Source organism: Stenotrophomonas genospecies 5 (assembly GCF_054473825.1).
On the sequence record NZ_JBTMUW010000003.1, the window covers coordinates 1 to 110,999 of the forward strand.

General features: G+C 67.6%; 105 protein-coding genes, 4 tRNA genes and 1 riboswitch (1 of these 110 running past the window's edge). Of the genes, 53 read left to right on the top strand and 56 right to left on the bottom strand.

Features of this window, described 5'->3' with window-relative positions:
- The 6 genes from ACX9OW_RS17045 to ACX9OW_RS17070 all read right to left on the bottom strand — a co-directional run.
- Positions 1 to 365: GTP-binding protein (locus ACX9OW_RS17045; protein WP_459040695.1), on the bottom strand; the 365-nt coding region annotated here is incomplete at its 3' end.
- A gap of 39 nt (positions 366 to 404) precedes the next feature.
- A tRNA-Thr gene (locus ACX9OW_RS17050) sits at positions 405 to 480 on the bottom strand.
- 48 nt (positions 481 to 528) lie between these two features.
- Positions 529 to 602: transfer RNA gene (locus ACX9OW_RS17055), tRNA-Gly, on the bottom strand.
- 25 nt (positions 603 to 627) lie between these two features.
- A tRNA-Tyr gene (locus ACX9OW_RS17060) sits at positions 628 to 713 on the bottom strand.
- A 137-nt stretch (positions 714 to 850) separates the two neighbouring features.
- Entirely contained in the window at positions 851 to 1,867 is a 1,017-nt protein-coding gene (locus ACX9OW_RS17065; protein WP_197601407.1) for an isoaspartyl peptidase/L-asparaginase, read from the bottom strand.
- An 88-nt stretch (positions 1,868 to 1,955) separates the two neighbouring features.
- A complete protein-coding gene (locus tag ACX9OW_RS17070) occupies positions 1,956 to 2,978 on the bottom strand; it encodes a cyanophycinase (RefSeq protein ID WP_340044552.1) in 1,023 nt (340 codons plus the stop codon).
- A gap of 169 nt (positions 2,979 to 3,147) precedes the next feature.
- Between ACX9OW_RS17070 and ACX9OW_RS17075 the strand changes: the two genes are divergently transcribed.
- Positions 3,148 to 5,889, top strand: coding sequence for a TonB-dependent receptor plug domain-containing protein (locus ACX9OW_RS17075; protein ID WP_459062605.1), 2,742 nt, complete (start codon positions 3,148 to 3,150; stop codon positions 5,887 to 5,889).
- 74 nt (positions 5,890 to 5,963) lie between these two features.
- On the opposite strand, the gene ACX9OW_RS17080 is transcribed toward ACX9OW_RS17075, so the two are convergent.
- From ACX9OW_RS17080 to ACX9OW_RS17120, 9 genes are all read right to left on the bottom strand, one after another.
- Positions 5,964 to 6,659: a hypothetical protein gene (locus tag ACX9OW_RS17080; protein WP_459062606.1), complete on the bottom strand. Its 696-nt coding sequence runs from the start codon at positions 6,657 to 6,659 to the stop codon at positions 5,964 to 5,966.
- A 611-nt stretch (positions 6,660 to 7,270) separates the two neighbouring features.
- Entirely contained in the window at positions 7,271 to 8,362 is a 1,092-nt protein-coding gene (gene ychF, locus ACX9OW_RS17085; protein WP_053520317.1) for a redox-regulated ATPase YchF, read from the bottom strand.
- A gap of 102 nt (positions 8,363 to 8,464) precedes the next feature.
- Positions 8,465 to 9,043, bottom strand: a complete 579-nt coding sequence (gene pth, locus ACX9OW_RS17090; protein WP_053520316.1) for an aminoacyl-tRNA hydrolase — start codon at positions 9,041 to 9,043, stop codon at positions 8,465 to 8,467.
- Positions 9,044 to 9,099: 56 nt separating this feature from the next.
- Entirely contained in the window at positions 9,100 to 9,720 is a 621-nt protein-coding gene (locus ACX9OW_RS17095) for a 50S ribosomal protein L25/general stress protein Ctc (protein ID WP_053520288.1), read from the bottom strand.
- Between the two features lie 109 nt (positions 9,721 to 9,829).
- Positions 9,830 to 10,789, bottom strand: a complete 960-nt coding sequence (locus tag ACX9OW_RS17100) for a ribose-phosphate diphosphokinase (protein WP_053520289.1) — start codon at positions 10,787 to 10,789, stop codon at positions 9,830 to 9,832.
- Between the two features lie 138 nt (positions 10,790 to 10,927).
- Positions 10,928 to 11,004 (bottom strand) — tRNA-Gln (locus ACX9OW_RS17105).
- A gap of 10 nt (positions 11,005 to 11,014) precedes the next feature.
- Complete coding sequence (gene ispE / locus ACX9OW_RS17110) at positions 11,015 to 11,884, bottom strand: 4-(cytidine 5'-diphospho)-2-C-methyl-D-erythritol kinase (RefSeq protein ID WP_053520287.1); 870 nt, start codon at positions 11,882 to 11,884, stop codon at positions 11,015 to 11,017.
- Positions 11,881 to 12,540, bottom strand: coding sequence for a lipoprotein insertase outer membrane protein LolB (lolB, locus tag ACX9OW_RS17115; protein ID WP_459062607.1), 660 nt, complete (start codon positions 12,538 to 12,540; stop codon positions 11,881 to 11,883). Before lolB ends, ispE begins: the two co-directional genes overlap by 4 nt.
- On the bottom strand, positions 12,537 to 14,222 hold the full coding sequence (locus tag ACX9OW_RS17120) for a tetratricopeptide repeat protein (RefSeq protein WP_277381434.1): 1,686 nt from the start codon (positions 14,220 to 14,222) through the stop codon (positions 12,537 to 12,539). The genes lolB and ACX9OW_RS17120 overlap by 4 nt, the downstream gene beginning before the upstream one ends.
- Positions 14,223 to 14,285: 63 nt before the next feature.
- On the opposite strand from ACX9OW_RS17120, the gene hemA reads away from it, so the two are divergent.
- From hemA to ppk2, 4 genes are read left to right on the top strand one after another with little or no spacing between them, the layout of a single operon-like run.
- Complete coding sequence (hemA, locus tag ACX9OW_RS17125) at positions 14,286 to 15,569, top strand: glutamyl-tRNA reductase (protein WP_053520284.1); 1,284 nt, start codon at positions 14,286 to 14,288, stop codon at positions 15,567 to 15,569.
- Positions 15,547 to 16,629 (top strand): peptide chain release factor 1, encoded by a 1,083-nt coding sequence (prfA, locus tag ACX9OW_RS17130; RefSeq protein ID WP_053520283.1) that lies wholly within the window; start codon positions 15,547 to 15,549, stop codon positions 16,627 to 16,629. The genes hemA and prfA overlap by 23 nt, the downstream gene beginning before the upstream one ends.
- A 5-nt stretch (positions 16,630 to 16,634) precedes the next feature.
- Positions 16,635 to 18,341, top strand: a complete 1,707-nt coding sequence (locus tag ACX9OW_RS17135) for an O-linked N-acetylglucosamine transferase, SPINDLY family protein (protein WP_277381433.1) — start codon at positions 16,635 to 16,637, stop codon at positions 18,339 to 18,341.
- Positions 18,342 to 18,387: 46 nt separating this feature from the next.
- Positions 18,388 to 19,170 carry a polyphosphate kinase 2 gene (ppk2, locus tag ACX9OW_RS17140; RefSeq protein ID WP_277381432.1) on the top strand — a complete coding sequence of 261 codons (783 nt, stop codon included), beginning with the start codon at positions 18,388 to 18,390 and terminating at the stop codon, positions 19,168 to 19,170.
- 423 nt (positions 19,171 to 19,593) lie between these two features.
- Here the strand turns inward: ppk2 and ACX9OW_RS17145 are convergent, their stop codons facing one another.
- Positions 19,594 to 20,169 (bottom strand): TlpA family protein disulfide reductase, encoded by a 576-nt coding sequence (locus tag ACX9OW_RS17145; RefSeq protein ID WP_459062608.1) that lies wholly within the window; start codon positions 20,167 to 20,169, stop codon positions 19,594 to 19,596.
- Positions 20,166 to 21,440, bottom strand: coding sequence for a YihY family inner membrane protein (locus tag ACX9OW_RS17150; RefSeq protein WP_053519156.1), 1,275 nt, complete (start codon positions 21,438 to 21,440; stop codon positions 20,166 to 20,168). Before ACX9OW_RS17150 ends, ACX9OW_RS17145 begins: the two co-directional genes overlap by 4 nt.
- A 77-nt stretch (positions 21,441 to 21,517) precedes the next feature.
- Here ACX9OW_RS17150 and wrbA point away from each other — a divergent pair, with 77 nt between their 5' ends.
- The 3 genes from wrbA to ACX9OW_RS17165 all read left to right on the top strand — a co-directional run bounded on the left by wrbA (position 21,518) and on the right by ACX9OW_RS17165 (position 23,008).
- Complete coding sequence (gene wrbA, locus ACX9OW_RS17155) at positions 21,518 to 22,111, top strand: NAD(P)H:quinone oxidoreductase (protein ID WP_053519154.1); 594 nt, start codon at positions 21,518 to 21,520, stop codon at positions 22,109 to 22,111.
- The gene (locus tag ACX9OW_RS17160; protein ID WP_065175995.1) at positions 22,108 to 22,443 is read left to right on the top strand and encodes a DUF2069 domain-containing protein; all 336 of its coding nucleotides are present in this window, start codon (positions 22,108 to 22,110) and stop codon (positions 22,441 to 22,443) included. Before wrbA ends, ACX9OW_RS17160 begins: the two co-directional genes overlap by 4 nt.
- Before the next feature lie 79 nt (positions 22,444 to 22,522).
- Positions 22,523 to 23,008, top strand: coding sequence for an asparaginase domain-containing protein (locus tag ACX9OW_RS17165; RefSeq protein ID WP_053519164.1), 486 nt, complete (start codon positions 22,523 to 22,525; stop codon positions 23,006 to 23,008).
- 120 nt (positions 23,009 to 23,128) lie between these two features.
- Here the strand turns inward: ACX9OW_RS17165 and ACX9OW_RS17170 are convergent, their stop codons facing one another.
- From ACX9OW_RS17170 to sufT, 3 genes are all read right to left on the bottom strand, one after another.
- Positions 23,129 to 24,871, bottom strand: a complete 1,743-nt coding sequence (locus tag ACX9OW_RS17170) for a S8 family peptidase (RefSeq protein ID WP_053519150.1) — start codon at positions 24,869 to 24,871, stop codon at positions 23,129 to 23,131.
- Positions 24,872 to 25,281: 410 nt separating this feature from the next.
- Positions 25,282 to 26,376: a branched-chain amino acid aminotransferase gene (locus tag ACX9OW_RS17175; RefSeq protein WP_053519148.1), complete on the bottom strand. Its 1,095-nt coding sequence runs from the start codon at positions 26,374 to 26,376 to the stop codon at positions 25,282 to 25,284.
- Positions 26,377 to 26,435: 59 nt separating this feature from the next.
- On the bottom strand, positions 26,436 to 26,987 hold the full coding sequence (sufT, locus tag ACX9OW_RS17180; RefSeq protein ID WP_004144911.1) for a putative Fe-S cluster assembly protein SufT: 552 nt from the start codon (positions 26,985 to 26,987) through the stop codon (positions 26,436 to 26,438).
- Positions 26,988 to 27,109: 122 nt separating this feature from the next.
- Here sufT and ACX9OW_RS17185 point away from each other — a divergent pair, with 122 nt between their 5' ends.
- Positions 27,110 to 27,529, top strand: a complete 420-nt coding sequence (locus ACX9OW_RS17185) for a hypothetical protein (protein WP_053519146.1) — start codon at positions 27,110 to 27,112, stop codon at positions 27,527 to 27,529.
- Positions 27,530 to 27,622: 93 nt separating this feature from the next.
- On the opposite strand, the gene ACX9OW_RS17190 is transcribed toward ACX9OW_RS17185, so the two are convergent.
- Positions 27,623 to 29,083: an NAD(P)(+) transhydrogenase (Re/Si-specific) subunit beta gene (locus tag ACX9OW_RS17190; protein WP_065182857.1), complete on the bottom strand. Its 1,461-nt coding sequence runs from the start codon at positions 29,081 to 29,083 to the stop codon at positions 27,623 to 27,625.
- On the bottom strand, positions 29,080 to 29,400 hold the full coding sequence (locus tag ACX9OW_RS17195; RefSeq protein ID WP_053519142.1) for an NAD(P) transhydrogenase subunit alpha part 2: 321 nt from the start codon (positions 29,398 to 29,400) through the stop codon (positions 29,080 to 29,082). Before ACX9OW_RS17195 ends, ACX9OW_RS17190 begins: the two co-directional genes overlap by 4 nt.
- Positions 29,401 to 29,497: 97 nt before the next feature.
- Here ACX9OW_RS17195 and ACX9OW_RS17200 point away from each other — a divergent pair, with 97 nt between their 5' ends.
- From ACX9OW_RS17200 to ACX9OW_RS17210, 3 genes are read left to right on the top strand one after another with little or no spacing between them, the layout of a single operon-like run.
- Positions 29,498 to 30,082 carry an RNA polymerase sigma factor gene (locus ACX9OW_RS17200; RefSeq protein WP_459062609.1) on the top strand — a complete coding sequence of 195 codons (585 nt, stop codon included), beginning with the start codon at positions 29,498 to 29,500 and terminating at the stop codon, positions 30,080 to 30,082.
- Positions 30,079 to 30,405, top strand: a complete 327-nt coding sequence (locus tag ACX9OW_RS17205) for a hypothetical protein (RefSeq protein ID WP_053519138.1) — start codon at positions 30,079 to 30,081, stop codon at positions 30,403 to 30,405. The genes ACX9OW_RS17200 and ACX9OW_RS17205 overlap by 4 nt, the downstream gene beginning before the upstream one ends.
- Before the next feature lie 3 nt (positions 30,406 to 30,408).
- Positions 30,409 to 30,861 carry a DUF3106 domain-containing protein gene (locus ACX9OW_RS17210; protein ID WP_053519136.1) on the top strand — a complete coding sequence of 151 codons (453 nt, stop codon included), beginning with the start codon at positions 30,409 to 30,411 and terminating at the stop codon, positions 30,859 to 30,861.
- Between the two features lie 61 nt (positions 30,862 to 30,922).
- Here the strand turns inward: ACX9OW_RS17210 and ACX9OW_RS17215 are convergent, their stop codons facing one another.
- Positions 30,923 to 32,002 carry an NAD(P) transhydrogenase subunit alpha gene (locus ACX9OW_RS17215; RefSeq protein ID WP_459062610.1) on the bottom strand — a complete coding sequence of 360 codons (1,080 nt, stop codon included), beginning with the start codon at positions 32,000 to 32,002 and terminating at the stop codon, positions 30,923 to 30,925.
- Positions 32,003 to 32,054: 52 nt separating this feature from the next.
- Entirely contained in the window at positions 32,055 to 34,373 is a 2,319-nt protein-coding gene (locus ACX9OW_RS17220) for a DUF1631 domain-containing protein (protein ID WP_128988694.1), read from the bottom strand.
- Between the two features lie 331 nt (positions 34,374 to 34,704).
- Here ACX9OW_RS17220 and ACX9OW_RS17225 point away from each other — a divergent pair, with 331 nt between their 5' ends.
- Genes ACX9OW_RS17225 through ACX9OW_RS17240 form a run of 4 tightly spaced genes read left to right on the top strand, consistent with a single transcriptional unit; the run spans position 34,705 to position 37,574 of the window.
- A complete protein-coding gene (locus tag ACX9OW_RS17225; protein ID WP_053519162.1) occupies positions 34,705 to 35,286 on the top strand; it encodes a nitroreductase family protein in 582 nt (193 codons plus the stop codon).
- Complete coding sequence (locus tag ACX9OW_RS17230; protein WP_065175990.1) at positions 35,283 to 36,233, top strand: 5'-3' exonuclease; 951 nt, start codon at positions 35,283 to 35,285, stop codon at positions 36,231 to 36,233. Before ACX9OW_RS17225 ends, ACX9OW_RS17230 begins: the two co-directional genes overlap by 4 nt.
- On the top strand, positions 36,230 to 36,784 hold the full coding sequence (locus ACX9OW_RS17235) for an NUDIX hydrolase (protein WP_053519128.1): 555 nt from the start codon (positions 36,230 to 36,232) through the stop codon (positions 36,782 to 36,784). The genes ACX9OW_RS17230 and ACX9OW_RS17235 overlap by 4 nt, the downstream gene beginning before the upstream one ends.
- On the top strand, positions 36,777 to 37,574 hold the full coding sequence (locus ACX9OW_RS17240; RefSeq protein WP_053519126.1) for an N-formylglutamate amidohydrolase: 798 nt from the start codon (positions 36,777 to 36,779) through the stop codon (positions 37,572 to 37,574). The genes ACX9OW_RS17235 and ACX9OW_RS17240 overlap by 8 nt, the downstream gene beginning before the upstream one ends.
- Before the next feature lie 112 nt (positions 37,575 to 37,686).
- On the opposite strand, the gene ACX9OW_RS17245 is transcribed toward ACX9OW_RS17240, so the two are convergent.
- Entirely contained in the window at positions 37,687 to 39,099 is a 1,413-nt protein-coding gene (locus ACX9OW_RS17245; RefSeq protein ID WP_459062611.1) for an MFS transporter, read from the bottom strand.
- Positions 39,100 to 39,204: 105 nt separating this feature from the next.
- Between ACX9OW_RS17245 and ACX9OW_RS17250 the strand changes: the two genes are divergently transcribed.
- Positions 39,205 to 40,089 carry a LysR family transcriptional regulator gene (locus ACX9OW_RS17250; RefSeq protein WP_065182851.1) on the top strand — a complete coding sequence of 295 codons (885 nt, stop codon included), beginning with the start codon at positions 39,205 to 39,207 and terminating at the stop codon, positions 40,087 to 40,089.
- A 78-nt stretch (positions 40,090 to 40,167) separates the two neighbouring features.
- Here the strand turns inward: ACX9OW_RS17250 and pip are convergent, their stop codons facing one another.
- Complete coding sequence (gene pip, locus ACX9OW_RS17255; protein WP_346480690.1) at positions 40,168 to 41,109, bottom strand: prolyl aminopeptidase; 942 nt, start codon at positions 41,107 to 41,109, stop codon at positions 40,168 to 40,170.
- Between the two features lie 48 nt (positions 41,110 to 41,157).
- Positions 41,158 to 42,015: a peptide chain release factor N(5)-glutamine methyltransferase gene (gene prmC / locus ACX9OW_RS17260; RefSeq protein ID WP_459062612.1), complete on the bottom strand. Its 858-nt coding sequence runs from the start codon at positions 42,013 to 42,015 to the stop codon at positions 41,158 to 41,160.
- A 354-nt stretch (positions 42,016 to 42,369) separates the two neighbouring features.
- Between prmC and ahpC the strand changes: the two genes are divergently transcribed.
- The 5 genes from ahpC (at position 42,370) to ACX9OW_RS17285 (ending at position 47,331) form a co-directional block, all read left to right on the top strand.
- Positions 42,370 to 42,933 (top strand): alkyl hydroperoxide reductase subunit C, encoded by a 564-nt coding sequence (gene ahpC / locus ACX9OW_RS17265; protein ID WP_005408159.1) that lies wholly within the window; start codon positions 42,370 to 42,372, stop codon positions 42,931 to 42,933.
- A gap of 222 nt (positions 42,934 to 43,155) precedes the next feature.
- Complete coding sequence (gene ahpF / locus ACX9OW_RS17270; RefSeq protein WP_459062613.1) at positions 43,156 to 44,748, top strand: alkyl hydroperoxide reductase subunit F; 1,593 nt, start codon at positions 43,156 to 43,158, stop codon at positions 44,746 to 44,748.
- An 84-nt stretch (positions 44,749 to 44,832) separates the two neighbouring features.
- Entirely contained in the window at positions 44,833 to 45,798 is a 966-nt protein-coding gene (locus tag ACX9OW_RS17275; protein ID WP_065175982.1) for a LysR substrate-binding domain-containing protein, read from the top strand.
- A 122-nt stretch (positions 45,799 to 45,920) separates the two neighbouring features.
- Complete coding sequence (gene rnk, locus ACX9OW_RS17280) at positions 45,921 to 46,325, top strand: nucleoside diphosphate kinase regulator (RefSeq protein ID WP_053519113.1); 405 nt, start codon at positions 45,921 to 45,923, stop codon at positions 46,323 to 46,325.
- A gap of 49 nt (positions 46,326 to 46,374) precedes the next feature.
- Positions 46,375 to 47,331 (top strand): transaldolase, encoded by a 957-nt coding sequence (locus ACX9OW_RS17285; protein ID WP_445393844.1) that lies wholly within the window; start codon positions 46,375 to 46,377, stop codon positions 47,329 to 47,331.
- 594 nt (positions 47,332 to 47,925) lie between these two features.
- Here ACX9OW_RS17285 and msrA read toward each other — a convergent pair.
- Positions 47,926 to 48,591 (bottom strand): peptide-methionine (S)-S-oxide reductase MsrA, encoded by a 666-nt coding sequence (gene msrA / locus ACX9OW_RS17290; protein ID WP_197600906.1) that lies wholly within the window; start codon positions 48,589 to 48,591, stop codon positions 47,926 to 47,928.
- Between the two features lie 30 nt (positions 48,592 to 48,621).
- Positions 48,622 to 48,885, bottom strand: coding sequence for a putative signal transducing protein (locus tag ACX9OW_RS17295; RefSeq protein ID WP_053519109.1), 264 nt, complete (start codon positions 48,883 to 48,885; stop codon positions 48,622 to 48,624).
- A gap of 185 nt (positions 48,886 to 49,070) precedes the next feature.
- On the opposite strand from ACX9OW_RS17295, the gene ACX9OW_RS17300 reads away from it, so the two are divergent.
- The 6 genes from ACX9OW_RS17300 to ACX9OW_RS17325 all read left to right on the top strand — a co-directional run bounded on the left by ACX9OW_RS17300 (position 49,071) and on the right by ACX9OW_RS17325 (position 54,463).
- Positions 49,071 to 50,819, top strand: a complete 1,749-nt coding sequence (locus tag ACX9OW_RS17300) for a glutamine--tRNA ligase/YqeY domain fusion protein (RefSeq protein WP_065176238.1) — start codon at positions 49,071 to 49,073, stop codon at positions 50,817 to 50,819.
- Between the two features lie 43 nt (positions 50,820 to 50,862).
- Positions 50,863 to 51,516 (top strand): hypothetical protein, encoded by a 654-nt coding sequence (locus tag ACX9OW_RS17305; protein ID WP_065182847.1) that lies wholly within the window; start codon positions 50,863 to 50,865, stop codon positions 51,514 to 51,516.
- 48 nt (positions 51,517 to 51,564) lie between these two features.
- The gene (locus tag ACX9OW_RS17310) at positions 51,565 to 52,287 is read left to right on the top strand and encodes a DUF6348 family protein (protein ID WP_164153071.1); all 723 of its coding nucleotides are present in this window, start codon (positions 51,565 to 51,567) and stop codon (positions 52,285 to 52,287) included.
- A gap of 94 nt (positions 52,288 to 52,381) precedes the next feature.
- On the top strand, positions 52,382 to 52,942 hold the full coding sequence (locus ACX9OW_RS17315; protein ID WP_065176235.1) for a nucleoside deaminase: 561 nt from the start codon (positions 52,382 to 52,384) through the stop codon (positions 52,940 to 52,942).
- Positions 52,926 to 53,993: a 23S rRNA (cytidine(2498)-2'-O)-methyltransferase RlmM gene (gene rlmM / locus ACX9OW_RS17320; RefSeq protein ID WP_065176234.1), complete on the top strand. Its 1,068-nt coding sequence runs from the start codon at positions 52,926 to 52,928 to the stop codon at positions 53,991 to 53,993. Before ACX9OW_RS17315 ends, rlmM begins: the two co-directional genes overlap by 17 nt.
- A gap of 71 nt (positions 53,994 to 54,064) precedes the next feature.
- Entirely contained in the window at positions 54,065 to 54,463 is a 399-nt protein-coding gene (locus ACX9OW_RS17325; RefSeq protein WP_053519666.1) for an EF-hand domain-containing protein, read from the top strand.
- A gap of 66 nt (positions 54,464 to 54,529) precedes the next feature.
- Here ACX9OW_RS17325 and ACX9OW_RS17330 read toward each other — a convergent pair whose 3' ends face one another.
- Both ACX9OW_RS17330 and ubiH read right to left on the bottom strand, forming a co-directional pair.
- Positions 54,530 to 55,711 carry a UbiH/UbiF family hydroxylase gene (locus tag ACX9OW_RS17330; protein ID WP_065176233.1) on the bottom strand — a complete coding sequence of 394 codons (1,182 nt, stop codon included), beginning with the start codon at positions 55,709 to 55,711 and terminating at the stop codon, positions 54,530 to 54,532.
- Complete coding sequence (gene ubiH / locus ACX9OW_RS17335) at positions 55,708 to 56,916, bottom strand: 2-octaprenyl-6-methoxyphenyl hydroxylase (protein ID WP_065176232.1); 1,209 nt, start codon at positions 56,914 to 56,916, stop codon at positions 55,708 to 55,710. The genes ACX9OW_RS17330 and ubiH overlap by 4 nt, the downstream gene beginning before the upstream one ends.
- A 109-nt stretch (positions 56,917 to 57,025) precedes the next feature.
- Here ubiH and ACX9OW_RS17340 point away from each other — a divergent pair, with 109 nt between their 5' ends.
- The 9 genes from ACX9OW_RS17340 (at position 57,026) to ACX9OW_RS17380 (ending at position 66,226) form a co-directional block, all read left to right on the top strand.
- Positions 57,026 to 57,610 (top strand): hypothetical protein, encoded by a 585-nt coding sequence (locus ACX9OW_RS17340; protein ID WP_053519669.1) that lies wholly within the window; start codon positions 57,026 to 57,028, stop codon positions 57,608 to 57,610.
- A gap of 8 nt (positions 57,611 to 57,618) precedes the next feature.
- Positions 57,619 to 58,173, top strand: a complete 555-nt coding sequence (locus ACX9OW_RS17345; RefSeq protein WP_065176231.1) for a cob(I)yrinic acid a,c-diamide adenosyltransferase — start codon at positions 57,619 to 57,621, stop codon at positions 58,171 to 58,173.
- Positions 58,174 to 58,182: 9 nt separating this feature from the next.
- Positions 58,183 to 59,121: a histone deacetylase family protein gene (locus ACX9OW_RS17350; protein WP_065176230.1), complete on the top strand. Its 939-nt coding sequence runs from the start codon at positions 58,183 to 58,185 to the stop codon at positions 59,119 to 59,121.
- An 89-nt stretch (positions 59,122 to 59,210) separates the two neighbouring features.
- Positions 59,211 to 61,667, top strand: coding sequence for an LPS-assembly protein LptD (gene lptD, locus ACX9OW_RS17355; RefSeq protein ID WP_459062614.1), 2,457 nt, complete (start codon positions 59,211 to 59,213; stop codon positions 61,665 to 61,667).
- Positions 61,664 to 63,007 (top strand): peptidylprolyl isomerase, encoded by a 1,344-nt coding sequence (locus ACX9OW_RS17360; protein WP_053519673.1) that lies wholly within the window; start codon positions 61,664 to 61,666, stop codon positions 63,005 to 63,007. The genes lptD and ACX9OW_RS17360 overlap by 4 nt, the downstream gene beginning before the upstream one ends.
- A gap of 3 nt (positions 63,008 to 63,010) precedes the next feature.
- Positions 63,011 to 63,991, top strand: coding sequence for a 4-hydroxythreonine-4-phosphate dehydrogenase PdxA (gene pdxA, locus ACX9OW_RS17365; RefSeq protein WP_459062615.1), 981 nt, complete (start codon positions 63,011 to 63,013; stop codon positions 63,989 to 63,991).
- Positions 63,988 to 64,791: a 16S rRNA (adenine(1518)-N(6)/adenine(1519)-N(6))-dimethyltransferase RsmA gene (gene rsmA, locus ACX9OW_RS17370; protein ID WP_459062616.1), complete on the top strand. Its 804-nt coding sequence runs from the start codon at positions 63,988 to 63,990 to the stop codon at positions 64,789 to 64,791. Before pdxA ends, rsmA begins: the two co-directional genes overlap by 4 nt.
- Positions 64,792 to 64,804: 13 nt before the next feature.
- A complete protein-coding gene (apaG, locus tag ACX9OW_RS17375) occupies positions 64,805 to 65,188 on the top strand; it encodes a Co2+/Mg2+ efflux protein ApaG (RefSeq protein ID WP_053519676.1) in 384 nt (127 codons plus the stop codon).
- Positions 65,189 to 65,203: 15 nt separating this feature from the next.
- Positions 65,204 to 66,226 (top strand): symmetrical bis(5'-nucleosyl)-tetraphosphatase, encoded by a 1,023-nt coding sequence (locus ACX9OW_RS17380; RefSeq protein WP_065176227.1) that lies wholly within the window; start codon positions 65,204 to 65,206, stop codon positions 66,224 to 66,226.
- Between the two features lie 46 nt (positions 66,227 to 66,272).
- Here ACX9OW_RS17380 and ACX9OW_RS17385 read toward each other — a convergent pair whose 3' ends face one another.
- From ACX9OW_RS17385 to ACX9OW_RS17430, 10 genes are all read right to left on the bottom strand, one after another.
- Complete coding sequence (locus tag ACX9OW_RS17385) at positions 66,273 to 66,764, bottom strand: dihydrofolate reductase (protein WP_459062617.1); 492 nt, start codon at positions 66,762 to 66,764, stop codon at positions 66,273 to 66,275.
- A 13-nt stretch (positions 66,765 to 66,777) separates the two neighbouring features.
- Positions 66,778 to 67,341 carry a hypothetical protein gene (locus ACX9OW_RS17390; protein ID WP_239519830.1) on the bottom strand — a complete coding sequence of 188 codons (564 nt, stop codon included), beginning with the start codon at positions 67,339 to 67,341 and terminating at the stop codon, positions 66,778 to 66,780.
- Positions 67,338 to 68,132: a thymidylate synthase gene (locus tag ACX9OW_RS17395; RefSeq protein WP_193396228.1), complete on the bottom strand. Its 795-nt coding sequence runs from the start codon at positions 68,130 to 68,132 to the stop codon at positions 67,338 to 67,340. Before ACX9OW_RS17395 ends, ACX9OW_RS17390 begins: the two co-directional genes overlap by 4 nt.
- Positions 68,129 to 69,013 (bottom strand): prolipoprotein diacylglyceryl transferase, encoded by an 885-nt coding sequence (lgt, locus tag ACX9OW_RS17400; protein WP_065182837.1) that lies wholly within the window; start codon positions 69,011 to 69,013, stop codon positions 68,129 to 68,131. Before lgt ends, ACX9OW_RS17395 begins: the two co-directional genes overlap by 4 nt.
- 60 nt (positions 69,014 to 69,073) lie before the next feature.
- Positions 69,074 to 69,568, bottom strand: a complete 495-nt coding sequence (locus ACX9OW_RS17405; protein WP_128990593.1) for a TPM domain-containing protein — start codon at positions 69,566 to 69,568, stop codon at positions 69,074 to 69,076.
- The gene (locus tag ACX9OW_RS17410; protein ID WP_414488135.1) at positions 69,568 to 70,455 is read right to left on the bottom strand and encodes a TPM domain-containing protein; all 888 of its coding nucleotides are present in this window, start codon (positions 70,453 to 70,455) and stop codon (positions 69,568 to 69,570) included. Before ACX9OW_RS17410 ends, ACX9OW_RS17405 begins: the two co-directional genes overlap by 1 nt.
- A gap of 3 nt (positions 70,456 to 70,458) precedes the next feature.
- The gene (locus ACX9OW_RS17415; protein ID WP_459062618.1) at positions 70,459 to 71,079 is read right to left on the bottom strand and encodes a LemA family protein; all 621 of its coding nucleotides are present in this window, start codon (positions 71,077 to 71,079) and stop codon (positions 70,459 to 70,461) included.
- Positions 71,080 to 71,570: 491 nt separating this feature from the next.
- On the bottom strand, positions 71,571 to 72,731 hold the full coding sequence (locus ACX9OW_RS17420; protein ID WP_459062619.1) for an MFS transporter: 1,161 nt from the start codon (positions 72,729 to 72,731) through the stop codon (positions 71,571 to 71,573).
- A gap of 265 nt (positions 72,732 to 72,996) precedes the next feature.
- On the bottom strand, positions 72,997 to 73,746 hold the full coding sequence (locus ACX9OW_RS17425; RefSeq protein WP_004144462.1) for a TerC family protein: 750 nt from the start codon (positions 73,744 to 73,746) through the stop codon (positions 72,997 to 72,999).
- A 33-nt stretch (positions 73,747 to 73,779) separates the two neighbouring features.
- A complete protein-coding gene (locus ACX9OW_RS17430) occupies positions 73,780 to 74,175 on the bottom strand; it encodes a diacylglycerol kinase (protein WP_053516413.1) in 396 nt (131 codons plus the stop codon).
- 212 nt (positions 74,176 to 74,387) lie between these two features.
- Here ACX9OW_RS17430 and ACX9OW_RS17435 point away from each other — a divergent pair, with 212 nt between their 5' ends.
- Positions 74,388 to 75,089, top strand: a complete 702-nt coding sequence (locus ACX9OW_RS17435) for an SGNH/GDSL hydrolase family protein (protein ID WP_065182787.1) — start codon at positions 74,388 to 74,390, stop codon at positions 75,087 to 75,089.
- 80 nt (positions 75,090 to 75,169) lie between these two features.
- Here ACX9OW_RS17435 and ACX9OW_RS17440 read toward each other — a convergent pair whose 3' ends face one another.
- From ACX9OW_RS17440 to ACX9OW_RS17450, 3 genes are all read right to left on the bottom strand, one after another.
- Positions 75,170 to 76,441, bottom strand: a complete 1,272-nt coding sequence (locus ACX9OW_RS17440; protein WP_053516416.1) for a sensor histidine kinase — start codon at positions 76,439 to 76,441, stop codon at positions 75,170 to 75,172.
- 156 nt (positions 76,442 to 76,597) lie between these two features.
- The gene (locus ACX9OW_RS17445) at positions 76,598 to 77,311 is read right to left on the bottom strand and encodes a response regulator transcription factor (protein WP_002811889.1); all 714 of its coding nucleotides are present in this window, start codon (positions 77,309 to 77,311) and stop codon (positions 76,598 to 76,600) included.
- Between the two features lie 88 nt (positions 77,312 to 77,399).
- Complete coding sequence (locus ACX9OW_RS17450; RefSeq protein WP_053516417.1) at positions 77,400 to 78,044, bottom strand: arylesterase; 645 nt, start codon at positions 78,042 to 78,044, stop codon at positions 77,400 to 77,402.
- Positions 78,045 to 78,119: 75 nt separating this feature from the next.
- On the opposite strand from ACX9OW_RS17450, the gene ACX9OW_RS17455 reads away from it, so the two are divergent.
- Positions 78,120 to 78,767 carry an ABC transporter ATP-binding protein gene (locus tag ACX9OW_RS17455; RefSeq protein ID WP_080375229.1) on the top strand — a complete coding sequence of 216 codons (648 nt, stop codon included), beginning with the start codon at positions 78,120 to 78,122 and terminating at the stop codon, positions 78,765 to 78,767.
- Positions 78,764 to 81,271 carry an ABC transporter permease gene (locus ACX9OW_RS17460; RefSeq protein ID WP_065175797.1) on the top strand — a complete coding sequence of 836 codons (2,508 nt, stop codon included), beginning with the start codon at positions 78,764 to 78,766 and terminating at the stop codon, positions 81,269 to 81,271. The genes ACX9OW_RS17455 and ACX9OW_RS17460 overlap by 4 nt, the downstream gene beginning before the upstream one ends.
- A gap of 103 nt (positions 81,272 to 81,374) precedes the next feature.
- Here ACX9OW_RS17460 and ACX9OW_RS17465 read toward each other — a convergent pair whose 3' ends face one another.
- The 5 genes from ACX9OW_RS17465 to ACX9OW_RS17485 all read right to left on the bottom strand — a co-directional run bounded on the left by ACX9OW_RS17465 (position 81,375) and on the right by ACX9OW_RS17485 (position 86,672).
- The gene (locus ACX9OW_RS17465) at positions 81,375 to 82,301 is read right to left on the bottom strand and encodes a DUF6607 family protein (RefSeq protein ID WP_053516420.1); all 927 of its coding nucleotides are present in this window, start codon (positions 82,299 to 82,301) and stop codon (positions 81,375 to 81,377) included.
- A gap of 73 nt (positions 82,302 to 82,374) precedes the next feature.
- Positions 82,375 to 82,974: a ChuX/HutX family heme-like substrate-binding protein gene (locus ACX9OW_RS17470; RefSeq protein WP_106550134.1), complete on the bottom strand. Its 600-nt coding sequence runs from the start codon at positions 82,972 to 82,974 to the stop codon at positions 82,375 to 82,377.
- 4 nt (positions 82,975 to 82,978) lie between these two features.
- Positions 82,979 to 85,162 (bottom strand): TonB-dependent hemoglobin/transferrin/lactoferrin family receptor, encoded by a 2,184-nt coding sequence (locus ACX9OW_RS17475; RefSeq protein WP_459062620.1) that lies wholly within the window; start codon positions 85,160 to 85,162, stop codon positions 82,979 to 82,981.
- A gap of 150 nt (positions 85,163 to 85,312) precedes the next feature.
- On the bottom strand, positions 85,313 to 85,507 hold the full coding sequence (gene hemP, locus ACX9OW_RS17480; RefSeq protein WP_005412278.1) for a hemin uptake protein HemP: 195 nt from the start codon (positions 85,505 to 85,507) through the stop codon (positions 85,313 to 85,315).
- A gap of 193 nt (positions 85,508 to 85,700) precedes the next feature.
- Positions 85,701 to 86,672 carry a potassium channel beta subunit family protein gene (locus ACX9OW_RS17485; RefSeq protein ID WP_459062621.1) on the bottom strand — a complete coding sequence of 324 codons (972 nt, stop codon included), beginning with the start codon at positions 86,670 to 86,672 and terminating at the stop codon, positions 85,701 to 85,703.
- Positions 86,673 to 86,864: 192 nt separating this feature from the next.
- Here ACX9OW_RS17485 and ACX9OW_RS17490 point away from each other — a divergent pair, with 192 nt between their 5' ends.
- From ACX9OW_RS17490 to ACX9OW_RS17515, 6 genes are all read left to right on the top strand, one after another.
- Positions 86,865 to 88,163: a NupC/NupG family nucleoside CNT transporter gene (locus ACX9OW_RS17490; RefSeq protein WP_053516424.1), complete on the top strand. Its 1,299-nt coding sequence runs from the start codon at positions 86,865 to 86,867 to the stop codon at positions 88,161 to 88,163.
- Between the two features lie 25 nt (positions 88,164 to 88,188).
- Positions 88,189 to 89,154, top strand: a complete 966-nt coding sequence (locus tag ACX9OW_RS17495; RefSeq protein ID WP_459062622.1) for a ribokinase — start codon at positions 88,189 to 88,191, stop codon at positions 89,152 to 89,154.
- Positions 89,155 to 89,394: 240 nt separating this feature from the next.
- Positions 89,395 to 90,390: a tRNA dihydrouridine synthase DusB gene (dusB, locus tag ACX9OW_RS17500; RefSeq protein WP_253119383.1), complete on the top strand. Its 996-nt coding sequence runs from the start codon at positions 89,395 to 89,397 to the stop codon at positions 90,388 to 90,390.
- A 51-nt stretch (positions 90,391 to 90,441) separates the two neighbouring features.
- Positions 90,442 to 91,269, top strand: coding sequence for a methyltransferase domain-containing protein (locus ACX9OW_RS17505; protein ID WP_053516428.1), 828 nt, complete (start codon positions 90,442 to 90,444; stop codon positions 91,267 to 91,269).
- A gap of 163 nt (positions 91,270 to 91,432) precedes the next feature.
- Positions 91,433 to 93,292: a DUF7657 domain-containing protein gene (locus ACX9OW_RS17510; RefSeq protein WP_253119386.1), complete on the top strand. Its 1,860-nt coding sequence runs from the start codon at positions 91,433 to 91,435 to the stop codon at positions 93,290 to 93,292.
- Between the two features lie 11 nt (positions 93,293 to 93,303).
- Positions 93,304 to 94,308: a glycosyltransferase gene (locus ACX9OW_RS17515; RefSeq protein ID WP_253119389.1), complete on the top strand. Its 1,005-nt coding sequence runs from the start codon at positions 93,304 to 93,306 to the stop codon at positions 94,306 to 94,308.
- Positions 94,309 to 94,335: 27 nt separating this feature from the next.
- Here the strand turns inward: ACX9OW_RS17515 and ACX9OW_RS17520 are convergent, their stop codons facing one another.
- From ACX9OW_RS17520 to olsF, 3 genes are all read right to left on the bottom strand, one after another.
- Positions 94,336 to 95,412, bottom strand: a complete 1,077-nt coding sequence (locus ACX9OW_RS17520) for a metal-dependent hydrolase (RefSeq protein ID WP_164151660.1) — start codon at positions 95,410 to 95,412, stop codon at positions 94,336 to 94,338.
- A gap of 64 nt (positions 95,413 to 95,476) precedes the next feature.
- The gene (locus ACX9OW_RS17525) at positions 95,477 to 96,280 is read right to left on the bottom strand and encodes a UDP-2,3-diacylglucosamine diphosphatase (RefSeq protein ID WP_053516431.1); all 804 of its coding nucleotides are present in this window, start codon (positions 96,278 to 96,280) and stop codon (positions 95,477 to 95,479) included.
- A complete protein-coding gene (olsF, locus tag ACX9OW_RS17530) occupies positions 96,277 to 97,986 on the bottom strand; it encodes a bifunctional ornithine lipid synthase OlsF (RefSeq protein ID WP_279942597.1) in 1,710 nt (569 codons plus the stop codon). Before olsF ends, ACX9OW_RS17525 begins: the two co-directional genes overlap by 4 nt.
- Before the next feature lie 336 nt (positions 97,987 to 98,322).
- Here olsF and metK point away from each other — a divergent pair, with 336 nt between their 5' ends.
- Both metK and ACX9OW_RS17540 read left to right on the top strand, forming a co-directional pair.
- Complete coding sequence (gene metK / locus ACX9OW_RS17535) at positions 98,323 to 99,534, top strand: methionine adenosyltransferase (RefSeq protein WP_053516433.1); 1,212 nt, start codon at positions 98,323 to 98,325, stop codon at positions 99,532 to 99,534.
- A 140-nt stretch (positions 99,535 to 99,674) separates the two neighbouring features.
- Positions 99,675 to 100,181 carry an acyl-CoA thioesterase gene (locus ACX9OW_RS17540; RefSeq protein ID WP_053516435.1) on the top strand — a complete coding sequence of 169 codons (507 nt, stop codon included), beginning with the start codon at positions 99,675 to 99,677 and terminating at the stop codon, positions 100,179 to 100,181.
- 67 nt (positions 100,182 to 100,248) lie between these two features.
- Here ACX9OW_RS17540 and ppc read toward each other — a convergent pair whose 3' ends face one another.
- The gene (ppc, locus tag ACX9OW_RS17545) at positions 100,249 to 102,960 is read right to left on the bottom strand and encodes a phosphoenolpyruvate carboxylase (protein WP_180875759.1); all 2,712 of its coding nucleotides are present in this window, start codon (positions 102,958 to 102,960) and stop codon (positions 100,249 to 100,251) included.
- A 169-nt stretch (positions 102,961 to 103,129) separates the two neighbouring features.
- On the bottom strand, positions 103,130 to 105,646 hold the full coding sequence (locus ACX9OW_RS17550; RefSeq protein ID WP_459062623.1) for a S9 family peptidase: 2,517 nt from the start codon (positions 105,644 to 105,646) through the stop codon (positions 103,130 to 103,132).
- A gap of 118 nt (positions 105,647 to 105,764) precedes the next feature.
- Positions 105,765 to 105,848: riboswitch (S-adenosyl-L-homocysteine riboswitch) on the top strand.
- 36 nt (positions 105,849 to 105,884) lie between these two features.
- Here ACX9OW_RS17550 and ahcY point away from each other — a divergent pair.
- The 3 genes from ahcY (at position 105,885) to ACX9OW_RS17565 (ending at position 108,513) form a co-directional block, all read left to right on the top strand.
- Entirely contained in the window at positions 105,885 to 107,330 is a 1,446-nt protein-coding gene (ahcY, locus tag ACX9OW_RS17555; RefSeq protein WP_065182797.1) for an adenosylhomocysteinase, read from the top strand.
- 224 nt (positions 107,331 to 107,554) lie between these two features.
- Positions 107,555 to 108,028, top strand: coding sequence for a Cys-tRNA(Pro) deacylase (gene ybaK, locus ACX9OW_RS17560; protein ID WP_180875710.1), 474 nt, complete (start codon positions 107,555 to 107,557; stop codon positions 108,026 to 108,028).
- Positions 108,028 to 108,513 (top strand): hypothetical protein, encoded by a 486-nt coding sequence (locus ACX9OW_RS17565; RefSeq protein ID WP_459062624.1) that lies wholly within the window; start codon positions 108,028 to 108,030, stop codon positions 108,511 to 108,513. Before ybaK ends, ACX9OW_RS17565 begins: the two co-directional genes overlap by 1 nt.
- 26 nt (positions 108,514 to 108,539) lie before the next feature.
- On the opposite strand, the gene ACX9OW_RS17570 is transcribed toward ACX9OW_RS17565, so the two are convergent.
- The gene (locus ACX9OW_RS17570; protein ID WP_065182799.1) at positions 108,540 to 109,097 is read right to left on the bottom strand and encodes a DUF3228 family protein; all 558 of its coding nucleotides are present in this window, start codon (positions 109,095 to 109,097) and stop codon (positions 108,540 to 108,542) included.
- Positions 109,098 to 109,235: 138 nt separating this feature from the next.
- Here ACX9OW_RS17570 and metF point away from each other — a divergent pair, with 138 nt between their 5' ends.
- Both metF and ACX9OW_RS17580 read left to right on the top strand, forming a co-directional pair.
- Positions 109,236 to 110,063 (top strand): methylenetetrahydrofolate reductase [NAD(P)H], encoded by an 828-nt coding sequence (gene metF, locus ACX9OW_RS17575; RefSeq protein ID WP_053516480.1) that lies wholly within the window; start codon positions 109,236 to 109,238, stop codon positions 110,061 to 110,063.
- A 40-nt stretch (positions 110,064 to 110,103) separates the two neighbouring features.
- Positions 110,104 to 110,682, top strand: coding sequence for a DUF4124 domain-containing protein (locus ACX9OW_RS17580; RefSeq protein WP_459062625.1), 579 nt, complete (start codon positions 110,104 to 110,106; stop codon positions 110,680 to 110,682).
- A 70-nt stretch (positions 110,683 to 110,752) separates the two neighbouring features.
- On the opposite strand, the gene ACX9OW_RS17585 is transcribed toward ACX9OW_RS17580, so the two are convergent.
- Positions 110,753 to 110,999 carry the 3' end of a Nudix family hydrolase gene (locus ACX9OW_RS17585; RefSeq protein ID WP_053516444.1) on the bottom strand. It continues 707 nt past the right edge of the window, so the window shows 247 of its 954 coding nt (coding positions 708–954); the start codon falls outside the window, past its right edge — the gene reads right to left on this strand; it ends in the stop codon at positions 110,753 to 110,755.

Here is a 110,999-nt window from a genome sequence, read left to right on the forward strand (position 1 = left end):
AGCAGGATGTGCTCGCGGGTCTGCGGCATCGGGCCGTCAGCGGCCGAGCACACCAGGATCGCGCCGTCCATCTGGGCAGCACCGGTGATCATGTTCTTGACGTAGTCAGCGTGGCCCGGGCAGTCAACGTGGGCGTAGTGACGGGTCGGGGATTCGTATTCGACGTGCGCGGTCGAGATCGTGATGCCACGCGCCTTTTCTTCCGGTGCGGCGTCGATGGCGTCATACGCCTTGAACTCGCCACCGAAGCGCTCGGCGCCGATCTTGGTCAGCGCGGCGGTCAGCGTGGTCTTGCCGTGGTCGACGTGACCGATGGTGCCGACGTTGACGTGCGGCTTGGTGCGCTCGAACTTACCCTTGGCCATGGCTGCTTATCTCGAATTCGTCTGGTGTGGTGCTGAAGATGGTGCTCACGAAAGGAATCGAACCTTCGACCTCTTCCTTACCAAGGAAGTGCTCTACCGACTGAGCTACGTGAGCGAGTTTTGCATTATGGCATGAACTCGATAATATTCAAAGTTCATTCAATGGAGCGGGAGACGGGAATCGAACCCGCACCATCAGCTTGGAAGGCTGAGGTTCTACCATTGAACTACTCCCGCACCGGGAAGTGCCACAACGTGAAGCTGGTGGAGGGAGGTGGATTCGAACCACCGAAGGCGTAAGCCAGCAGATTTACAGTCTGCCCCCGTTGGCCGCTTGGGTATCCCTCCGTTTCAACCCCATCCCGTGCCGCCGAAGCGTTGCGGTGTGTGGTGGTGAGCCCGCAATTCTGGAGATGAAGCGGGGGCCTGTCAACGCTTTTTTTCACTTTTTTTCACATGCGTCGCAAACCCTTTGATACGCAAGCCTATTGCCCAGGCAGCGCCAAGGCCTCGTCGGCGAAGATCGCCACATGCGGAACGCCGTCGGCACCGATCCAGCCGCGGTACATGCCCTGCGTGTTGAACGGCGTGGCCGCTTTTCCATCGGCGGAGAGCACGATCGCACCGCCATCCCCACCCATCTGCGGAATCGCCTCGTTGATCACGCCCCTGCCTGCCTCCGCCGGCGACTGGCCCTGGTAGCGGATACGCGCGCAGATCTCGTGCGCGGCAGCGGTGCGGATGTAGTACTCGCCCCACCCGGTTCCCGACACCGCACAGCGTGCATCGGCCCAGGTGCCGGCGCCGATGATCGGCGAATCGCCGACGCGCCCGTAGCGCTTGTTGGTCATTCCTCCGGTGGAGGTCCCCGCTGCCAGGCGCCCCTGCGCATCCAGCGCAACCGCACCGACCGTGCCGAAGTGCCGGGCCGTTTCCAGGTCGGCGTGGGCCTGGCCGCCGGCCTCCTCCTTCAGTGCGCGCTGCAGCTGCTGCCAGCGCTTGTCGGTGCGGAAGTACGAAGGATCGACCAGGGTCATGCCCTGCTCGACGGCGAACGCCTCAGCGCCCTGCCCGACCATCATCACGTGTTTCGATCCCTGCATCACGGCCGTTGCCAGCAGGATCGGGTTGCGTACGCGCTGCACGCCGGCCACCGCGCCGGCCGCCTGGGTGGCGCCATCCATCACGGCCGCGTCCAGCTCGTTGCGCCCGTCGTGGGTGAACACCGCGCCTTTGCCGGCATTGAACGTGGGATCGTCCTCGAGAACGGTGATCGCTGCGGTGACCGCCGCCAGTGCAGGGCGACCGGCTGCCAGCTCGGCATGCCCCTTCAGCAGCGCCGCACGGAGTGCCGCACGTGCCGCCTTCTCCTCGGCGGCGGACAGATCCTTGCGCTCGACGCCGGCACCGCCATGGATGACCAGCAGGGGCGACGCATCCGGCGCAGCATGGGCGAGCAACGGCAGGGACAGCAGCGCAGACAGCGCCAGATGAAGCTTCATCGATATCTCCGGAAATGGAAGCGATGGCATCGAGCAGGCTCGACGAGATGCCCGAAGGGAAGCGCCGGCGCGCGGCCGGCAGCAGCGGTCAGCGACGGATCAGTTCAATCCGGCCACCGTCAACATCGACCGCTGCGTGATAGTCGGCGTCGGCCTGGAAGTCGTCCAGCCGCATGCGGCCACCGCTTGCCACCACGGTAACCGGCACAGCGTGGAAACGCAGCGGTTCGCCCTGCGTGAGCCGGTCCGCGCCACGTCCCGGGCGGACCACCCAGACCCTGCCATGACCATCGGCGCTGTACACCTGCGCGCGTCCGTCAGGCTCCACGCACAGCGCGGTGTCTTCGTCCACGCCGATGCCGATCATGTCCGGGTCGCCACTGTCCTGCGCGGCACGGGCGACGAACACGATCAGGCGACCGAGACGATCACGCCGGTCGAAGTGGGTGTCGGTGACCACCCGCTGCAGATAGGGCATCTGCAGGAAGCCACTGTCCATCGTCACCGCGCTGCCCATCGGGTCGGCCAGCGCGGCGGCGGAGGTGACGCTGCCACCGTCAAGCGCGCCGTAGGCATAGCCACCGAGGATCGCCAGTCCGGCACTGGTGCCGGCGATCGGTTTGCCGGCACGGACGTGGGCATTGAGCGCGCGGTTGAGTGCGGTCCCCTTCCAGAAGCGGATGTAGCGCGACTGGTCGCCGCCGGCGATGAAGATGGCGTCGGCCGCGGCCACCACCCGCAGTACGGCCGGGTCATCGGCGCCACGACGGCTGTCGAACACCAGGGTCTGCACGGCGGTGGTGCCGCCGATGTCATGGTGCAGACGCTCCTGCAGCTCGTCGCTGCCGGAGGCGCGCAGGATCAGCACGCGACCATTGCCGGCCTGCTTCAACCACCACTGGAACGCCTCCGGCACCCACTCTCCACCGCCCATCAGCATCATCGCCGGCGCCCTCGGCCCCGGTCGCGGGGCATCGAGATCGCCGGTCTCGTAATAGGCGAATCCCGGCCCCTGCAGGTCCTGCGCGGACGCGGCCAGCGGCGAGCCCAGGAGAACCAGCACTGCCAGGCCGGCAAGCACTTGGCGCAGCCTTCGATGGAACCGTCGCATCTTGATCTCCCTGAACAGAAACGACCTGCAAGCGTTTTCACTCTTTGCCAGATGGGGCATCAGTAGTCAAGAGCATGAAAAAGGCGTTAAATGCCGGCGCCCATTGCGGAAATCTGAATGGGGGATGGGCCCCTCCTCTGCGGGCCGGCATTACTTCCGGGAACTTCTCATGCGTAGACAGGCGATGGCGTGGTCGATCCAGCTGGCGTTGATGGGCCTTGCCGCTTCTGCGGCGGCCCAGGCTCCGGCCTCCTCTCCGGTACGGCAGCTCGATGCGGTGCAGGTCACCGGCTCACGCATTCCGCGCGCCCAGGTCGAGGGCCCCGCCCCGATCACGGTGATCGACGCCGAACAGATCCGTTCCAGCGGCTTCACCACCGTGCCCGACGTGCTGCGGGCAATGACCCAGAACGGTGGCGAGACGCAGAGCCAGCAATCCTCCAGCGGCGCCGACTTCTCGCCGGGTGCACAGCAGGTCGACCTGCGCGGGCTGGGACCCAACCACACCCTGGTGCTGGTCAACGGCCGCCGCATCGCCGATTTCCCGATGCCGTTCCAGGGCCGCAGCAACTTCACCGACGTGTCCAACATTCCGCTGGGCATGATCGACCGCATCGAAGTGCTGACCGGCAGCGCCTCGGCCATCTATGGTTCGGACGCGATCGCCGGCGTGGTCAACTTCATCCTCAAGAAGAAGGCCGACGGCACCACGGTCGACGTGCGCATGGGCACCACCAGTGAGGGCGGTGGCGATTCCTTCGACATGAGCCTGTCCAGCGGGTTCAGCACGGGCCGCTTCAATGCGGTGTACAGCGTGGAGCTGCAGTCGCAGACGCCGCTGTGGGCCTATGAGCGCGACATCCAGGATTCGACCCAGGACGGGCCGACCGAGGGCTCGCGCATCGCCCGCCGTGCCTACCTGCGCACCGACTACAACGATGACTACCTGGATCCGGGCGCGGCCACCTGCGATGCCCTGAGCGGACAGAACCAGGGCAGCACCTACCATGCCTTCCGCCCCCGCTATGGCTACTACTGCGGCAGCGACGCGTCGATCGGCTACGGCACCATCCTCAGCAAGCGCCGCGGCGCCAACGGCTATGCCTCGCTGAGCTATGACTTCGACAACGGCCAGCAGTGGTTCGCCGACGTGCAGATGGGTTACCACACGCTGGCGCTGATGCGCGATGTGACGTCGTGGGGCCGCATGGCCGCCGACGGCGACGAGTCGGGCTACTTCAGCAACGAAGCCACCGGCGAAATCGAGTTCTGGCAGCGTCAGTTCTCGCCCGAGGAAATGGGTGGCCTGCGCAACGCGATGGTGCGCAGCACGCAGAAGACCTTCAGCGTGACCACCGGCTTCAAGGGCAACCTGGCCGGCAACTGGGATTACGAAGCGGCGTTGAGCCATTCGCAGTACCAGTCGCGGATCAGCTGGCCGCAGATCATCGCCGGCAGGGCCAACGACCTGTTCCTGGGCCCGCAGCTGGGCGAGGACGATGACGGCTTCCCGATCTACAGCGCCGACCCGTCGCGGCTGTACCGCCCGCTGACCCGCGCCGAGTACGACGCGATCGCCGCACGCACCACCTATACCCCGAAGTCCCGCACCGAGACGGCCGCCCTCACCCTGACCAACGGCTCGCTGTTCGCTCTGCCCGGCGGCGATGCCGGTTTTGCCGCGACCGTGGAAGTGGGCCAGCAGGCCTACGCGCTGAATCCCGATCCGCTGGCGACCCAGTACTACTACTACTACAGCTGGAAGGATTCCGACGGCAAGGGTTCGCGCAACCGCTGGGCAACGGCCGCCGAGCTGCGCATGCCGCTGCACGAGACGATCAACCTGAGCGTGGCCGGTCGCTATGATCAGTACCGCTACTCCGGCCACACGATCGGCAAGGCGACCTGGAGCGGCGGCCTTGAGTGGCGCCCGGTCGAGAGCCTGCTGGTGCGCGGCTCGTACGGCACGGCCTTCCGCGCCCCGGACCTGCACTACGTGTTTGCCGGCCCCGGCAACGACGAGACCAGCGCTGAGGACCTGTACAGCTGCCGCGCCGAACAGGCCGACGACTGCTCGGACTACGAGCGCAACGTCATCCGCAGCCGCAGCGGCAACCGCGAGCTGGACCCGGAGACCAGCACCTCGTGGAGCGCAGGCTTCGTCTGGTCGCCGGCCGCAGGGCTGGATCTTTCGGTGGATTGGTTCGACATCGACATGCGCAGGCAGGTGCAGGACATGGACGTGCGCACGATCCTGGCCAGTGAAGCGAACTGCCGCCTGGGCGACGCCGACATCACGTCACCAACCTGCGTGGACGCACTGGCGCGGGTGACCCGGACCGCCGACGGCCGCCTGTACGGGGTGCATGTGAATCCGATCAACGTGGCACGCGAGTCGACCTCGGGCATCGATGCGGGCCTGCGCTACCGCCTGCAGACCGGTATCGGTGACTTCATCTTCAACGGCAGCCACACCTGGGTGAAGAAGCACGATTTCCAGCGCTACACCGGCGATGCGATCGAGGACCAGTTCGCGGTGAACAGCGGCTTCGACATCCCGCGCACCAAGAGCAGCGTCAGTGTGACGTGGGAAAAGGATGCGTGGTCGGCCACCGTGTACGGTTCGCGACTGGGCAAGCTGCCCACCTCGGACAGCTACGACCAGGTGTTCGACTGGGACAGCGGCGACAGCCCGTACATCAGGGCCACGTACCGCTACAACGCGTCGGTGCAGTATCGCTTCGACGACCACTCGCGCCTGTCTCTGTCTGTGGTCAACGTGTTCAACAAGATGCCGCCGAAGGACGCCACATACACGGCGTACCCGTACTACGACGTCTCCTGGTTCGACAGCGTGGGCCGCACGATAAATCTGCAGTACACGCACAAGTTCGGCGGCAGCGCGCTGTAAGGCGTGCCGCTGCATTGAACTCAGGCGGGAAGACGGGGGCGCAGGCCTCCGTCCCCTTCCGCGTGCAGTTCCGCTCAGGACGTAGACTGCGCCGGCTCCGCAAAGCGCCAGAAGACACGGACCACATCAAGCATCTGTCCATGCAGTTCGTCGTACCGGGCAATCACCCCCGGCGCGAACGTCGCATTACCATTCGCGTCCAGCGGAACCGGCTCCCCCAGCGCGCGGGCCATGTCGATGTAGAAATAATGCATATCACCGTAGGGACGCTTGCTGTCCATCAGCATCACTGCTCTCCCCAGCGTGCGGGTGTTCATGCTCCGCAGCAGTGCAAGGTGTTCCGGTGACACTGCCACCACTTCATCGCCCCGGGAGCCATCCGTGGCCGCGGTCAGGACGTAGCGACCGGGCTCAAGCCTTCCCCCGACGATGAAGCTGGATGCGATCCGGGCAAGCCGTCTGGCAACGGCCTGCCCCTCATCGGTGCGTCGTCCTGCTGGCTCCCGGCAGATACGGCCCAGTGCTGCATAGGCGATCAGTGCCTCTGGATCCTCCGGGTCAACAGAGTCCAGGTAGATACCACCGCTTTCGCTGAAGTCCGCTTCGGGTCGCAGCCGCTCGCGCATGGCACTCAACAGGCTGACGGCACTGCACTCCGGGGCTGATGCACTCCCTCTTGCAGGCCGCACGACCATGTATTGGCAGCCGTAGGCCAGAAGCAACCCGAGGGCCGCGATCGCCACTACCCACCCATACGTTCGCGTCGTCATCGCAACTCTCCGGGTCGCGCACAGGCATGATGCCGCCCGTGTCAGTGGAAGGGTCAGAGGCCAGCCTGAAGCAGCACCGCGCCGCGCACCATGCAACAAGTCCGAAATCGGAATCTGCTGTTGGCCGTGGTTTTCCACACCACGCGTGGAAAGCGATGGGGGCTTGGTGTGGACAAGTAGGCGAGAGCCTTGCGCCTCAGGCGTTTCCATGAATGGTGATTTTTTGTCCACGACTGCGATTGTTTTCCACACGCAGCGTGGAAGGCAATGGGAACTTGATGTGGACAAGTGGGTGAGAGCGTTGTCGCGCAGGCGTTTCCAAGCGCGGTGAAATTTTGTCCACGGCGTGCGGACAAGCTTCTGTAGAGCCGAGCCCATGCTCGGCTCCGGCTGGCATCAGCCGGGCATGGGCTCGGCTCTACAGCGGCACGCTGGGTTTTCCACACCGCGCGTGGAAAGCGGTGGGGGTTTGATGTGGACAAGTGTGTGCGAACGTTGCGCTGCAGGCGTTTCAGAGCATGGTCAATTTTTGTCCAGCGCAGAGACGGATGCCGGAAACGCGGACGCCCCGCTCGGGGCGGGGCGTCCGGGGTCGATCCGATGCCGCTGGATCAGACGTTGAAGCGGAAGTGCAGCACGTCGCCTTCCTGCACGCGGTATTCCTTGCCTTCCAGACGCAGGCGACCGGCTTCCTTGGCACCGGCTTCGCCCTTGTACTTGATGAAGTCGTCATACGCGATGGTTTCGGCGCGGATGAAGCCCTTCTCGAAGTCGGTGTGGATGACCGCGGCGGCCTGCGGGGCGGTGGCACCCTTGCGCACGGTCCAGGCGCGGACTTCCTTCACGCCGGCAGTGAAGTAGGTCTGCAGGCCCAGCAGGCTGTAGGCCGCGTTGATCACGCGGTTCAGGCCCGGCTCGCTCAGGCCCAGGTCGGCCAGGAACGTGTCGCGATCCTCGTCGTCAAGCTGCGACAGTTCTTCCTCGATCGCGGCGGACACCGGTACCACCTGCGCGCCCTCGGCGGCAGCGTGCGCGCGCACGGCTTCCAGGTGCGGGTTGTTCTCGAACCCGTCCTCCAGCACGTTGGCGATGTACATCACCGGCTTCAGGGTCAGCAGGAACAGGTCGCGCACCAGCGCCTTCTCTTCCTCGTCCAGACCCACCGAACGGCCGGACTTGCCGTCAGAAAGCGCAGCCTGCAGCTTGGCCAGCACCGGCTTGCGCGCGGCGGCCTCCTTGTCGCCACCCTTGGCAGCGCGCTCGGCGCGGTTCAGCGCCTTCTCGACGCTGTCCAGATCAGCCAGGGCCAGTTCGGTATCGATGGTTTCGATATCCGAAATGGGATCGACCTTGTTGTTGACATGGATGACGTCGGCGTTCTCGAAGCAGCGCACCACGTGGGTGATCGCATCGACTTCGCGGATGTGCGCGAGGAACTTGTTGCCCAGTCCTTCGCCGCTGGCAGCACCGGCGACCAGGCCGGCGATGTCGACGAATTCCACGGCGGTCGGAATGACCTTCTGCGGGTTGATGATCGCTGCCAGCTCGTTCAGGCGCGGGTCCGGCACCGGCACGATGCCGACGTTCGGTTCGATGGTGCAGAACGGGAAGTTCGCCGCGGCGATGCCCGCCTTGGTCAGCGCGTTGAACAGGGTCGACTTGCCGACGTTGGGCAGGCCGACGATGCCGCATTTGATACCCATCTTTGACAACCTCTGGGGTGAAATTGATTGGGAAAACAGCGCGCGCGCCGCTTTCCCAAGCTGTTTCAATCGATCATTGCGGGTGCCAACCGGGGTTGGCAGCTACTTCGGGGTGTTCAGGCGCTTCATCGCTTCATTGAAATCGCCCTGCACGGCCAGCGGCATCACGTCGATCGCATCGTCGATGGCGCGCGCGATCAGCAGGTCGTCGTCCTTGGACGGGCGGCCCAGCACCCAGCCCACCACGCGATCCTTGTGGCCGGGATGGCCGATGCCCACGCGCAGGCGATGGAACTTGCCGTGACCCAGCAGGCGGATGGTGTCACGCAGGCCATTCTGGCCGCCATGACCGCCGTCGAACTTGAGCCGCGCCACACCGGGCGGGAGGTCCAGTTCATCATGCGCCAACAGGGTTTCCTCGGGCTCGATCTTCCAGAACCGCTGCGCGGCGGTGACCGATTTGCCACTGAGGTTCATGAAAGTGGCAGGCTTGAGCAGCCATACCGTCTGCCCGGCGATCTCGACCTTGGCGGTCTCGCCGAACAGCTTGCTGTCCACGTTCCATCGCGCCCCTGCCTTTTCCGCCAGGGCCTCAACGAAATGAAACCCGGCATTGTGCCGGGTCCGGGCGTGCTCCGATCCGGGATTGCCCAGACCGACGATCAGTCGCAGTCCTGCCATTGGATCTTCCTGTAGATGCCGGGGCGGCGCCTGCCGGAGCAGGCGCCGCGGGGGCATTACTCGGCGGCCGGTGCTTCTTCAGCGTCGGCAGCGTCTTCCTTGCCGTGCTTGGCGGTGACGATCGCGTCGTCGTGGTCCTTGCCCAGCGCCAGGGCCGGGATTTCCACGCCCTTCGGCAGCTTGATGTTGGACAGGTACACCACGTCGCCAGCAGCCAGGTCGGCCAGGTCGACTTCGATCGACTCCGGCAGGTCCTTCGGCAGGCAGCTGATGGTCACTTCCTTCAGTTCGTGGGTGACCACGACGTCGGCAGCCTTGCCGGCCGGCGAGGTGTCTTCGTTGATGAAGTGCAGCGGGACCGAAGCGGTCAGGGCTTCGTTCTCGTTCACGCGCTGGAAGTCCAGGTGCATGATCAGCTGCTTGTACGGATGGCGCTGCATGTCACGCAGCAGGACCTTCTGCACCTGGCCGTCCAGGTTCAGGTCCAGGATCGAGGCATAGAACCACTCGTTCTGCTGGGCCAGCCAGATTTCGTTGTGGTCCAGGCTGATGGCGACCGGCTCGGCGTTGCCGCCGTACACGATGGCCGGGATCACACCGGCGTGACGCAGGCGGCGGCTCGCACCCTTACGCTGCAGTTCACGCTTGGTGACCTTGATTTCATGGGTCTTCGACATTTTCGACTACTCAGGTTGTTGCCTTGCCCTGCGGCTTGGCGATTGAAGATGCTTCCGCGACCAGAAGCATCCGGGGAAGTCCTTGCCGTTGCCGGCAGGGACGAAAAACTCAGTCCACGTACAGCGAGCTGACCGACTCGCCGAAGGCGATGCGGCGCATCGTTTCGGCCAGCATCTCCGCCACGCTCAGCTGGCGGATCTTGCTGCACACCCGCGCTGCGTCCTTCAGCGGGATGGTATCGGTCACCACCAGCTCGTCGAGCTGGGAATTGGTGATGTTGTCCACCGCCGGGCCCGACAGCACCGCGTGGGTGCAGTAGGCGGCGACCTTGAGCGCACCGCGCGCCTTCAGGGCAGCGGCAGCGGCGCACAGGGTGCCGGCGGTGTCGACGATGTCATCGACCATCACGCAGGTCTTGCCTTCGACGTCACCGATGATGTTCATCACGGTGGAGACGTTGGCACGCGGACGGCGCTTGTCGATGATCGCCAGGTCGGCATCATCCAGGCGCTTGGCCACGGCACGGGCGCGGACCACGCCGCCCACGTCCGGCGACACCACGATCAGGTTTTCCGTGCCGTAGGCGCGCCAGATGTCGGCCAGCAGCAGCGGGGAGGCATAAACGTTGTCGACCGGAATATCAAAGAAGCCCTGGATCTGGTCGGCGTGCAGGTCGACCGTCAGCACGCGATCAGCGCCAGCGGTGCTGAACATCTTCGCCGCCAGCTTGGCGGTGATCGGCACACGCGAGGAACGCATGCGGCGATCCTGGCGCGAGTAACCGAAGTACGGCACCACGGCGGTCACGCTGTTCACCGATGCGCGCTTGAGCGCGTCGATCAGCACCAGCAGTTCCATCAGGTTTTCCGCGCTCGGCGCGCAGGTCGGCTGGATCACGAACACGTCCTGCTTACGGACGTTCTCTTCGATCTCCACCTGCACTTCTCCATCGGAGAAATGAGAGACCAGCGCCTTGCCCGGGCGAACCCCCAGTTCCTTGCAGATGTTCTGCGCCAGACGTTTGTTGGCGTTGCCGGAAAAGACCAGCAGGTTCGGGGACTCTTGCATCATGATTGTCTCGGGCGGGGACGAGTGGCGGGGATCCGGTGGCGGCAAGGACCACGCCGGACCCTTGCTGCTGACAACACCGCGGTTGTTTCCACGTCCCGCGCGGATGATGCGCTGAAGGCGCGGACACAGCCGCATTGGCAGGGGCGGTAGGATTCGAACCTACGAATGCCAGGATCAAAACCTGGTGCCTTGGGCCTCTTGGCGACGCCCCTGCATTTGAAATCAGTGTTGCTCGAGTGCATCCAGCAGCGGCGAACGCGCAACGCCCGCAGCCACCCTGGCCCGCAACTCCTTCGGCAACTTCGCCCGCCCCTGCTGTGCGGCAGTCTGCGATGCGAATTCGACGAAACAACCACTTCCAGAACCGGTCAGTCGCGCGGTACCGATGTCGCTCAACGCGGCAAGTGCTGCCTCGACGGCAGGCTCGCGGCGGCGCAGCACCGGTTCGAACGCGTTCCCGACCAAGGCCCCGGAAGCGAAGTCGTCTATTTTCGCCACTGGGCTGTCGCGCGTCAAATCCGGGGCTGCGAACAGGACCGGGGTCGGAACATGAACGCCGGGCTCGACCACCACATACCAGGCCGGTGCCAGGGTGATCGGCTGCAGCCGCTCTCCCACACCTTCGGCCCAGGCGTTACGGCCACGCACGAACACCGGCACATCCGCGCCCAGGCGCAGGCCCAACGCGGCCAACGCGTCCTCGTCCAGAGCGGCGTTCCAGAGCCGGTTCAGCGCCACCAGCACGGTGGCAGCGTCGGATGACCCACCGCCGAACCCACCACCGGCCGAAATATGCTTTTCGACGATGATGTCGACACCTTGGTCGATGTTGGCGACCTCTTTCAGCATGCGAGCGGCACGTACGGCCAAATCGTCGGCCTCGTCCACACCCGGCAATCCCTCACCCTGCCGACGTACCTGGCCGTCTTCACGCAGGCGCAGGCCGATGCGGTCCCCCCAATCCAGCAGGCGGAACACGGTCTGCAGCTCGTGATAGCCGTCGGCGCGGCGGCCGGTGATATGAAGGAACAGGTTCAGCTTGGCCGGGGCCGGCCACCAGGACCAGCCCGCATCCTCCGCACCCGCGCTCATGGCGCGCCCTGCCCCCACTGGTCCACCAGCAGGCGGACCTTGGCGTCTCCGCTGCTGGCTTCGATCCGGCGCGGCAGGGACGGGCGCCCGGCCTCGGCGGGGTACCAGTCCAGGTACTGGATCTGCCAGCCCATCTGCTGCATGCGGCGCGGGCGGCCTTCGCCATCACGCTCGACCTTGCCCGCGCCGGCGGGATCGGCAACCGCCAGCCCACGCACCCACTCGGGCAGGGAGTTGACCGGGATTTCCCAGCCCGTGGCCTCCAGCAGCAGCTGCTGCGCGTCCTCGCCTTCACGCGGGCCGCCGGCCAGTCCCTCCAGGCGACCGCCTCCATGCTGGCTGTCGCCGGTCAGCTTCCAGCTCTGCCGGGTCACGGGTGCACTGAGCTCGATCACGTAGCGCCGCCCGGCCTGCTGCCAGTCGATGCGTCCACTGCCACCGTCCTTGCCCTTGCTGACCGCTACCCGGCCCTGGAAGGACCACTCCGGCTGCGCCTGCAGCGCCGCTACCCGAGCGGCTTCGGCCTGCGCCGCTTCCGCTGACACGGCCTCGACCACGGCCGGCGCCGGTGTCTTCTGGGTGCCCAGCGACGTACAGGCAGTCATGGCGACGGTCGCCACTGCCAACAGCAGCGGCCGGAAAAGGGAAACACTCATGGATTGAATTTCTCGCGGGCACGCTGCAGCGCGCGGTTGTCGGGGTCGAGCCTGGCCGCTTCCTCGAAGAAGTGGCGGGCCTCGTCATGCCGGCCGAGCACCCACAGCACTTCGCCGACATGTGCGGCGATCTCCGGATCCTTGGCCAGGGTCCACGCACGACGCAGCTGCACCAGCGCCTCTTCGTTGCGGCCCAGGCGATACAGCACCCAGCCATAGCTGTCGACGATGGCGGCATTGTCCGGCTCGGCCACGCGGGCACGGTCGATCAGTTCCAGCGCCTCCTGGTAGCGACCGGTGCGATCGGCCAGGGTGTAGCCCAGCGCATTCAGCGCCGGCACGTTCTCCGGCTCGGTGATCAGGATCTTGCGCAGGTCGGCCTCGGCACGGGCAATATCATCACGGCGTTCCCAGGCCAACGCACGCGCGTACAGCAGTGCATTCTCGTCCGGGTAAGCGGCCAGACCGCGGGCCAGCGCATCCAGTTCACCTGCATCGTCGCTGGCGCGCTGCCGCAGTTCCGCTTCCAGCAGATAGGCGTCGCGGCGCACCTCGTCGTCCACGCCGGCATCGGACTGGATCGCGTGTACCTCGTCCAGCGCCAAGCTCTGGCGCCCGGCAAGCGCCTGTGCGCTCGCCGCCCGCAGGCGGGCCTCGCTCAGTTCATCGCCGCCCGGCACGCTGTGATACCACTGCACCGCTTCCGGATAACGCTTCAGATACTCCGCAATCTTGCCCAGCAGCAGGCGCTGCGCCGGGTCCGGTTTGGCGGCCTGCCGCGACAGCTCGCTGTACAGGTTGGAAAGGGCCGCCTTGTCTCCCTGCTTGGCCAGCAGCGACGCCCGCATTCCCCAGGTCTGCACGTCCTGCGGCCCTACCGCCAGCACCCGCTCGGCGGCGGCCGGCTGGTTCAGGCTGTCGTAGGCAATGGCCACCGCGTTGCGCAGTTCCGGATCCTGGCGGGTCTTCGGTTCGACCTCGCGCAGCAGCGCCAGCGCGCCATCGGTCTGCCCGGCCTGCTGCAGCTGGCTGGCGCGCAGCAACGCCACGCGCGGCTCTTCCGGGAAGCGCTTGACCACCTCATCGATCATGCGCCGTGCCAGCTCCGGCTTTTCCATCCGCAGCGCCAGGCGACCGAATTCCTGCCAGGCCTCGATCTTCGGCGGGATGGCGTTGGCATCGACCAGCTCGCCCAGCACCTGCGCCGGCACGGCCGGATCGCGTCCACCGCCGACCAGCGCGGCCAGGGCAAACTTCCAGCCGCGGTCATCGCTGTCCTGCAGCAGGCTCTGCAGCTCGCTGCGGGCCGCCTTCACGTCGCCCTGGCGCATCGCCAGCGCACCGGCCGCGCTGCGCATGGCCAGCGACCGTGGCGCGCGCTGCTGCCACAGGGCCAGGCCCTGGGCGGCGCTGGCATCGTCGTTGGCCAGCATGGAAATACGGGTCGCGCGCTCGGCCAGGCCGGCATCGCCGTCGCTGCGCTGGGCGGCCTGCAGGTACCAGCGCGCCGCCTCGGCCAGCTTGCCGGCCTGCAGGGCGAACTCGCCGGCCATCACCGGCTCCAGTGCCAGTTCCTCGGTGGCGGCGCCCCGCGCCAGGGGCTTGGCGGGCGCCGCCGACAGGGCCTGGCTGCACGCCAGGGACAGCAGCAGAACACTGGGGATGCGAATCAATGCGGGCATCGTCGGCATCGGGGCCTTAAAATGTCGTCCAATGGCCAGCAGCTTATCGCAAGCAACTGAACAATGACCCTGTGGGTGCTCGGACTGAATCACCAGACCGCGCCGGTGGAACTGCGCGAGCGCGCGGCCTTCGCCGGCGATGCCTTGCCGCGCGCGCTCGGTTCGCTGCGCGACACCCCGCAGATTGCCGAGGCGGTGCTGCTGTCCACCTGCAACCGCACGGAACTGTACGCGGTGGCCGATTCGGCGCAGGCGCTGGACCAGTGGCTGCGCAGCCAGGCCGGCGACCTGCAGGGCTACCTGTACCAGCATGCTGATGCCGACGCCGTGCGCCACCTGTTCCGGGTCGCGACGGGCCTGGACTCGATGGTGCTGGGTGAACCGCAGATCCTGGGCCAGGTGAAGGATGCCTGGTCAACCGCGCGCGACCACGGTCTGCTTGGCCAGCGCCTGGACCGGCTGTTCCAGCAGACGTTCTCCGTGGCCAAGCGTGCGCGCACCGATACCCAGGTCGGCGCCAACCCGGTGTCGGTCGCCTCGGCTGCGGTGCGCCTGGCGCAGAATGCCTTTGCCCGCCTGGATGATTCCACCGTGCTGCTGGTCGGTGCGGGGGAAACCATCGAGCTGGCCGCCCGCCACCTCAGCGAAGGCAAGGTGCGGCGGCTGCTGATCGCCAACCGCACGCTCGCCCATGCGCAGGAACTGGCCAGCCGTCATGGCGGCGTGGCCCTGCCGCTGACCGAGCTTGAACGCCATCTGGCCGAGGCCGACATCGTGTTCTCGGCCACCGCCGCACGCGAACCGGTGATCCACCGCGAGACCGTGGCCAATGCACTGCGTGCACGCCGGCACAAGCCGATGCTGCTGTTCGATCTGGCCGTGCCACGCGACATCGAGGCTGAGGTCGGCACGCTCAACGATGCCTTCCTGTACACCGTGGACGATCTGGAACGCGCGGTGGAAGACAATCGACGCGGCCGTCGCGAGGCGGCCGCCGAAGCCGAAGCGATCATCGACCTGCAGGTATCGCGCTTCGTCGAGACCCTGCAGGCCGGCGCCCACCACGCGCCGCTGCGGCAACTGCGTGCCTTCGGCGACGCCACCCGCGCCGAGCTGCTCGAACGTGCCCGTCAGCAGCTGGCCAACGGCAAGCCGGCCGAAGAGGTCATGGAACTGCTGGCCCACGGCCTGACCAACCGGCTCCTGCACCCCCCGACCGCTGCCTTGCGCGCGGCCGCGCTGAGCGGCGATGCCGACCTGACCCGCGCCGCCGAGCGCCTGTTCCCGGCCACGCCGGGTTACCGCCACCCACCCGTGAGAACCGATGACGCCGACCCTGCGCCGTAAGCTGGAAGCGCTGGCCGAGCGCCGCGAAGAACTGGAACGCCTGCTCGCCGAACCCGACGTGGTCGCCGACAACACCCGTTTCCGCGACCTTTCGCGCGAATTCGCCCAACTTGAACCGGTCGCCACCGCACTGGCCGACGAGGCGCGCGCCAAGGCCGACCTGGCCGCCGCCGAGGGCATGCGCGCCGATCCGGACCTGCGCGAGCTGGCCGATGAGGAAATCGCCTCGGCCCAGGCGCGCCTGCAGGAACTGGAGCAGGAGCTGGCCTTGCTGCTGGTGCCCCGCGACCCACGTGACGAGGGCAATCTGTTCCTGGAAGTCCGCGCCGGTACCGGTGGCGACGAAGCAGCGATCTTCGCCGGCGACCTGTTCCGCATGTACGCGCGCTATGCCGAGCGCCAGGGCTGGAAAGTCGAGATCGAGTCCGACAACCCCGGCGAGCACGGCGGCTACAAGGAAGTGGTGGCGCGCGTGGTCGGCCGTGGCGCCTTCTCGCGGCTGAAATTCGAATCCGGCACGCATCGCGTGCAGCGCGTGCCCGCCACCGAATCGCAGGGCCGCATCCACACCTCGGCGGCCACCGTGGCGATCATTCCGGAAGCGGACGAAGTCGATGACATCGTCATCAACCCCGCCGACCTGAAGGTCGACACCTTCCGCTCATCCGGTGCCGGTGGCCAGCACGTCAACAAGACCGAGTCGGCCATCCGCATCACCCACGTACCTACCGGCGTGGTGGTGGAATGCCAGACCGAACGCAGCCAGCACGCGAACCGCGACAAGGCGATGAAACGCCTGAAGGCGCAGCTGCTCGACGCCGAGCGCCAGCGCCAGGACGCCGCGCAGGCCGAATCGCGTCGCCTGCAGGTCGGCAGTGGCGATCGCAGCCAGCGCATCCGCACCTACAATTTCCCGCAGGGGCGGATCACCGATCATCGTGTGGAAGGCCTGACCCTGTATGACCTGCCCAACATCCTCGCCGGCGATCTGGACCCGCTGCTGCAGCGCCTCAGCCACGAGCACCAGGTGGATGCCCTGGCCCAGCTGTCGGCGGGCTGACGTCGATGTCGGCCTGGCAGCAGCGGCAACAACTGCAGCAGGCGATCGCGCGCCAGCCCGGTGACTTCGTCGCCTGGGTGATGCTGGCCGATCTGGAACTGGAAGCCGGCGACATCGGCGCAGGCGAGCAGGCCGCGCGGCGTGCACTGCAGCTGCGGCCGGACCATCCCGAAGCACTGGCCCGCCTGGGTCGCGTGGCATGGATGGCCGGTGCGCACGCCGACGCTGCGACGCTGCTGGGACAGGCTTCAGCGCGCGCTCCGGAGCATCCCGGCATCGCGCTGTGGCTGGGCCATGCCCTGGAAGATGCCGGCGACCCCGAGGGCGCGGCGGCCGCGTACCGGCGTGCACATGGGCTGATGCCCGACGAACCCTATATCGCCGCCCAGCGACTGGCATGGCAACGCCGCCTGTGCGACTGGCAGGACGTGGAGGCCCTGGCCGCGCAGGTGCGCGGCGCGGTCGCGACCGGGCAGGGCGCGATCGAGCCCTTTGCCTTCCTCAGCGAAGACGCCAGCGCCGCCGAGCAGCTGGCCTGTGCCCGCACGCGCGCCGCAGCGGTGGCCGCATCGGTGCGGCCGATGCCCGCTGTGAAGGTACGGACGCAGGGAGCCCTGCGGATCGGCTTCCTCTCCAACGGCTTCGGCGCACATCCGACCGGGTTGTTGACCGTTGCCTTGTTCGAGCAGCTGGCCCGGCACCCGGAACTGCAGCTGCATCTGTTCGCACTGAACCGGGACGATGGCAGCCGCATCCGCCAGCGGCTGCAGGCGGCAACCCGGCTGCACGATCTGGCGGGGCGCCGCCATGCCGACATCGCTGCCGCCATCCGTGCACAGGGCATCGACCTGCTGTTCGACCTGCGTGGCTGGGGCGGTGGCGGCGCGCCGGAAGTGCTGGCGCTGCGCCCTGCCCCGCTGCAACTCAACTGGCTGGCCTATCCCGGCACATCCGGCGCACCGTGGCTGGATGCGGTGATCGCCGATGCGTTCGTCCTGCCAGCGGCGTTGGCGCCCCACCACAGCGAGCGCGTGGTGTACCTGCCGCGCGCGTTCCAGCCCTCGGACAACACCCGCGCGCTCGAGCCGGCACCGGATCGCGCCGTGTGCGGCCTGCCTGGACACGGCGTGGTGTTCTGCTGCTTCAACAACAGCTACAAGCTCAACCCGCGCAGCATGGGGCGGGCGTTCGCCGTCCTGGCGGCGGTGCCTGGCAGCGTTCTATGGCTGTTGTCCGGCCCCGGCCAGGCCGATGCGCGCCTGCGGGCAGCGGCGCAGGCAGCGGGTCTGGACCCGGCGCGGCTGGTGTTCATGCCCAAGCTGCCGCATCCGCAGTATCTGGCCCGCTATCAACTGGCCGATCTGTTCCTGGATACACACCCGTACAACGCGCACACCACGGCCTCCGACGCACTGTGGGCGGGCTGCCCGGTACTCACCTGCCCGGGCGAGACCTTCGCCGCGCGCGTGGCCGGCAGCCTCAACCATCACCTGGGCCTGGCACGGATGAACGTTGCCGACGATGCGGCGTTCATCGCCACCGCCCGTGCGCTCGGCAACGATCCGGCAGCGCTGGCCGCACTGCGCGCCGAACTGGCACAGGCCCGCGCGCGTAGCGGCGTGTTCGACATGGCCGGTTTCGCCCGCGACCTTTCGGCACTGCTGCAGCAGCTGGCGCACGAGCAGGGCTGGCAGGGCGTCGACGGCGCCTGAGCAACCGCTGCGCTAGGCTGGGCCCTCCTTTCCGCGCGGCATGACGATGGGCAAGCTCAAACGCAAGGACTACGACGAACTGCTGCTGCCGTTGCAGCTGGAACTGACCGCGATGGCCCGCTGGGTGCAGCACAGCGGGCAGCGGTTGCTGGTGCTGTTCGAAGGCCGCGACACCGCCGGCAAGGGCGGCGCGATCCAGGCCATCAGCCAGCACCTCAATCCGCGTCAGTGCCGGGTGGTGGCGCTGCCCAAGCCGACCGACCGCGAGGCGACGCAGTGGTACTTCCAGCGCTATGTCGGGCACCTTCCGGCGGCGGGTGAGATCGTGCTGATGGATCGAAGCTGGTACAACCGCGCAGGTGTCGAGCGGGTCATGGGCTACTGCAGCGAGAGCCAGTACCAGCAGTTCCTGCGCCAGGCCCCGGTGTTCGAGCAGCTGCTGGTGGATGACGGCATCCTGTTGTTCAAGTACTGGCTGTGCGTGGACCAGGAGCAGCAGGAGAAGCGCTTCGCCGAGCGCCATATCGATCCCCTCAAGGGCTGGAAGCTGTCACCGGTCGACCTGAAATCGCGCAGCAAGTACAGCGCCTATACCGAAGCACGGGAGGCCATGCTGCGTGCCACCCATCGCGAAGGTGCGCCGTGGACCCTGGTGGACTTCAACGATCAGCGGCTGGGCAGGCTGACCCTGGTACGCAACCTGCTGGACCGGTTGCCCGACACCCGCGTGGACGCGCCTCTGCCGGAGCTGCCGAAGCTGAAGGGCAAGCTGCATCGCGAGCACTACGATGTGCTGAAGCCGATCGAGGACTTCCCGGTCGAGGAGTAGGGGTTGTCTGCAGGGCCTGCGGCCCTGCACCCGCTACGAGCAACGGCAGAAGCAGAAGCAGGTTTCCTGAGGGATGGCGGGGTGGGCCCGGTTGCGGGGGACGCCGTAAACCCATCCATGGGGGCTTGGCCGCGGCATCCATGCCGCGGACACCCCCGCAACCGGACCCACCCCGCCTTCGACAGTTTCCTGCGAGCTTCAGTAGATCCACGCATGGCGTCGATCTATCAGATTGCAGATATCTGTCAGAGGTGGGGCGGTGTCGGAGTGCGGGGTGTCAGCCGCATGGATGCGGCTGCCAAGCCTACAGGGACGTACTTGCGGCGTCCCCGCACTCCGACACCGCCCCGCCACCCCACGGTATGTCTGCTGTTGCTGTTGCGCGTAGCGGGTGCAGGGCCGCAGGCCCTGCCGGCACACCCACTACTTCGCAGCCGCGATCTGCTTCTCGATGTCGGCCGCCGTAACCGGGCCGAGGAAGCTGTGGGCCACCCGGCCCTGCGGATCGATCAGATGCGTCAGCGGCAGCCCCCGCGGCGTGGCGAAGTCCGCCGGCGGATCGAACGGATCGACAATCACGATCGGATAGGTCACCGGATGCTTGATCAGGAACGACTGCATCTCCGGCACCTCGATGTCCTCATAGGCCAGGCCGACCACTTCGATGTTGCTGCGCATGGCGTGCAGCGCGGACAACTCCGGCATCTCCTTGCGGCATGGTGCGCACCACGTGGCCCAGAAATTCACCACCACCCACTTGCCCCGATGGGCCGCCAGGTCGTACTCGCTGCCATCGACGGCCTTCATCTTCAACGTGGGGAACTCGGCCGTGACACGCTCGGCCGGCGTGTCCTCGGCCGCAGGCGGTGCCGCCGGTGCGGGAGCCTGGGCCGGTGGCTGGCTGCTGGCCGGGGTCGCGTCCTGCGCAGGCTTGCAGGCCGCCAGGGCAAGCGCCACGGCCAATGGAACTGCCAGCAGCAGCGGAGTCGTGCGGGTCATGGGGTGTCTCCGGAATCGGGATAGATATCGCTGACGCGACGCTTGAGGCGCTCACGCAGAGGCAGGCGCAGTTCATCCAGCGCCGCCAGCGCGGCCTGGCCCAGGCTGTCTTCGCGGTAGGGCAGATGCTGCTCCGCCACCGGGATGCGCAGTTGGGTGCATTCGTACAGATCGGCCAGGCTGACCTGGTCCAGGTCGCGCGCGAGCAGCCATTCACCCCGCTCGTCGCGGCGCAGCAGGCCGATGGCCTCGAGTTTGCAGGCCAGGTCCTGCAGCAGCGAGTCGGTCAGCATCGGCTCCAGCCGCAGGATCTCGTCATCGGCCAGCCCCCTGCCCCGGGCACGCGCCTGGTGGAAGCGGCCGAGCAGGCGCAGCAGCCCATAGAATTCATAGCCCTGCGGCAGGCGCAGCTCGACCGGCTGGTAGCGGAACGCCGCCATCGACGATGCCAGCGATGCGCCAAGCAGCACCGCCACCCAGCACAGATAGATCCACAGCAGCAGAATCGGCACGAACGCGACCGTGCCATAGAGCTTCTGGTAGGACTGGAAACTGCCCAGGTAGGCACCGATGCCCCACTTCACCAGCTCCAGGATCACCGCCGCCAGGATCGCGCCGGGGACGGCGTGCCGCCATTTCACCGTATGGTGCGGCACGACCCGGAACATCAGGCTGATGCAGACGAATTCGATCAGCACCGGTGCCAGCCGCAGCGACAGGTCGGCCAGCCAGCGCCCCTCCTGGGTCCCGAACAGCGGCATTGCCAGTACCCGTGCCGACACTGCCAGCGAGGCGGCGGCAAGCATCGCGCCCAGGGTCAGCACGGTCCAGTAGACCAGGAAGCGGGTCAGCTTGGGCCGGGTCGATCCGACCCGCCAGATCTTGTTGAACGTCTCTTCCACGCTGTTGAGGGTGATCAGCAGCGAGACGACCAGGGCGATGAAGCCGGCCGCGGTGAGCTGGCCAGCGCTGGCCGAGAACTGCCGCAGGTAGCCTTCGGCGGCGCGTGCGGCATTGGGCACGAAGTTGGAGAAGACATAGTCGCTGAGCTGATCGCTCCAGCGGTCGAAGACCGGGAAGGCCGAAAGCACGCCGAACACCACGATCGCCAGCGGAACCAGGGCGAATACCGTGGTGTAGGCCAGTGCGGCGGCCGCCTGGAACAGGCGGTCATCGAGAAAGCGGTGCCACAGGAAGCGGCCGAAGCTGGCGGCACGCGCACGATCGCGCGCGCGTTCCATCCATAGGTTGAGCGTATCCAGAGGTTCCATCGGCGCAAGGGTACCCGATGCGGAATGCACGCAGGATAGCCATACTGGCGTCCACACGATGAGGAGACCTGGGCACGATGGGCGAGATCCTGGTGCTTTACTACAGCCGCGGTGGCTCGGTGGCACGGCTGGCGCGCCAGATCGCGCGGGGAATCGGCGAGGTGCCGGGAATGGTGGCGCGGCTGCGCACGGTGCCGCCGGTGGCGGCCGTGACCCAGACCGCACAGCCGCCGGTGCCCGACGATGGCGCCCCCTACGTGAGCGTGCAGGATCTGGCCGACTGCCAGGGGCTGCTGCTGGGCAGTCCGACGCGGTTCGGCAACATGGCCGCGCCGGTCAAGCACTTCCTCGATGGGCTCGGTGCTGAATGGGTCAATGGCACGCTTGCGGGCAAGCCCGCCGGCGTGTTCACCTCGACCGCATCAATGCACGGCGGGCAGGAATCGACCCTGCTGACCATGCAGGTGCCGTTGCTGCATCACGGCTGCCTGATCGTCGGCATTCCATTCACCGAACCGGGTTTGAGCCACACCACCAGCGGCGGCACGCCCTACGGCGCCAGCCATGTGGCGGGAGCGGCCGACGACCCGCAGCCGACCGATGATGAGGCGGTGCTGGCGCGGGCGCTGGGCCGTCGCGTCGCCGATATCGCGCAGCGGCTGGCCCGATGAACGCCGCGCCGCGTACGGTTCTGCTGCTGGCCCTGATGGGTCTGGCCGCGCTGTTTGCAGGCTGGTTCATCAACGACAAGCACTGGCTGGCCACCCAGCTGGTGTTCACCGCCCCACCGCTTGCACTGGCCATCGCCCTGCGCCTGGGCTGGCGCAAGGCAGGGTTCTGGGCCTCCGTGCTGGCGCTGGGCTGGTTCAGCCATGGCGTGATGAGCGCCTGGAGCCACCCGGAAACGCGCTGGCTGGCCTTGCTCGAGATTGCCCTGGCACTGACCGTGATCTTCGCCGCCAGCCTGCCGGGCCTGCGTGCGCGCTTCGGCAGGCGACGCTGACGCTGCGCCTCCCGGGCCGTATCATCTGCGTTCCCGGCCCCGCGCCGCTGCACCTGTCCTGGTTTCGCGCATGCACATGATGGAAGAGCTCCTGGTCGTCACCACCGGTGGCACGATCGACAAGATCTACTTCGACGACAAGTCGGACTACCAGATCGGCGATCCGCAGATCGGCATGATCCTGCGCGAGCTGGGGGTCACGTTCCGCTTCAACGTGATTCCGATCCTGCGCAAGGACTCGCTGCACATCAACGATGAGGACCGCGAGCTGATCCGGGCCACCATCGCGGCGCAGCCGACCCGGCATGTGCTCGTGACCCATGGCACCGATTCGATGGTGCAGACCGGCAAGGTGCTGGCGACGATCGCGGACAAGACCATCGTGATGACCGGCGCGCTCAGTCCGGCACGTTTCCGCGGTTCGGACGCGGAGTTCAACATCGGCTGCGCGATCGGCGCGGTACAGTCGCTGCCGGCCGGCGTCTACATCGCGATGAACGGGCGGATTTTCGACCCGCAGCACGTGCGCAAGAACGTTGCCGCAAACCGCTTCGAATCGGTTTGAGGAACGGAGTGCCGACCAAGGTCGGCACGCCCCACGACGCGGCGGCACGCACCACCGCGCGGCCCCATGCAAAAACGCCCCGGCCGAAGCCAGGGCGTGCCCTAGGAGAGGGTCTTGGGCTCAGTACTGGGCGTTGAGGGTCACGCCCGAGAAGGTGCTGTAGGCCTTCACCCGTACGTACCAGGTACCGGCAGCGGGGCTGTTGACCGTGCAGGTTTCGCTGTTGCCGCTCAGGTACGGACGGCACGTGTAGGCGGTATCGGTCGGCGCGCTGCCCTGCCGCAGGTACAGGTCGGCATCACCGCTGCCGCCGCTGATCGTCACCCGCAGCTGGCTGCTGCCGGACGGGACATTGACGGTGTAGTTCAGCGAAGCGCCCGATGCGGCACCCAGTCCGCTCACCGGTACGTTGTTCTGCAGCACGGTACCGCCCGGGTTCGGGTTGCCACCGCCATTGATCGCTGCCGCCACTGCCGCATCGGCGTCGATGATGCCGGCGCCACAGCCACCCGAACAGGCACCCGGCAGCGGCCGAGCGGTGCTCTTGATGATGCTTTCCACCTGGGCCGGGCTCAGCGGGCTCGGTGCGACCGACTGCATCAGCGCGACCACGCCGGCCACGTGCGGTGCTGCCATCGAGGTGCCGTTGTACGAGGCATAGCTGGCGCTGCCCGGCGTGGTGGTGCCGGTGTTGAGCGTGGACAGGATCCCCTGGCCCGGCGCGGAGATGTCGATGCCCGTGCCGTAGTTGGAGAAGCTGGCACGTGCGCCCGCCGACGTGGTGGCCGCCACCGCGATCACGTTCGGGCAGTTGGCCGGTACCGATGAAGACACGTTGGTGTTGCTGTTGCCTGCGGCCACCACCACCGTGGTGCCACGGCCGACGGCGCCGTTGATCGCGTTCTGGTAGGTGGTCGAGCAGCTGCCGCCACCACCCAGCGAGAGGTTGATGACCTCGGCCGGATTGGCATTGGCCGGCACGCCGCTGACACTGCCGCCGGAAGCCCACACGATGGCGTCGGCGATGTCGGAGGTGTAGCCACCGCACTTGCCGAGCACGCGCACCGGCACGACCTTGGCATTGAAGGCAGTACCCGCCACGCCGGTGCTGTTGTTGGTCACCGCTGCGACGGTGCCGGCAACGTGGGTGCCGTGCCAGCTGGAGTTGGAGGCCGGGTAGCCTGCGCCACATTCGTTGGCGGCGTACCAGTCACCCTCGTCGTTGGGATTGCTGTCGCGGCCACCGCCGTCGCGTGCCATTGCCGCGTCGCTGATGAAGTCATAGCCGGGCAGGATGTTGGCGTTCAGATCGGGGTGGTTGGTGATGCCGGTGTCGATCACCGCGACGACCACGCCGGTGCCGGTGGCCTTGTCCCAGGCCGGGCGCACGTTGATCGAGGCGTTGGAAGTACCGAACCCCCACTGTTCGCTGAAGCGGGTGTCGTTCGGCGTCAGCGTCGCGCGCATGATCTGGTCGACTTCCACGTATTCGACGTTGGGGTCGGCAGCGAGCTTGCGCATCAGCAGCTCGGATTCGGCCTGGTCCAGCGGACGATCGGTCCTGACCAGGGTTGGGCCGACGGCCAGCTTGCGGACCTGCTGCAGGCCCAGCGCGCGGCCCTGGCTGCTGGCAAGGCCCGCAGCCGCTGTCTTCAGCGACGATGCCAGGGCGGTGGTGTTGGCCACCGGCGCACTGCCGTCGCGATACTTGACGATGAAACGCTGGTGCGTCGGCGCGGACTGCAGCCCGCTGAGCTGGACATCACCGGCCAGCGCAGGCGTGGCCAGCAGCAGCGATGAAAGAACGGAAGCACCAAGGACCACCCACACTCGACGCACACGCGGTTGCGTTACCTGGGACATCGTATTTCCCTTTCTAGTGGTGTGAATGCCGGAATCGGCAGAAACACCGGCCCGAACCATGGGCTGGCTTGCGTTGGCGAGGTCCGGAGTCCGGCGAGCCAGCGGATCCCCCTTACGATCCGCCGTGCCGATGACGCTAATGGCCTAAACCGGACACCACAATATTTTCAGTGTCTTTTCAGGAACATGAAATGTTCGATCTGAGACTTTCCGGGTCGAGGGTTTGTGAAGATGAAGGAACTTTCGCGCCACGCGCACGAATCTGGCTGGGCAGATGTCCTGTCCACCGATGACTTTGCCGACATCGGCGGCCGGCCTTCCCTGTAAACGACGAAGGCCCGTCGCGGGGACGGGCCTTCGGGGAACAGCGCCGCCGGGCATGGGCCCGGCGCTACAGCCTGGCGGGAGGATCAGCCCAGCCTGACCAGCCAGTTGTGACGGTCCGGCAGGCGGCCGTACTGGATGTCGGTCAGTTCCTTGCGCAGCGACATGGTCACTTCGCCGGCCGGCGCGTTGAGGTCGCCCACCGAGAAGCCTTCGCCCTTGAGCTGGCCGATCGGAGTCACCACCGCAGCGGTGCCGCAGGCGAACACCTCGCTGATCGCACCGGATGCAACGCCGTCCTTCCACTCGTCGATGCTGACCTTGCGCTCCTCGACCTTCATGCCGCGGTCGCGGGCCAGCTGCAGGATGCTCTCGCGGGTGATGCCTTCCAGGATGCTGCCCGACAGCTGCGGCGTGACCAGGGTGCCGTCCTTGTAGACCAGGAAGACGTTCATGCCGCCCAGTTCCTCCAGGTACTTGCCCTCGACCGGGTCGAGGAACAGCACCTGCGAGCAGCCCTGCGCCTGGGCCTTCTGCTGCGGCAGCAGCGAGGCGGCGTAATTGCCACCGCACTTGGCCGCGCCGGTGCCGCCCTTGGCCGCACGCGCGTATTCGGTGGACAGCCAGATCGACACCGGTGCCACGCCCTTGGCGAAGTACGGACCGGCCGGGCTGGCGATGACGTAATAGCCGGCCTTGTGCGCGCCACGCACGCCGAGGAAGGCCTCGTCGCCGATCATGAACGGGCGGAAATACAGGCTGGACTCATCCGCCGACGGCACCCAGGCGCTGTCCACGGCGATCAGCTGCTTCAGCGACTCGACGAAGATCTCCACCGGCAGTTCCGGCAGCGCCAGGCGCTGTGCCGAGCGCTGCAGGCGACGGCCGTTGGCGTCCGGACGGAAGGTCCAGATCGAGCCGTCGGCGTGGCGGTAGGCCTTGATGCCTTCGAAGATCTCCTGGCCGTAATGCAGCACGGCCGCTGCCGGGTCCAGCTGCAACGGGCCATAGGCACGCACGTTGGCGTTGTGCCAGCCGGTGTCCTTGTCCCACCGCACTTCCACCATGTGGTCGGTGAAGTGCAGGCCGAAACCCGGCTTCTCCAGGATCGTGGCGCGCTCTTCAGCGCTGCGCGGGTGGTCCGAACGGGTGACGGCGAAGCTGGGGATGGACTGGGACACCGGAGGATTCCTGTTCTGGTTGCGGGTAGTGCCGGGCCCGCGTCACTGCGGGCCCTGGGTCAAAGCATGCCGGTCTCGAGACGGGCCGCCTCGGACATCATGTGCTGGTTCCATGGCGGATCGAACACCAGCTCGACGTCGGCCTCGGCCACCGTCGGGATCATTTCCAGCTTGCTGCGCACGTCGTCGACCAGGATGTCACCCATGCCGCATGCGGGCGCGGTCAGGGTCATCTTCACGTCGATCTCGCGCTGGCCCTCGTCCAGATGCTTGATCTCGACCTCGTAGACGAGGCCCAGTTCGACGATGTTCACCGGAATTTCCGGATCGAAGCAGGTGCGAAGCTGCTGCCATACCAGTTGCTCCACCTGTTCGTCGGTGGCGTCGGCCGGCAGTTCCAGCGGAGCGGGTGCTTCCTTGCCGATGGCGTCGCCATCCTTGCCGGCGATGCGGAACAGGTTGCCTTCGACGAATACCGAATAGCTGCCGCCCAGCGCCTGGGTGATGTACCCATAGCTGCCGGCGGGCAGGGTCACGGTGTCGCCCTGCGGGACCATCACGGCCTCGCAATCGCGTTCGAAGTGGACAGGTTCGCTGCTACGGGAATACATGGGGACCGATATGGGGCCGTGGCCATGGCCACGCAAGACGGCATTCTAGCCCAGCCGTCCTGCGCCCGCCGGTGCACCGCGGCAAACCACAGTATCCTGTGGGTGACTTTCAGGAAGCTTCGATGTCCTCCAATGCCGCGCGTGCCAGGACCGTGACCTGGCTCTGGCCCTTCATGCTGCTGCTGGGCCTGGTTGTTGCTCCCCTCGCCTGGATGCTGCTGGCCCTGATGACCGGCCGCCAGGTCGGCTGGATGGCGGTGCTGACTGCTCTGGAACTGGTGTTCATGCTGCGTCTGGGCACACTCGGTCCCGGCCGTCTTCGCGTGGCCCTCGTGGTGGCCGGCACGCTGCTGGTGGCGGCGGTGGCGAACTGGGCCATCGCCAGCGCCTGGATGGGCGGCTCGATGGGGCTCAACCCCTGGGACGCCTCGCTGCGCATGGGCCCGCATCTGGCCTGGACGCTGATCAACCTGGCCAATGGCGCGATGGAATGGCTGTGGCTGGCGATCGGCGTGGCCGTCGGCGCCTGGCTGGCGCGCTGATCGCACCTGATTCGGGTAGCGCCGGGCCATGCCCGGCGAGCGCAGCGGCCCTCGCAGCAGGCGCCGGGCCATGCCCGGCGCTGCCGGTACGGCTCAATGACCGCCGTCGAGCGCCTTCAGCTCGCTGACCAGCGACGCCGCCGCCTCAGCGCCGTCCCCGTACAGCATGCGCGTGTTGTCGGCGTAGAACAGCGCATTCTCGATCCCGGCAAAGCCGGTCCCGCGACCGCGCTTGATCACCACCACGTTGCGTGCGTTGATCACGTCCAGCACCGGCATGCCGTAGATCGGACTGGCCGGATCGGTACGTGCGACCGGATTGACCACGTCGTTGGCGCCGATCACCAGCACCACATCGGTACTGGCGAACTCGGGATTGATGTCGTCCATGTCGGCGATCAGGTCGTACGGCACACCGGCCTCGGCCAGCAGCACGTTCATGTGCCCGGGCATGCGCCCGGCGACCGGATGGATGGCGAACTTCACCTTGACCCCGCGCTGCCCCAACCGCTGTGCCAGTTCCCAGATCTTGTGCTGGGCCTGGGCCACGGCCATGCCGTAACCGGGCACGATCACCACGCGCTCGGCGAAAGCCATCATTGCCGCCACATCGGCTGCCTCGATCGGCTTCTGCGCGCCAGTGATCGCCTGTGCCTCTCCGCCTGCACCACCCCCGAAATTGGAGAACAGCACGTTGCGGATCGGCCGGTTCATCGCCTTGGCCATCAGGCGGGTCAGCAGGATGCCCGCCGCGCCAACCATCATGCCGGCGATGATCAAGGCCTCGTTGCCCAGCACGTAGCCCTCGAAGGACACCGCCAGACCGGTGAATGCGTTGTACAGCGAGATCACCACCGGCATGTCGGCGCCACCGATCGGCAGCGTCATCAGCACGCCCAGCGCCAGTGCCAGCACGAAGAAGGCGATGATCGCCCAGGTGCTGAGCGTGCTGGCCGCGACGATGGCCAGCACCACCACCGCCAACGCCACCAGCAGGTTCAACGCCTGCTGCCCTGGCCAGGTGACCCGCTTGTCGAGGCGGCCATCCAGTTTGGCCCAGGCGATCACGGAGCCGGACAGCGACACCGCGCCGATCGCGGCGCCGACCACCGCCAGCAGCAGCACGGTGGTGGAAGGCTGGCGCGCGGCAAGGTCGGCCAGCGCCTGTTCGCTCCAATGGGTGGTATCGCGATGGGCCAGGAAGGCGTAGCGCAGCAGTTCGACCGCACCGATCGCCGCCGCCGAACCACCGCCCATGCCGTTGTACAGCGCCACCATCTGCGGCATGTCGGTGACCGCGACCTTGCCGGCCGACCACCAGGCCAGGCCGGCACCCAGCAGCAGCGCGACCAGGATAAGCGGCACGTTGTGCAGCTCGGGCAGGAAGAAGGTGGCCGCGGTGGCCAGCAGCATGCCCAGCCCGGCCCAGCGGATGCCGCTGCGCGCGGTCAGCGGCGAGGCCATCCGCTGCAGGCCGAGCAGGAAGAGCGTGGCGGCCACCAGGTAGCTGGCCTTGACCAGCCAATCGAGCAGTTCGACGGTGCTGATGTTCAAGCCTGCGGCTCCTTCGGTTCGTCCTTGCCTGCCCGCGGCGCGCTCGGCCTGAACATCTCCAGCATGCGCGCGGTGACCACGTAGCCGCCGGCGGCGTTACCGGCACCGAGCACCACGGCGATGAAGCCCAAGGCCTTTTCCAGCGGCGTCTGTGCGTGGCCGAGCACCACCATCGCGCCGATCAGCACGATGCCGTGGATGAAATTGGAACCCGACATCAGCGGGGTGTGCAGGATCACCGGCACCCGCGAAATGATCACGTGGCCGGCGATGGCGGCCAGCATGAAGATGTACAGCGCCACGAACCCGTCACTCATCAGCAACGCTCCCGCTCTGTCTTCGTCGGCCCATCATAACCATGGGCTGAACCCGGCGCGCATCCTCGTCAACCGGGGCCGCGCTCACGCGTTGTCGATGGTGACCCCGAGCAAGGAACCGTACCCTGTGCTGGTGAGCAGCCCCGTCCCCCCGACCGCCGACACCGATGCCCTGCCAGCGTCGCTGGAAGCGTTCCTGGCGAGCATCGGCCCGCGCGCGTTCCGCTTCGCCGAGGCCGGCCTGCGCCAGCGCGAGGATGCCCTGGACGCCGTGCAGGATGCCCTGCTGCGCATGCTGGACTATGCCGACAAGCCCGCCAGCGAATGGGCGCCCCTGTTCTGGAGCATCCTGCGCCGGCGGGTGATCGACCTGCAGCGCCGACGCCGCTTCCGCCTGCCGTTCTGGCGCGACAACCAGGATGCCGACGGTGCCGACATCGACTGGGCCGACCCCGGCCCTACCCCGGCGCAGGCGCACGAGCAGCACCAGCAGTACCAGCAGCTGGTGCAGGCGCTGCGTACGCTGCCCGCCCGCCAGCGCGAAGCGTTCACCCTGCGCGTGCTGCAGGATCTGGACGGCGCCACCACCGCCCACGCCATGGGCTGCAGCGAAGGCGCGGTAAAGACCCATCTCGCACGCGCCCGGCAGGCGCTGCAGGATTATCTGGAGACCCCCCCGTGAACCGCTCCCTGCCCTCCGATGACGCCTTGCGGCGCCTGCATGCGCATTCTCTGCAGGCGCTGTCGCCGGCAACGCTGTCGCGCCTGCGCCAGGCCCGCCAGGGCGCCCATGCAGCCCATCGTGGGCGCTGGCGTTGGTGGCTGGCCAGCGCCTGCTCGCTGGTGGTGGCGCTGGGCATCGGCGTGCAGTTCACCGGTCCGGACGTGCCGACGCGGCCAGCGCCGGTACCGACCGTTGCCGCAGTGGAAGACAACAGCGCGCTGTACGACGAGAATCCCGATCTGTACCTGTGGCTGGGCGACACCGACCTGGCGATGGAGTGAATCATGCTGCGACATCTCTCCCTGCCCCTGCTGATCGCCCTGGCGCTGCTGCCTGCAGCACCGGTGCTGGCGCAGACCCATGCGCCCGCGCCGCCCGCTCCCGGTGCTCCACTGCCTGCCTGGGATCAGCTCAGCCCCGCCCAGCGCGAGGCGGTGCTGGCCCCGCTGCGCGACCGCTGGAACGGCGCCGATGCCGGTCAGCGCCAGCGCATGCTGGCCCATGGCCAGCGCTGGCAGTCCATGAGCCCGGAAGAGCGCGACAAGGCCCGCCGTGGCCTGCGCCGGTTCGAGCACATGAGCCCGGAACAGCGTGAACAGGCACGCGCACTGTTCGGGCAGATGCGCCAGCTGCCCCCTGCCCAGCGCGACGCCCTGCGCGATCGCTGGTCCCGGATGACGCCGGAGGAGCGTCGCGACTGGGTGCGGGACAACCCGCCACCGGCAAAGCCGCGGTAGGCCTTCGGGATGCAGGGTCAGATCCCTTTGCCAGAGGCAAAGGGATCTGACCCCATGTCATTCACGCCTGCCAGCGCGTCTTTGCCAGCAGTTCGTCTTCCCAGTCGAAGTTCAGCTGACCTTCGCGTACGAACAGGGCAACGAAGTTGAGCAGGTTGCGCGCATACATCTCGCTGGCCTGGGTCGCCCCCCGGCTGGCCAGGCCCAGTGGTCCATCGATGGTCACGCCCTGGTGTTCGATGCACTGCCCCGGCTGGGTCAGCGCGCAGTTGCCGCCGCTCTCGGCCGCCAGATCGACGATCACACTGCCCGCCGCCATGCCTTCCACCATCGCCGCAGTGACGATGGTCGGTGCCGGACGGCCCGGCACGGCTGCGGTACAGATCACGACATCGACGCTGCGCAGATGGTCGGCCAGCCGCCGCTGCTGCTCGGCCCGTTCTTCCTCGGTCAGCGCCCGCGCGTAGCCGCCCTCGCCGGCCGCGCTGACGCCCAGGTCGAGGAAGCGTGCGCCCAGCGACTGGATCTGCTCGCGCGTTTCCGGCCGCACATCGAATCCTTCCACCTGGGCGCCGAGGCGGCGCGCAGTAGCGATCGCCTGCAATCCTGCAACGCCGGCGCCGATCACCAGCACCTTGGCCGGACGCACGGTACCGGCCGCGGTGGTCAGCATCGGGAAGAAGCGCGGTGCACGCTCGGCTGCGATGAGCGCAGCCTTGTAGCCCGCCATGCCGGCCTGCGAACTGAGCACATCCATCGCCTGCGCACGGGTGGTGCGCGGCAACAGCTGCAGCGGGAACAGCAGCAGGCGGTCCTCGCTGGCCAGCGCCGCCAGTGTCGGATCGCTGGCCGGCGTCAGCAGGCCGACCACGGCTGCGCCCGGCTTGAGCCGGGCCAGCACCTGCGCCGGCGGCGCCTGCACGCACAGAAGGATGTCGATCTCGCCCCAGCGACCGTCATCGAATGCACGTGCGCCCGCGTCCTGATAGGCGGCATCGGGAAAACCGGCGGCCTCGCCCGCACCGGTTTCGTACCAGACGGTGACGCCCAGTGCGGCGAGCTTGCGCGCGGTCTCCGGCGTCAACGCTACGCGCCGTTCGCCCGGCGCGGTCTCCTTGATCCCCAGCAACGCCACGGCCATGCAGGTCCCCGCTGATCGGTGAGTTTTCCCGATCCTAGCAGGCGGCTCCCGCTCAGTGCAGGGTGGCGTTGCCCGGGTCGAGGCGGTCGATCACGCCCTGCATGGCGCTGTCAAAGGCGCCATCGTCGACATGCGCACGCAGGCGGCCCAGCCGCACCATCACCGCCAGTTCCTCCGGCGAAGCCACGCAGAAGCGCACGCCACGCCGGTTGACGAACAGCAGCCGGGAAGAAATCGGGCTCACCCAGGACAGCTTGCCGGCCTGCACCTTGCCGTCCTTGTCGACGAAGTCCAGCCAACTGCCGATCTCCATCCGGCGGAAGCGATCGGCATCGGCATTGTCGAAATCGTCGGTATCCACCTGGCTGCCCAGTTCGACCGTCGGCGAGTCCGCAACCGGCGGCATGGGCAGGACAACCTGCGGCAGCTCCGGCAGCGCACGTTCCAGCTCCGGCCGTGACTCGGCGATGCCCTGCAGGGTGTCATGCAGTGCATCGATGGCCGAGGTTGCCGCATCGCCGTGTACGCCGACACTGGCGAACACCTTGGCCAGCACCGGCTGCCAGGCTTGCAGCCAGGGCTTGCCGATGATCTGCCGGCGCGCTTCGGCCACTTCCTCCAGCAGGCCATCGCCCAGAGCCAGGGCTTCGGCGACCGATGCACCGTCTTCGCCCTCGCGCAGCAGCGCCAGGGTCAGGTGGTGCTGCCACGGCTGGCGCAGGAACTCGGCGATGGCCGGTGGCAGGGTGGCATCGCCTATGCGGCGATCCAGCTCGGTGGCCGCGCGCGTGCGGGCCATTTCCAGCTTTTCCTGGCCGCGCTGCGTTTCCGCTGCGCGCCGCTCGGCAATCTCGACGCGGCGACGGTGCTGCACCAGGAAGTCGCGGAACTCCTCTTCCAGGGTGAGGAAGATGGCCAGGTTCTCGTTGAACTCGGCGACCAGGCGCTCGATGATCTCTTCCACCTTGGCCATCAGCATGCGCTCGGCCTGGCTCTCGCCGGTGTTGCCTTCGCAGGCCTCGGCCAACGAATTGAGCAGCTTGCGCGCCGGATGGGTCTTCTGCACGAACATGCGGCGGTCGAGCATGGCGACCTTGACGAAGGGCACCACCAGGCGGCCGATCAGTTCGCGCGAGCGGCCCTCCAGTTCGCGTTCATCCAGCATGACGTCGAACAGCATGCCGACCAGGTCGATCGCGTCCTCGTCCTGCGGATCCAGGCGGGTCTGGCCCGGGTCGACGCCCAGCCGGGTAGCGCTGGACAACACCTCGCTCTTCAGGCGCTGCGCGAGCGACTCACCATCCTCACCGATCGCCGCACGCAGCGTGGCGCTGGGGGTCGCCTGCAGCAGCGACAGCACCGACATCATCTCGCGCTGGCTCAACGGGCGCTGCTGGCCCACGGCCACCTGCGCGGCCGATGTTGCGTCCTCACGCACGTGGCGCGTCTGCTGCAGCAGTTCCTGCAGCGCTTCCAGCAACATCCCCTGCTGGCCATAGGCCTCGCTGCCGGCGGCGCCGGGACCGTCCCCACCGGCCTGCTGAAGGTGGCCTCGGCGCTCGGACCAGCGCGCGGCGAAGCGCTGCGCCCACGCCGGTGCGGCCTGCTCGTCATCGCTGAAATCGCTGTCGAACCCCGGCACCGGGCGCTGTTCGACCAGATCGTCCAGCCCCTGCGGTGGACGCGGGCCCGGGGCCGCCGGGGTGCGGCGCACCGCGCCCATCTGCGACATCACGCCGGCCGCCGCGAGCTGCTCGTCCAGCTTGTCGTAGATGCGGCCGACCGGCGCGCGCAGGTCGCGCTCGCACAGCTTGATCAGCACCAGGTGGACTTCCGGCGCCAGTTCGCAGCCGGCGAAGGCCTCGTGGATGGCCACGCCCAGGTGTTCCGGGCTGATCGGGTTCAGGTCGGCATCCAGCGGCACATCGCCGGCCAGCCAGCCCAGGCGGCGGTCCAGCCGCGCCAGAACCGGCTTGAAATCACGCAGCAGCACCGTGGCGAAGTTGCGCACCGCCAGCCGCGATTCGAGCACGTGCTCGGCCAGCAGGCTCAGGCCATCCTCGGCCGGGCCGGACAGGGTCGCATCCGCCGACAGTGGCTCTCCGGCAACCAGAGCCGCCCAGGCGCGTTGCAGATGGCCGGCAAAGGCCGCCGCTATCTCCTCGCGCCGCCGGCGCAGCTCGCGCATCGCATCAAGGAACAGCAGCTGCGAGGCGCCGGCATTGCCGGCACGGTCGAACAGGGCGTCGTCGAAGCGCGCCAGTGCCGCCCCGAAGGCCTGGCACAGCGCGGGCAGGACGGCGTCACGGGCAAGCTGGAACTGGGCCGGGTCACGACCCGACGTTCCCAACGGTGTGGGCGCGCTCATCATTCGGGAAGGCTCCCCACCTTCTCTGGTGCGACAGACAACATGGACATCGCGACGACCGGCACACCCCATGTACCGATACGTCGATGGTAGGCCGGCCCGCCCCTCACGGACAGTGAAACAGTCCTCACTTCAAACCTCGTGACCCACGGCCCGGCAAGAGGGATATCGTAAGCCGTGCAAGGCCCGCGAGGCGAGAGGAAGCCGGCGTCCGATTGCCGCCAGTGGCATGATGTTCATCACAGTTTGATAGTGAGGGGACAGACGCCGCAGCCACGGCGTCATCGACCACCGCGACTATAATCAAATGCCCGTGATGACCGGTTCAGACGCCATGCCCGATCCCGCCGCCCTGCTTGCCCTCGATGCCCGCCGCTCGGTGCCCTCGCGGCAGCTGGGCGAGCCCGGGCCGGACCCGCAGACCCTGCTGCGTATGCTCACCTCGGCGGTGCGGGTGCCCGACCACGGCAAGCGGGTGCCGTTCCGGTTCCTGAAGATTGCCGGCGATGCGCGTCACACTCTGGGCGCGTTCCTGGCCGAGCGCAGCCGCCAGCGCGATCCCACTGCCGGCGAGGCCGTGTTCGAGAAGGATCGCCAGCGTTTCAGCCATGCGCCGCTGGTGATCGTGGTGGTGGCCAGCCCCCGCCCCGACCCGAAGGTGCCCGAGCAGGAGCAGCTGATGACCGCTGGATGCGTCTGCTTTGCCCTGCTGCAGGCCGCACAGGCGCTGGGCTTCGGCGCCCAGTGGCTGACGGCGTGGATGGCGTTCGACCCGGCCGTACACGCCCATCTGGGGCTGGCCGACGGCGAGCGCATCGCCGGTTTCATCCATATCGGCACCGCCCGCGCCGACGTGCCCGAGCGCGAGCGTCCGGATCCAGCCGCCCTGCTGCGCGACTGGACGCCACCGGCATGACCTTGCCGGCACCGGCGCCGGCGCTGTACCTGGTCGACGCCAGCATCTACGTGTTCCGTGCCTGGCACTCGCTGCCCGACCAGTTCCAGGATGCGCAGGGCTGGCCGACCAATGCCGTGCACGGCTTCGCGCGCTTCCTGCTGGACCTGCTCGAACGCGAGCGTCCGCAGCACATCGCCATCGCCTTTGACGAGGCGCTGGACAGCGGCTTCCGCCATCGCCTGTATCCGGCGTACAAGGCCAACCGCGATCCGGCTCCGGAGGCGCTGAAGCGCCAGTTCGTGCATTGCAAGGCACTGTGCGCGGCGCTCGGTCTGGCCGTGCTTGCCCATCACGACTACGAGGCCGACGACCTGATCGGCAGCGCCCTGCATGTGCACCGCGGCAGCCACCGCGGTGTCATCATTTCCGCCGACAAGGACCTGTCGCAGCTGCTGCTGGACCACGACGAGCAGTGGGACTATGCGCGCAACCAGCGCTGGAGCGTGGCCGGGGTGAAAGCGCGGCATGGCGTGCATGCGCACCAGATCGCCGACTACCTGGCACTGTGCGGCGATGCGGTGGACAACATCCCCGGCATCAGCGGCGTCGGCAGCAAGTCCGCGGCGGTCCTGCTGGCCCACTTCGGCAGCCTGGATGTGCTGTACGAGCGCCTGGACGAAGTGCCCTTCCTGCGCCTGCGCGGCGCAGCGCAGATGGCAGTGCGCCTGCGCGAGCAGCGCGAGCATGCCCTGCTCTGGCGACAGCTGACCACCATCGCGCTGGACGCGCCGCTGGAAGGCTGCCAGCCCGGCCTGCTGCGGCAGACGGCCGACCCGGAGCTGCTCGGCGGCCTGTGCCAGACCCTGCGCTTCGGCCCGATGACCCGCCGCCGGCTGTTCAACGCCGCCGGCATGGCCGACCCGCTTCCCACTCCCTCCTTTTCCAATTCCGGCGAGCCCGCATGAGCCAGCGCAATACCGAAGCCCCGCGTGTCGTCTATGAAGGCAAGTACCAGCGCATGCTGGTACGCGGCACCTGGGAATACAGCGAACGCACCCACGCCGGTGGCCTGGCGGCGATCATCATCGCCGTCACCCCCGAGGACAAGGTGCTGTTCGTCGAGCAGTTCCGCGTGCCCCTGCAGGCATCGACCATCGAGATGCCGGCCGGGCTGGTCGGTGACATCCATGCCGGCGAGTCGATCGAAGTCTCGGCGGTACGCGAACTGGAAGAAGAGACCGGCTGGACCGCCGAGCACGCCGAAGTGCTGATGATCGGCCCGACCTCCTCAGGCGCCAGCAGCGAGAAGATCGCCTTCGTGCGCGCCACCGGCCTGCGCCGGATCGGCGAAGGCGGCGGCGATGACAGCGAGGACATCACGGTGCACGAGGTCCCGCTCAAGCAGGCTGCCGCGTGGCTGGTGCAGAAGATGGGCGAAGGCTACGAGCTCGATGCCAAGCTCTGGGCCGGGCTGTGGATGATCGAACATCACCTGGACGGGCGCCCGCGTGGCTGACGCCGACCTGCACACCTTGCCGGCATTGCTGGGCGCTGACGACCCGGCGATCTACACCATCCACCGGCCGCAGGGCGCTTCGCCGTACCTGCTGCTGGCCGATCACGCCGGGCAGCAGGTACCGCGCGCACTGGCCGGCCTCGGCCTGCCGCAGCGCGAACTTGACCGCCATATCGGCTGGGACATCGGCATCGCCGGCACCACGCGTGCATTGGCCGAACGGCTGGATGCCTGGGCCATCGAGCAGACCTATTCGCGCCTGCTGATCGACTGCAACCGTCCGCTGGCATCGCCGACCCTGATTCCGGAAGCAAGCGATCACACCGTGGTACCGGGCAACGCCGGCCTGTCGGCCGCACAACGGCAGCAGCGCATCGACGCGATCCACGCGCCCTATCACGCCCGCATCGAAGCGGAACTGGATGCGCGCCGCGAAGCCGGCCGCCCGACCCTGCTGGTGATGATGCACAGCTTCACTCCCTCCATGAACGGCACGCTGCGGCCATGGCATGCCGGCGTGCTCTACCACCAGGACACGCGCTTTGCCCACGCCCTGCTGCAGGCACTGCGCGACGAAGGCGATCTGGTGGTCGGTGACAACGAACCGTATTCGGTAAGCAGTACCAGCGACTACGCGGTACCGGTGCACGGCGAAGGGCGCGGCCTGGTGCACGTGGAACTGGAGATCCGTCAGGACCTGATCGCCGACGCGGCCGGGCAGCAGGCGTGGGCCGAGCGGCTGGCGCGGATCTTCAGCGCGTTGCAGCCACGGCTGCTGGCATCGGTGTAACGCCATCCGGGCCCGGTAGCGCCGGGCCATGCCCGGCGGCACTGGAGGATTCACCGTCGCGTTGCGCCTCGCCGGGGATGGCCCGGCGCTACCGGGTCATCCTGCAGGTCGATCATGCGTCGTTGGCCAGGCAGGCGGGGACCGCCGGGGCGACCGGCGCCGGGCGCAGGGCCAGCGCGATGACCACGCCGAGCAGTGCAAACACTGCGGCGCCGTACTCCGCACGCACCAGCCCGGTCAGCGCATCCGGAGAGCCGGCAGCTGCCACGTCGGCGTTGGCCACCATCACCAGTACCGCCAGGCCCAGCGCACCGCCGATCTGCTGTGCGGTGGCCGCCATGCCCGACGCCACGCCCTGCTGCGCCGCCGGCACGCCCTGACCCGCCACGATCCACATCGCGGTCCAGGTCATGCCCTGGCCGATGCTCAACACCACCACGCCCGGCAGCAATGGCCAGAAATTCGAGGCATGCGGCAGTGCCGCCGCCACCCAGGCGATGCCGACGGCACCGGCCAGGTTGCCGATCACCAGCACCCTGCGCGCGCTCCAGCGCTGCAGCGTCCACTCGGCAAGCTGGATGCCCACGGTGCACACCGCCGTGGCCGGCAGGAATGCCAGGCCGGCCTGCAGCGGACTCCAGCCGTAGCCGTCCTGGAAGTACAGCGCCATGAAGTAGTACTGCACACCGTAGCTGCTCATGAACGCGAAGGTCAGGCCGAGGGCGGCACGAAGGCCCGGCAGGCGCAGCAGCGCGAACTGCATCAGTGGATCGCGGCTGCGCAGCTCGATCTGCACGAACGCGAACAGGATCAGTATCGACAGCACCAGGCAGCCCAGCGTGACGGGCGCCGTCCACCCCCATTCGGGGCCCTGTACCAGCGCGGTCACCAGCAGGCTGCCACCCAGGGTCACGGTGATGCAGCCGGCCAGATCGAACGAACGGCCCTGCGGGCGCGAAGCATCGGGCGGCAGCCACGCACCGGCGGCAAGCGCGCACGCGGTGGCCAGCGGCACGATCACCGCCAGCACGGCCGGCCAGCCGAAGGCCTGGGTGAGTACGCCACCGAGCAGCGTACCCAAGGCAAGACCCACTGCACTGGCCATGCTCCAGATCGCCAGCGCGCGGTTGCGGGCCGGGCCTTCTTCATACAGCGTGTTGATCAGGGCCAGCGTTGCCGGGAACAGCAGCGCGGCACCGATGCCCTGCGCTGCGCGCGCGATGATCAACAGGCCCGCATTCGGCGCCAGCGCGCCGAGCAGCGATGCCACCGCGAACAACAGCATGCCCAGGCGGTAGAAGCGGCGGCGGCCGATCAGGTCGGCGGCACGCCCGCCCAGCAGCAGGCTGCCGCCGAAAGCCACGGTGTAGGCACTGACCACCCATTGCAGCTGCTGCGCGTTGATCTGCAGCGCGCGGCCCATGTCATGCAGCGCGACAAAGATGATGGTGGCATCCAGGGCGATGATCAGCTGGGCGGTGGCCAGCAGGGTCAGTGCCCAGCGCGGGTATTTGAGGGGAGGCATCGGTGGTCTGGACTGAAGGGGGAGCGCAGTCTCATTGATGCAGCGAAATCAATAAACCCCTCACCCGCCATATCTGTCATGATTTTCTGCATGAGTGGATCATCGATGGACCTCAACGCGGTGCGCATGCTGGTGCAGGTGGCCGAAGCACGCAGCTTCACCGTCGCTGCCGGCCAGCTCGGCCTGAGCCAATCCGGGCTGTCGCGCGCGATCAGCCGGCTCGAGGTGGACCTGGGCGTGAAGCTGCTGCAGCGGAACACGCGCAACGTGGCATTGACCCCGGATGGGCGCCAGTTTGTGGAACAGGTCGCGCCACTGCTGTGCGGACTGGAGGACGCGGAACGGCAGCTTGCCGATCGCCCCTGCACGCCGTCGGGCACGCTGAAGATCAGTGCGCCGTCGATGTTCGGCCGCAAGGTGCTGGTGCCCCTGCTGGCGCCGCTGCTGGAGCGTCATTCACAACTGCAGGTCGAAGCCGTGCTCAGCGATCGCCTGGTCGACCTGGTCGAAGAGGGGTTCGACGCCGCGCTGCGTACCGGCACCATCGCCGACCAGCGCATCGTCGCCCGGCCCCTGCGACCGCTGCGCTGGGTGACCGTCGCCAGCCCGGACTACCTCGCCCGGCGCGGTGCACCGGGCGATGTGGCCGCACTGGCGGGGCATGCCTGCCTGGCCGTGCGCAACCTGCGCAGTGGCCGCCTGGTGGACTGGCAGTTCCTTCAGGACGGCCAGCTGCGCGAGTTCACGCCACCGACGCGGATGGTGTTCGACAGCGGCGACCCATTGGTGGAAGCCGCCATCGCCGGTATCGGCATCGTGCAGGTAATGGACTTCGCCGTGGCCGACGCCTTGGCCGACGGCCGTCTGCTGCGCGTGCTGCAACCGTATGAAGGCCGCAGCCGCGAACTCTCTTTGATCTACCCACCTTCGCGCCAGCACTCGCCGAAGCTGCAGGTGCTGGCCGACGCGCTGCTTGCAGGGGACTGGTAGCACCGGGCCATGCCCGGCGAGTCAAACCGCGGCAACAGATCGCGATGCCGCCGGGCGTGGCCCGGCGCTACCGGCGGGTTACGCGAAGCTGTCCGTGGCGCGCACCAGCGCGTCGACATTCTCCGCTTCGAACGCGGAGTGGCCCGATGCCGGGGTGATTTCCAGCTTCGCCTTCGGCCACACCTTGGTCAGGTCCCAGGCATTGGCGAGCGGGCACACTACGTCGTAGCGGCCATGCACGATCACGCCCGGGATGTCGGCGATGCGGTGCGCGTCGCGCAGCAGCTGGTCTTCCACCTCGAAGAAGCCACCATTGACGAAGTAGTGGTTCTCGATACGGGCAAAGGCCAGCGCGAAATGCGGGTCTTCGTGGCTGTTGATGAAGTCGTCATCCACATGCAGGAAGCTGGTCGCACCCTCCCACACGGCCCAGGCCTTGGCTGCTTCCAGGCGGGTCGCCTCGTCTTCACTGGTCAGGCGACGGTGGAACGCCGAGATCAGGTCATGGCGTTCAACCACCGGAATGGGCTTCAGATAGTGCTCCCATGCATCGGGGAACAGGCGGTTGGCGCCTTCCTGGTAGAACCACTCCAGCTCCCAGCGGCGGAGCATGAAGATGCCGCGCAGAACCAGTTCGGTGACGCGCTGCGGATGGGTTTCGGCGTAGGCCAGCGCCAGGGTTGACCCCCAGCTACCACCGAACACCTGCCAGCGGTCGACGTTCAGATGCTCGCGCAGCCGCTCGGTATCGGCCACCAGGTCCCAGGTGGTGTTGTCCACCAGATCCGCATGCGGCGTGGAACGGCCGGCACCGCGCTGGTCGAACAGGATGATGCGGTACTTCGCCGGGTCATGGAACTGGCGCATCTTGTCGCTGCAACCGCCGCCCGGACCGCCGTGCAGCATCACCACCGGCTTGCCATCCGGATTGCCGCACTGCTCGAAGTACAGCGTGTGGCGGTCGTCGACCTTCAGGGTGCCGACGTCATAGGGGGTGATGGCGGGGTACAGCGTACGCATGCTTGCAGCTCCAGGGTGATGCCCTGCCGGGGCAGGAGAACCCCCATTCTAGGCCGGTCGCCGGCCGAGGGTGACCCGATCACGCTGCTCAAGGTCCTGCTGGGTCTGCACGTCGGCGAAACCGGCCGCATCGAACAGCGTGCGGATCGCCGCGCCCTGGTCCCAGCCGTGCTCGATCAGCAGCCAGCCCGCCGGCTGCAGGTGTTCGGGCGCGCCTGCAACGATGCGGCGGATATCGTCCAGTCCGTCGATGCCGGACGCCAGCGCGCTGGCCGGCTCGAACCTCAGGTCGCCCTGCTGCAGATGCGGATCTTCGCTGGCGATGTAGGGCGGATTGCTGGCAATCAGTGCAAAGCGCGCGCCCTGCAGCGGTGCGTACCAGTCCTGTCCACCTTCAGCGAAACGCACGTTGCGCAGTTCATGGTGGGCGGCATTGCGCGCAGCCATGGCCAGTGCACCGGGGCTGGCATCGGTGGCCAGCACCTGTGCCAGCGGCCGCTCGCTGGCCAGGGCCAGGGCGATCGCACCACTGCCGGTCCCGAGGTCGGCCACGGACAGCGGGCGGTCCGATGGCAGGCGTTCCAGCGCCAGCTCCACCAGCAGTTCGGTTTCCGGACGCGGGATGAGGGTCGCCGCATCGACCCGCAGATCAAGCGTCCAGAACCCGCGCCGGCCGGTCAGGTAGGCCACCGGCTCACCGGCGGCGCGACGCGCCAGCAGCGCCTCGAAGGCAGCCTGCGCCGTTGCCGGCAGCGGATCGGTCGCATGGGCGAACAGCCAGCTGCGTGGACGCTCCAGCACATGCAGCAGCAGCAGCTCGGCTTCGTGGCGGGCGTCGATGCCGCCCAGGCGGGCGCTGGCGTCGGCCACCACCTGGCGCAGGGAGGGTTGGGTTGGGAAAGACATTCCGCAATTGTAGAGCCGAGCCCATGCTCGGCTGCTTCTGGAACAGCCGAGCATGGGCTCGGCTCTACAGATCCGCGGTCGAGCGTGGGCTCGGCTCTACAAAAGCTGGAATCCGTTCAGGTTTCGCCCGAGGGCATAAGGAGGGGCTATCAGCCCTCTTCACGCGTCCCTGGCGATTTTCCTTGTCACACAGGCAGTTGCAGGATGAGGGACGCAAGGTTCAGTGCGGGCTCATGGCAATTTGATAGGCTGCATCTATCAAATAGATGCAATCAATGGATTGTTCTTATCGCAACTGAGCCGGTAACCTAGCTCCTGTCGATTCACCCACTCCCTTCACCCAGAGGAAAAATGATGTCCCTCATCAATACCCAGATCCAGCCGTTTGAAGCCAACGCCTACCACAACGGCGAGTTCATCAAGGTTTCCGATGCCAGCCTGAAGGGCCAGTGGTCCGTCCTGATCTTCATGCCGGCTGCATTCACCTTCAACTGCCCGACCGAGATCGAAGACGCCGCCGACCACTACGCCGAGTTCAAGAAGGCTGGCGCTGAGGTCTACATCGTCACCACCGACACGCACTTCTCGCACAAGGTGTGGCACGAAACCTCGCCGGCCGTCGGCAAGGCCCAGTTCCCGCTGGTCGGCGACCCGACCCACCAGCTGACCAACGCCTTCGGCGTGCACATTCCGGAAGAGGGCCTGGCCCTGCGCGGCACCTTCATCATCAATCCGGAAGGCGTGATCAAGACCCTGGAGATCCACTCCAACGAGATCGCCCGCGACGTCTCCGAGACCCTGCGCAAGCTGAAGGCCGCCCAGTTCACCGCCGCCAACCCGAACCAGGTGTGCCCGGCGAAGTGGAAGGAAGGCGAGAAGACCCTGACCCCGTCGCTGGACCTGGTCGGCAAGATCTAACGCAGCACCGGCACGCCGTGGCCCCACGCCACGGCAGGCCCATCTCCATGCCGGCGGCATCGCCGGCGTGGGGGTGAACCCAAGACAGCCATCGCCGGCCCGTCGCGGCCAGCCAGCCCCTTCCACGGTCACTGTCTTGGGTTCACCCCTACCCCCTGCTGGTCCGCTACCTTCTACAGCGGTGCCACGCCCCCTGTTTGCCTGAAGCCAGGAGAAGACCCGATGTTGGACGCCAACCTGCAGTCGCAGCTGAAGACCTATCTGGAGCGCGTGACCCGCCCCATCCAGATCACCGCGCATGCCGACGACGGCGACAAGTCGCGGGAAATGCTGGAACTGCTGCAGACCCTGGAAAGCCTGTCCGACAGCATCTCGCTGCAGGTGCTGCGTGATGGCCAGGGCCGCGTGCCTTCGTTCGACCTGGGCACGCCCGGCCAGGACATCCACCTGACCTTCGCCGGCCTGCCGATGGGTCATGAATTCACCTCGCTGGTGCTGGCGCTGCTGCAGGTGGGCGGTCATCCGTCCAAGGCCACCGCCGAACTGATCGAGCAGGTGCAGAGCCTGGAAGGCGAGTACCGGTTCGAGACCTATTTCTCCCTGTCCTGCCAGAACTGCCCGGACGTGGTGCAGGCGCTGAACCTGGCCGCGGTGCTCAACCCGCGCATCCAGCACGTGGCCATCGACGGCGCGCTGTTCCAGGAGGAAGTGGAGAAGCGCGAGATCATGTCGGTGCCGACCGTGTATCTCAACGGTGAAGTCTTCGACCAGGGCCGGATGACGCTCGAACAGATCGTGGCCAAGCTGGATACCAACGCCAGCAAGCGCGACGCGGAGAAGATCGCCGCCAAGCAGGCCTTCGACGTGCTGGTGGTGGGCGGCGGCCCGGCTGGCGCGGCCGCAGCGATCTACGCCGCGCGCAAGGGCATCCGCACCGGCATCGCCGCCGAGCGCTTCGGCGGCCAGGTACTGGACACCATGGCCATCGAGAACTTCATCTCGGTCAAGGAGACCGAAGGCCCGAAGCTCGCCACCGCGCTGGAGCAGCATGTGCGCGAGTACGACGTGGACATCATGGATCTGCAGCGCGCCACCGCGCTGGTGCCGGCCGGCGACGATGGGCTGGTACAGGTGCAGCTGGAAAACGGCGCGGTGCTGAAGTCGCGTTCGGTGATCCTGTCCACCGGTGCGCGCTGGCGGCAGATGAATGTGCCGGGCGAAGAGCAGTACCGCAACAAGGGGGTGGCCTACTGCCCGCACTGCGATGGCCCGCTGTTCAAGGGCAAGCGCGTGGCGGTGATCGGTGGTGGCAACTCCGGCGTTGAAGCTGCCATCGATCTGGCCGGCATCGTGTCGCATGTAACCCTGCTGGAATTCGATTCCAGCCTGCGCGCCGATGAGGTGCTGCAGAAGAAGCTTCGCAGCCTCGGCAATGTCACCGTGCTGACCAGCGCCCAGACCACTGAAGTGCTGGGCGATGGCAGCCGGGTCACCGGGCTGGTCTACAAGGACCGCATCGGTGGCGACGCCCACCGCGTGGTGCTGGAAGGCATCTTCGTGCAGATCGGCCTGCTGCCCAACACCGAGTGGCTGAAGGACACCGTGGCGCTGTCGCCGCGCGGCGAGATCGTCATCGACGACCGTGGCCAGACCAGTGTGCCCGGCGTGTTCGCCGCAGGTGATTGCACGACGGTACCCTACAAGCAGATCATCATCGCCATGGGCGCCGGCTCGACCGCCGCACTGAGCGCGTTCGATCACCTGATCCGCTCGTCGGTGAGCAAGAGCAGCGGGGCCGTTGCCGAAGCTGCCTGATCCACTGCTCCCGGGTTGCCGGGAGCATTGTCAGCTGCGGGGTGACCACGCCGCCAGCCGGTCCGTTATCCCTGGGATGTGAGGATGAATCTACGCGATCTGAAGTACCTGGTAGCCCTGGCCGACCACAAGCATTTCGGTCGGGCTGCCGCGTCGTGCTTCGTCAGCCAGCCCACTTTGTCCACCCAGATCCGCAAGCTGGAAGAAGAGCTGGGCCTGCCGCTGGTCGAGCGGGCCCCCCGCAAGGTGATGCTGACGCCGGCCGGCCAGGAAGCCGCTGCACGGGCGCGGGTGATCGTGTCCGAGGTGGAGCAGCTGAAGGAAGCGGCACGGCGCAGCCGCGATCCGGAAGCCGGCACGGTGCGCCTGGGAATCTTCCCGACCCTGGGCCCGTACCTGCTGCCGCATGTGATCCCGCGCATCCGCGAACGTTTCCCGGAACTGGAACTGCTGCTGGTCGAAGAGAAGAGCGATGTGCTGCTGGAGCGCCTGCGCGAAGGCAAGCTCGATGCCGCGCTGCTGGCACTGCCGGTGATCGACGATCAGCTGCACGCCGAGTTCCTGTTCGAGGAGCCGTTCCTGTTGGCCGTCTCCGGTCGCCATCCGCTCGCCCAGCGCGCCCATCTGGATGTGCAGGAACTGGCCACGCAGAAGCTGCTGCTGCTGGAAGACGGCCATTGCCTGCGCGACCAGGCGCTGGAAGTGTGCCGGCTGTTCGGCGCCAACGAGAAATCCGAGTTCCGCGCCACCAGCCTGGAAACATTGCGGCAGATGGTCGCCGCCGATGTCGGCATCACATTGCTGCCAAGCCTGTCGGTGCAGCCCCCCGTCCCGCGCTCGAACAACATCCGCCTGCTCGATTTCATCGGTGAGGGCCGGCCCAGCCGCCGTATTGCGATGGTCTGGCGCCGCAGCTCGGCGATGAACGACTTCCTGATGGAGCTGGCCAGCCAGTTCAAGCGCCTGCCGCATGCGCTGTTCACGCTGGAAGCCGCCAATGGCACGGCCGCCGATCCGGCCAGCCTTTCCGGCCCCGCGCTGAACGGCTGACGGCCCCGCGTCCCCGCCCCCGACCGGCGGGAGTCGATTCCGGTCGCATTTGTCCCCACAATACAGACAGGCGGCGCCAGCAGGCGCCGCCTTTTGCATGGTTTTCAACCAAGGAGTTTTACATGAACACCGCCAGCGGCCTGCCGCCGTCGATCACTGTCTCAACCTTCGACATGGACCGCCTGGAGGCCATGCTCGAAGCCCCTGCGCTGAGCCAGACGCCTGCCGCGCTCGCGCTTGCCGAAGAACTCAACCGGGCCACCGTGCTGGCGCCGGACCAGATTCCCGAAGGCATCGTCATGATGCATTCCCGCGTGGAGTGCGAAGATGGGGTCTCAGGCGAGAAGCACGTCCTGACCCTGGTCTTCCCCCGCGAAGCCAACGTCGATGAAGGCAAGGTTTCCGTGCTGGCCCCGGTCGGCAGTGCCCTGCTCGGCCTGTCGGTCGGCCAGAGCATCGACTGGACCGCACCCGGTGGTCGCAAGCTGCGCCTGCGCGTGACCGCAGTGCACAACGACCGTCCCTGATCTCCGCTGCGCACTGCGCGCGATCCAATTCCCCGTACCAGGAGCCGTAATGAGTACCTCGTCCAAACTGTCCCAGCTGCGCGAACTGTCCGTGGTCGTTGCCGATACCGGTGACTACGAGGCGATCAAGCGCCTGCAGCCGGTGGACTGCACCACCAACCCGACCCTGGTGAAGAAGGCACTGGACCTGCCGGTCTATGCCGATCTGATCGAGCGCGAACTGGCCTGGGGCCGTCAGCAGAGCGGCGACCGCGAGGCCGTGGTGCATGCGGTGGCCGATCGGCTGACCATCGGCGTCGGCGCGCTGCTCAGCACGCTGGTGCCGGGCCGCGTGTCCACCGAGGTGGATGCTGACCAGGCGTACGACACCGCCGCCACCGTGGCCAAGGCCCGCCAGTTCATCCAGATGTACGCCGATGCCGGCGTAGCGCGCGAGAAGATCCTGATCAAGATCGCCGCGACCTGGGAAGGCGTGGAAGCGGCGCGGATCCTGCAGGCCGAGGGCATCGACTGCAACCTGACGCTGATCTTCAACCCGACCCAGGCGCTGGCCTGCAGCGAAGCGGGCGCGTTCCTGATCTCGCCGTTCGTCGGCCGCATCCTTGACTGGTACGTGGCCAACGGCCAGACCCCGGCCAACATCGATGAGGACCCGGGCGTGAAGTTCGTGCGCAGCGTGTATGCGGAGTTCAAGCGCCGTGGTTCGCCGACCGTGGTGATGGGCGCCTCGTTCCGTTCCACCGCACAGATCGAGGCGCTGGCCGGCTGCGACCGCCTGACCATTTCGCCGGATCTGCTGGAGAAGCTGGACGCCGATCACGGCGAGCTGCCGCGCAAGCTGGTGCCCGGTGAGGGTAACGGCGTGGCGGTGACCCCGATCGATGCGGCGACGTTTGCGGCGGATCTGGCTGCCGATCCGATGGCGACCGAGAAGCTGGCGACCGGTATCGAGGCGTTCGCCAAGGATCTGGAAGCGCTGCGCGAGCGGATCCGCGCGGCGCTGTAAGGGTTCCAGCCAACGGCTGAGCCCCTCGTGGCGGGGGCTTGGTCGCGAAAGGCATGAAGCAACCGCCGCGCTGGGTCGGGCGGGTCGGGTTCGCGGGAGACGCCGTGAATCCGTCCCTGGAGGCTTGGCCGCGGCATCCATGCCGCGGACACTCCCGCGAACCCGACCCGCCCGCCCTCTGACAGTTTCCTGTGGCTGCCCGCCACGGAAGGAAGAAGGAAGAGCAACAGCGGGTCGCGCGCTTCGCTTGCTCGGAGCGGAGCATGGCTCCGCTCTACAAAAGACACCGCAGGATCAAACAAAAAGGACGCGGCGAAGGCCGCGTCCTTCTTGTTTTCCTTCAGTTCGTCAGTAACCCACGCTCTTGCCCACCGTCACCGGGAAGCTGTCGGAGGTGGGGTGGTGTGGGTTGGCAGGACCGTTGGCGCCATGGATGGCGCCATCGAGCCCCCATGGATGGGTTCACGGCGTGTCCTGCCGACCCACACCGCCCCGCCCTACTCACAGCAACCCAGAGCCGCTTTGGCTTTGGCTCTGGCTTTTGCTTCGGCAGTTGCTTTCCGCTTCTGCCCGCCGCAGGCGGACCACCGCGCGTCAGCGCGGCGCCTCCACATCCAGCCCGATCGGGCAGCTCACCCCGGTGCCGCCGATGCCGCAGTAACCGTTCGGGTTCTTCGCTAGGTACTGCTGGTGATAGTCCTCGGCGTAGTAGTACTCCGGCGCCGGGAACACGATCTCAGTGGTGATCGGGCCATAGCCGGCCGCGTCCAGCTGCGCCTGGTACGTCTCGCGGCTGGCCAGCGCAGCGGCGTACTGCGTTTCGTCGGTGGCATGGATCGCCGAACGGTACTGGGTGCCGGTGTCGTTGCCCTGGCGCATGCCCTGGGTCGGGTCGTGGCTTTCCCAGAACAGCTGCAGCAACCGTTCCAGGCTCACCACCTTCGGATCGAACACCACCTGCACCACTTCGGTGTGGCCGGTCAGGCCGGAGCAGACTTCTTCATAGGTGGGATTCGGCGTGACGCCGCCGGCATAGCCGACCGACGTGCTGTACACGCCCGGCTCCGACCAGAATTTGCGCTCGGCTCCCCAGAAGCAGCCAAGCGCGAAACGGATCTGCTGCAGGCCGGCAAAGCGGTCCTTCAGCGGGTGACTGTTCACGAAGTGCTGGTTGCTGTGCAGCGGCAGTGGCTGATCACGCCCTGGCAGCGCCTCTTCCGGGCGCGGCAGGCGCTGCTTGAAGGCGCCGATGCCCAGGATGCCCTGTCCGATTCCCAACATGATGCGCTCCTACGCCGGAAGGCCGGCAATGTCGTCTGCATCGGAAATGGGGGCGTCGGCGGCGTGGCCCAAGTCCAGGCCGGCGACGATGCCTTCAGCCTCGGCCCGCGCGGCGTCGGGGATGCCGACCCTCAATACACCAAACAGCGGCAGTTCGCCCATGCCCCCCAGCAGCTGCTCGCCAAACACGAAGGCAGGAATGCCGGCATCTTCCAGCGCGTGCTTCACCAGGTGGGCGTCGAACAGATTGTCGGCCTTGTACACGATGTGCATGGGGCGGCTCCACGGGAAAGGCCTCCAGCATACGCCCGGGGGCTGAATGCCGCCGCTGCGCTCGCCGGGCATGGCCCGGCGCTACCCCTGGCCCCCCCTGCGCCCGGTAGCGCGGGCGCAACCCCGGCAGCCCTTCCCCTTACGCGCTAGACTGTTGGTCTTTCTGCCCTTTTTCGCCCAGCCTCATGTCCGAGCACACCCCCGCCAGCCCCGAGACCCCCGCCGACAGCCACGAAAAGCGCGATTTCATCCGCCAGATCGTGCGCGAGGACCTGGCCAGCGGAAAGCACCAGGCGATCAAGACCCGGTTTCCGCCGGAGCCGAACGGCTACCTGCACATCGGCCATGCCAAGTCGATCTGCCTGAACTTCGGCATTGCCGGCGAGTTCAGCGGCGTATGCAACCTGCGCTTCGACGACACCAATCCGGCCAAGGAAGACCCGGAGTACGTGGCCGCCATCCAGGATGATGTCCGTTGGCTGGGGTTCGAGTGGAACGAACTGCGCCACGCCTCCGATTACTTCCAGGCCTACTATCTCGCCGCCGAGAAGCTGATCGAGCAGGGCAAGGCCTATGTGTGTGACCTGTCGGCCGAGGAAGTGCGTGCCTACCGTGGCACCCTGACCGAGCCGGGCCGTCCCTCGCCGTGGCGCGACCGCAGTGTCGAGGAGAACCTCGACCTGTTCCGCCGCATGCGTGCCGGTGAATTCCCGGACGGTGCGCGCACCCTGCGCGCGAAGATCGACATGGCCAGCGGCAACATCAACCTGCGCGATCCGGCGCTGTACCGCATCAAGCATGTCGAGCACCAGAACACCGGCAATGCGTGGCCGATCTACCCGATGTACGACTTCGCGCATGCACTGGGCGATTCGATCGAGGGCATCACCCACTCGCTGTGCACCCTGGAATTCGAGGACCATCGCCCGCTCTACGACTGGTGCGTGGACAACGTCGATTTCGCCCATGACGACGCACTGACCCAGCCGCTGGTCGATGCCGGCCTGCCGCGCGAAGCCGCCAAGCCGCGCCAGATCGAATTCTCGCGCCTGAACATCAACTACACGGTGATGAGCAAGCGCAAGCTGATGGCGCTGGTCACCGAGCAGCTGGTGGACGGCTGGGAGGACCCGCGCATGCCGACCCTGCAGGGACTGCGTCGCCGCGGCTACACCCCGGCGGCAATGCGCCTGTTCGCCGAACGCGTGGGCATCAGCAAGCAGAACTCGCTGATCGACTTCAGCGTGCTGGAAGGCGCGCTGCGCGAAGACCTCGATGGCGCCGCACCGCGCCGCATGGCCGTGGTCGACCCGCTCAAGCTGGTACTGACCAACCTGCCCGAAGGCCATGAAGAACAGCTCACCTTCAGCAACCATCCGAAGGACGAGAGCTTCGGCAGCCGTCAGGTGCCGTTCGCGCGCGAGGTCTGGATCGACCGCGAGGACTTCGCCGAAGTACCGCCGAAGGGCTGGAAGCGCCTGGTGCCGGGCGGCGAAGTGCGCCTGCGTGGTGCCGGCATCATCCGTTGCGATGAGGTGATCAAGGATGCCGACGGCACTATCACCGAGCTGCGCGGCTGGCTGGATCCGGAGTCGCGCCCCGGCATGGAAGGGGCCAACCGCAAGGTCAAGGGCACCATCCACTGGGTCAGCGCCGTGCACGGCGTTCCGGCCGAGATCCGCCTGTACGACCGACTGTTCTCGGTGCCGAACCCGGACGACGAGTCGGAAGGCAGGACCTACCGCGACTACCTCAATCCGGAATCGCGCCGCACCGTCACCGGCTATGTCGAGCCGGCCGCGGCCAGCGCCGCGCCGGAGCAGTCGTTCCAGTTCGAACGCACCGGCTACTTCGTTGCCGACCGCCGCGACCACACCGAAGCCAAGCCGGTGTTCAACCGCAGCGTGACGCTGCGCGATACCTGGTCAGCCTGAGGACCCGCGCGGGCGCCGGCACGGCGCCCGCACGAGCGCGACGATGATCACCGCCCTGTCCGCCCTGCTCTGGTTCATCTCGCAGCATCCGCTGCTGACGTTCTTTGCAGCAATGGGGCTGGCCGCGCTGGTCTCGTGGTGGCGGCGTTCACCGGTCTACGCCATCGTGGTGTTTCCGCTGGCGATGCTCAACATCTTCCTCGGCAGCTTCCTCAACGCCACTTTCCTCAATGCGGTGGGCGAGCGCGGTGAAGCGGTGATCGTGAAGGCCGAGGAAACCAATTCCACGCTCAACGAACAGTACATCTGGCGCTACGAAGCGGTGCTGCGCACCGCCGAAGGTCGCGACGTGGAGGTGGTGTTCCACACCAACACCGCTTCGCTGTGGCCGCTGGAGAACGCGATCCGCATCCCGGCTCAGGACCAGCCGTTCGTGGTGAAGTACACGCCGGGCTTTCCGCGCAACTTCGTCATCCTCACCACCGAATCACCGCACGGCATCGCCCAGGCCCGTGCCAGCGCGCGCGAGCGGGTGGAGGTAGCCGCACGCAAGCTGCACTTCAGCCCGGGCAACGCCGATTTCCGCGCGGACTATCGCCGCGAACTGGATACCTGGCTGCGTGATCATGGCAACGATCCGCAGCAGCAGTCCGACGCACGGCGATATCGCGCAGAACGCGAAGCACTCGATCACTAGCACCCGGCCCGGCCTGGATGCTCCACCCGATCCATCCACAGGCCTGACATGACCACGACGTCCACCGCCCTCCTCCCGCTGCTGCAGCAGGTCCTGCAGGACGCTGGCATCGCCAGCCGCGTCGACGGCGGCGCGCTGCTGCTGGACAGCGGCCTGCGCCTGACCCCGCATGCGATGGCGGCACACGCGCGCGACAACGGTGGCTGGCAGACCTCCACGGTCATCGAGGCGCAGCACCCCACCCTGTTCGCCGATGGCCTGTTCGAGTACCAGCACGCCAACGGCGCCGATGAGCAGGCCTCGCTGCTGTCCGGCTTCCAGGCCTGGGTGCGGGTGGACCTGGCCACCCTGCAGACCGCAGTGGGCGCCGACGACGCGCAGGGCCTGCCGATGATGGGCCTGACCTATCCAGCAGGTGATGACGGCAAGGAACACGGGCGCACCGTGGTGCTGGGGCCGCTGGCCCACTACCGCGCGCAGGAGGTGGAGGTCGCCACATGCAGTGAGGACGACCACGGTTCCTGCCCCTGCTGCCTGTTCACCAGGAGCATGGACGCCTTCGACGAGCTGCTGAAAGCGCGCCAGTTCCTTGCTATCCGCCTGTTCGCCTCGCGCGATGCCGATGGCCTGTGCGAGGCCGATTGCCGGGTCAATGGCCACGACTTCGCCCCTGCCCTGCCATTGCTGCGCGCGTATGCCGCCAGTTGGCCGCAGGCCGGGCTGGAGTTCCGCAAGCAGTACGTGGTGATCCGCACCGGCTCACCCGGCTGACGCGCCTACACCCGGTACAGGCCGGTGCGGCTACACTGCGCGCCGGTTTCCCAAGCAACCGCACTTTTCCCATCCCACACGAGGCACCCCCGCGATGCTGTATGCGCAAGTCCACCTGACCCTTCCCGCCTGGATCCACGACCAGATCGACCTGGATCGTCGATATCCGGGCGATGAGGCCAAGGTCGCGCTGGCCATCGAGCTGTCGCGACAGAACGTCGAGCACGCCAGCGGCGGCCCGTTCGGCGCCGTGGTGTTCGGTCCGGACGACAAGGTGATCGCCGCCGGCGTGAACCGGGTGATGCCGCATGCCACCTCGTTGGCACATGCCGAGAACATGGCCTACATGCTGGCCCAGCAGCGCCTGCAGACGCCGCGCCTGAATGCCGTGCTGTCGCCGGTCACCCTGGCCACCAGCTCGCAGCCGTGCTGCCAGTGTTACGGCGCCACGGTGTGGGCCGGCATCGACCGCCTGCTGATCGGCGCCAGTGCCGCCGATGTAGAGGAACTGACCCCGTTCGACGAAGGCCCGCTGCCGGCCGACTGGGTGGGCGAGCTCAACAAGCGTGGCATCGAGGTGGTGCAGGGCCTGAACCGCGACGCCGCACGCAGCGTGCTGCGCGCCTATGGGGAAAGCGATGGCGCCCGTTACTGAAACCGGCATCGGCCTGCTGTGCCTGTGCCGGCAGGGCTTCGAGCCGGAGCTGGCCGGCGAACTGCAGTTCCGCGCCGGTGAGGCAGGGTTCGCCGGCTACGCACGTACCCAGCGCAATGACGGCTATGTGTTGTTCATGTGCGACGAAGCGGCCGCGTTGGCACCGCGGTTGCCGTGGCGCGGCCTGATCTTCGCGCGGCAGAAGCTGGTGGTGCTGGCTGAACTGCCGCAGCTGGATCCGGCCGATCGCATCACGCCGATGCTGGAGGTGCTGGCCGATGCGCCACGCTTTGGTGATCTGTGGGTCGAACATCCGGATTCGGATGCCGGCAAGCCGCTGTCCGGGCTCGCCCGTGCGTTCGGCAACGCGTTGCGCCCGGCGCTGCGCAAGGCCGGCAAGCTCAGCGACAAGCCCAATGCACGGCTGCCACGCCTGCACGTGGTGTTCGTCGACGGCACCCACGCCTTCATCTGCGTGGCCGACCCCGCCGACAGCGCACCGTGGGCACTGGGCATTCCGCGCCTGAAACTGCTGCCGGAGGCCCCCTCGCGTTCGGCGCTGAAGCTGGACGAAGCCCTGCTGACGCTGCTGGCGCCGGAAGAACGCGAGGCACTGGTGAAACCCGGCATGCGCGCGGCCGACCTGGGGGCGGCACCGGGCGGCTGGACCTGGGTGTTGACCCGCCAGCACATGCAGGTGCTGAGCATCGACAACGGCCCCCTGCGCCAGCACGTACTGGATACCGGCCTGGTCGAGCACCTGCGCGCGGATGGCTTCCATTGGCACCCGGAGCAGCCGCTGGACTGGATGGTGTGCGACATGGTCGAGCAACCGCGTCGCGTTGCCGAACGCATGGCCACCTGGTTCCGCGAAGGCTGGTGCAGGCATGCCATCTTCAATCTGAAACTGCCGATGAAGAAGCGCTGGGACGAGACCCGGCTGTGCCTGGACCTGTTCCAGGAGCAGGCTGGCACGTCGCTGGAAGTGCGTGCCAAGCAGCTCTATCACGACCGCGAAGAGATCACCGTGCTGGCATCGCCGATGCGGTGATGCGCGGCAGGGTCATCGCCCGCACAGGATGCCCCGGGTACGCTTCCGTCAACGCCTGCCAGGAGTCCGTCATGTACCGTCCGCGTTTGCCCGTGCTGCTGGCTGTCCTGCTGGCCACGTCACCCGTGCTGGCGCAGCAGCTGCCGCCCACACCCGCGCAGAGCCAACCGCTGGGTCCGACCGGCGGAGCCATCCGCCAGCAGCCCTTGAATGCCGGACGGGTCACCGGCAGCGTCGATATTCCGATGCCCGCAGGGGAGGCCCAGGTCACGGTGCGCTCGGTTGAACCCAGCAGCGTGACCGGCCAGTACCGCATCCACTTTGCCGCGCTGGATACCGACGGTGATGGCTTCATCAGCCGTGCGGAGGCCCAGGCCAATCCTGCACTGGCCGATGAGTTCACCGCGCTGGACAGCAAGCGCCGCGGCAAGCTGGATCGTGCCGACCTGGCCGGCTGGCTGATTGATTGATCCGGTTCACGGATCCCGCCGGGCATGGCCCGGCGCTACCGGCGGATCAACCGCCAAACGGGGTCGTCACACGCCGGCGGCGCGCTTCCAGAACGCCTGAACCAGCGGCGGCCACTTGCCGACGCAGCCCAGCGCGCGGCCACGGGCCAGGGTCAGGTGCATCTCGTCGTTGGAGAAGAGGCGGTTGATCGCATCGAAACTGTAGGCGGCCACCTGGTTGTCGCTGCGCCGCTCGCGGGCCCAGCGCTGCAGGCGCTGCGGCGACAGGCGCGGCTGGCCACGGCGCTCGGCTGAAGGCGCCAGCCATTGCCGCAGGGCAGCGACATCCCGCAGCCCCAGGTTCACGCCCTGCCCGGCCAGGGGGTGCACCACATGCGCGGCGTCGCCGAGTGCGAGCACGCGGCCGGCCACATAGTGGCGGGCCAGCTGGCGGCGCAGCGGGAACGCGGCGCGCGGCGACACCAGGCGCAGTTCGCCCAGCCGTGCGGCGAAGGCGCGGGTCAGTTCGCGATTGAATGCCTCCTCCTCCAGCGCCAGCACGCGCACCGCCTCTTCGTCAGGCAAGGTCCACACGATCGAGCTGCGGCGCTCGGCCACCGGCAGCAGCGCCAGCGGACCGGTCGGCAGGAAACGCTGCCAGGCCGTAGCCTGGTTGGGCAGCTCGCTGTCGACGTAGGCCACCACGCCACGTTGGTGATAGTCGTGGCGCACCACGTCGATGCCCGCCAGCTCGCGCAGCGTCGACTCGGCACCATCGGCGGCCACGGCGAGGGCCGCTTCCAGCCTGCGTCCGTCATCCAGGCGCAGTCGCACCCCCTCCTCGTCCTGCTCCAGCGCCTCCACCCGTGCCGGGCAATGCAGCTGCACCCCGGCCGCCGGCAGTGCCGCCCACAGGCGATCCTGCAACAGCCCGTTCTCGACGATGAAGCCCAGCTCGCGACGCCCCAGGCGGTCGGCGTCGAACAGCAGGTCCTCGCCTCCCGCGGCATCCCATACCTGCATGCGGCGATACGGCCAGGCCCGCGCCTGTACGATCGCAGGCCACACGCCGAGACGGTCCAGCAGCTGCACGTTGTCAGCCGCGAAGGCGAACACGCGCAGGTCCGGCTGCGATGCCTGCCAGGGCGCGGGCTCACGGCCCTCCACCAGGGCGACGGCCAGCCCCGCATCGGCCAGCGCCAGTGCACACGCGGCACCGACCACGCCGCCTCCCACGATGACCACGTCCAGGCGCGCGCGGCGGTTCATGCGGCTTCTCCGCGGCACAGTCGCGGCACGACGCCACGGAAACCCATCGCCCCGCCGACCAGCATCGACTGCACCGAACCGCGCTGCGCGGCCACCAGGCCGAGACTGCGCAACGGGCGCATCAACGGCGCAGGATTGCTGGTCAGGCGCGCCAGTCCTCCGGAGAACGCCACCGTCTGCTGGCGATCCTCTTCCCGACGGGCCACATACGCACGCAGCAGCGCATCACTGCCGGCATCGCCTGCATCGTCTTCCAGCAGTTCGGCCAGGGTCAGCGCATCGCGCAGGCCCAGGTTGAAGCCTTGCGCGCCCAACGGATGGATGGTCTGTGCGGCATTGCCGAGCAGCACCGCGCGCTCGCCTGCCAGGGCGCGCGCCAGCACCTGGATCAGCGGGTAGGCACTGCGCGGACCCGACTCCAGCAGACGCCCGGCACGCCAGCCGATGGCATGCTGCAGGCGCTGCAGCCACGCTGCGTCGTCCAGCGCCATCACCGCGTCGGCGTCTTCGCGCGCCACCCCATGCACCGTGCCGAAATGGCGGTCGCCACGCGGCAGCAGGGCCGTCGGGCCGGTATCGGTGAAGCGCTCCCAAGCCGTGCCGTCGGGCGCGCGCTGGCTGCGCACGCGGGCCACGAACAGGGTCTGCTGGAAATCGTGGCGGTCGACCTCGATGCCCAGCGCCTCCCGCACCGCACTGGCCGTGCCATCGGCACCGACCACCAGCCGTGCCAGCAGCGTGCGCTCGCCGGCGTCGTCGGCCACATGCACCTGGCGACAGCCCTCCACCACCCCGCCCAGGCCGAGGAAACGCATCGGCCGGTAACGCCGCAGCCGCGGCAGTTCCTGAAGGCGTGCCTCAAGCGCATGACCGAAGTCACGTGCGACCACCACCTGGCCGAACCACGGCCGGTTGTAATCGGCCGCATCGAGCTGCACCCGGCCAAAGTCACCGGCGCGGCTGACATGGATGCGACGGATCGGTCCCGGCGCCATCGCCAGCTTCTGCATCACCCCCAGCGCGGTCAGCGCGTTGACGGTGGCGGCGGCGAAACTGAGGTTGCGCTGGTCGAACACCGCCGGCAGTCCACCGGCAGGGCTGGCCTCGATCAGGCCCACGTCGCGGCCCAGGCGGTCCAGGGCGATGGCGAGGCTGGCACCCACCAGTCCGCCGCCGACGATCAGCACGTCATGTCGTTCACTCATGGCGTTCATGATACGCGCTCGCCCCGGCTGTACACCGAACGCGACGCTGCCTGCGCCAACCCGCGCGGCGGGCTAGAATGAAAGCTGAATCCGCTCCGGGCCCGCCGCCATGTCCGACACCGCCAATCGCGCCTTCGTCCTGTCCGTGCTCGTGCTGTTGCTGGCGGCGACCCGGGTCAACCACTTCGCGGCGATCCCCGATGCCTCCTGGGCGGTGTTCTTCATCGGCGGTTTCTACCTCGCGCGCTGGACGCGCTGGGCCTTTCCGCTGCTGATGCTGTTCGCGGTGCTGGTCGACTGGATCGTGATCCGCAGCGCGGGGCTGGATTTCTGGCAGCACTACTGCGTGTCGCCCGGCTACTGGCTGCTGCTGCCGGCGTACTTCTCGCTGTGGGCCGGCGGCATGCTGCTGGGCCACAACTACCGCGGCGCGCGCTGGCCGGTGCTGGCCAAGGGTGCGCTCCTGCTGGTGGCCTCGGTGGCGCTGTGCCACCTGCTTGCGCAGGGGGGCTTCTACTGGACCACCCGCAACGTAGCCGAGCCGACGCTGGCGGGCTGGGCGCAGAACTACGCACAGTGGTTCGGCCCCTACCTGCGGACCACGGCGATCTACGTGGCGCTGGCCGCCGCCCTGCAACTGGCCGTGGAGCAGGTGCTCAAGCTCCAGCAGGCCCGTCGCGACATCCGGCACTGAGCTGCGCCATGGGCCATCGCCTCTCGCGCATCTACACCCGCACCGGTGACGACGGCAGCACCGGACTGGGCGATGGCCAGCGCGTAGCCAAGGACGATGCCCGCGTCGCCTCCTACGGCACCGTCGACGAAGCCAACGCGGCGCTGGGCCTGCTGCTGGCCGCACCGCTTCCGGACGACGTGCGCGCGCTGGTGGTCCATCTGCAGCACCAGCTGTTCGACCTGGGCGCCGAGCTGTGCATCCCCGGCCATGCCGCGATCCATGCCGCCGATGTCTCGGCACTGGAACAGCAGCTGGACCACTACAACGCCACGCTGCCGATGCTGAAGGAGTTCATCCTGCCCGCCGGTGGCGAAGCCGCCGCACGCTGCCACCTGGCACGAACGATTGTCCGCCGCGCCGAGCGCGAGACGGTGACGCTGTCCCGCCATGAGAACGTGCGCAGCGAAGCGCTGCAGTATCTCAACCGGCTGTCGGACCTGCTGTTCGTGCTGGCCCGGGTGCTGGCCCGCGCCGATGGGCAGGGCGAGGCGCTCTGGCAGCCCCAGCACCGGCAGGGCTGAGTCCGTACGATGCTGGTCTTCACCCATCCGTCCTGCCTGCTGCACGATCCCGGTCCGGGCCATCCCGAATGCCCGCAACGGCTGCAGGGCGTGCTCGACGCCCTGCGCGGCGCATTCCCCGGCCAGCTGGACTGGCGCGAGGCCCCACCCGCCAAGTTCGGCGAGTTGAGCCGGGTCCACGACAGCGCCCTGCTCGACTTCGTGCTGCAACCGCAGACCGTGCCCCTGCGCCAGCTGGACATGGACACCTGGACCTCGCCCGGCTCGGCCAGCGCGGCGGTGCATGCTGCCGGTGCCGGTGTGGCCGCGGTGGATGCGGTGATGCTGGGCGCGGACCCGCTGGCGTTCTGCGCGGTGCGCCCGCCGGGTCACCATGCCACCAGCAGCACGGCCATGGGCTTCTGCCTGCTCAACAACATCGCCATCGCCGCAGCCTACGCGCGCGACCGCCACGGGCTGGAGCGGATCGCGGTGGTCGACTTCGACGTCCACCATGGCAACGGCACCCAGGACATCTTCCAGCACGACGCACGGGTGTCGTATTACAGCACCCACCAGGCCGGCCTGTTCCCCAACTCCGGCCTGCGCCGTGACCGTGGCGCGGGCAATCTGATGAACATCCTGCTGCCGCCGGGCAGTGGCGGATTCCGCTTCCGCAATGTCTGGGCCGACGAGATGCTGCCGGCCATCGACGACTTCCGCCCGCAGCTGATGCTGATCTCGGCAGGCTTCGACGCCCATCTGCGCGACCCCCAGGCGGATCTGATGCTGGAGACCGAGGATTTCGCCTGGATCACCCGCGAACTGCATGCGCTGGCGCGTCGCCACGCGGCCGGCCGGGTGGTGTCGATGCTGGAGGGCGGCTACGACCTGCAGGCCCTGGCCGAATGCAGCGTGGCCCACGTGCAGGCCCTGATGTCGCCGGCGGCGTCCCCCCCGGCTGGATGAACCCGAACCGGTGCGACCGGGCCGCCTTCATTGCCCCTATGCAAGGGATGGGGCAAGCTACCGTCCGTTTTCGCCCGAATCCGAACCGCGTGCGCCGAGCCCTCCGCCTGCTTCCCCTGCCTCTGAGCATCGCCGTCTGCCTGCCGGCGATGGCCGATGATAAGCCGCTCAACTGGGGCCTGTGCCCGGCAACCGACGTCATTCCCGCGTTCACCGACGCCCCGACCCCGGTTCCGGGCCAGGACAAGGCCGCCGCCAGCGCCGCGCGCGAGCAGCAGCCGACCGATATCGAGGGCGATCAGCTGCTGGGTACCACCACGGTGCCGCAGTACGAGGGCAACGTCGCCCTGCGTCGCGGCGACCAGTTCGTCGGCACCGACAAGCTCAGCTTCGACACCGAGTCCGGCAACTACATCGCCGATGGCAATGTCCGCTACCAGGACGCGTCGATCCGCATGGTCGCCAAGCGCGCCGAGGGCAACCAGGAAAGCGACACCCACAAGATCACCGACATCCAGTACCAGCTGGTGTCCCGCCGTGGCAACGGCGACGCCGAATCGGTCGACCTGCAGGGCGCGGTCGGGCAGATGCACCGCTCCACCTACACCACCTGCGACCCGTCGCAGCCGGTGTGGAAGCTGTCGGCGCCGCAGATCGAAGTGGACAACGACGAGGGCTTCGGCACGGCGCGCAATGCCGTGCTGCGCATCGGCAAGGTGCCGGTGCTGTGGGCACCGTACTTCAAGTTCCCGATCGACGACCGGCGCAAGACCGGCCTGCTGTTCCCGCAGCTGGGCATGTCCGGGCGCAACGGGTTCGACTACACCCAGCCGATCTACCTGAATCTGGCACCGAACTACGACGACACGCTGATGCCGCGCTACATGAGCCGGCGCGGCCTGATGCTCGACAACGAGTTCCGCTACCTCTACAACGGCGGCCGCGGCGAACTGCTGACCGCCTACATCCCCAACGACAAGCTGCGCGACCGCGATCGCGGCCGTGTCATGTTCAGCGGCTACCACAACGTGGACAGCCACTGGCAGGCACGTGCCAACCTGGCCTGGGTCAGCGACGAGCGCTACGTCGAGGACTTCGCCAACCGCCTGGTGGGCGTGACCGCCTCGAACCTGCAGAGCACCGTTGGCCTTTACGGCACCGGCCAGAACTGGACGGCCGGAATCATGGCCGACCGCTGGCAGCTGACCGACTACACGCTCAACGAGAGCGCGCTGGCCTACAACCGCCAGCCGCGCCTGTACTTCAACTGGGACAAGCCGGTCCTGTCGTGGCTGGAAACCGGCGTGTACGCCGAAGCCGTGCGCTTCACCCATGAAGACATCAACTTCAAGTACGGCCCCGAGGCCGGACCGGACCTCGAGTACACCCGTACCGGCCAGACCCAGCGGATGTACGGCGGCGCACGCCTGGACCTGAAACCCTATGTGTCGCTGCCGTTCAGCGGTGCGGCCTGGTACGTGACCCCGACCCTGGCCTACCGCTACACCGCCTACGACCTGGACCGGCAGCTGGCCGACAGCATCCGCCGCAACGTGCTGGTTTCGCAGGGCGTTGATCCGGCCACCGCTACCCCCGAGCAGCTGCGCGGCAACACCTCGCCCAGCCGCAGCCTGCCGATCGGCAGCATCGATGCCGGCCTGTTCTTCGACCGCGAGACCACCATCGGCGGCCGCTCGTTCCTGCACACCCTGGAACCGCGCCTGTTCTACCTGCGCACGCCCTACCGCAACCAGGACGAGCTGCCGATCTTCGATACCCGCGACTTCACCTTCAGCTGGGGCCAGCTGTTCCGCGACTCGCGCTATACCGGCGCCGACCGCCAGAACGACGCCAACCAGCTGACCATGGCGCTGGGCACCCGCTTCATCGACCAGACCACCGGCCGCGAGCGGTTCTCGGCGGCCATCGGCCAGATCCAGTACTTCGACGAATCGCGGGTGACCGCCGTGCCGGGTGGCCCGCCGGTGGAAAAGGGCAAGTCGGCCTGGATCGCCGATGCCAACTACATGGTCAACGACCGCTGGACCCTCAGCGCGACCTACCAGTGGGACCCCAAATACAAGCGTGAGGACCTGGCCAGCTTGCGCGCCCGTTACCTGATGCCCAACGATGGCGTGGTCAACCTGACCTACCGCCACCGCATCAACCCGGACGGCACCGACCTGCTGAAGCAGGCCGACCTGTCGTTCCTGTACCCGCTGAACCCCCGCTGGAGCCTGGTCGGCCGCTACTACTACTCGCTGGAAGACAAGAAGCCGCTGGAAATCATCGGTGGCGTCCAGTGGGACAGCTGCTGTCTGGCCGTGCGCGCGGTGGCCCGCCGCTACGTGCGCAACCGCGAGGGCGAGCTGAACAATTCCATCCAGCTGGAGTTCGTGCTGAAGGGCCTCAGCTCCCTGGGCCAGGACACGGACCGCACCCTGCGCCGTGCTATCCTCGGCTACAACCGCGACGACCTCTATCTCGTGCCCCCCAGCAATACCGGGACGACCCGGGACGACTACGATCCGAATCTGATCCCATGACCAAGCGCTTCCCCGTTCTTCTCGCCTCGCTGCTGGCGGTGTCCAGCGTGTCCGCCCCCCTGCAGGTACTTGCCCAGGAGGCGCAGCCGCTGGACCGCATCGCCGCTGTCGTCGATGAGGACGTGATCCTGCAGAGCGAACTCCAGCGCGCCATCGCCAACATCAAGGCGCAGTACGCCGGCCGCGAGGCCCAGCTGCCGCCGGATGACGTACTCAGCCGGCAGGTGCTCGAGCGCCTGGTGCTGGTCAAGCTGCAGGTGGCCCGTGCGCAGGGCAGCGGCATCCGCGTCAGCGACCAGGAGCTGAACCAGGCGATGAATGCCATCGCCCAGCAGAATGGTTCCAATCTGGACGCGCTGCGCCAGCGCCTGGCGAGTGATGGCATCGATTTCAACGACTTCCGCGCCTCGGTGCGTGACGAGATCACCGTGCAGCGCCTGCGCCAGAGCTTCGCGCAGAGCCGCATCAGCGTCAGCGAGGGCGAAGTCGATGCCGCGTTGAAGCAACAGGCCACCGCCGGCAACCAGTACCACCTGGCGCACATCCTGATCGCCCTGCCCGACGGCGCCAATGCCGAGCAGATCGCCACCGGCCAGAAGAAGGCCGACGGCGTGAAGGCCCTGCTGGACAAGGGTGAGCTGGACTTCAATGCCGCCGCCGTACGCTACTCGGACAGCCCCAATGCACTGGAAGGCGGCGACCTGGGCTGGCGCAGCATGGACGAGATCCCGGCCGCGTTCGCGCAGCTGATGGAAAAGATGAATGCCGGTGACGTGGTTGGCCCGATCCGTGGTCCGAGCGGCTTCCAGCTGCTGAAGCTGGTGGAAGTGCGCGATTCCAGCGCCGCCGCCGGCACCCATACCGTCACCGAGTTCCACGGCCGCCACATCCTGGTGCGCGTGGACGACAACCAGACCGATGCGGCCGCCAAGGCCAAGATCGACACCCTGCGTGCCCGCATTGCCGGCGGCGCCGACTTCCAGACGGTGGCCAGGGAGTCGTCCGAGGACAACAACAGCAAGGGCCAGGGCGGCGATCTGGGCTGGTTCCCGGCCGATGCGTTCGGTCCGGCCTTCGGCCAGCAGGTCCAGAGCGTGCAGGACGGCGGTGTCAGCCAGCCGTTCCGCACCGACGCCGGTTGGCACATCGTGCAGCGCGTGGCGACCCGCCAGACCGACGTGACCAACGACAACCAGCGTGCGCAGGTCCGCGAAACCATCGGCCGCCGCAAGCTGGAAGACGAATACAACCGGTTCCTGCAGGAGCTGCGTGGCGAAGCCTACGTCAGCTTCCGCAGCGGTGACCGCGCGGAAAACACCGCGACGCCGCCGCAGTCCTGACCGATGCGCCCCGAGCTCGCTCTGGTACCGGGCGAGCCCGCCGGGATCGGCCCGGAGCTGTGCATCCGCCTGATCCAGCAGCCGCGCGATGATTGCCGGCTGCTGGCTTTCGCCGACCCGGATACCCTGCGCGCAGCCGCCGCCGCGCTGGACCTGCCCCTGCAACTGCTGCCCGAGAAGGCGGAAGCCCGCTTCCCGGGCGACCTGCGTCTGCGCGTCGTGGCCAATGCCGTCCCGAGCCGCTTCGGCCACGCCGATCCGGCCAATGCCGGCGCGGTCATCGGCGCCCTGCTCGGCGCCGGCCAGGCCTGCCTGTCGGGCGAGCTGCACGGCGTGGTCACCGGCCCGGTGCACAAGGCGGTCATCAATGAGGGCGGCATCGCCTACAGCGGCACCACCGAACTGCTGGCCGACCAGGCCGGGGTGAAGGTGGTGATGATGCTGGCCAATCACATCGTGCGCGTGGCCCTGGCCACCACCCACCTGCCGCTGCGTGAGGTCGCCGATGCGATCACCGCGCCCGGCCTGGAGCACACCCTGCGCACCGTGCACGCCGCGCTGCGCCGCGAGTTCGGGCTGGCATCGCCGCGCATCGCCGTGCTCGGCCTGAACCCGCACGCCGGTGAAGACGGTCACCTCGGCCGCGAGGAACTGGATCTGGTCATCCCGCTGCTGCAGCGCCTGCGCGCTGAAGGCATGGATCTGGTCGGGCCGCTGCCGGCCGACACCGCGTTCCTGCCAGGCAAGCTGGCAGGTTTCGATACGGTCCTGGCCATGTACCACGACCAGGGCCTGCCGGTGCTGAAGTACTCCGGCTTCGAGCAGGCCGTGAACCTGACCCTGGGCCTGCCCTACCCGCGCGTCGCTGTCGATCACGGTACCGCGCTGGACCTGGCCGGCCTCAGCATTGCCGATCCATCCAGCCTGCAGGCGGCAACGACGCTGTGTGCGCAGCTTGCGCGGCAACGTACACTGAGCGCATGAATTCCCCGCATTCCCCCTCCGGCCCGGTGTTCACCGCCCCGGCCAAGAAGCAGCTTGGCCAGCATTTCCTGGCCGATCGCCACTACATCGACAAGATCGTGATGGCGGTCAATCCCAAGGACGGTGACCGTCTGGTCGAGATCGGCCCCGGCCAGGGAGCGATCACGCTGCCGCTGCTGCGCGTGCATCCGTCACTGACGGTGATCGAGTTCGACCGCGACCTGATCGCGCCGCTGACCGCTGCCGCCGAGCCGCTGGGCGAGCTGACCATCGTCCACCGCGACGTGCTGCGCGTGGACTTCACCGAACTGGCGGCCGGACAGCCGATCCGTCTGGTCGGCAACCTGCCGTACAACATCTCCTCGCCGATCCTGTTCCATGCGCTGGAACATGCCGCCGTGGTCCGCGACATGCACTTCATGCTGCAGAAGGAAGTGGTCGACCGCATGGCAGCCGGTCCCGGCAGCAAGGTGTATGGCCGCCTCAGCGTGATGCTGCAGGCCTACTGCACCGTCACCTCGCTGTTCGTGGTGCCGCCGGGTGCGTTCCGGCCGCCGCCGAAGGTCGATTCGGCCGTGGTGCGGCTGGTGCCGCATGATCCGGCCACCGTCGGCATCCATGACCACGCCCGCTTCGCCGAAGTAGTCAAGGCCGCCTTCGGCCAGCGCCGCAAGACCCTGCGCAACGCGCTGAACAACGTGGTGTCGGCCGACCAGTTCGCCGCTGCCGGCGTGCGCCCCGACGCCCGTGCCGAACAGCTGGACGTGGCCGAATTCATCGCCTTGGCCAATGCCTCCTGATTACACTGCCGGTATGGAAGACGCTGACGTTTACGCCATTTCCGTCGAGGTCGCACCGCGATTCCTCGATGACCAGTCCGTGCCGGAAGACGGCCGCTATGCGTTCGCCTATACGATCCGCATCCACAACCAGGGCCGGGTGGCCGCGCGGCTGGTCGCGCGCCACTGGCGCATCACCGATGCCAACGGCCGCGTCGAGCACGTCGATGGCGAAGGCGTGATCGGTGAGCAGCCGCGGCTGCGTCCCGGTGAAGACTTCCACTACACGTCCGGTGTCATGCTGGCGACCGATCACGGAACCATGCAGGGCCACTACGACATGGTCGCCGATGACGGCACCGAATTCGCCGCGCCGGTCGCACCGTTCGTGCTGGCCATCCCACGTACCCTGCACTGACACGGAGGCCGGACGATGAGTGTGTGGGCGATCGGCGACCTGCAGGGCTGCTATGACGTGACCCAGCGACTGCTGGAGAAGCTCCGCTTCGACCCCGCGCAGGACACCCTGTGGTTCTGCGGCGATCTGGTCAACCGCGGTGGTCAATCCCTGGAAACGCTGCGGCTGGTGCATTCGCTGCGCGAGCACAGCGTGGTCGTGCTGGGCAATCACGATCTTTCGCTGCTGGCGGTCGGTGCACGCACCGAGGAAGAGCAGCGCAAGGTCAATCCGGACCTGCTGCGCATCGTGCAGGCCGAGGACCGTGACGAACTGCTGGACTGGCTGCGCCTGCAGAAGCTGGTGCATGTGGACCGCGAGATGGGCTGGATGATGGTGCACGCCGGCCTGGCGCCGAAATGGACCACGCAGATGGCCGAAAAGCATGCGGCCGAAGTCGAAGTGCAACTGCACGGCGCGGGCTACCGCAAGCTGTTCCGCAACATGTATGGCGACAAGCCAAGCTGGGCACCGAACCTGTCCGGCTACGACCGTTCGCGGGCGATCATCAACGTGCTCACCCGCATGCGCTACTGCACTCCGCGCGGACGCATCGGCATCGAGGACAAGGGCACGCCGGGCACGCAGGAACAGGGACTGTATCCGTGGTTTGAAGTGCCCGGCCGGGTCGAGCGCGACCTGAAGGTCGTATGCGGCCACTGGTCGGCGCTGGGCCTGACCATCACCCAGGGCGTGCACGCCATCGATACCGGCGCGGTATGGGGCGGCAAGCTGACCGCGATCCAGCTCGATACCGATGAGCTGCGCGTGGTGCAGGTGCCTGGCCGCGATGTACCTGCTCCGGTTCCGAATGCCCGGCCGCCGGCGCGACCGGCCCACGAGCGGTCTACCGCTGCGGCACAGGGCAAGGAACAGGGCGGCGGAAACACCGCTGCCAACCCGGGCAACCGCGGCCCACGTCGCCGCCGTCGGCGCGGTGGTGGTGGTGGTGGCGGTACGGGTGGCGGCAACAGCACCGGCACGCCGCCGCAGGGCTGAGCCCTCAGGGAGCCGAGCATGGCTCGGCTCTACAGGTGCACGGCGATCAGCGGCGCACGTAATGCGCGAAGCGGAACGCATAAGCGTGGCGTTCGTCGGCCGGATGCGGCTCACTGCCTGTTTCCCGCCACAGCTGCGGGTCCACCTGCGGGAAATGGGTGTCGGCCGGCACTTCGGCATCGACCCAGGTCAGGTACAGGTCACTGGCCTGGTCCAGCAGCTGGCGGAAGATCTCGCCGCCTCCGATGACACACAGCTCACCGGCACCCTCGCCTGCAGCGATCGCCTTCGCTTCGTCCAGCGAGGCCACCGCGCGCATGCCCTCGAACGGCACCTGGCCGCTGCGGGTCAGCACCAGGTTGGTCCGCCCCGGCAGAACGCGGCCAATCGACTCGGCCGTCCTGCGCCCCATCAGGATCGGCTTGCCCAGGGTGAGCGCCTTGAAGTGCTTGAAGTCATCCGGCAGGTGCCAGGGCATGGCATTGCCCTGGCCGATGCCACGGTTGCGATCCAGCGCCACGATCATCGAAAGCTTCAATGCTGCGACCTCCTCAGTTGGCATCGATCTGCAGGCGTTCGCAGGCAGCGTTCGCTGCACTGGCGGCCTGCAACGCCGCAGCCAGCGCAGGGCTGGACGTGGACTGCTCGTCCAGGCCACCCAGGATCTTCTGCTTCTGCGCCTCTTCGATATCCTTCAGGCCCGGTCCTGACAGGATCTCTGCCGACAGCGCGGCGGTATCGGTGCTGGCACGACGTGCCAGAAACGCCTGCAACTGGTCGCTGGAATAGACGTTGGCAAGCTGCTGCTCGAGCGTGCGCTGATAGGCCGGATCCTCAATACCGGCCTTCAGGTGGTCGGTCATTGCCGTGTACATGCCCGTTACCGCCTCACGCATCTGCGCCCGGCATCCTTCCGGGACATCCGGGGGCATCATGGTGCTGCCGTTGAATGCCCCGGCGAACGCATGCACTTCCTCGCGCATGTGCGTGTGCACGATCTGCTCATTGACCTGCCTGGCCAACGACAGCGCATCGGCCGGTCCGGCCTGCACCATGGCCAGCGGCAGCATGCCGCACAGCGCCAGCAGGCTCCCGGAAATCAGGCGGATACTCATACCGCCACCGGCGCCTTGATCGCCGGATGCGGGTCGTAGCCGTCGATGCGGATGTCGTCGAACTGGAAACCGAACAGGTCGGTCACGTCCGGGTTCAACCACAGCTTCGGCAGCGCGCGCGGTTCGCGCGCCAGCTGCTCGCGGGCCTGCTCGAAATGGTTGGAGTACAGGTGCGCATCGCCCAGCGTATGCACGAAGTCGCCGACGCCCAGGCCGGTCGCCTGCGCAACCATATGGGTCAGCAGCGCATAGCTGGCGATGTTGAACGGCACGCCGAGGAAGATGTCGCCGCTGCGCTGGTACAACTGGCAACTGAGCCTGCCATCGGCCACGTAGAACTGGAACAGGTTGTGGCAGGGCATCAGCGCCATCTGCGAGAGCTCGCCCACGTTCCAGGCGCTGACCACCAGCCGCCGCGAATCGGGATTGCGCCTGATCTCGTCCACCAGCCACTGCATCTGGTCGATCTCGCGACCATCGGCGGTGGCCCAGCTGCGCCACTGCTTGCCGTACACCGGGCCAAGATCACCGTTGCCGTCGGCCCATTCGTCCCAGATCCGTACCTGGTTGTCCTTCAGGTAGCCGATGTTGGTATCGCCTTTCAGGAACCACAGCAGCTCGTGGATGATCGAGCGCAGGTGCAGTTTCTTGGTGGTGACCAGCGGGAAACCTTCGTTGAGGTCGAAGCGCATCTGCCAGCCGAACACGCTGCGGGTGCCGGTACCGGTGCGGTCGCTCTTCTCCGTCCCGTGCTCCAGCACGTGCGAGAGCAGGTCCAGGTAGGCCTTCATGCCTTGCCCTCCACCGCCAGCGGCTGCGGCTGCAGTACCGGTGCGCGGCGCGACATCGCCAGCAGCACCAGGCCCAGCGCGATCAGCGGCAGGCTGAGGATCTGGCCGCGGGTGAGCCAGTCGAACGCTACGTAGATGCCGTTGTCGGGCATGCGCACGAATTCCACCGCGAAGCGGAAGACACCGTACATCAGCGCGAACAGCCCCCCCACCAGATAGCGATGGCGTGGCTTGGCCGACACCGCCCACAGCACCACGAACATCACCAGCCCTTCGAGGAAGGCTTCATACAGCTGCGAGGGGTGGCGTGCGTACTGGTTCAGCGCGCCGGTCGCGAACTGCGCCTGCAGGGTCGCGTGGTCAAGCTGGTTAAGCGGAGCCGGCAGGCCGGACGGAAACACCACGCCCCAGCTGCCGTCGGTGTACTTGCCCCACAGCTCTGCGCCGATGAAGTTGCCGATGCGGCCAAAACCCAGGCCCAGTGGCACCAGCGGCGCCATGAAGTCCATGGTGTCGAAGAAGTGCAGCCTGTGCTTGCGCGACCACCACCAGCAGGCGCCGAGCACGCCCAGCAGGCCACCGTGGAAGCTCATGCCGCCGTCCCATACCTTGAACAACAGCAGCGGGTTGTGCAGGAAATCGCCCAGCGCGTAGAACAGCATGTAACCGATGCGCCCGCCCAGCACGACGCCCAGCATGGCGTAGAACAACAGGTCGGAGAATCCGTTGGCATCGACGCCGGGCAGGCGCCCGGCGGCGATCCGGCGACGACCGAGCAGCCAGGCGGCGGTGAAACCCAGCAGGTACATGATGCCGTACCAATGCACCTTGATCGGCCCCAGCGAGAGGGCGATGGGGTCGATGTCGTGGAAATAGATCATGGAAGACGCCTGGCAGGAGTACGGGTATTTTAGCGCCCCGACCCGGCCCGGGACCGGGGCTCAGCCCAGGATCTGCGGCGCATTCGGGAGCGCGTCATCCTCCGACCGCGTCGAGGCCGGAAAGTGCCCTTCGATCAGGCTGGAGACTTCGTCGATCGCATCGCGCAGCGCATCCACCGGACTGGCGCCGCGCAGGCCTTCGCGCAGGTGGGTGCACACCCGCTGCCACTGCGCCGCGCTGACCCGGTCGCTCAGGCCCCGGTCGGCGACGATCTCGATGGCGTGGTCGGCCAGCAGCAGGTAGATCAGTACGCCGTTGTTGTGCCGGGTATCCCAGGTGCGCAGGTGGGCGAACGCCTGCTCCGCCGCCTGGCGCGGCGTGATTCCGCGCCAGACCGCGTGCAGCGGCAGGTCGGCTTCGACAGCGAACATCACCTGGCCGCCGTGGCGCTGCTCACCGGCAGCGATGGCCGCGGTGATCGCCTGCAGCGTGGCGGGGGGAAACGCCCGTCGTACCGAGGGCGAGAACAGATGACGGCAAAGACGACGGATCATCACCAACCTCCCGAAGCACCACCGCCGCCGGAACGGCCGCCGCCGCCGCCCCAGCCGCCACCACCGCCGAAACCGCCGCCGCCCCCGAAACCACCACCGCCGCCCCAGCTGCCGCCGCCCCAGCCACTGCCGCCGGCAAAGCGGCCGGGATGGCCGGACAGCATCGCCACCACCAGCCCGACAACGCCGGCCAGGCCACTGGCCAGCAGGGTGGAGGTGAACAGGAAGGCAGCAACCGCCGCACCCGCACCTCCGAGCAGCCCGCGCACCGGCCGCGGCACCCGCGAGAACACGCCCCGCAGCACCGTGCCTGCGAACACGCCGATGAACAACGCCAGGATCCAGGTATCGCCACCGCCGTCGGCCTCCCGCCCGCGCTGGCCACTGACCGGCGCCGGCAGCGACTCGCCGTCGATCAGCCCGACCAGTACGGCGGTGGCATCGGTGATGCCGCCGGCGTAGTCGCCACTGCGGAAGCGTGGCACCAGATATTCCTGGATGACGCGGTTGGCGATGGCATCGGGGATGGCGCCTTCAAGACCATAGCCCGGCTCGATGCGCACACGCCGGTCATCCTTGGCCACCACCAGCAGCACGCCGTCATCCACACCCTTGCGGCCGATCTGCCACTGGTCGAAGACCCGCGTCGTGTACTGCGCGATGTCCTCCGGCTGCGTCGTGGGCACCACCAGCACCTGCAGCTGGCTGCCCTTGCGCTGTTGCAGGTCCAGCGCCTGCTGCACCAGCGCCTGCTTCTGCGCGGCGTCCAGCGTGCCGGTGGTGTCGACCACCGGCGAGTCCAGCGCGGGGATGGGCGCCAGCGACTGTGCGTGGCCGGCCAGCGGCAGCCACAGCAGCATGACCAGCAGTGCCGTCGCCAGACGCATGGCTCAATGGCCCGGCTGCGGTGCCGGCTGCTGCTGCGGCGCGTTGCCGAAATCGACGGCCGGTGCGTTGGAGATCTGCGCTTCGTTGTCCACGGTGAAGTTCGGCTTGGTCTTGTAGCCGAACAGCTTTGCGGTGATCACCTGCGGGAACGAGCGGATGTAGGTGTTGTAGTCCTGCACCTGCTGGATGTAACGACCACGCGCAACCGTGATCCGGTTTTCGGTGCCTTCCAGCTGGGCCTGCAGGTCGCGGAAGTTCTGGTCGGACTTCAGTACCGGATAGTTCTCGGTCACCACCAGCAGCCGCGACAGCGCGCTACCCAGTTCGCCCTGGGCCTGCTGGAACTGCTTGAGCGAGGCTTCGTCATCGGCGTTGACGTTGATCTGGCCGACACGCGAGCGGGCGTTGGTGACTTCGGCCAGCACGCGCTCTTCCTGGCTGGCGAAGCCCTTCACGGTCTGTACCAGGTTGGGCACGAGGTCGGCACGGCGCTTGTACTGGTTGAGCACTTCGGACCAGCTGGCCTTGACCGCTTCATCCTTCTGCTGGATCGCGTTGTAGCCGCAGCCGGACAGCAGGGAGGCCAGCAGCATCAGGGGCAGGACACGGGTGAACAGGCGCATGGCGGAGGTTCCGGGTGGGCTTGGCGCCGAGCATGCCATGGTTCGGGTGAAAGACCGGCCATCGGGCGCCGCCCCCTCCGCGGTGGCCATGCTCAGGGATCGCCTGAGTAGTCCGGGCGGGTGGGCATGGCGGGGGACGCCGTGAATCCGTCCCGGGAGGCTTATCCGCGCCATCCATGGCGCGGATACCCCCGCCACGCCCACCCGCCCGGCCTCATACGGTTTCCTGCGCACCGCGGGAAGATCAAAAGAAAAAAATCAAAAGCAAAAGCCGGTTCTTCAGGCATTCGTGTCGACCAAGGTCGACACCTACCAGAGAGGAACGCCGTTGCGACAGATCGCGGGAATGGGCCGGGCCCCGCAGGGGTACTTACAGCGTCCCCCTCAACCGGACCCACCCCACCAACCCACGGAATGCAGGCTTTTGCCGTTGACGTTGACGTTGATCCGGCGGGTGCAGGGCTGCAAGCCCTGCCGGAATCCAACACCCCTCAGCAGGCTTCGGCCACCGCAGTGCGGGGTCGCCCCAGCCACGCCAGCAGCAGGCCCGCCGCCGCCAGCAGGCCACCGGCCACCGGAATGGCCGCGTAGCCCAGGCCCGAGCCGATCACCGCACCGCCGAGCGCCGCACCCACGGCATTGCCGAGGTTGAACGCGCCCACGTTGATCGACGACGCCAGGCCCGGCGCCTCGGTGGCCGCTTCCATCACCCGGATCTGCAGCGGCGGCACGATGGCGAAAGTCGCCGCGCCGAACAGCAGTACACCCAGCGCTGCGGTCACGGGATTCATGAAGGCCAGCGGCAGCACGAACATCAACACCGCCAGCGCCGCCAGCAGGATCCGCGTAGCGCCATCCAGCGACCAGTCGGCCATGCGCCCGCCGATGCCATTGCCGATGGTGAAACCGATACCGATCAGCGCCAGTGACATCGCGATGAAGGCATTGGAGGCACCGGTCAGCTCGGTCAGCACCGGCGCCACGTAGGTGTACAAGGTGAACATGGCACCGGCGCCCAGCACCGTGGTGGCCATGGCCAGCAGCACCTGCGGCTGCAGGATCGCCTTCAGTTCACGGCGCACGTCCGGGCGCGGACCCGGTGCCGAGGCCCGCAGGGCCAGGCCGAGCGCGATGATCGCCACCACGCCCAGCACTGCGGTGCCGGCGAAGGACAGGCGCCAGCCCAGCTGCTGGCCGACCCAGGTTGCCAGCGGCACGCCGCCGATGTTGGCGATGGTCAGGCCCATGAACATCGTGGCCACCGCCGCCGCTTGCTTGTCCTTCGGTACCAGGCTGGCGGCGACCACCGCACCGATACCGAAGAAGGCACCGTGGTTGAGGCTGGTGACCAGCCGCGACAACAGCAGCAGGCCATAGTTCGGCGCCAGCGCCGACAGCAGGTTGCCGACCACGAAGATCGACATCAGCAGCATCAGCGCGGTGCGCTTGCCGAACCGCCCCATCAGCAGCGTCATCACCGGCGCGCCCAGCATCACGCCCATGGCGTAGGCCGTGATCAGCATGCCGGCGGTGGGAATGCCAACCCCTACGCCGTCGGCGATGACCGGCAGCAGGCCCATCGGGGCGAACTCGGTGGTGCCGATGGCGAAGGCGCCGACGGCAAGCGCCAACAATGCGGCTCTGGACTTCATGGGGGACTTCCTGGGGGGCGGGAATCGGGAGCGCGTAGCCTGCGCGCTTTGCCGCACCGGATTAAGCCTTGTCCGGGGAAAACACTGTTGATGCGGGTTCACAAGTGAAGGTGTACGCCGGCATTGCAGGCAAAAGCCCCCGCCGGGCATGGCCCGGCGTTGCCCGAGGCGTGGCGTACGCCGGTAGCGCCGGGCCATGCCCGGCGGACGCGGTGGCCCGCAAAGCAGAACCCCCGGCCGGGCCGGGGGTTCGAGGTCATACGCTTTACCAGTCGCCGGCGCCCGGCACGTGGTGGTCGCGCGCGCGACGGCGCATCAGCAGGTTCAACCATTCCACCAGCACCGAGAAGCCCATCGCGGCGTAGATGTACGGCTTGGGCACATGCACGTCGAGGCCGTCCAGGATCAGCACCGCGCCGATCAGCAGGATGAAGGCCAGCGCCAGCATCTTCACCGTCGGGTTGGCGTCGATGAAGCGCCCCAGCGGATTGGCCGCCAGCAGCATGACCAGCACCGACAGCAGGATGGCAGCGACCATCACCGGGATGTGGTCGGCGATGCCGACGGCCGTGATCACCGAGTCCAGCGAGAACACGATATCGATGATGGCGATCTGCAGGATGACCATGCCGAACACGCCCGACGCCTTGCTGGTCGCCGGATTCTCGTCTTCGCCACCGGTGATCAGTTCCTTGATCTCCATGTAACCCTTGATGATCAGGAACAGGCCACCCACGATCAGCACCAGGTCGCGGATGGAGATGCCCATGCCGGCCACGGTGAACAGGTTGGCGGACATGTGGGCCAGGTAGGCCAGCGACACCAGCAGTGCGATACGGGTGATGCAGGCCACGGCGATGCCGAGCTTGCGCGCAAAGGGACGGCGCTCTTCCGGCAGCTTGCTGACCGCGATGGAGATGAACACCAGATTGTCGATGCCGAGCACGATTTCCAGTGCGCTCAGGGTGAACAGGGTCACCCAGGCGTTGGGGTCGGCGAGGAACTCAAAGGACATGGAAACTCTTCAAGGCAGTTGGGGAATGGGGGTTCAGCCGTAGCGGCCGGCCAGTGCATGCGGGACCACGACCAGGGCCCAGCACAGCAGCACGTTCATCATCAGCACGAACACGGCGGCCGAACCCATGTCCTTGGCGCGCCCGGCCAGCTCGTGGATCTCGCTGCCGTAGCGCTCGATCACGGCCTCGATGGCGGAGTTGGCCAGTTCCATCGCCAGCACCAGCAGCATCGAGCCGATCAGCAGCGCGCGCTCCACCGGGGTCTGGCCGAGCCAGATCGCCACCGGGGTCAGCAGGACCAGCAGGTAGACCTCCAGCCGGAACGAGGACTCATGCAGCCAGGCAGCCCGCAGGCCCTGCCAGGACCAGCGCGCGGCCTGGAAGATGCGGCGCGGGCCGCGCGGCATGTGGCCGAACTGGTCAGCCACGGGTGGAGCATCCAGCAACGGGGGCGCGGCGCAGCGACCGCTCAGACGCACGGCAGGGAGTCATGGGTGCACAGGGATGGGCAGACAGTCGCCATTTTGCCACAAGGCCGCCGGCCATACTCCGCGCGGCCGGGCCGAATGGCCTGCCGGGGACAAGCGCGGGCCGCGCCCGCCTCCTATGATGGCTCCCTCCTTCCTGCCTGGAGTGCACGATGTCCCACCGCCGTCCCGCTCTGCTGATGCTGGGCCTGCTGACCCTTGCGCCGCTGGCGCTGGCACGCGTTCCCTCGCCGTCGCCCCGCGTTCCCGAGCAGGTCTCCAACGTGGCCTGGGCCGCCGACATGGCCGCCTTCGCCGCCGCCGACAAGGTCGCCCCGCCGCCTCGTGGTGGCATCGAGTTCATTGGCAGTTCGTCATTCCGGATGTGGGACAGCCTGGCGGCCGATTTCGCCGGCCAGCCGGTGTTCAACCGGGGCTTCGGCGGCTCGGAAGTCCGGGACAGCACCTGGTATGCCGGACAGATCGTGATCCCGTACGCGCCGTGCAAGGTCTTCCTGTACGCCGGCGACAACGACCTCAACAGCGGCCGCAGCGCCGTGCAGGTGCGCGACGATGTGGTCGCCTTCGTGCAGCGCGTGCATCGCGACCTGCCCAAGACCCGGGTGGAATACGTGTCGATCAAGCCCAGCCCGTCACGGGCGCACCTGCTGCCGGCGATCAACGAGGCCAACACGCTGGTCAAGGCGGCGCTGGCCAGGCTGCCCAACACCGGCTTCACCGACATCTACACGCCGATGCTGGGCGCCGACGGCCAGCCTGATCGCGCGCTGTTCCGTGAGGACATGCTGCACATGACGCCCGCCGGATATGCCATCTGGACCCGCGCGCTGGCACCGAAGGTGACCTGCGACTGAGACACTGCGCACGCCGGGCATGGCCCGGCGCTACCCCTGCCATTCCGCGGAATGCCCGCTTCTGACCCGGCAAAAGCCCTCTAGCGGAAAATCACGGTGGCTTCGGTTCCCTGCCCGGGTTCGCTGGAGAGGCTGACCTTCCAGCCGAAGCGATCGCACAGCCGGCGCACGATCGACAGGCCCAGTCCGGTGCCCTGCGGGCGACTGGGTTCGGCGCGGTAGAACGGCTCGAACGCGCGCGACAGGGCTTCGGCAGACATGCCGATGCCGGTGTCGCGCACCACCACCCGGTCGTCGCGCACATGCACGTCGATGCGGCCTTCGTCGGTATAGCTGCAGGCGTTGCGCACCAGGTTGCTGACCACCACCTGCAGCACCCGCGGCGGCGCATGCAGATTCACCGGTCCGTCGCTGTGCAGGTGCACCACGACCGGGCGCGTACCCAGCAGTTCGTTGGCGTTGTCCACCTCGTGACGGACGATGTCGTTGACATCGAACAGCTCGACCTGCGGCTCGACATCCGCCTCGCGGGCAAGGATCAGGAAGGCGTCGATCACCGCTTCCATGTCACGCCCGGCACGCTGGATGCGCTGCAGGCTGCGGCGCAGGCGCGGCTGCAGGGAATCATCCCCCAGCGCCATGTCGCTGGCCACGCGGATCACCGTCAACGGCGTGCGCAGTTCATGGCTGGCATCGCGGGTGAAGTTGCGTTCGCGGGCGACATGCGCGCTGACCCGGTTGGCCAGCGAATGCAGGGCCGCGGCGAGCTGCCGGGTCTCGCCCTGCATGTCCGCCGGCAGTTTGTTCGGTTCCAGATCGGCTGCCTCGGGGTGGCCGGGGTCCCAGCGCGACACGCGCCGCGCCAGCCAGTTCACCGGCGATACCAGACGCTTGGACGCGCGATAGGTGATCCAGCTGGCGCCATACACCGCCAGCAGGGTCAGCAACACCGGCACGATGCCGAACCAGAACGCCAGCATTTCCGCGCGTGAGCGCAGGAATACCAGATACAGGCGGCCGGCCGGCCGCACATCGACCAGGACCAGCTGGTCATCCGCCGGCAGTTCGTGGAAACCGGGCTCCAGGTCGCGCAGGTTGGCCGGCAGCGACAACGCGGACTGGCCGCTTTCCAGCAGGTAGCCGCGGATGTTCTGCGTATTGGGGGGGGGCTGTGCCGGGGATGCGTCGTGCAGCGTCCAGTAATACGCCGCTTCCTCGCGCAGCGCTGCACCGACCAGGCTGTGCTTGATGACCAGCGACACCAGCCATGCGCCCAGCAGGATGCCCAGGCTGGCCAGCACTGCCTGCAGGATGAAGGCGATACGGATCTTGCGCGGCAGGCCGTGCGGCATTGCGGGGTCCCGGTCAGAGCGCTGCGATTATAGGCAGCGCACCGCGCCGTGGTCGTGCAGGGATGATGACCGCCGACACTGCCGGTCGGTCATCCCCTGCCCTGTTGCCCGTCCGCTACCGCACCGGGCCTGCAGCTGCACCGGCACGGTCCCTGCTCAGGCCATCGGCTGGGCGATGTCGGCAATGCGATAGCCGGCGCTCTGCACGGTATGCAGCAGCGGGCGATCGAACGGCTTGTCGATGATCTTGCGCAGGTTGTACAGATGGCTGCGCAGGGTGTCCGAATCCGGCAACCCGTTGCCCCAGATCTCGCGCTCGATTTCCTGGCGGGTGACAACCCGCGGCGATTCGCGCATCAGAATCGTCAACAGGCGCAGGCCGATCGGCGACAGCTGCAGTTCGGTGCCGGCGCGGGTGGCGCGCATGCTGACCGGATCGAGCACCAGGTCGGCGACCTTGAGCACTTCCGAACCCACCTGGCGGCGTTCGCGGCGGATCAGCGCGCGCAGGCGTGCTTCCAGTTCCTGGATCGCGAACGGCTTGGTCAGGTAGTCATCGGCACCGAAACCCAGGCCGGTGAGCTTGTCGTCCAGCGTATCGCGCGCGGTCAGCATCAGCACCGGCGTCGATTTGCGCGCATCGTTGCGCAGCCGCCGGCAGACTTCGATGCCATCCAGCCGCGGCAGCATCAGGTCCAGCACCACCACGTCATAGCTGTTCTCCGCCGCAAGCCGGTAGCCGTCCAGGCCATCCTGTGCATAGTCGACTTCGAAGCCACGACCTTCCAGGTATTCGCCGATCATCTCGGAGATGTTGCGGTTGTCTTCGACCACCAGCACCAAGCCGGAAGTCTCCTTCGTCTGACGCATGTGATTCCCTCTAACTTCAGCTTTGTGAAACATGCCGGATCGACGGTGGAGGCAATGTGAAGTTCCGTCAAGAGGTCCGATCCGCTGCTCAGAGCAGCGGCTTGAGCAGGGGCCAGACGTTGTCGAGCACCTTCGGCTGGGCCTGGGCGGTGGGGTGCAGACCGTCGGCCTGCATCATCCCCGGCTGCAGGGCCACCCCCTCCAGCAGGAACGGCAGCAGCGGCACAGCGTAGCGGTCGGCCAGCGCGCGGTAGGCGGCCGCCAGCCGCTGGCGGTACGCCGGGCCGTAATTCGGTGGCACATCGATGCCCAGCAGCAGCACCTTGGCGCCCGCCTTCTGGCTGGCCTGCACCATCTTTTCCAGATTGCCCTGCACCTGCGCCGGGGTCAGCCCGCGCAGGGCGTCGTTGCCCCCCAGAGCGATCACCACCACGTCCGGCTTCTCCTTCGCCAGCAGGCCCGGCAGCCGGGTCAGGGCGCCGGCGGTGGTCTCGCCGCTCATGCTGGCGTTGACGATCCGCGCCGGCGTTTTCGACTGCTGCCTGACCCGCTGCTGCAGCAGGCTGACCCAGCCGGCATCGGCAGGGATATTGTGGGCAGCACTGAGGCTGTCGCCGAGCACCAGGACGGTACCGGCCGGACCTTTGGCACAGGCCAGCCCGGGCAACAGCAGGAACCCTAGCAACAGCACCATCATCATGCCGGCTCGCCGGCTCCATCCCGTCTTGCGCATTGGAGTCTCCTCATCGACAGCCTGTCCCCCCGCAGCGCGCCCGTCGCCATCGCCGTCGACCAGGTCGGCAAATCCGTGCATGGCCCGGAGGGTGAAGTCCACATACTGGACAACATCACTTTGACGGTCCATGAAGGCACCAGCGTGGCCATCGTCGGCGCCTCCGGCTCCGGCAAGACCACCCTGCTCGGCCTGCTCGCCGGGCTGGACCTGCCCAGCCGCGGTCGCATCGCTCTGGCCGGGCACGAACTGTCCAGCCTGGATGAGGAAGCCCGCGCGCAGCTGCGTGCTCGCGAGGTCGGCTTCGTCTTCCAGAGCTTCCACCTGCTGCCGGCGCTGACCGCCGCCGAGAACGTCGCCCTGCCACTGGAGCTGGGCGGGCGCGAGGATCGCGCGCGGGTGGACGCCGTGCTGGACCAGGTCGGGCTGGCCCATCGCGCCCGCCATTACCCGCGCCAGCTGTCCGGCGGCGAACAGCAGCGCGTGGCATTGGCGCGTGCCTTCGTCACCCGGCCACGCATCCTGTTCGCCGACGAGCCGACCGGCTCGCTGGACCAGAGCACCGGCCAGCACATCAGCGACCTGCTGTTCGAGCTCAACGCCGGCAGCGGCACCACGCTGGTGCTGGTCACCCACGATCTGCGCCTGGCCCAGCGCTGCCAGCACATCCACCGCATCGACAACGGCCGCCTGCAGGCGGTCGCGCACGAGGCCCGCGCATGAACCTGCTGCGGCATGCGTGGCGCGCGCTGCGCCGCGAAGCCCTGGCCGGCGACCTGCTGACCGTGTTCGCCGCGCTGGTACTGGGCGTGGCGGTGATGACCGCGGTCGGCACGCTGGTGAACCGGGTCAACCTGGCACTGACCAGCAGCGCTGCGGAGATGCTCGGCGGCGACCTCGGCGTCGCCGGTCGTGACGACCCGCCGGCCGCCTTCGCCGAAGAGGCCAGGCAGCGGGGACTGGCATCCACCCGCATGGCCAGTTTCGGCACCGTGCTGTTCCAGGGCGATGCCAGCCAGATGGCCAGCATCAAGGCGGTACAGGCCGGCTATCCGCTGCGGGGGACGCTGCGGGTACGCAGCACGCCCGGTGGTGCGCTGATCGACGATGCCGGCATGCCGCCGCAGGGCCAGGCCTATGCCGATCCCCGCCTGCTGCAGGCGCTGGGGTTGAAGGCCGGCGATGACCTCGAGTTCGGCGCCGGTACGCTGCGCATCGCCGGCATCATCGAGGCCGAACCGGATGCCGGCGGCGACCTCCTCACGCTGTCGCCGACGTTGCTGGTCAATCGCGCTGATGTCGACGGCACCGGCCTGCTCGGTCCCGGCAGCCGCATCAGCTACCGGCTGATGTTCGCCGGGCCGGCCGACCGGATCGCGGCGTTCCGGCAATGGCTGCAGCCACAGGTGAAGGGCATGCGCCTGCTCAGCGTGGATGACACCCAGCGCGGCGTGCGCCAGGCGTTCGATCTGGCCGGGCGCTTCCTCGGCCTGAGCGCGCTGCTGGCGGTGCTGCTGGCCGGCGTTGCCACCGCGCTGGCCGCCAACCGCTTCGCCCTGCGCCGCATCGACCAGGTGGCGATCCTGCGTTGCCTGGGAGCACGCCAGCGCGACATCCTGCTGGGCCTGGCACTGCAGCTGCTGATGCTGGCCGTTCCGGCCTGCCTGCTCGGCATTGGACTGGGCATGGCCGCGCAGGAAAGCCTGGTACAGGTGCTGGGCAGCCTGATACCGCAGCGCCTGCCGCTGCCACAGGCAACACCGGCGCTGACCGGTGCAGGCATCGGTCTGTTGCTGCTGTTCGGCTTCGGCCTGCCGCCGCTGCTGCGCCTGCGCGGAGTGCCGCCGATGCGCGTGCTCAACCGCTCCTTCGCTGCACTGCCGCCCGCCTCGCTGCTGGCCTACGTCGCCGCCCTGCTGGCCAGCCTGGTGCTGGCCGTGCAGGTGACCGGCGACCTGAAGCTGGCCCTGTGGGTGCTGGGTGGCCTGGCCGCTCTCGCCGCAGCGGCGGGCCTGGGCGGCTTTGTGCTGCTGCAGGTGCTGCGCAGCCTGCAGCACCGCCTGCACGGCAACTGGCGGCTGGGATTGGCCGCCCTGACCCGCCGCCGGATGCTGGCGGTGATGCAACTGGTGGGCCTGTCGCTGTCGCTGTGCGCGCTGCTGCTGCTGGCCGTGACCGGGCCGGGGCTGCTGCAGCAGTGGCGCGAGCGCCTGCCGGAGAACACGCCGAACTACTTCCTGATCAACATCCAGCCCGAACAACGCGACGGCGTGCTGGCAGCATTGCGCGCGCTGGGTGCTGCCGATGCCAGCATCGAACCGATGGCCACCGGCCGCCTGATCGCGATCAACGGCAAGCCCCCGGTGCGCGTGGACCAGGCGCAGGACGGCCAGGGGCGGGAAAACGGCCCGCGCGAGGACGACGACGAGAACCGGCCACTGAACTTCAGCTGGCGCAGCACTTTCCCGCCGGCCAATACGCTGCTTGAGGGCCACTTCTGGAAGGCGGACAGCACTGCGCCCGAAGCCTCGGTGGAAACCGGCTGGGCCAAACGCTACGGCGTCTCGACCGGCGACCGTATCGGCATTTCCGTGGGCGAGCAGCAGCGCGAGTTCACCGTGACCAGCGTGCGCAAGGCGGACTGGAACACGTTCCGGCCGAACTTCTTCGTGCTGTTGAATCCGAACGCCGTGGGCGACACCCCGCACAACCTGCTCTCGGCATTCCACCTGCCGGCCGGCCAGGCAGCCGGGCTGGGCGAACTGGTGCGTGCACAGCCGAACCTGTCGCTGCTGGACGTGGATGCGGTGATCTCGCAGGTGCGCGACGTGGTGGAACGGGTGGCGCAGGCGGTGCAGCTGGTGATGGTGTTCAGCCTGCTGGCCGGCGTGCTGGTCCTGCTGGCTGCCCTGCAGGCCACGGCCGGCGAGCGCCGCTACGACAGCGCGGTACTGCGCACGCTGGGCGCGACCCGGCGCCAGCTGCGCGGTGCGGTACTGGTCGAGTTCGGGGCACTGGGCACGCTCGCCGCGCTGCTGGCGGTGGGCGCCACGGCCGTGATCGGGCTGGTGGTGTCGCAGAAGGTGTTCGAGCTGCCGCTGCTGCCGCCGTGGCCGGGCCTGCTGCTGGGCGGCGTGGTCGGCATCGGGCTGAGCCTGCTGGCGGGCTGGTGGGGCACCCGGCGCATCCTGCATACCCCGCCCGCCCTGGCCCTGCGCGAGGCCTGACGAAGGCGCGCCCCGGAAGGCGTGCCGGGCAAGCCCGGCACCCTTCCTTGCGGTAGGCCACGCCATGCGTGGATCCGGCTGTGGCCTCGAGCATGGCTCGACCCTACTGGGCCTTTTCCACGTACCTGGCGAACACTTCGTCGATCTGCGCGTCCTTCACCTGCTTGCCATCCTGCAGGTCCTGCGCCTGGGTGAACAGCGGAATGATCATCGCCATCCCATCCAGCTTGGTCTTCAGGTGCACGCCCGGAGCCTGGGTCAGGAAACCGTCCCAGCGCTGGCGCACCTTGGCCCAGTAGCCGGCGGTGGCCTTCCAGTAGTCGCGCGCCGGGGTGAAGTCGATCTCGGTGGTCTTCACGTAGTCGTTGAAGCCGAACTCGCGCGCGATCTCCACCTGGCTGCCGTCGGCGTTGCGCTGCACCTTGGTGTTGAACTGCTCGTGGGTCCAGCCGTTCGGGGTGAGCGTGTGGCGGTTGACCACCGCCAGCGCGTTGTAGTCGCTGCGCTTGGTGTACTCACGGCGCGGCAGCGGGCGCCAGCTCAGGTCGCTGGTCCAGCTCGGCACGTTGTTGGTGTAGGTCCATTTGCCGGTGCCGCAGTAGCGCGGTGCATCGCTTACTTCATACACGCACTGGGTCCAGGCGCCCTGGTTCACCGCCGCCGGGATGCTGCGCACCCGCCAGGTCTGATCGGCACTGAACTCGAAGCGGTTCGGGGCCTCGTAGACCCAGTCCTGGCGCCAGTGCTTGGTGATGTGGCCACTCTTCTCGTCCAGCAGCAGGTGTTGCAGCACGATGCGCTTCGGGGTGTCCTCGACCACGATGACCATTTCATTGCCGCCGCTGCGCATCGCCGGCGCGCGCTCGTAGCCCGGCTTCAGCAGCACGGTTTCGTCGAAGGCGAAATCCACGGTGTACTCGCCCTGCATGGCCAGGATGCTGTCGTGGTCGCGGGCGATGTCGGAGGGCTGCGCGCTGGCCACGCCGCTGCCGGCGAGCAACAGCAGGACGCTGGCTGTCTGGAATTTCATCGGGATCTTCCTTCGGGGTTGCAGGTTCGTTGAGAGGCCATCCGTGGCCGTCGGGCGTTCCATCAGGAACAGATCAGAGGCGGATCAGCGGCAGGTCGCCGGGAATCCGTGGTGCCGGCCGGCGCGCGGCGTCGGCACAGCAGCAGTCGTCGATGGCCAGCTCGCCCTCGGCGCCTTCCAGGCGCGCGATGCGGCGTGCGGTGGCCGCGCCCAGCGACGACAGCGTCGACAGGCTGGCCGCCAGGGTGCGGCCATCATCGGCGGCATGCAGGCGCAGCGCACACAGGCGCCAACGCTGGCCGCCGAGATGACCAGCCAGGCGCCGCCACAGGCGTTCACCGACACTGCCGTCGCTGTCGTGCTGTGGGCCCGGCGGTAGCGCGGCCACCAACCGGTCCCAGGCCAGGAAATCGCTGTCCGGCAGCAGGTACAGGCGCCACACGCAGCGGCCACGGCCGTCAAGGAAGCACAGGCTTTCGCGCAGGCCCTCGCTGTCCACGCCCTGGCAGGCATGCACGCGCACCGCCTGGCGCCAGCCGCCAAGCTCGTTGCCGTCGGCGTGGTAGAGACACAACACGGTGCCAAGCGTGGCCAGCTGTGCCGGGGTCGGCCATGCCGCGCGGTGCGGCGCGGCGATGGAGTCATTCCTGCGTGCGGACAAGGCTCGGCTCATGAGGTCACCAGGACACGGCAAGGCTGGCGGAGAGGGTGCGGCCCGGGCTGGTGTAGCGATCCAGCACGCGGCTGGTCGACGACAGCGTCGTACCCACGTTGGACCAATCGATGTAGCGTTTGTCGCCCAGGTTGAACACGCCTACGTTGAAGGTCGCACCCGGGGCGAAGTTCCAATGTGCCATCAGGTCGGCCACGCCATAGACGGCCGGGCGGTACACCGTGGCCGAGGCGACGCGGTCCTTGCGCTTGACGAACGTGCCGGCCAGTTCGACACCCCAGGCATCGGTGTCGTACATCAGGCCGACGGTGCCGCGCAGCGGGTCGACCGAATCCAGCGGGGTGTCCTCGGTCTTGTTGTCGCCGCGCGACCAGGCCACGGAACTGCGCAGTGCCCAGCCCTGCAGGGTCGGGCTGATCTGGCCGAAGTCGACGCCGGCCTTCAGTTCAGCGCCGTAGATGCGGGCGTCGGCGATGTTGCGCGACTGGAACACCATCAGGCCCTGCGCATTGGTGCCGACCAGCGACTGCGACTCGATGAAGTCCTTGTACTCGTTGTAGTAGCCGCTGACGCTGACGTAGGCAGCCGGCGACAGGAAGCGCAGGCCCAGTTCCATGCCATCACTGGTTTCCGGCTTCAGGTCCGGATTGGGAATGGCCGTGTAGCCGAAGGCGAAGTTGGTGAAGCCGAGATTGACGTCGTTGTACGGCGGCGAGCGGAAGCCGTGCGAGTAACCGGCAAACAGCGACCATTCGTCGGTGAAGCGATAGACCATGCCAAGCTTGGGCGAGACGCTGGTCTTGGTCAGCTTCGCCACCGCCACGCCGGGATTGTCCTCGGCGAAGATGTTGTCCACTTCCGGCTTCAGCTCGTAGCGGTCCACGCGCACGCCCGGCACCAGCGACAGCTTGCCGCCAGCCATGCGCATTTCATCCTGCGCATACAGGCCCAGCTCGGTGGTCTTGCTGATCGGGAAATCGCGTACCGGGAACGCATCGGGCAGGATGGTGGTGCTGGTCTGGCCGTTGGCCAGTACCTGGAAACCATCGCGCTTCTGGCGGATCTCGGTGCGTGCACCCTCGAAGCCATAGGTCAGCGCGTGCTCGACGCTGCCGGTGCTGAAGGCCTTGTTGAACTGAGCCTGCAGGCCGTACACACGCTGGTCGAAGTTGAACTCGCGGTGGCGACGGCTGCGGTTGGCACGGTCCTCATCGGTGATCTGGGTGGTTTCGCTGTGCTGGGTATACAGCTGCCAGTGCAGGCTGTCGGCGAAGCCTTTGTCCAGCGCATCCATTTCATGCGCGAACGACACGCGGGTGCGGTTCTGCTTGTCGCGCGCCTTCATGCCGGTGGTGGTGGTACGGTCGATCGAAGACAGCACGTTGGTCTCGGTCTTGTCTTCGTTGCCTTCCACGGTCAGGCGGAAGCGCTGGTCCTCGCTCGGTGCATAGACCAGCTTGGTCAGGCCGCTGCGACCGTCGCGGTCCTGCGGGTTGGGGGCGGTGCGGGTGTTGTCGTTGCTGCGCACGTCACCCTTGTTGTCGGTTTCCTGGCCCTGGCGATGGTTGATGTTGACCATGCCGCTCCACTGTTCGCCGCCGAACGCCGTGGTGACACCGCCGAGCAGGCCCTTCCATTCACCGTCGTAGCCGAACTTCAGGCCGACGTAGCTGTCCTTGCCATCCTTCAGGTAATCGGCCGGATCCTTGGTGACGAAGGCGACCACGCCGCCCAGCGCATCGGAACCGTACAGCGAGCTGGCCGGGCCGCGCACGATCTCCACGCGCTTGAGCGTGTCCAGATCGGTGAAGTTGCGGTTGGCGTTGGAGAACGAACCAATGTTGAAGCTGGTCGGCATCGCGATGCCATCGGTCTGCACCCGCACACGGTTGCCGTCCAGGCCACGGATACGGATGCTGCCCAGGCCGAAGCGCGCGGCGCTGCGGCTGACCGACAGGCCCGGCTCGTAGCGCAGCAGATCCTTGATGTCCTGGACCAGGTGCCGGTCCATCTGCTCACGGTCGATCACGTCCACCGTCGCGGCGACGTCACTCACTGCGCGCTCGGTGCGCGTGGCGGTGACCTGCACGCGATCGAATTCGCGCGCATCGGGCGCGGCGGTGGCAGCGTGGGCGGACAGCGGGAGCGCCATCCAGACAGCAAGGCAAAGGGCGGTATGGCGGGTCATCGGGTTCGTTCGGTCAGGCAGGGGAACCCCCGGCCACCGGCACGCCGGAGCGCACGCGGTAGACCGAGGGGGAGAGAGCGGGAGCGGTCGGGTCGCCCACCCTGCGGGCGGCGCCCGGCAGGAGGGAGGGAGGCGGGCGACCAGGCCGCATTACTTGGTCAGGATCAGCTTGTCGTTGCTGGTGTGCCGCAGGCGATAGAAGCGATCGCCGTGCTGGATCAGGATTTCACGACGGCCCTTGAGCAGGGCTTCGCTGTCGATGACCTCTTCCGGCGGAACGACGCGGACCGGACGATCGCGGAGGGTCAGTGTTTCAGGGCGCAGCAGTACAGGTTGAGCGTTCATGAGCATCTGGACTCGTGCGAGGGACGAGTTAAATGATAATGATTCTCAGTTGACAATCAACAACCATTCTCAATTTGATTGATGAGATTAATGATCGAAATCCGAAATTCGATAGATTTTGTGAATCAAATGGCGTGCAGCGGTGACCTTGGGGTCGAGCACGGCTCGACTTCCGGCGGGAAAATGCTGCAGGTCAGACGAAGGCGGCTTCGATCCGGGCCCAGCCGGCGGCGTCGATCTGCTCCAGCACTTCCAGGGCCTGCAGGTTCTGCAGCAGCTGCTCGACCCGGCTGGCGCCCAGGATCACGCTGGACACCTGTGGATTGCGCAGGCACCAGGCGATGGCCACGCTGGCCGGGGCGTGGCCAAGCTCGCGTGCCACCGCGCTGAAATGACGGACCTGGGCCAGGCGTGCCTGTGCATCGGCGCCCAGAACCAGATCCTGCAGCCACTCCATGCCCTCGCGGCCCAGCCGGGCGTCGGCCGGAACGCCACGGTCGTACTTGCCACTGAGCAGGCCGGACGCCAACGGCGAGAAGATGGTGGTGCCCAGGCCGGCCCCCGCATACAGCGGGGCGTATTCGGTTTCCACCCGCTCGCGGTGCAGCAGGTTGTACTGCGGCTGCTCCATCGATGGCCCCTGCAGGTTGTGTCGCGCGGCGATGTCCAGCGCCTGCTGGATCTGTGCCGCCGACCACTCGGACGTGCCCCAGTAGAGCACCTTGCCCTGCCGTATCAGGGTATCCATCGCGTGCACGGTCTCGGCGATCGGCGCGTCGGGATCCGGGCGGTGGCAGTAATAAAGGTCCAGGTAGTCCACCCGCAGGCGCTTGAGCGCGGCATGGCAGGCATCGGTGACGTGCTTGCGCGACAGGCCACGCTGGGTCGGTCGCGGATCCTTGGCACTGCCGAAGAACACCTTGCTGGACACGCAGAACCCATCGCGCGGCAGGCGCAGGTCGGCGATCACATCGCCCATCACCTGCTCGGCGCGGCCATTGGCATACCCCTCGGCATTGTCGAAGAAGTTGATGCCATGGTCCCAGGCCGCGGCAACCAGGTTGCGGGCCTCGTCGCGCGGAATCTGGTCACCGAAGGTCACCCAGGCGCCGAAGGACAGGGCGGATATCGGCAGGCCGGTGGAGCCCAGGCGGCGGTAGTGCATGCGAATCTCCTGCTGCGGGCCCGCATCCGGGCCGGAATCGAGCCCCATTCTACCCGTCGTTCCGACCGCAACCCCTTGCCGTTGCTGGCCCGATCGGTGCCGATGGCCGCGCGCACGCTGCTTTTCCTTGCCCCGGCCCCTGCCCTGCACTAGGCTTCCCGTTTTTCGCGACGCCCCAGGGGAGTCACTCACATGGTCGAAGGTTTGGGCAGGATCGGCTTCGGCCTGTTCGGGTTGGCGGTGCTGATCGGCATCACCTGGTTGTTTTCCAACAACAAGCGCGCGGTGGACTGGAAGCTCGTCGCCACCGGCATCACCCTGCAGATCGCCTTTGCGGCGCTGGTGATCCTGGTCCCCGGCGGCCGCGACGTGTTCGATGCGCTCGGCCACGGCTTCGTGAAGGTCCTGAGCTTCGTCAACGAGGGCTCGAAGTTCATCTTCGGCTCGCTGATGGACGTCCAGAACTACGGCTTCATCTTCGCCTTCCAGGTGCTGCCGACCATCATCTTCTTCTCCGCGCTGATGGGCGTGATGTACCACCTGAACGTCATGCAGGCGATCGTCCGGGTGATGGCGTGGGCGATCACCAAGGTGATGCGCGTGTCCGGTGCCGAAACCACCAGCGTCTGCGCCAGCGTCTTCATCGGCCAGACCGAGGCGCCGCTGACCGTGCGCCCGTACATCGCCAAGATGACCCAGTCCGAGCTGCTGACCATGATGATCGGTGGCATGGCCCACATCGCTGGCGGCGTGCTGGCGGCCTACGTGGGCATGCTCGGCGGGGGCGACCCGACCCAGCAGGCGTTCTACGCCAAGCATCTGCTGGCGGCCAGCATCATGGCCGCACCGGCCACGCTGGTGGTGGCCAAGCTGCTGATCCCGGAAACCGGCACCCCGCTGACCCGCGGCACGGTGAAGATGGAAGTGGAGAAGACCTCCAGCAACATCATCGACGCGGCGGCGGCCGGCGCCGGCGACGGCCTGAAGCTGGCGCTGAACATCGGCGCGATGCTGCTGGCCTTCATCGCCCTGATCGCCCTGCTGAACGCCCCGCTGACCTGGCTCGGCGAAGTGACCGGCCTGGCCGCACAGATCGGCAAGCCGACCAACCTGTCGACCATCTTCGGCTACCTGCTGGCACCGATCGCCTGGGTGATCGGCACTCCGTGGGCCGACGCCACCACCGTGGGGTCGCTGATCGGACAGAAGGTCGTGATCAACGAGTTCGTCGCCTATACCGAGCTGTCGCAGATCGTGAACGGCCAGGTCGCCGGCGTGACCCTGTCCAACGAAGGTCGCCTGATCGCCACCTATGCGCTGTGCGGCTTCGCCAACTTCAGCTCGATCGCAATCCAGATCGGCGGCATCGGTGGCCTGGCCCCGGAACGTCGCCACGACCTGGCCAAGTTCGGCCTGCGCGCGGTACTGGGCGGTACCATCGCCACCTTCATGACGGCGACCATCGCCGGCGTGCTGACGCATTTCAGTTGAACCCTAGTTCGAGAAAAGATTCCCTATGAGCAGCAGTGTCGTTGTCGTCGGTTCCTTCAATGTCGATCACGTGTGGCGGTGCGAGTCGCTGCCGGCACCGGGCGCGACCATTGCCGGCCGCTACAGCACCGGCCCCGGTGGCAAGGGCTTCAACCAGGCCGTGGCCGCATGCCGCGCGGGCGCCGACACCCACTTCGTGTGCGCCCTGGGTGATGACGCCGGCGGTGCCACCGCCCGCGACCTCGCCGGCCAGGACGGTTTCGCGCTGATCGCCGAAGCCAGCAACGAACCGACCGGCACCGCCGGCATCTATGTCGATGCACGGGGTCGTAACACCATCGTGATCGGCCCGGGCGCCAATGCCGCCCTGAGCACCGATTTCCTGCAGCAGCAACAGGCGCTGCTGACCGGTGCCCAGGTGGTGCTGGTGCAGCTGGAGTCGCCGGTGCAGACCATCGAGGCGGCACTGGCTGCCGCCCGCGAGGCCGGTGTCACCACCGTGCTCAACACCGCACCGGCCGACGCCCCCTCGACCATCGGCCTGCTCAAGCTGGCCGATGTGATCACCCCGAACGAGACCGAGTTCGCTGCCCTGCTGGGCCGCCATGTCGGCGAGCGCGTGGATGCCAACGACGTGGCCGCGCTGGATGGTGCCAGCCTGCATGCGCTGTGCCGCAAGCTGGTCGGCAACGGTACCGTGGTGGTGACCCTGGGCTCGGTGGGCGTGTTCGTTTCGCATGCCGATGAGAACCTGCGCGGCGACACCCAGCCGTACTACCGCGTGGGTGCCGAGCAGGTGCAGGCGATCGATACCACCGGTGCCGGCGACGCCTTCAACGGCGCGCTGGCCGCCTCCCTTGCCCAGCTGCCGGAGGCGCCGTTCGCACGCCATGTGCGCTTCGCCAACCAGTTCGCGGGCCGCTCGACCGAGAAGGAAGGCGCCGCAGCGGCGATGCCACGGCTGACCCCGGCCGACGTGGAAATCCGGTAGGTCCACGCCGCAGCTGCATGAACCGGCCCGGGCGCGCAGGTGCCCGGGCCTTTTTCTGCCTGCGCCCATGCAGGGCACGCAGCCCTGCCCCAGCCGCCCACCATGACCCGCCACTGGGGGCGGCGGAAGCAACCGTCAAGCATCTGCTGATGCCCGTACGGCATGAGGTCGGTCCGGATCGGCCTGAACCGGCGCCTCGCCGACCCGGCCATGTGACCGCCTGCGGCCTACAATGGGCGTATGCAGATCGGCCCCTACATCATTGCTCCCAACGTCGTGCTGGCGCCCATGGCCGGCGTCACCGACAAGCCGTTCCGCCTGCTGTGCAAACGGCTGGGCGCGGGCCTGGCCGCCTCCGAGATGACCATCAGCGACCCGCGCTTCTGGAACACGCGCAAGTCGATCCACCGCATGGACCATGAGGGTGAACCGGCACCGATCAGCGTGCAGATCGCCGGCACCGAGCCGCAGCAGCTGGCCGAGGCGGCGCGTTACAACGTCGACCATGGTGCGCAGATCATCGACATCAACATGGGCTGCCCGGCCAAGAAGGTCTGCAATGCCTGGGCCGGTTCGGCGCTGATGCGTGACGAATCGCTGGTGGCGCGCATCCTTGCTGCCGTGGTCAACGCGGTCGATGTGCCGGTCACGCTGAAGATCCGCACCGGCTGGGACTGCGACCACCGCAATGGGCCGCTGATCGCGCGCATCGCCGAGGACAGCGGCATCGCCGCCCTGGCTGTGCACGGCCGCACCCGCGACCAGCACTACACCGGCCAGGCCGAGTACGCCACGATCGGCGAGATCAAGGCAGCGCTGCGCATTCCGGTGATCGCCAATGGAGACATCGATTCGCCGCGCAAGGCCGCCTTCGTCCTGCAGCAGACCGGCGTGGACGCAGTGATGATCGGTCGCGCGGCGCAGGGCCGGCCGTGGATCTTCCGCGAGGTGGCGCACTACCTGGCCACCGGCGAGGAACTGGCCCCGCCGTCACTGGCCGAAGTGCGCGATATCCTGCTTGGCCACCTGCACGCCCTGCATGCCTTCTATGGCGAGCCGCAGGGCGTGCGCATCGCGCGCAAGCACCTGGGCTGGTACGCCAAGGACCGGCCCGAGAATGCGGCGTTCCGCGCCGTGGTCAACCGCGCCGAAGATCCGCAGAGCCAGATCACGCTGACCACCGAGTACTTCGACCGACTGATCGCCGGGCAACCGGCGCTGCCGTCGGCTGCCTGACCCCGCACGCCCCGCAGTCGACCCTGCACGACGCACCACGAGCCCGCGACCATGACACCGCCGATTTCCTCCCCCACCTACCTGCACGGGTTCTCCGGCACCGAACAGCAGCGCCTGATGACCCAGGCCCGCCTGCTGGAATCGAGCATCTTCGGCCAGATCGACTACGGCAGCGCACGACGCCTGCTGGAAGTCGGCAGCGGCGTCGGCGCGCAGACCGAGATCCTGCTGCGCCGCTTCCCGGACCTGCACGTGACCGGCGTGGACCTGAGCGAAACGCAGCTGGCGACCGCCCGCGAGAACCTCGCGCGCACGCCGTGGTGCAGCGATCGCTACACCCTGCAGCAGGCCGATGCAGGCGAGCTGCCGTTCGAGGCACGCAGCTTCGATTCGGCATTCCTGTGCTGGGTGCTGGAGCATGTACCTTCGCCGGCCCGCGTGCTCAGCGAAGTGCGCCGCGTACTCGCACCGGGATCGCCGGTCTACATCACCGAAGTGATGAACGCATCGTTCCTGCTCGATCCGTATTCGCCGCACATCTGGCGTTACTGGATGGCGTTCAATGATTTCCAGTACGACCACGGCGGCGATCCCTTCGTCGGCGCCAAGCTCGGCAACCTGCTGCTGGCCGGTGGTTTCCGCGATGTGCATACCGAGATCAAGACGATCCACCTGGACAACCGCGAGCCGGCGCGGCGCAAGACGATGATCGCGTTCTGGGAGCAGCTGCTGCTGTCGGCCGCCGAGCAGCTGCTGCAGGCCGGCACCGTGGACGAGGATACGGTGGAGGGCATGCGTCGCGAGTTCCGGTTGGTGCAGAACGATCCCAATGCCGTGTTCTTCTTCTCGTTCGTGCAGGGCCGCGCGACGGTGTATTGACCGGCGCCTGCACCGCTGCGCTGCGGCAGTGCCACGCGCCGCATGGCTGGCAACCCGCTAGAATCGTCGCGGGCTGGCGTCGAGGACGGGCGCGCGCTGGACCCGGCCCCTTCCGCGTGCGCGGCAACGGGACCACCGAGCTCCGCGCCTGAAGGGATTCCTGATGACAGCACGCGCAACGACTCCGGGTAGCACGCTGCCCCTCGCCGCGCGGGAAGGCGGCCTGCTGGATGGCCTCGACTCCCGCCAGGCCCGTCTATGCCTGGGCATCGTGGCGGTGCTGTGCCTGCTGTATGTCGCATTTGCACTGACGCCCTCGTCCTATGCGATGGCCAGCCAGTACCTGGGGCTGGCGCCGATCGAGCCCCTGCTCGGCAAGGCGCGGGGCATCCGCATGGACGAGTGGATGGTCTACACCCCTTACGTGCAGATCGCGGTGGCCAACGACTTCGGCGCGACCAACGCGTTTTCGCCATACCACGAGACGCTGCGCTCGTTCCAGGCGCTTCCGCTGCTGGACTGGGGCCTGCTGTTCAAGCCGTACCACTGGGCCTTCTTCATCCTGCCACCGGCCAACGCCTACTCGTTCTTCTTCATGTTCATGGCGATGGCGTTCCTTTGCGGCTGGGCACTGTTCCTGCGCCAGCTGCGGGTTCCGCCGCTGGCGGCCATGCTGGTCGCGCTGACCCTGTACTTCTCGCCCTACGTGCAGGTGTGGTGGACGACCAACTGGGGCGCGTTCGCGCTGGCACCGTGGGTAGCCGTGGCCTGGCTGCGGATCGACAACCGCTGGCTGCGCACCCTCGCCAGCGCCTACGCACTGGTGGTCTGGCTGCTGGCCGTGGCCTACCCGCCCTTCATCATTTCAGCGCTGCTGGCCATGGGCGTGCTGGTGCTGGCCTTCCGCCGCGATGCGTTGACAGTGGCACGCCTGCTCGACGCGGCGGTCGCCGGCGGCCTGGCGTTGCTGGCGTTCCTGGGCTATTTCCACGAAGCGATCGAGATCGTCCGCAACACCGTCTATCCCGGCCAGCGCGAGAGCGCCGGCGGCGGGGTCAGCCCGGTCGCGCTGCTCACCCACGGGTTCCCCAACCTGATGACGCGCGGGTTCTATCCGCTGCCTGCGTTCGAGCCGTCCAACGCCTGCGAGATCGCAGTGTTCAGCAGCCTGCTGCCGCTGTTCACCGCCATCCTCGCCGACTGGACGCAGGTGCTGCGCTGGGCGCGCGGCCACCGGCTGTCGCTGGCGGTGCTGGCCGCCGGCATCGCGCTGGTCGCCTGCTGGATCTTCCTGCCGGTGCCGCTGCGGATCGGCCAGCTGACCGGACTGTCGATGGTGCCGCCCACCCGTGCGTTGCTGGCATTGGGCCTGCTGCTGAACATCGGCTGCGCGATCGTGCTGGTGCGCGGCGGGGTGCGCCTGGGCCGCGGCCGCCTGCTGCTGCTCGCGGCCCTGCTGCTGGCGGGATGCCTGCTCAAGTTCGCCTTCGGCCAGGGCAGTTTCAGCCGGCTGCATGCCACGGCCGATGCATGGCCACTGCTGTGCGTGGGCGTGCTGGCCTTCGCCGCGCGCCGCCCGCGGTTCGCCGCGCATCCGGTGGCGCTGGTGCTGGCGGTGGCCGCGCTCGGCAACGTGCTGACCAACGGGCTGTTCAATCCGGTGCAGTCGGCCCGGCCGATCTTCGACATGGACCGCAGCGCCGTGCTGGCGTCGATGCAGGCGCGCGGTGCACGGCAGGCTGCGGACGGAGCGCTGGTGGTCGAAGGGCGCTACGGTGCGCTGCTGTCCGGCGTCGGTATCCCGGCAGTCAACCACACGCTGTATTTCCCGCAGCTGGCGTACTTCCGCGCGCGCTTCCCGGACATGCCCGAAGACCGCTTCAACACCACGTTCAACCGCTATCACCATGTGATGGTCAGCGACGTCGCCGAACCCCGTTCGATGTACGCCGACCTGGTGGAAGTGCCCGCAGCCGCGATGCTGGCCGCGCCCGCGCAGCCGCCGGCGACGCCGCAGCCCTGAGGACGATGCAGATGAACGCCTACGCGCGCCCGGCCACGCCACCGAAGATCGCCGTCATCATTCCCTGCTACCGGGTGACCCGCCACGTGCTCGGCGTGCTCGCAGCGATCGACGATGCGGTCACCGCGATCTACTGCGTTGATGATGCCTGCCCGGATGGCAGCGGCCGGATGGTCCAGGACAGCACGCGCGATCCCCGGGTCAGGGTGCTGTTCCATGCGCAGAACCGCGGCGTCGGTGGTGCGATCAAGACCGGCTACCGCGCGGCCATCGCCGAGGGCATGGACATCCTGGTGAAGGTCGATGGCGACGGCCAGATGGATCCCACACTGCTGATGGACTTCGTCGCTCCCATCGTCGAGGGCAACGCCGACTACACCAAGGGCAACCGCTTCTGGAACCTCAGCCACATCCGTCGCATGCCGCTGCTGCGGCGGATCGGCAACCTCGCGCTGTCGTTCATGAGCAAGGCGTCTTCCGGCTACTGGCAGGTGTTCGACCCGACCAACGGCTACACCGCCATCCACGCCCGCGTTGCCAGCCACCTGCCCCTGGATGCGATCAGCGACCGCTACTTCTTCGAGACCGACATGCTGTTCCGCCTCAACACCGTGCGTGCCGTGGTGCAGGACGTGGCGATGGACGCGCGCTATGCCGACGAGACCAGCAACCTGCGCATCAGCCGGGTACTGGGCGAGTTCGCCTTCAAGCACGTGCGCAACACGCTCAAGCGTGTCGGCTACAACTATTTCCTGCGCGACCTGACCATCGCCTCGCTGGAGCTGATCGCCGGGCTGGGACTGCTTGCCTTCGGTGGCGTGTTCGGCGCGTACCACTGGATCGCATCGGCATCGGCGGAGGTTGCGACGCCGGTCGGTACGCTCGTGATCGTCATGGTTTCGCTGATTTCAGGTCTGCAGTTCCTGCTGGCATTCGTCGGCTTCGACATCGCCAATGCGCCGCGCCAGGTCCTGCATCGCTCGATCCAGCTCAACCGCACAGCACCGCCGGCCTGACGCCGGCACAGCATCTCCGCCTGCCGATCAATCGCCCGCGTGCACCGGGGCACCACCGCCGGTGGCGCCCGTCGCTGCCGGCGCATGCCAGATCCGCTGCCACATCGCGGCCAGCCTGACGCCGACATCGGCGCGCGCCGCTGGGCTGCTGTAATCCGTGCGCCGCTGCTCGGGCACGATCGCCTGCCAGCGCCCATCGACCTGCCGTGCCACCGCGAAGTTGAAGGTGTAATCCGGCTCCAGGCCCATGCGCAGATCACTCAGCACCAGCATTCCGTCCACTATCTGCGCACGCATGAAGCCACGGTTGAACCACTGCAGGCGTTGAACCGCCGGAATCGACTGCGCTTCACGCAGGGCCTGCACATTGGACGGGTGGCCTTCGAACTGCATCGGGCCGCGGTCGGCCACCAGCGAGCGATCGCCGACCACGTAACCGTTCGGGGTCATCGCCACCACCCGCCACAGCAGGGTGTTGAACGGCATCGGCACCGAGAATCGTGGTGCATCGCCCAGCCCCATGGCCGCAAGGCTCTGCTGGGCGGCACGGTCGACCTGAGCCTTGGCCAGCAGGCCCCATCCCAGGTAGCCGGTACTGAGCACCAGGGCGAGCCCGAGCACCTTGCCGGCCCACGGCCGCGCGCGCCCGAACCACGCCACCACGCAGCCCAGCAGCAGCCATACCGTGTACGCCGGATCGATGATGAAAACACTTGAGCCCATGGTCGGGTGTGGCCGCAGTGGCCACCACAGCTGGGTGCCGTAGACGGTGAGCGCATCCAGCAGCGGATGGGTGACCAGCGCCAGCTGGATGGCCCAGAACCAGCGCAGCGGCGACTGCGCCACCCGCCCCCGTCCGTAGCGCTTGAACAGCCACCAGATCAACGCCGCCACCCAGGGCAACACCAGCAGCGAATGGCTGAAGCTGCGGTGGTCGACCATCACCGCTACGGGATCCTCGGCAGTGAAGCCCAGCCACAAGGCATCCAGATCCGGCAAGGTGCCCAGTGCGGCACCGGCCAGCAGGGCCGCGCGGCGATGTCCGGGCGGGGCGATGGCAGCGGCTACGGCGCCGCCGAGAACGATCTGGGTCAAGGAATCCATGGCCCGATGCTAACGGCTTTGCCGGGCGACAGCAGAGCCCGGACGGTGGCCGGTGCCGCTGGGCTCAGGCAGCTGCCGCGCGCCGGGCTGCGCCGGGCAGCTCCACCAGCGTCCGCCCATGGTGATCGAGCAGGCGCAGCGCGCCGTCATGATCTTCGGCCAGCGCGGTCAGGCTCTCCACCCAGTCGCCGTCGTTGGCGTAGACCAGGCCGTCGCGCTCGACCAGCGCCGCACGGTGGATGTGCCCGCAGATGATGCCGTCCAGGCCGCGCCGGCGCACGTCGTCCAGCCCGGCCTGCACGAAGCGCTCGATGTAGCGCTCGGCCGCACCACTGCGCTTCTTGAGGAATTCCGACAGCGACCAGTAGCGCATGCCCAGCCGGCGGCGTACCGCGTTGAGCGCCTGGTTGCCGGTCAGGATGCGGTAGTACAGCCAGTCGCCGAACTTTTCCTGCAGGCCGCCGAAATGGGTGACACCGTCGTAGTCGTCGCCATGGGCGACCAGCAACCGTCGCCCATCGGCGGTCACATGGATCGCACGACGACGCACCTGCATCGCCGGCAGCATCAACCCGCAGACATGGCGCAGCGAGGCATCGTGATTGCCGGGGATGTAGATGATCTCGGTACCGTTGCGACGCAGTGCATGCAGCGCCTGGATGACGTCGCTGTGCGACTGCCGCCAGTTGGCGCGATGATGCGCCATCCACCACAGGTCGATGATGTCACCGACCAGGTACAACCGTTCACAGCGCAGCTGGGTGAGAAACACGGCCAGTTCGGCCGCGTGGCAGTGACGCGACCCCAGATGCACGTCGGAGACGAACACGGCGCGACGGTGTGGCGACAACGTCGCCAGCGCGCTCATGCCTGCGCTCCGGCATCGCGCAGGTAGCGCTTGCGCTTGTGCGGTCGGATCGCGCACAGGTCCACCTCGATCAGACCGTCGATCGAGTCGCTGAACGCCGGGTCGACACCGAACGCAAGGAAGCGCGCGCCACCGGGCTCGCACAGGTCGGTGTACTGGCGGTACAGGGTCGGCACGCCGGTCCCGAGTGCGGCCAGGTTGGCCTTCAGGACATCGAAGGCTGCGCCCGCATCCAGTTCGCCGAAACTGGGCGGTGCCGCGAAGTACTGGAAGGGCCGGTTCGACTCGGCCAGGCCGGCGATGCCGCCGTAGTAGCGCTGGTAGTAGGCCACCAGTTGCTCGCGCGCATCGCGCGGCAGCGCCGCACTGATCGATACCGCACCGAACAGGTAGCGGATGCCGGGCCGGCACTGCAGGTAGGCGCCGATTCCCTGCCACAGGTAGTCCAGGCTGCGGCTGCCCCAGTAATCGGGCACCACGAAGCTGCGGCCCAGCTCCAGCCCCTCGGCGATATGGGTGATGGCATCGTCGGAATAGCGGAACAGCGACGCGCTGTAGAGCCCTGCCAGTCCGCGCCGGGCCAGGGCGTGCGCGCCCCGCATGATGCGGTACGCGCCCGCGATGCGCTGCGCGGCAGCGTCCCAGATCACGATGTGCTCGTACTGCGGATCGAAGGCGTCCAGGTCGCGGCTGTGGCCGGTACCCTCGCCCACCTGGCGGAACGTCAGCTCGCGCAGGCGTCCCAGTTCCAGCAGCAGCGGCGAGTCGGCGCTGCAGCTGGCCAGCAGGATCTGCTTGCCGTCGGCGGTCTGTCCGAGCCGGACAGCGCCAGCGATGGCGGCCGCCACCTGCGACGGCGGCACCGGTGCGGCCAGTGGTTCGGGGCCTGCACCGGCAGTCTCGCCGGGGCGCAGGTCGCGGCCCAGCGCATACACCGCGCGCCGTACCGCCAGCAGCTGTTCGCCCGGGTCGCCCTGTCCCAGCTGCATCGGTTCACCGACGCGCAACCGCAGCGGCCGACCACGCCGCGCGAACATCTCGCGCGCCAGCAGCGCGGTGCCGGCTGGCTTGAACAGGGTCGAGGCGCCGTAGAACAGGGCCGAATTGCGTGCCTCCACCCTCACCGGCAACACCGGGGCGCCGGCGGCCCGGGCGAACCTGACGAACCCGCGCTGCCAGCGACCATCACGGATGCCGCGCAACGACAGCCGGGATACCTCGCCGGCCGGAAACACGATCACGCACTGCTCGGCGGCCAGCGCCTGCTCCACCGCCTGCAGGCTGCCGCGCTGGACCTTGCCGCCGAGGATGCGGACCGGCAGCAGCAGGTCCTGCAGGGGGCCGATGGCGCCCAGCAGATCGTTGGCCACGATCCGCACGTCGCGGCGGATGCGGCCGACCGCGTCCAGCAGCGCCAGCGCGTCGAGTGCACCGGAAGGATGATTGGCCACGATCAGCAGACGGCCCGTGGCCGGAATGCGGGCCAGGGCGGCCGGATCCACCTGGTACTGGCCGTCCAGGAACTCCAGTCCGGCGGCCACGAAGCCGAATCCGCGCACGTTAGCGTTGCGCCGCAGGAAGTCCTCCACCCGGTCCAGCCGCGACCAGCGACCGACACTGCGCAGCAGTGGTCGCGCGAGCTGGCCGCGGCGGCCGTGGAACCACTCCGGAAAGCGTTGCTGCAGACGCTGTTCGAGTTCCTGCATGGCGTGCTCACTGATACCCGGCGGCCGGATTGGCCGACAGCCTGCGCCTGGCACGCGGCAGGCAGATGGCGGTTTCGGGGCAGAACGATGACGGCCGGTCCCGCTCCGGCAACGCCGGAACCGCCCCTTCCCCCCCGCAACACGGCCTTGCGGCAATGGGCACGCCAGTGGAACACTGCCTGCGCACCGTGTCCTGCAGACGCCCGCCAGGCCTTGTGCCAGAGGGCACGTCACCTTAACCACCGGCAACCCGTACGGGTTCACAATGCACGGGCGGCGCACCCCGTGTATGATGCGCGCCCATCTTTCCATCCGAATCAAGGGATATTAAGCCTGATGTCCAGCTACCTGTTCACCTCCGAATCGGTCTCCGAAGGCCATCCGGACAAGATTGCCGACCAGATCTCCGACGCGGTGCTGGACGCGATCCTGACCCAGGACCAGCGCGCCCGCGTGGCCTGCGAGACCATGGTCAAGACCGGTGTGGCCATTGTTGCCGGTGAGATCACCACCAGCGCCTGGATCGACCTCGAAGCGTTGACCCGCAAGGTCATCCTGGACATCGGCTATGACAGCTCCGACGTCGGCTTCGACGGCGCCACCTGCGGCGTGCTGAACCTGATCGGCAAGCAGTCGCCGCACATCGCCCAGGGCGTGGACCGCAAGAAGCCGGAAGAAATGGGCGCGGGCGACCAGGGCCTGATGTTCGGCTACGCCACCAACGAGACCGACAGCTACATGCCGGCCGCGATCCACCTGTCGCACCGTCTGGTCGAGCAGCAGGCCAAGATCCGCAAGAAGAAGAACTCGCCGCTGTCGTGGCTGCGCCCGGACGCCAAGAGCCAGGTCACCCTGCGCTACGAGAACGGCGAAGTGGCCGCCATCGACGCGGTGGTGCTGTCCACCCAGCACGCCCCGGGCATCAAGCAGAAGGACCTGATCGAGGCCGTCCGCGAAGAGATCATCAAGCCGGTGCTGCCGGCCAAGTGGCTGCACAAGGGCACCAAGTTCCACATCAACCCGACCGGCAAGTTCGAGATCGGCGGCCCGGTGGGCGACTGCGGCCTGACCGGCCGCAAGATCATCGTCGACACCTACGGCGGCTGGGCCCGTCACGGTGGCGGCGCGTTCTCCGGCAAGGATCCGTCCAAGGTTGACCGCTCGGCCGCCTACGCTGCCCGCTACGTCGCCAAGAACGTGGTCGCCGCCGGCCTGGCCGACCGCTGCGAAGTGCAGGTCTCCTACGCCATCGGCGTGGCCGAGCCGACTTCGATCTCGGTCACCACCTTCGGCACCGGCAAGATCAGCGACGACAAGATCGAGAAGCTGATCCGCAAGCACTTCGACCTGCGCCCGTACGGCATCATCAAGATGCTGGACCTGATCCACCCGATGTACCAGCAGACTGCGGCCTATGGCCACTTCGGCCGCAAGCCGAAGGAGTTCAGCTACCTCAACGGTGCCGGCGAGACGGTCAACGCCACGGCCTTCTCCTGGGAGAAGACCGATCGTGCCGCCGCCCTGCGCGCCGATGCGAAGCTGAAGTAAGAAACACGAAGGGCCGCGCAAGCGGCCCTTCTGCTTTCTGTAGAGCCGAGCCCATGCTCGGCTTTCTTTTGCCTGCGCCGAGAGCAGCCGAGCACGGGCTGGGCTCCACACGAGCTACGCCACGCCGATACAATCGGTGCATGTCGACCGAACTCAAAACCCACCAGCTGTCCATGACCGTGCTGATGTCGCCGGAGATGGCCAACTTCTCCGGCAAGGTCCACGGCGGCGCCATCCTGCGCCTGCTCGACCAGGTTGCCTACGCCTGTGCCAGCCGCTACGCCGGCAGCTACGTGGTCACCCTGTCGGTGGACCAGGTGATGTTCCGCCAACCGATCGCGGTGGGCGAACTGGTGACGTTCCTGGCCTCGGTGAACTACACCGGCACCTCGTCGATGGAGATCGGCATCAAGGTCGTGGCCGAGGACATTCTCAAGCGCAGCGTGCGCCACGCCAACAGCTGTTTCTTCACCATGGTGGCGGTGGACGAAGAGGGGCGGCCAACGCCTGTCCCCCCGCTGCAGCCCGCCAGTTCGGACGAGAAGCGCCGGCAGGCCGCCGCGCTGATCCGGCGCCAGCTGCGGCAGGAAATGGAGCAACGGCACCTGGAACTGCTGGCGTCCAATCCGCCTTCGCCTGAAGAATGAGAGCGTGCGGGGCAAGCCCCGCACCCACCGAGGCGGGTAGCGCCGGGCCATGCCCGGCGGATGCGGATCACCCGGTGTTCTGCACGCCCTGCGAGACACCATTCACGCAGGCCACCAGCGCGCGCAGCAGTTCTTCGTCCTCCCGCCCGCTTTCGCGCCAGCGCTGCAGCAGGTCCACCTGCAGCACGCTGATCGGATCGACGTAGGGATTGCGCAGGCGGATCGACAGCGCCAGTCGCGCATCGTGCTCCAGCAAGGTCTGCTGGTCCATCAGTGCCAGCAGCCAGCGGCGGGTAAGCGCCAGTTCGTGCTGGATCTGCGGGAAAAAGCGCCCGTGCAGGTCACCGGAGAGACGCGAGAACTGTTCGGCGATGGTGATATCGCCCTTGGACAGCACCATTGCGATGTCGTCCAGGAAGGTGCGGAAGAACGGCCAGTCGCGCGCCATGTCGCGCAGGACAGGTTCATGGCCGGCATCCACCGCCGCCTGCAGGCCGCTGCCCACGCCATACCAGCCGGGAATCACCGCGCGGGCCTGGCTCCAGGCGAATACCCACGGGATCGCACGCAGGTTGCCCAGTGCCGCATCCTGGCCGAGACGACGCGACGGCCGTGAACCCAGCGTCATCCGCTCGATCACATCGATCGGCGTCGCCGTTCGGAAGTAATCCATGAAACCGGCCTGGCCGACGAAGGCGCGATAGACCTCGCTGCTGGCCGTGGCGACCCCGTCCATCACCGGCCGCCAGCCCTCCTCGCGGGGTTCCGCGGCACGCGGACGAAGGCTGGCCCGCAGCACGGCGCCGGTGGCCTGCTCGAGCGATCGCAGCGCCAGCGCGCGGATGCCGTACTTGCGGTGGATCACCTCGCCCTGCTCGGTCACGCGCAGGCGACCATCGATGCTGCCACGTGGCGACGCGTCCACCGCGTGCGTGGTCTTGCCACCGCCCCGGCTGATCGAACCACCACGGCCGTGGAAGAAGGTCAGGCGGATGCCGGCCTCGGCCGCCACGTCCAGCAGTTCCACCTGCGCACGCTGCAGGCCCCAGCGCGAAGCGGCGATGCCGCCGTCCTTGCTGCTGTCGGAATAACCCAGCATCACCATCTGCACATCACCGCGTGCCCGCAGATGAGCGCGATAGACCGGATCGGCCAGCAGGTCACGCAGCGTCGCAGTACCGCGCTTGAGATCGTCCACCGTCTCGAACAGCGGTGCGATGTCCAGCGGCACCGCGCCGTCCTCGTCAGCCAATCCGCCACGGCGCGCCAGCGCCAGCACGGCCAGCACATCGCTGCGATCATGTGCCATCGAGATGATGTAGCTGCCCAGCGCCTCGCTGCCATGCCGCGCGCGCGCGTCGGCCAGCGCCGCGAACACCGCATCCAGTCGCTGGTTGCCCTCGTCGTCGCCCACCGGCAGCGGCTGCTCGCCGCTGGCGTATGGCCCGAGCAGGCCGGCGCGGGCCAATGGATCCAATCCATCCCACGCCGCTTCGCCGCCCAGCACCGCCGCCAGCGCGCGCGCATGCACGCTCGATTCCTGCCGCACGTCCAGCCGCGCCAGATGGAAGCCGAACGTCTTCACCCGCCACAACAGTCGCTGCACGGCGAATCCGCCGGCATGCTCGCCACGGTTGGCACGCAGGCTGTCGAGGATCAGCTGCAGATCGTCGATCAGCTCGTCCGGGCCTGCATAGGCCCCCTCTGCATCGTCCAGGGTGGCCTGCAGGCGCGCACGCATGCGGTCGTTGAGCAGCCGGTACGGCATGTCGGCGTGCCGCGGGCGCGACTGCACCTTCGGCAACAGCTGCTGGTAATGCGACACGCGCGCCTGCAGCGCATCGCTCACGCCCACCCGCTCGGTGGACTGGCTGAGCAGGCTGGCCAGCTGCAGCAGTTCCTTCTGGTAGCGCCCCAGCACTGCCTGTCGCTGGGCATCGAGTGTGCTGCGGATGGTGCGGGCGTCCACGTTCGGGTTGCCGTCCATGTCGCCGCCCACCCATGTGCCGAAACGCAGCAGGCGCGGCAGCGCCAGTTCTTCGCCATAGGTATCACGCAGCGCCTGCTGCAGGGATTCGTACAGCACGGGTATCACCCGGTACAGCACCTGCACCAGATAGAAGCCGACATGCTCGCGCTCGTCATCGACCGTCGGCCGCACCGGCGAGGAGTCGGTGGTCTGCCAGGAAGCGGTCAGCGCCATGCGGAAGCGTGCAGCATCCGCTGCCGCCTCGCCCGGCGTGCGCTGGCCGTCGAGGTTGTCGACCAGGCTGGCCACCATCAGCTGCTCTTTCTCCAGCAGTGCGCGGCGCACGGCTTCGGTCGGATGCGCAGTGAACACCGGTTCGATATCGATGCGCGGCAGCCACTGCGCCAACTCATCCAGCGTCACGCCCTGCGCCTTCAGGTGCTGCAGCGCATCCTGCAGGCCATCCGGCTGCGGCGCGGCAGTACCGGCGCGCTGGTAGTCGCGGCGGCGGCGGATGCGGTGCACGCGCTCGGCAATGTTGACCACCTGGAAGTAGGTGCTGAATGCCCGCACCATCGTCTCGGCCTGCTGCGGCGTACGACCGGCCAGGCCATCGGCCAGCTCCGACAGCGGCGCCTGGTTTTCGCGGCGGGCGATGGCCCGCGTGCGCACATCCTCGACATCGTCGAGGAAGGTTGCCGAAACCTGCTCGACCAGCAGGTCGCCGACCAGCGCGCCGAGCCGGCGCACGTCATCGCGGAGCGGAAGATCGGGAGAAGCAAACTCGATGCTGCTGCGGTACTCGTTCATCGGCGACGCACGGGCCTCGGTCAACGGATCCTGGATCCAAGCCTATCCCAGATCGGGGGCTGTGCTGCGATGCAGAAATGGTTTCATCTGCATGCAACGCCAGCGCTGCCGATGTGGAATGCAACCGCGTCGGGGCGGCCCCCTCGCAGGGGCCGCCGGCATGCACGTGTCAGCGCTTCTTCTTCGCCTTGCCCGAGGCTGCCGGGCCGATGGTCTGCTCCAGCCAGCGCTCGCTCTCGGCCAGCATGGTCATGATCGATTCGCGTGCACGATAGGCGTGCGATTCGTTCGGCAGCATCACCAGGCGCGCCGTCCCTCCGAGTCCCTTCACCGCAGCGAACATGCGCTCGCTCTGCATCGGGAAGGTGCCGGAATTGTTGTCATCCACGCCGTGAATGAACAGGATCGGATCCTTGATCCGGTCCGCATAGTTGAACGGCGCCATCTTCTGATACACGTCCTGCGCCTGCCAGTAGTTGCGCTCTTCGGCCTGGAAGCCGAACGGCGTCAGCGTACGGTTGTAGGCACCACTGCGGGCGATGCCGGCCTTGAACAGGCGCGTATGCGCAAGCAGGTTCGCGGTCATGAACGCACCGTAGGAATGGCCGCCGATGGCGATATGGTCGCGGTCGGTCACGCCACGGCGCACCACTTCGTCCACCGCAGCCTGGGCATTGGCCACCAGCTGTTCGATATAGGTGTCGTTGGGTTCCTTGTCGCCCTCGCCGATGATCGGCATCGAAGGACTTGCCAGCACCACATAGCCCTTGGCCAGGAAGGCCTGCGGGCCCCAGTAGCTGATCGCGTTGAAACGGTACGGCGAATCGGTGACCTGGCTGGCGGCCGCGGCGCTCTTGAACTCGCCCGGGTAGGCCCACATCAGCAGCGGGCGCGGGCCGTCGCGCGTGGGATCGTAGCCCGGCGGCAGCAGCAGCGTGGCCGTGAGGTCCACGCCGTCGGCACGCTTGTAGCGGATCTGCTCCTTCTGCACGCCCTTGAGCTGCGGCAGCGGATGCGGGAAGTGGGTCAGCGCGCGCGGTGCCGCGCTGGCATCGGTGAGCGACTGCACATGGAAGTTGGTCGGCTCGTCCGGGCTTTCACGGCTCAGCAGCAGCGAGCTGCCCTGGTTGTCCAGCAATGCCACCGGCACCGAATAGTTCGGCGCCTGCGAGTGGAACAGGCGGGTGGCCTTTCCGCTGGCGATGTCGAAGCGGTCCACGAACGGACGGTCACCTTCCGGCGAAGCACCGGCACCGACCAGATACAGGCTGCCACCATCGGGGCTGGTCTGCAGCAGCGAGCGGCCGCGATCGTCGCTGGACAGCTGGGGCCGGCCCGGATCGGAATAGCGGTCCTGCGCATCACGATCCCACAGCAGGCGGGGCTCGGCACCGGCGTTGTCCGGGGCAATCAACCAGGTCTTGGTCCTGCGGGTCTTCCACCACGACTCGGTGAGCAGGGCCAGGTCGCCACGGCCCCAGCTGATGCCGGCCAGACGGCTGCCGAGCTGGGCCAGCGTCACCGGCGGCCTGTCGAACGGGGCGGCCTGCATCAGCACCGCGTCGCGCACCTTGGCGTCGCGGTTCGGATCACCACCATCCTGGGCCTCGGCCCAGACCAGCGTGGCATCGGCATCGCCGCGCCAGATGATGTCGCGTACGCCGGTCACTTCGGCGTCGTTGCCGGTCGGCAGGCCTTCCACCAGCGGGCGCACGGCCACGGTGTGCACCAGTTGGCCGCTGGCACGGTCGATCACTTCAATGCGGCGCGGGAAGCTGCTGACCGGCACCACATAGGAGTAAGGCCGCTGCACCGGCTGGCGCAGCACGAAGCGGCCATCCGGCGATACCGAGAAGCCCATGAAGATGCCCGCCGCGCCGATCGCGCGGGTGCGGCCATCCAGGCTGACTTCCATCGGCTGGGTGGTGGCGTAGTAGTCGAACTGGCGCGCGTCGGCCTCGTTCTTCAGCAGGTCCTGATAGGTACGGATCGACACCACGCCGCCGCCCTGGCTGGTCTGCTGCACGGCGGGGCCGGTGGGAATGCCGTCGGCGGCCGGGGCGGCGCCGAGGTTGGCCGGGCGGGTGAACACCACCAGACCACGGCTGTCCGGCAGCCACTGGTAGCCGCTGCCGATCACCGTGTTCAGGCCGGCGACCAGGCGACGGGCGCTGCCGGCGGCCACATCCACCAGCCACAGTTCATTGGCGCCACTGGCGGCGTCGACCTGATTGAAGGCCAGCCACTTCTGGTCCGGCGACCATGCCAGGCTGGCAATCGACAGCGTGCCCGGCAGGCCGCTGATCTGCCGCTCCCTGCCGTCGGCCACGCTCATCAGCCACAGCTTCTCGCCGAAGCTGAAACGGCTGTCGGAGAACGTGCGCGGGTTGATGCGCAGGCCTGCCAGCTTCAGTTCCGGCTGGGCCACCACCTGGATCGACGGCAGCGACGGCATCTGCATCAGCGCGGCCACATCGCGGCGCGGCGACAGGTACAGCGAGGGCGCACGCGGGGCGTCGACCACCGCCTGCAGCTCGGCCGAGGGCAGCTCGTAGCCGTTTGCCCCCTGGGCCTGGGCCGCCGCAGGCTGCGGCGCTGCCGCCCAGGCCAGCGGGGCCACCGCCAACAGGGCCATGGACAGGACCAGGCCGGTCAAGCGCCGGTTGCGGCGTACATGCATGCTCATCGTTCCACCTGAGGGTGCGTTAAAACCCGACCTTAACAGTCCGTGCACAGGCGCCCATCTGCCGATGGTTGGGTCACGCCGATGAAACACCGGGCGCGCGATATAATGGCCGTTCTCCCCTCCCGAGGGGCGCTGCGACCGGACCCCCATGAGGCCGGCCAGGCTCGGTGAGGTGGCTCTGTAACAACGGCGCCCGGCTAGATGCGAGCACCCGCTCGCCCACAACCGGAGCTACTGCATGAACGCTGTTGCCAAGACCTTCTCCACCGAAGGCGATTACAAGATCCGCGACATCACCCTGGCCGACTGGGGCCGCAAGGAACTGGACATCGCCGAGCATGAAATGCCGGGCCTGATGTCGATCCGCCGCAAGTACCAGGCCGAGCTGCCGCTGAAGGGCGTGCGTGTGACCGGCTCGCTGCACATGACCATCCAGACCGCGGTGCTGATCGAAACGCTGAAGGACATCGGCGCCGACGTGCGCTGGGCCTCGTGCAACATCTTCTCGACCCAGGACCATGCGGCTGCGGCCATCGCCGCCACCGGCACCCCGGTGTTCGCCTGGAAGGGCGAGACCCTGGAAGAGTACTGGGACTGCACCCTGGACGCGCTGACCTTCACTCTGGCCGACGGCACCCTGACCGGTCCGGAGCTGGTGGTCGATGACGGTGGCGACGTCACCCTGCTGATCCACAAGGGCTACGAGCTGGAAAACGGCAGTGACTGGGTCAACACCGCCTCCTCCTCGCACGAGGAACAGGTCATCAAGAACCTGCTCAAGCGCGTGGCCAAGGAGCGCCCGGGTTACTGGGGCCGCGTGGTCAAGGACTGGAAGGGCGTCTCCGAAGAGACCACCACCGGCGTGCACCGCCTGTACCAGCTGGCCCAGGCCGGCACCCTGCTGATTCCGGCGATCAACGTCAACGATTCGGTCACCAAGAGCAAGTTCGACAACCTGTACGGCTGCCGCGAGTCGCTGGCCGATGGCCTGAAGCGTGCCATGGACGTGATGCTGGCCGGCAAGCTGGCCGTGGTCTGCGGTTACGGTGACGTGGGCAAGGGCTGCGCCGCCTCGCTGCGTGCCTACGGCGCACGCGTGGTCGTGACCGAAATCGATCCGATCTGCGCCCTGCAGGCAGCGATGGAAGGCTATGAAGTCAACACCATCGAATCGACCCTGGGCCGCGCCGACCTGTACGTCACCACCACCGGCAACAAGGACATCATCCGCATCGAGCACCTGAGCGCGATGAAGGACCAGGCCATCGTCTGCAACATCGGCCACTTCGACAACGAGATCCAGGTCGATGCGCTGGTGTCCTACCCGGGCATCAAGCACGTCAACATCAAGCCGCAGGTCGACAAGTACGTCTTCCCGAACGGCAATGCGATCTTCCTGCTGGCCGAGGGCCGCCTGGTGAACCTGGGCTGTGCCACCGGCCACCCGAGCTTCGTGATGTCCAACAGCTTCGCCAACCAGACCCTGGCACAGATCGACCTGTGGGCGAACAAGGACAGCTACGAGAAGAAGGTCTACCTGCTGCCGAAGAAGCTGGACGAGGAAGTGGCACGCCTGCACCTGGAGAAGATCGGCGTGAAGCTGACCACCCTGACCCAGGAACAGGCCGACTACATCGGCGTGCCGGTGGAAGGCCCGTTCAAGCCGGACCACTACCGCTACTGATGCCGCGCCCGGGGTAACGGAAGCAGAAAGAACGGGCGCCTTCGGGCGCCCGTTCTGCATTCGGCACGCCGGTAGCGCCGGGCCATGCCCGGCGGGTACAGGGCGCCTGCTCATCGACACGCAGGCAATACGATCTCCACGCCACCGGGCATGGTCCGGCGCTACCAGATCATGGCAACAGCCTCGGTCAAGGCAGCCGCGTCGCCCCACGCTACGATGCGCCCATGACTCCGGCCATCACCCTGCTCAAGCGCGAGAAGATCGCCCACACCGTACGCAGCTACGTGCACGATGCCCACGCCGAATCGTATGGTGGCGAGGCCGTCGACAAGCTGGGCCTCAACCCGGCACAGGTATTCAAGACCCTGCTGGCCAGCACCGAAACCCACGAGCTGCTGGTGGCGATCGTGCCGGTGGCCGGCCAGTTGGACCTGAAGGCGTTGGCGGAAGCAGCCGGCTGCCGGAAGTGTGAGATGGCCGCTGCCGACGCCGCCCAGCGCGCCACCGGCTACGTGGTCGGTGGCATCAGCCCGCTCGGGCAGAAGAAGCGCCTGCGCACGTTCCTGGATGCCAGTGCGCAGGTGTTGCCCAGCCTGCATGTCAGCGCCGGGCGTCGTGGACTGGAAGTGGAACTGGCGCCGGCCGACCTGCTGCGCCTTACGGCCGGCCATTACGCCGCCATCGGCAAGGCCCGCTGATGCGCTGGCCGTGGTCCGCAGCGCCGATACCCCGGCTCGACGATGCACAGGCCGACGTGCTGCTGCAGGATCTGCTGTCGCGCGACGCCAGCCGCATCACCGACGCCGCGCGTACGGTTGCACGGTTGTTCACCCCCTCCTCGCTGGAAGCCCTGGCATCGCACGCCGACCTGATCGAGCGACACTGCGAGCCCATCGAACTCGGCGGCATGCTGGTCAGCAACCAGGCGCACCTGAAGGCGGCGCTGCGACGATTGCGCCACTGGCAGGCGCGCGAGGGTTGCCTGTGCGCGCTCAACCCCACCTACCCGTTCTTCGATCCCCGGCGCCTGCTCGAACAGGGCCACATGCAGCTGCTCTCGTTGCAGGAGGCCGAAGATGGTTGGGGCGATTGCCACACGGTCGCCTGTGCACACTGCGGCCAGCACTGGCAGGCAATCGACCGCGAATACCATTACCCGTGGTGGGAATGGCTTTCCGGCTGAGCGCGGCCGGACGCACGTGACCGGGCTTACGGCCGCCAGTTGGCGTTGTTCTCCCAGAACGCCACCGAACGCTGGTAGGCCTCACGGTCCAGCGGCACGCCGGAACCCCCCTCCTCCACACCGAGCGCATTGCGCATCATCGTGATCGGCGCCATCGGCACCTCCTCCGGTTCGGCAGTGTAGATGCAGCCGACGATGCCCCAGTCCGCATCGATCGGTGAGCCCTCTTTGGCCAGCTGCTCGGCGCTGTACAGGATCACCACCAGGTAGTTCGCACGCGGCGATTCGACGCCTTCGAACCAACGCACCAGCACCGGCAGCTCATCGCGGTTGCGCGCTTCGTAGCCGCTGCGCAGCAGGTGGCGGTTGGCATCGGTGACCGGCACGGTCAGGCAGCGCGTGCTGGTCCAGTTCTCGTAGACGAACAGCTTGCAGAATGGCGCGTAGCCGTCGAGCACCTTCAGTGGCGCATGCGCATTGAGGTGGGCCTCGAACTGCTCGGCAGTGCAGTCCTGGATGGTGTTGCCGCGTGGCACGCGCGGGAACAGGCGGGGACGGGCGAAATCGGTAAGGACGATGGACATGGTGTGCGGCGTGATCAGGAATTCAGTGGCACAGGGTACCCGCCCTTCCCCCTTCGCGGCAGGCGCTTCACACATTCATTGCACATCCATCTTGATGAAGCGATATACTGGTTCGCACCCGCCGCCATCGCCCGTGCCATGACCGCCATCAGCTTCGAGTTCTATCCGCCCAAGACCGACGAACAGCGCAGCCAGCTCGACCGTGCCGCGGCGAAGCTGAAGGACTACGCGCCCGAGTACGTGTCCTGTACGTTCGGCGCCGGTGGCTCGACCCTGAGCTACACCTCCGAGACCGTGCGCCATCTCAACCAGCACCACGGCTTCGAGGCGGCGCCTCATCTCTCCTGTGTCGGCGGCACCCGCCAGGAAATCCGCGAGCTGCTCAAGCTGTACCGCGCGATCGGCTGCCGCCGGCTGGTCGCACTGCGCGGTGACCTGCCCTCGGGCATGGGCTTTCCTGGCGACCTGCGCTACGCCGCCGAACTGATCGCCTTCATCCGTGCCGAACATGGCAATGCCTTCCGCATCGAGGTCGGTGCCTACCCCGAAACACATCCGCAGGCCTCCGATGCCCTGGCCGACCTGAAGCACTTCAAGGCCAAGATCGATGCCGGCGCCGACGCGGCGATCACCCAGTACTTCTTCAACCCCGACGCCTACTTCCACTTCGTGGATGAAGTGCGCCGGCTTGGCGTGGACGTGCCGATCACGCCCGGCATCATGCCGATCGCCAACTTCAGCCAGCTGCGCCGCTTCTCCGAGCAATGCGGTGCCGAGATCCCGCGCTGGATCGGCCGCAAGATGCAGGCCTACGGCGATGACGCGGCATCGGTGCGTGCATTCGGCGCCGAAGTGGTGGCCAAGCTGTGCCAGCGCCTGATCGAAGGCGGCGCGCCGGGCCTGCACTTCTACACACTGAACCTGGCCAAGCCGACAACGGCCGTGTTGAAACTGCTGCAGGGCTGAAAGCACGCTGCACGCGTGCATTCGGCGCTACCCTGCGTCGATGAGATCCATTTCACTCCTGCTGCTGCCGCTGCTGCTGTCCGCTGCGCCCGGCGTTGCCCACGGCCAGGCCTCGCGCCTGAACCGCTGCACCGATGCACAAGGCCAGAGCGTCTACACCGACCGGCCCTGCGACAGCATCGGCGCGCGATCACGGCTGCCACCTCCCGCTCCTGCCGGCAACCACCTGCCGCAGGACTCGCTGGGGGCGCGCTGCCCGCGCCGCCTGAGCGAGCTGGTACAGGCCCTGCGCACCGGCATCACCGGCAACGACGTGAACCGCTTGTCCTCACTCTATCTCTGGGGGGCGGTGTCCGACGCGGGCGCGCAGCGCATCCTCGGCCAGCTGGAGTCGCTGGCGCGGCGGCCACTGGTGGACGTCGTGCCGGTCTATCCGCAGCAGGCACAGGCCCCTCTCCAGGACGAGGATCCTGCACTGGCCGGATCCGCGACCGAGCCCTCCACGTCGCGCCATCCCGTAGGCCTGCGGCTTGAGCAGACGCTGCCTGGCAGCGCCACCCGCGCCGCGACGGTGCTGGGACTGCGACGTCAGTACGGCTGTTTCTGGATCACCTTGTGACCGGTGGGGTCCGATCCCGGCAATGGGGTCAGAGCCCGGCTGCGCGGGGATCTGACCCCGCGAGCGTGCTCTACTCCGGCCACAGGCTGCGGATGGCGGCGATGCCCTGCCCACCATGGCGGCGCGCCTCAGCGACCTGGCCGCGTGCCATCCCACCCAGCGCGTAGATGGGCAGCGATACCTGTGCACGCAGGGCGGCAAACGCATCCCAGCCCAGCGGCGTTGCCTCGGGATGGCTGGCGGTCGCCTGCACCGGCCCAAGCACGGCGAAGTCGCATCCCAGCCGTTGTGCGGCCTGCAGCTGCTCAAGATCGTGG

What these genes read in the sequence shown, in the direction of transcription:
- ACX9OW_RS17065 (WP_197601407.1), bottom strand. Translation starts at nt 1,867, where the DNA reads ATGAAGCTTCATCTGGCGCTGTCTGCGCTGCTGTCCCTGCCGTTGCTC.
- ACX9OW_RS17070 (WP_340044552.1), bottom strand. Translation starts at nt 2,978, where the DNA reads ATGCGACGGTTCCATCGAAGGCTGCGCCAAGTGCTTGCCGGCCTGGCA.
- ACX9OW_RS17075 (WP_459062605.1), top strand. Translation starts at nt 3,148, where the DNA reads ATGCGTAGACAGGCGATGGCGTGGTCGATCCAGCTGGCGTTGATGGGC.
- ACX9OW_RS17080 (WP_459062606.1), bottom strand. Translation starts at nt 6,659, where the DNA reads ATGACGACGCGAACGTATGGGTGGGTAGTGGCGATCGCGGCCCTCGGG.
- ychF (WP_053520317.1), bottom strand. Translation starts at nt 8,362, where the DNA reads ATGGGTATCAAATGCGGCATCGTCGGCCTGCCCAACGTCGGCAAGTCG.
- pth (WP_053520316.1), bottom strand. Translation starts at nt 9,043, where the DNA reads ATGGCAGGACTGCGACTGATCGTCGGTCTGGGCAATCCCGGATCGGAG.
- ACX9OW_RS17095 (WP_053520288.1), bottom strand. Translation starts at nt 9,720, where the DNA reads ATGTCGAAGACCCATGAAATCAAGGTCACCAAGCGTGAACTGCAGCGT.
- ACX9OW_RS17100 (WP_053520289.1), bottom strand. Translation starts at nt 10,789, where the DNA reads ATGCAAGAGTCCCCGAACCTGCTGGTCTTTTCCGGCAACGCCAACAAA.
- ispE (WP_053520287.1), bottom strand. Translation starts at nt 11,884, where the DNA reads ATGAGCGCGGGTGCGGAGGATGCGGGCTGGTCCTGGTGGCCGGCCCCG.
- lolB (WP_459062607.1), bottom strand. Translation starts at nt 12,540, where the DNA reads ATGAGTGTTTCCCTTTTCCGGCCGCTGCTGTTGGCAGTGGCGACCGTC.
- ACX9OW_RS17120 (WP_277381434.1), bottom strand. Translation starts at nt 14,222, where the DNA reads ATGCCCGCATTGATTCGCATCCCCAGTGTTCTGCTGCTGTCCCTGGCG.
- hemA (WP_053520284.1), top strand. Translation starts at nt 14,286, where the DNA reads ATGACCCTGTGGGTGCTCGGACTGAATCACCAGACCGCGCCGGTGGAA.
- prfA (WP_053520283.1), top strand. Translation starts at nt 15,547, where the DNA reads ATGACGCCGACCCTGCGCCGTAAGCTGGAAGCGCTGGCCGAGCGCCGC.
- ACX9OW_RS17135 (WP_277381433.1), top strand. Translation starts at nt 16,635, where the DNA reads ATGTCGGCCTGGCAGCAGCGGCAACAACTGCAGCAGGCGATCGCGCGC.
- ppk2 (WP_277381432.1), top strand. Translation starts at nt 18,388, where the DNA reads ATGGGCAAGCTCAAACGCAAGGACTACGACGAACTGCTGCTGCCGTTG.
- ACX9OW_RS17145 (WP_459062608.1), bottom strand. Translation starts at nt 20,169, where the DNA reads ATGACCCGCACGACTCCGCTGCTGCTGGCAGTTCCATTGGCCGTGGCG.
- ACX9OW_RS17150 (WP_053519156.1), bottom strand. Translation starts at nt 21,440, where the DNA reads ATGGAACCTCTGGATACGCTCAACCTATGGATGGAACGCGCGCGCGAT.
- wrbA (WP_053519154.1), top strand. Translation starts at nt 21,518, where the DNA reads ATGGGCGAGATCCTGGTGCTTTACTACAGCCGCGGTGGCTCGGTGGCA.
- ACX9OW_RS17160 (WP_065175995.1), top strand. Translation starts at nt 22,108, where the DNA reads ATGAACGCCGCGCCGCGTACGGTTCTGCTGCTGGCCCTGATGGGTCTG.
- ACX9OW_RS17165 (WP_053519164.1), top strand. Translation starts at nt 22,523, where the DNA reads ATGGAAGAGCTCCTGGTCGTCACCACCGGTGGCACGATCGACAAGATC.
- ACX9OW_RS17170 (WP_053519150.1), bottom strand. Translation starts at nt 24,871, where the DNA reads ATGTCCCAGGTAACGCAACCGCGTGTGCGTCGAGTGTGGGTGGTCCTT.
- sufT (WP_004144911.1), bottom strand. Translation starts at nt 26,987, where the DNA reads ATGTATTCCCGTAGCAGCGAACCTGTCCACTTCGAACGCGATTGCGAG.
- ACX9OW_RS17185 (WP_053519146.1), top strand. Translation starts at nt 27,110, where the DNA reads ATGTCCTCCAATGCCGCGCGTGCCAGGACCGTGACCTGGCTCTGGCCC.
- ACX9OW_RS17195 (WP_053519142.1), bottom strand. Translation starts at nt 29,400, where the DNA reads ATGAGTGACGGGTTCGTGGCGCTGTACATCTTCATGCTGGCCGCCATC.
- ACX9OW_RS17200 (WP_459062609.1), top strand. Translation starts at nt 29,498, where the DNA reads ATGGTGACCCCGAGCAAGGAACCGTACCCTGTGCTGGTGAGCAGCCCC.
- ACX9OW_RS17210 (WP_053519136.1), top strand. Translation starts at nt 30,409, where the DNA reads ATGCTGCGACATCTCTCCCTGCCCCTGCTGATCGCCCTGGCGCTGCTG.
- ACX9OW_RS17215 (WP_459062610.1), bottom strand. Translation starts at nt 32,002, where the DNA reads ATGGCCGTGGCGTTGCTGGGGATCAAGGAGACCGCGCCGGGCGAACGG.
- ACX9OW_RS17220 (WP_128988694.1), bottom strand. Translation starts at nt 34,373, where the DNA reads ATGATGAGCGCGCCCACACCGTTGGGAACGTCGGGTCGTGACCCGGCC.
- ACX9OW_RS17225 (WP_053519162.1), top strand. Translation starts at nt 34,705, where the DNA reads ATGCCCGATCCCGCCGCCCTGCTTGCCCTCGATGCCCGCCGCTCGGTG.
- ACX9OW_RS17230 (WP_065175990.1), top strand. Translation starts at nt 35,283, where the DNA reads ATGACCTTGCCGGCACCGGCGCCGGCGCTGTACCTGGTCGACGCCAGC.
- ACX9OW_RS17235 (WP_053519128.1), top strand. Translation starts at nt 36,230, where the DNA reads ATGAGCCAGCGCAATACCGAAGCCCCGCGTGTCGTCTATGAAGGCAAG.
- ACX9OW_RS17245 (WP_459062611.1), bottom strand. Translation starts at nt 39,099, where the DNA reads ATGCCTCCCCTCAAATACCCGCGCTGGGCACTGACCCTGCTGGCCACC.
- ACX9OW_RS17250 (WP_065182851.1), top strand. Translation starts at nt 39,205, where the DNA reads ATGGACCTCAACGCGGTGCGCATGCTGGTGCAGGTGGCCGAAGCACGC.
- pip (WP_346480690.1), bottom strand. Translation starts at nt 41,109, where the DNA reads ATGCGTACGCTGTACCCCGCCATCACCCCCTATGACGTCGGCACCCTG.
- prmC (WP_459062612.1), bottom strand. Translation starts at nt 42,015, where the DNA reads ATGTCTTTCCCAACCCAACCCTCCCTGCGCCAGGTGGTGGCCGACGCC.
- ahpC (WP_005408159.1), top strand. Translation starts at nt 42,370, where the DNA reads ATGTCCCTCATCAATACCCAGATCCAGCCGTTTGAAGCCAACGCCTAC.
- ahpF (WP_459062613.1), top strand. Translation starts at nt 43,156, where the DNA reads ATGTTGGACGCCAACCTGCAGTCGCAGCTGAAGACCTATCTGGAGCGC.
- ACX9OW_RS17275 (WP_065175982.1), top strand. Translation starts at nt 44,833, where the DNA reads ATGAATCTACGCGATCTGAAGTACCTGGTAGCCCTGGCCGACCACAAG.
- rnk (WP_053519113.1), top strand. Translation starts at nt 45,921, where the DNA reads ATGAACACCGCCAGCGGCCTGCCGCCGTCGATCACTGTCTCAACCTTC.
- ACX9OW_RS17285 (WP_445393844.1), top strand. Translation starts at nt 46,375, where the DNA reads ATGAGTACCTCGTCCAAACTGTCCCAGCTGCGCGAACTGTCCGTGGTC.
- ACX9OW_RS17295 (WP_053519109.1), bottom strand. Translation starts at nt 48,885, where the DNA reads ATGCACATCGTGTACAAGGCCGACAATCTGTTCGACGCCCACCTGGTG.
- ACX9OW_RS17300 (WP_065176238.1), top strand. Translation starts at nt 49,071, where the DNA reads ATGTCCGAGCACACCCCCGCCAGCCCCGAGACCCCCGCCGACAGCCAC.
- ACX9OW_RS17305 (WP_065182847.1), top strand. Translation starts at nt 50,863, where the DNA reads ATGATCACCGCCCTGTCCGCCCTGCTCTGGTTCATCTCGCAGCATCCG.
- ACX9OW_RS17310 (WP_164153071.1), top strand. Translation starts at nt 51,565, where the DNA reads ATGACCACGACGTCCACCGCCCTCCTCCCGCTGCTGCAGCAGGTCCTG.
- ACX9OW_RS17315 (WP_065176235.1), top strand. Translation starts at nt 52,382, where the DNA reads ATGCTGTATGCGCAAGTCCACCTGACCCTTCCCGCCTGGATCCACGAC.
- rlmM (WP_065176234.1), top strand. Translation starts at nt 52,926, where the DNA reads ATGGCGCCCGTTACTGAAACCGGCATCGGCCTGCTGTGCCTGTGCCGG.
- ACX9OW_RS17325 (WP_053519666.1), top strand. Translation starts at nt 54,065, where the DNA reads ATGTACCGTCCGCGTTTGCCCGTGCTGCTGGCTGTCCTGCTGGCCACG.
- ACX9OW_RS17330 (WP_065176233.1), bottom strand. Translation starts at nt 55,711, where the DNA reads ATGAACCGCCGCGCGCGCCTGGACGTGGTCATCGTGGGAGGCGGCGTG.
- ubiH (WP_065176232.1), bottom strand. Translation starts at nt 56,916, where the DNA reads ATGAGTGAACGACATGACGTGCTGATCGTCGGCGGCGGACTGGTGGGT.
- ACX9OW_RS17340 (WP_053519669.1), top strand. Translation starts at nt 57,026, where the DNA reads ATGTCCGACACCGCCAATCGCGCCTTCGTCCTGTCCGTGCTCGTGCTG.
- ACX9OW_RS17345 (WP_065176231.1), top strand. Translation starts at nt 57,619, where the DNA reads ATGGGCCATCGCCTCTCGCGCATCTACACCCGCACCGGTGACGACGGC.
- ACX9OW_RS17350 (WP_065176230.1), top strand. Translation starts at nt 58,183, where the DNA reads ATGCTGGTCTTCACCCATCCGTCCTGCCTGCTGCACGATCCCGGTCCG.
- ACX9OW_RS17360 (WP_053519673.1), top strand. Translation starts at nt 61,664, where the DNA reads ATGACCAAGCGCTTCCCCGTTCTTCTCGCCTCGCTGCTGGCGGTGTCC.
- pdxA (WP_459062615.1), top strand. Translation starts at nt 63,011, where the DNA reads ATGCGCCCCGAGCTCGCTCTGGTACCGGGCGAGCCCGCCGGGATCGGC.
- rsmA (WP_459062616.1), top strand. Translation starts at nt 63,988, where the DNA reads ATGAATTCCCCGCATTCCCCCTCCGGCCCGGTGTTCACCGCCCCGGCC.
- apaG (WP_053519676.1), top strand. Translation starts at nt 64,805, where the DNA reads ATGGAAGACGCTGACGTTTACGCCATTTCCGTCGAGGTCGCACCGCGA.
- ACX9OW_RS17380 (WP_065176227.1), top strand. Translation starts at nt 65,204, where the DNA reads ATGAGTGTGTGGGCGATCGGCGACCTGCAGGGCTGCTATGACGTGACC.
- ACX9OW_RS17390 (WP_239519830.1), bottom strand. Translation starts at nt 67,341, where the DNA reads ATGAGTATCCGCCTGATTTCCGGGAGCCTGCTGGCGCTGTGCGGCATG.
- ACX9OW_RS17395 (WP_193396228.1), bottom strand. Translation starts at nt 68,132, where the DNA reads ATGAAGGCCTACCTGGACCTGCTCTCGCACGTGCTGGAGCACGGGACG.
- lgt (WP_065182837.1), bottom strand. Translation starts at nt 69,013, where the DNA reads ATGATCTATTTCCACGACATCGACCCCATCGCCCTCTCGCTGGGGCCG.
- ACX9OW_RS17405 (WP_128990593.1), bottom strand. Translation starts at nt 69,568, where the DNA reads ATGATCCGTCGTCTTTGCCGTCATCTGTTCTCGCCCTCGGTACGACGG.
- ACX9OW_RS17410 (WP_414488135.1), bottom strand. Translation starts at nt 70,455, where the DNA reads ATGCGTCTGGCGACGGCACTGCTGGTCATGCTGCTGTGGCTGCCGCTG.
- ACX9OW_RS17415 (WP_459062618.1), bottom strand. Translation starts at nt 71,079, where the DNA reads ATGCGCCTGTTCACCCGTGTCCTGCCCCTGATGCTGCTGGCCTCCCTG.
- ACX9OW_RS17420 (WP_459062619.1), bottom strand. Translation starts at nt 72,731, where the DNA reads ATGAAGTCCAGAGCCGCATTGTTGGCGCTTGCCGTCGGCGCCTTCGCC.
- ACX9OW_RS17425 (WP_004144462.1), bottom strand. Translation starts at nt 73,746, where the DNA reads ATGTCCTTTGAGTTCCTCGCCGACCCCAACGCCTGGGTGACCCTGTTC.
- ACX9OW_RS17435 (WP_065182787.1), top strand. Translation starts at nt 74,388, where the DNA reads ATGTCCCACCGCCGTCCCGCTCTGCTGATGCTGGGCCTGCTGACCCTT.
- ACX9OW_RS17440 (WP_053516416.1), bottom strand. Translation starts at nt 76,441, where the DNA reads ATGCCGCACGGCCTGCCGCGCAAGATCCGTATCGCCTTCATCCTGCAG.
- ACX9OW_RS17445 (WP_002811889.1), bottom strand. Translation starts at nt 77,311, where the DNA reads ATGCGTCAGACGAAGGAGACTTCCGGCTTGGTGCTGGTGGTCGAAGAC.
- ACX9OW_RS17450 (WP_053516417.1), bottom strand. Translation starts at nt 78,044, where the DNA reads ATGCGCAAGACGGGATGGAGCCGGCGAGCCGGCATGATGATGGTGCTG.
- ACX9OW_RS17460 (WP_065175797.1), top strand. Translation starts at nt 78,764, where the DNA reads ATGAACCTGCTGCGGCATGCGTGGCGCGCGCTGCGCCGCGAAGCCCTG.
- ACX9OW_RS17465 (WP_053516420.1), bottom strand. Translation starts at nt 82,301, where the DNA reads ATGAAATTCCAGACAGCCAGCGTCCTGCTGTTGCTCGCCGGCAGCGGC.
- ACX9OW_RS17470 (WP_106550134.1), bottom strand. Translation starts at nt 82,974, where the DNA reads ATGAGCCGAGCCTTGTCCGCACGCAGGAATGACTCCATCGCCGCGCCG.
- ACX9OW_RS17475 (WP_459062620.1), bottom strand. Translation starts at nt 85,162, where the DNA reads ATGACCCGCCATACCGCCCTTTGCCTTGCTGTCTGGATGGCGCTCCCG.
- hemP (WP_005412278.1), bottom strand. Translation starts at nt 85,507, where the DNA reads ATGAACGCTCAACCTGTACTGCTGCGCCCTGAAACACTGACCCTCCGC.
- ACX9OW_RS17485 (WP_459062621.1), bottom strand. Translation starts at nt 86,672, where the DNA reads ATGCACTACCGCCGCCTGGGCTCCACCGGCCTGCCGATATCCGCCCTG.
- ACX9OW_RS17490 (WP_053516424.1), top strand. Translation starts at nt 86,865, where the DNA reads ATGGTCGAAGGTTTGGGCAGGATCGGCTTCGGCCTGTTCGGGTTGGCG.
- ACX9OW_RS17495 (WP_459062622.1), top strand. Translation starts at nt 88,189, where the DNA reads ATGAGCAGCAGTGTCGTTGTCGTCGGTTCCTTCAATGTCGATCACGTG.
- dusB (WP_253119383.1), top strand. Translation starts at nt 89,395, where the DNA reads ATGCAGATCGGCCCCTACATCATTGCTCCCAACGTCGTGCTGGCGCCC.
- ACX9OW_RS17505 (WP_053516428.1), top strand. Translation starts at nt 90,442, where the DNA reads ATGACACCGCCGATTTCCTCCCCCACCTACCTGCACGGGTTCTCCGGC.
- ACX9OW_RS17510 (WP_253119386.1), top strand. Translation starts at nt 91,433, where the DNA reads ATGACAGCACGCGCAACGACTCCGGGTAGCACGCTGCCCCTCGCCGCG.
- ACX9OW_RS17515 (WP_253119389.1), top strand. Translation starts at nt 93,304, where the DNA reads ATGAACGCCTACGCGCGCCCGGCCACGCCACCGAAGATCGCCGTCATC.
- ACX9OW_RS17520 (WP_164151660.1), bottom strand. Translation starts at nt 95,412, where the DNA reads ATGGATTCCTTGACCCAGATCGTTCTCGGCGGCGCCGTAGCCGCTGCC.
- ACX9OW_RS17525 (WP_053516431.1), bottom strand. Translation starts at nt 96,280, where the DNA reads ATGAGCGCGCTGGCGACGTTGTCGCCACACCGTCGCGCCGTGTTCGTC.
- olsF (WP_279942597.1), bottom strand. Translation starts at nt 97,986, where the DNA reads ATGCAGGAACTCGAACAGCGTCTGCAGCAACGCTTTCCGGAGTGGTTC.
- metK (WP_053516433.1), top strand. Translation starts at nt 98,323, where the DNA reads ATGTCCAGCTACCTGTTCACCTCCGAATCGGTCTCCGAAGGCCATCCG.
- ACX9OW_RS17540 (WP_053516435.1), top strand. Translation starts at nt 99,675, where the DNA reads ATGTCGACCGAACTCAAAACCCACCAGCTGTCCATGACCGTGCTGATG.
- ppc (WP_180875759.1), bottom strand. Translation starts at nt 102,960, where the DNA reads ATGAACGAGTACCGCAGCAGCATCGAGTTTGCTTCTCCCGATCTTCCG.
- ACX9OW_RS17550 (WP_459062623.1), bottom strand. Translation starts at nt 105,646, where the DNA reads ATGAGCATGCATGTACGCCGCAACCGGCGCTTGACCGGCCTGGTCCTG.
- ahcY (WP_065182797.1), top strand. Translation starts at nt 105,885, where the DNA reads ATGAACGCTGTTGCCAAGACCTTCTCCACCGAAGGCGATTACAAGATC.
- ybaK (WP_180875710.1), top strand. Translation starts at nt 107,555, where the DNA reads ATGACTCCGGCCATCACCCTGCTCAAGCGCGAGAAGATCGCCCACACC.
- ACX9OW_RS17565 (WP_459062624.1), top strand. Translation starts at nt 108,028, where the DNA reads ATGCGCTGGCCGTGGTCCGCAGCGCCGATACCCCGGCTCGACGATGCA.
- ACX9OW_RS17570 (WP_065182799.1), bottom strand. Translation starts at nt 109,097, where the DNA reads ATGTCCATCGTCCTTACCGATTTCGCCCGTCCCCGCCTGTTCCCGCGC.
- metF (WP_053516480.1), top strand. Translation starts at nt 109,236, where the DNA reads ATGACCGCCATCAGCTTCGAGTTCTATCCGCCCAAGACCGACGAACAG.
- ACX9OW_RS17580 (WP_459062625.1), top strand. Translation starts at nt 110,104, where the DNA reads ATGAGATCCATTTCACTCCTGCTGCTGCCGCTGCTGCTGTCCGCTGCG.